Annotated in this window: 111 protein-coding genes and 1 tRNA gene (1 of these 112 only partly in view); 52 read left to right on the top strand and 60 right to left on the bottom strand. The window is 63.3% G+C overall.

Translation table 11 applies throughout. From position 1 onward, the window contains the following. Both aprA and J0M27_RS01560 read left to right on the top strand, forming a co-directional pair. Window positions 1-1,038, top strand: the 3' portion of a protein-coding gene (aprA, locus tag J0M27_RS01565) for an adenylyl-sulfate reductase subunit alpha (protein WP_294986764.1). It extends 990 nt beyond the left edge of the window; only the last 1,038 of its 2,028 coding nucleotides appear in the window; its start codon lies off the left edge, out of view; it ends in the stop codon at window positions 1,036-1,038. A gap of 92 nt (window positions 1,039-1,130) precedes the next feature. Beyond that, window positions 1,131-2,027, top strand: a complete 897-nt coding sequence (locus J0M27_RS01560) for a YkgJ family cysteine cluster protein (RefSeq protein ID WP_294986762.1) — start codon at window positions 1,131-1,133, stop codon at window positions 2,025-2,027. Window positions 2,028-2,058: 31 nt separating this feature from the next. Here the strand turns inward: J0M27_RS01560 and J0M27_RS01555 are convergent, their stop codons facing one another. Both J0M27_RS01555 and J0M27_RS01550 read right to left on the bottom strand, forming a co-directional pair. Beyond that, window positions 2,059-2,484 (bottom strand): type II toxin-antitoxin system VapC family toxin, encoded by a 426-nt coding sequence (locus tag J0M27_RS01555; RefSeq protein WP_294986760.1) that lies wholly within the window; start codon window positions 2,482-2,484, stop codon window positions 2,059-2,061. A gap of 2 nt (window positions 2,485-2,486) precedes the next feature. Next, a complete protein-coding gene (locus tag J0M27_RS01550; RefSeq protein WP_294986758.1) occupies window positions 2,487-2,732 on the bottom strand; it encodes a plasmid stabilization protein in 246 nt (81 codons plus the stop codon). A 154-nt stretch (window positions 2,733-2,886) separates the two neighbouring features. Between J0M27_RS01550 and iaaH the strand changes: the two genes are divergently transcribed. Next, complete coding sequence (gene iaaH, locus J0M27_RS01545) at window positions 2,887-4,545, top strand: indoleacetamide hydrolase (RefSeq protein WP_294986756.1); 1,659 nt, start codon at window positions 2,887-2,889, stop codon at window positions 4,543-4,545. 2 nt (window positions 4,546-4,547) lie between these two features. Here the strand turns inward: iaaH and J0M27_RS01540 are convergent, their stop codons facing one another. The 8 genes from J0M27_RS01540 to J0M27_RS01505 all read right to left on the bottom strand — a co-directional run bounded on the left by J0M27_RS01540 (window position 4,548) and on the right by J0M27_RS01505 (window position 11,913). Further along, window positions 4,548-5,297, bottom strand: a complete 750-nt coding sequence (locus J0M27_RS01540; protein WP_294986754.1) for a helix-turn-helix transcriptional regulator — start codon at window positions 5,295-5,297, stop codon at window positions 4,548-4,550. A gap of 128 nt (window positions 5,298-5,425) precedes the next feature. Then, window positions 5,426-6,325: a CoB--CoM heterodisulfide reductase iron-sulfur subunit B family protein gene (locus tag J0M27_RS01535; RefSeq protein WP_294986752.1), complete on the bottom strand. Its 900-nt coding sequence runs from the start codon at window positions 6,323-6,325 to the stop codon at window positions 5,426-5,428. 17 nt (window positions 6,326-6,342) lie between these two features. After that, window positions 6,343-6,966, bottom strand: a complete 624-nt coding sequence (locus J0M27_RS01530; protein WP_294986751.1) for a 4Fe-4S dicluster domain-containing protein — start codon at window positions 6,964-6,966, stop codon at window positions 6,343-6,345. Between the two features lie 22 nt (window positions 6,967-6,988). Continuing rightward, window positions 6,989-9,250, bottom strand: coding sequence for a hydrogenase iron-sulfur subunit (locus J0M27_RS01525; RefSeq protein WP_294986750.1), 2,262 nt, complete (start codon window positions 9,248-9,250; stop codon window positions 6,989-6,991). 115 nt (window positions 9,251-9,365) lie between these two features. Continuing rightward, window positions 9,366-10,652 carry an FAD-dependent oxidoreductase gene (locus tag J0M27_RS01520; RefSeq protein WP_294986748.1) on the bottom strand — a complete coding sequence of 429 codons (1,287 nt, stop codon included), beginning with the start codon at window positions 10,650-10,652 and terminating at the stop codon, window positions 9,366-9,368. A 138-nt stretch (window positions 10,653-10,790) separates the two neighbouring features. Further along, window positions 10,791-11,318, bottom strand: coding sequence for a metallophosphoesterase family protein (locus J0M27_RS01515; RefSeq protein WP_294986746.1), 528 nt, complete (start codon window positions 11,316-11,318; stop codon window positions 10,791-10,793). Then, a complete protein-coding gene (locus J0M27_RS01510) occupies window positions 11,315-11,503 on the bottom strand; it encodes a hypothetical protein (protein WP_294986745.1) in 189 nt (62 codons plus the stop codon). Before J0M27_RS01510 ends, J0M27_RS01515 begins: the two co-directional genes overlap by 4 nt. Continuing rightward, a complete protein-coding gene (locus J0M27_RS01505; RefSeq protein WP_294986744.1) occupies window positions 11,500-11,913 on the bottom strand; it encodes a hypothetical protein in 414 nt (137 codons plus the stop codon). Before J0M27_RS01505 ends, J0M27_RS01510 begins: the two co-directional genes overlap by 4 nt. Window positions 11,914-12,106: 193 nt before the next feature. Between J0M27_RS01505 and J0M27_RS01500 the strand changes: the two genes are divergently transcribed. From J0M27_RS01500 to J0M27_RS01465, 8 genes are all read left to right on the top strand, one after another. Beyond that, a complete protein-coding gene (locus J0M27_RS01500) occupies window positions 12,107-14,980 on the top strand; it encodes a molybdopterin oxidoreductase family protein (RefSeq protein ID WP_294986742.1) in 2,874 nt (957 codons plus the stop codon). Between the two features lie 28 nt (window positions 14,981-15,008). Further along, window positions 15,009-15,740, top strand: a complete 732-nt coding sequence (locus J0M27_RS01495) for a 4Fe-4S dicluster domain-containing protein (RefSeq protein WP_294986740.1) — start codon at window positions 15,009-15,011, stop codon at window positions 15,738-15,740. 249 nt (window positions 15,741-15,989) lie between these two features. Beyond that, entirely contained in the window at window positions 15,990-16,967 is a 978-nt protein-coding gene (locus J0M27_RS01490) for a DmsC/YnfH family molybdoenzyme membrane anchor subunit (protein ID WP_294986738.1), read from the top strand. 94 nt (window positions 16,968-17,061) lie between these two features. Continuing rightward, complete coding sequence (locus tag J0M27_RS01485) at window positions 17,062-17,289, top strand: sulfurtransferase TusA family protein (protein ID WP_294986737.1); 228 nt, start codon at window positions 17,062-17,064, stop codon at window positions 17,287-17,289. A 363-nt stretch (window positions 17,290-17,652) separates the two neighbouring features. Beyond that, window positions 17,653-18,147, top strand: a complete 495-nt coding sequence (locus J0M27_RS01480; protein WP_294986971.1) for a DsrE/DsrF/DrsH-like family protein — start codon at window positions 17,653-17,655, stop codon at window positions 18,145-18,147. A gap of 115 nt (window positions 18,148-18,262) precedes the next feature. Continuing rightward, window positions 18,263-19,597: an outer membrane protein transport protein gene (locus J0M27_RS01475; RefSeq protein WP_294986735.1), complete on the top strand. Its 1,335-nt coding sequence runs from the start codon at window positions 18,263-18,265 to the stop codon at window positions 19,595-19,597. Window positions 19,598-19,772: 175 nt separating this feature from the next. Continuing rightward, window positions 19,773-20,684, top strand: coding sequence for a hypothetical protein (locus J0M27_RS01470; RefSeq protein ID WP_294986733.1), 912 nt, complete (start codon window positions 19,773-19,775; stop codon window positions 20,682-20,684). Window positions 20,685-20,867: 183 nt separating this feature from the next. Then, window positions 20,868-21,998 carry an FAD-dependent oxidoreductase gene (locus tag J0M27_RS01465; protein ID WP_294986732.1) on the top strand — a complete coding sequence of 377 codons (1,131 nt, stop codon included), beginning with the start codon at window positions 20,868-20,870 and terminating at the stop codon, window positions 21,996-21,998. Between the two features lie 9 nt (window positions 21,999-22,007). Here the strand turns inward: J0M27_RS01465 and J0M27_RS01460 are convergent, their stop codons facing one another. Next, a complete protein-coding gene (locus J0M27_RS01460; protein ID WP_294986730.1) occupies window positions 22,008-24,860 on the bottom strand; it encodes a valine--tRNA ligase in 2,853 nt (950 codons plus the stop codon). Window positions 24,861-25,009: 149 nt separating this feature from the next. On the opposite strand from J0M27_RS01460, the gene pcnB reads away from it, so the two are divergent. The 9 genes from pcnB to J0M27_RS01415 all read left to right on the top strand — a co-directional run bounded on the left by pcnB (window position 25,010) and on the right by J0M27_RS01415 (window position 32,747). After that, window positions 25,010-26,365, top strand: a complete 1,356-nt coding sequence (pcnB, locus tag J0M27_RS01455; protein ID WP_294986728.1) for a polynucleotide adenylyltransferase PcnB — start codon at window positions 25,010-25,012, stop codon at window positions 26,363-26,365. A 1-nt stretch (window position 26,366) separates the two neighbouring features. Continuing rightward, the gene (folK, locus tag J0M27_RS01450) at window positions 26,367-26,861 is read left to right on the top strand and encodes a 2-amino-4-hydroxy-6-hydroxymethyldihydropteridine diphosphokinase (protein WP_294986726.1); all 495 of its coding nucleotides are present in this window, start codon (window positions 26,367-26,369) and stop codon (window positions 26,859-26,861) included. Between the two features lie 19 nt (window positions 26,862-26,880). Continuing rightward, entirely contained in the window at window positions 26,881-27,225 is a 345-nt protein-coding gene (locus J0M27_RS01445) for a DMT family protein (protein ID WP_294986969.1), read from the top strand. A 112-nt stretch (window positions 27,226-27,337) separates the two neighbouring features. After that, the gene (gene panB / locus J0M27_RS01440) at window positions 27,338-28,153 is read left to right on the top strand and encodes a 3-methyl-2-oxobutanoate hydroxymethyltransferase (protein ID WP_294986724.1); all 816 of its coding nucleotides are present in this window, start codon (window positions 27,338-27,340) and stop codon (window positions 28,151-28,153) included. Between the two features lie 230 nt (window positions 28,154-28,383). Next, a complete protein-coding gene (gene panC, locus J0M27_RS01435) occupies window positions 28,384-29,211 on the top strand; it encodes a pantoate--beta-alanine ligase (RefSeq protein ID WP_294986722.1) in 828 nt (275 codons plus the stop codon). A gap of 110 nt (window positions 29,212-29,321) precedes the next feature. After that, window positions 29,322-29,705, top strand: coding sequence for an aspartate 1-decarboxylase (gene panD / locus J0M27_RS01430; RefSeq protein WP_294986720.1), 384 nt, complete (start codon window positions 29,322-29,324; stop codon window positions 29,703-29,705). A 166-nt stretch (window positions 29,706-29,871) separates the two neighbouring features. Next, window positions 29,872-30,243, top strand: coding sequence for a response regulator (locus J0M27_RS01425; RefSeq protein WP_294986718.1), 372 nt, complete (start codon window positions 29,872-29,874; stop codon window positions 30,241-30,243). A gap of 23 nt (window positions 30,244-30,266) precedes the next feature. Then, the gene (locus J0M27_RS01420; protein ID WP_294986716.1) at window positions 30,267-31,736 is read left to right on the top strand and encodes a DUF294 nucleotidyltransferase-like domain-containing protein; all 1,470 of its coding nucleotides are present in this window, start codon (window positions 30,267-30,269) and stop codon (window positions 31,734-31,736) included. 786 nt (window positions 31,737-32,522) lie between these two features. Next, the gene (locus J0M27_RS01415; RefSeq protein WP_294986714.1) at window positions 32,523-32,747 is read left to right on the top strand and encodes a hypothetical protein; all 225 of its coding nucleotides are present in this window, start codon (window positions 32,523-32,525) and stop codon (window positions 32,745-32,747) included. On the opposite strand, the gene J0M27_RS01410 is transcribed toward J0M27_RS01415, so the two are convergent. The 20 genes from J0M27_RS01410 to J0M27_RS01315 all read right to left on the bottom strand — a co-directional run bounded on the left by J0M27_RS01410 (window position 32,726) and on the right by J0M27_RS01315 (window position 54,613). Further along, window positions 32,726-34,291, bottom strand: coding sequence for an FGGY-family carbohydrate kinase (locus tag J0M27_RS01410; RefSeq protein WP_294986712.1), 1,566 nt, complete (start codon window positions 34,289-34,291; stop codon window positions 32,726-32,728). The genes J0M27_RS01415 and J0M27_RS01410 overlap by 22 nt on opposite strands. A 283-nt stretch (window positions 34,292-34,574) precedes the next feature. Further along, a complete protein-coding gene (locus J0M27_RS01405) occupies window positions 34,575-35,414 on the bottom strand; it encodes a fumarylacetoacetate hydrolase family protein (protein ID WP_294986710.1) in 840 nt (279 codons plus the stop codon). Window positions 35,415-35,671: 257 nt separating this feature from the next. Further along, window positions 35,672-36,679, bottom strand: a complete 1,008-nt coding sequence (locus J0M27_RS01400; protein ID WP_294986708.1) for an MlaD family protein — start codon at window positions 36,677-36,679, stop codon at window positions 35,672-35,674. Further along, window positions 36,676-37,455 (bottom strand): ATP-binding cassette domain-containing protein, encoded by a 780-nt coding sequence (locus tag J0M27_RS01395; protein ID WP_294986707.1) that lies wholly within the window; start codon window positions 37,453-37,455, stop codon window positions 36,676-36,678. Before J0M27_RS01395 ends, J0M27_RS01400 begins: the two co-directional genes overlap by 4 nt. Window positions 37,456-37,574: 119 nt before the next feature. After that, a complete protein-coding gene (locus tag J0M27_RS01390; RefSeq protein WP_294986705.1) occupies window positions 37,575-38,693 on the bottom strand; it encodes an ABC transporter permease in 1,119 nt (372 codons plus the stop codon). Between the two features lie 37 nt (window positions 38,694-38,730). Continuing rightward, entirely contained in the window at window positions 38,731-40,242 is a 1,512-nt protein-coding gene (locus J0M27_RS01385; protein ID WP_294986968.1) for a DEAD/DEAH box helicase, read from the bottom strand. A 197-nt stretch (window positions 40,243-40,439) separates the two neighbouring features. Next, window positions 40,440-41,147, bottom strand: coding sequence for a hypothetical protein (locus J0M27_RS01380; RefSeq protein WP_294986703.1), 708 nt, complete (start codon window positions 41,145-41,147; stop codon window positions 40,440-40,442). Beyond that, a complete protein-coding gene (locus J0M27_RS01375) occupies window positions 41,144-41,992 on the bottom strand; it encodes an alpha/beta hydrolase (protein WP_294986701.1) in 849 nt (282 codons plus the stop codon). Before J0M27_RS01375 ends, J0M27_RS01380 begins: the two co-directional genes overlap by 4 nt. 64 nt (window positions 41,993-42,056) lie before the next feature. Continuing rightward, on the bottom strand, window positions 42,057-42,560 hold the full coding sequence (locus J0M27_RS01370) for a MarR family transcriptional regulator (RefSeq protein WP_294986699.1): 504 nt from the start codon (window positions 42,558-42,560) through the stop codon (window positions 42,057-42,059). A gap of 113 nt (window positions 42,561-42,673) precedes the next feature. Beyond that, window positions 42,674-43,135 carry a histidine phosphatase family protein gene (locus J0M27_RS01365; RefSeq protein WP_294986697.1) on the bottom strand — a complete coding sequence of 154 codons (462 nt, stop codon included), beginning with the start codon at window positions 43,133-43,135 and terminating at the stop codon, window positions 42,674-42,676. A 43-nt stretch (window positions 43,136-43,178) separates the two neighbouring features. Continuing rightward, window positions 43,179-44,693, bottom strand: coding sequence for a CYTH and CHAD domain-containing protein (locus J0M27_RS01360; protein ID WP_294986695.1), 1,515 nt, complete (start codon window positions 44,691-44,693; stop codon window positions 43,179-43,181). 65 nt (window positions 44,694-44,758) lie between these two features. Next, window positions 44,759-45,994, bottom strand: coding sequence for an ABC transporter permease (locus J0M27_RS01355; RefSeq protein ID WP_294986694.1), 1,236 nt, complete (start codon window positions 45,992-45,994; stop codon window positions 44,759-44,761). Continuing rightward, window positions 45,991-46,704, bottom strand: a complete 714-nt coding sequence (locus J0M27_RS01350) for an ABC transporter ATP-binding protein (protein ID WP_294986692.1) — start codon at window positions 46,702-46,704, stop codon at window positions 45,991-45,993. The genes J0M27_RS01355 and J0M27_RS01350 overlap by 4 nt, the downstream gene beginning before the upstream one ends. 10 nt (window positions 46,705-46,714) lie before the next feature. Beyond that, complete coding sequence (locus J0M27_RS01345; protein ID WP_294986690.1) at window positions 46,715-48,250, bottom strand: HlyD family efflux transporter periplasmic adaptor subunit; 1,536 nt, start codon at window positions 48,248-48,250, stop codon at window positions 46,715-46,717. A 46-nt stretch (window positions 48,251-48,296) separates the two neighbouring features. Then, window positions 48,297-50,015: a thiosulfohydrolase SoxB gene (gene soxB, locus J0M27_RS01340; RefSeq protein WP_294986688.1), complete on the bottom strand. Its 1,719-nt coding sequence runs from the start codon at window positions 50,013-50,015 to the stop codon at window positions 48,297-48,299. Between the two features lie 121 nt (window positions 50,016-50,136). Beyond that, window positions 50,137-50,763, bottom strand: coding sequence for a sulfur oxidation c-type cytochrome SoxX (gene soxX, locus J0M27_RS01335; protein ID WP_294986686.1), 627 nt, complete (start codon window positions 50,761-50,763; stop codon window positions 50,137-50,139). A 10-nt stretch (window positions 50,764-50,773) separates the two neighbouring features. Next, a complete protein-coding gene (soxA, locus tag J0M27_RS01330; RefSeq protein WP_294986684.1) occupies window positions 50,774-51,589 on the bottom strand; it encodes a sulfur oxidation c-type cytochrome SoxA in 816 nt (271 codons plus the stop codon). A gap of 66 nt (window positions 51,590-51,655) precedes the next feature. Further along, the gene (gene soxZ / locus J0M27_RS01325; protein WP_294986682.1) at window positions 51,656-51,967 is read right to left on the bottom strand and encodes a thiosulfate oxidation carrier complex protein SoxZ; all 312 of its coding nucleotides are present in this window, start codon (window positions 51,965-51,967) and stop codon (window positions 51,656-51,658) included. 28 nt (window positions 51,968-51,995) lie between these two features. Next, window positions 51,996-52,472: a thiosulfate oxidation carrier protein SoxY gene (gene soxY / locus J0M27_RS01320; protein WP_365961930.1), complete on the bottom strand. Its 477-nt coding sequence runs from the start codon at window positions 52,470-52,472 to the stop codon at window positions 51,996-51,998. Window positions 52,473-52,717: 245 nt separating this feature from the next. After that, entirely contained in the window at window positions 52,718-54,613 is a 1,896-nt protein-coding gene (locus J0M27_RS01315; RefSeq protein WP_294986680.1) for a potassium transporter Kup, read from the bottom strand. 220 nt (window positions 54,614-54,833) lie between these two features. Here J0M27_RS01315 and J0M27_RS01310 point away from each other — a divergent pair. From J0M27_RS01310 to J0M27_RS01275, 8 genes are all read left to right on the top strand, one after another. Next, window positions 54,834-54,918, top strand: a tRNA-Leu gene (locus J0M27_RS01310). Window positions 54,919-55,068: 150 nt separating this feature from the next. Beyond that, window positions 55,069-55,743 carry a Crp/Fnr family transcriptional regulator gene (locus tag J0M27_RS01305; protein WP_294986679.1) on the top strand — a complete coding sequence of 225 codons (675 nt, stop codon included), beginning with the start codon at window positions 55,069-55,071 and terminating at the stop codon, window positions 55,741-55,743. Between the two features lie 124 nt (window positions 55,744-55,867). Next, window positions 55,868-56,896, top strand: a complete 1,029-nt coding sequence (gene queA, locus J0M27_RS01300; protein ID WP_294986677.1) for a tRNA preQ1(34) S-adenosylmethionine ribosyltransferase-isomerase QueA — start codon at window positions 55,868-55,870, stop codon at window positions 56,894-56,896. After that, entirely contained in the window at window positions 56,893-58,005 is a 1,113-nt protein-coding gene (gene tgt / locus J0M27_RS01295; RefSeq protein WP_294986676.1) for a tRNA guanosine(34) transglycosylase Tgt, read from the top strand. The genes queA and tgt overlap by 4 nt, the downstream gene beginning before the upstream one ends. A gap of 36 nt (window positions 58,006-58,041) precedes the next feature. Next, on the top strand, window positions 58,042-58,383 hold the full coding sequence (gene yajC / locus J0M27_RS01290) for a preprotein translocase subunit YajC (protein ID WP_294986674.1): 342 nt from the start codon (window positions 58,042-58,044) through the stop codon (window positions 58,381-58,383). 77 nt (window positions 58,384-58,460) lie between these two features. Then, window positions 58,461-60,329 carry a protein translocase subunit SecD gene (gene secD / locus J0M27_RS01285; RefSeq protein WP_294986672.1) on the top strand — a complete coding sequence of 623 codons (1,869 nt, stop codon included), beginning with the start codon at window positions 58,461-58,463 and terminating at the stop codon, window positions 60,327-60,329. An 81-nt stretch (window positions 60,330-60,410) separates the two neighbouring features. Further along, window positions 60,411-61,361, top strand: coding sequence for a protein translocase subunit SecF (secF, locus tag J0M27_RS01280; protein WP_294986670.1), 951 nt, complete (start codon window positions 60,411-60,413; stop codon window positions 61,359-61,361). Continuing rightward, window positions 61,361-62,071 (top strand): cytochrome b/b6 domain-containing protein, encoded by a 711-nt coding sequence (locus J0M27_RS01275; protein WP_294986668.1) that lies wholly within the window; start codon window positions 61,361-61,363, stop codon window positions 62,069-62,071. Before secF ends, J0M27_RS01275 begins: the two co-directional genes overlap by 1 nt. Window positions 62,072-62,144: 73 nt before the next feature. On the opposite strand, the gene J0M27_RS01270 is transcribed toward J0M27_RS01275, so the two are convergent. From J0M27_RS01270 to purB, 3 genes are read right to left on the bottom strand one after another with little or no spacing between them, the layout of a single operon-like run. Then, window positions 62,145-62,732: a cytochrome c gene (locus J0M27_RS01270; RefSeq protein WP_294986666.1), complete on the bottom strand. Its 588-nt coding sequence runs from the start codon at window positions 62,730-62,732 to the stop codon at window positions 62,145-62,147. Between the two features lie 3 nt (window positions 62,733-62,735). Continuing rightward, entirely contained in the window at window positions 62,736-63,065 is a 330-nt protein-coding gene (locus tag J0M27_RS01265; RefSeq protein WP_294986664.1) for a DUF2322 family protein, read from the bottom strand. A 1-nt stretch (window position 63,066) separates the two neighbouring features. Further along, a complete protein-coding gene (gene purB, locus J0M27_RS01260) occupies window positions 63,067-64,434 on the bottom strand; it encodes an adenylosuccinate lyase (RefSeq protein ID WP_294986662.1) in 1,368 nt (455 codons plus the stop codon). 145 nt (window positions 64,435-64,579) lie between these two features. Here purB and J0M27_RS01255 point away from each other — a divergent pair, with 145 nt between their 5' ends. Beyond that, window positions 64,580-65,188: a glutathione S-transferase gene (locus J0M27_RS01255; RefSeq protein ID WP_294986660.1), complete on the top strand. Its 609-nt coding sequence runs from the start codon at window positions 64,580-64,582 to the stop codon at window positions 65,186-65,188. On the opposite strand, the gene J0M27_RS01250 is transcribed toward J0M27_RS01255, so the two are convergent. Genes J0M27_RS01250 through J0M27_RS01240 form a run of 3 tightly spaced genes read right to left on the bottom strand, consistent with a single transcriptional unit; the run spans window position 65,185 to window position 67,524 of the window. Beyond that, window positions 65,185-65,574: a hypothetical protein gene (locus J0M27_RS01250; protein WP_294986659.1), complete on the bottom strand. Its 390-nt coding sequence runs from the start codon at window positions 65,572-65,574 to the stop codon at window positions 65,185-65,187. The two genes, J0M27_RS01255 and J0M27_RS01250, sit on opposite strands and share 4 nt — an antisense overlap. Next, on the bottom strand, window positions 65,567-66,004 hold the full coding sequence (locus J0M27_RS01245; protein WP_294986657.1) for a DNA polymerase III subunit chi: 438 nt from the start codon (window positions 66,002-66,004) through the stop codon (window positions 65,567-65,569). The genes J0M27_RS01250 and J0M27_RS01245 overlap by 8 nt, the downstream gene beginning before the upstream one ends. Beyond that, window positions 66,001-67,524 carry a leucyl aminopeptidase gene (locus J0M27_RS01240; protein ID WP_294986655.1) on the bottom strand — a complete coding sequence of 508 codons (1,524 nt, stop codon included), beginning with the start codon at window positions 67,522-67,524 and terminating at the stop codon, window positions 66,001-66,003. The genes J0M27_RS01245 and J0M27_RS01240 overlap by 4 nt, the downstream gene beginning before the upstream one ends. 121 nt (window positions 67,525-67,645) lie before the next feature. Between J0M27_RS01240 and lptF the strand changes: the two genes are divergently transcribed. Together lptF and lptG are read left to right on the top strand one after the other, a co-directional pair. Then, a complete protein-coding gene (lptF, locus tag J0M27_RS01235; RefSeq protein WP_294986653.1) occupies window positions 67,646-68,728 on the top strand; it encodes an LPS export ABC transporter permease LptF in 1,083 nt (360 codons plus the stop codon). Further along, on the top strand, window positions 68,719-69,804 hold the full coding sequence (lptG, locus tag J0M27_RS01230; RefSeq protein ID WP_294986651.1) for an LPS export ABC transporter permease LptG: 1,086 nt from the start codon (window positions 68,719-68,721) through the stop codon (window positions 69,802-69,804). Before lptF ends, lptG begins: the two co-directional genes overlap by 10 nt. Before the next feature lie 6 nt (window positions 69,805-69,810). On the opposite strand, the gene J0M27_RS01225 is transcribed toward lptG, so the two are convergent. The 4 genes from J0M27_RS01225 to J0M27_RS01210 form a co-directional block, all read right to left on the bottom strand. Next, the gene (locus tag J0M27_RS01225) at window positions 69,811-70,242 is read right to left on the bottom strand and encodes an RDD family protein (RefSeq protein WP_294986649.1); all 432 of its coding nucleotides are present in this window, start codon (window positions 70,240-70,242) and stop codon (window positions 69,811-69,813) included. Between the two features lie 14 nt (window positions 70,243-70,256). After that, window positions 70,257-70,673, bottom strand: coding sequence for a DUF3106 domain-containing protein (locus tag J0M27_RS01220; protein WP_294986647.1), 417 nt, complete (start codon window positions 70,671-70,673; stop codon window positions 70,257-70,259). 71 nt (window positions 70,674-70,744) lie between these two features. Next, window positions 70,745-71,131: a DUF3619 family protein gene (locus J0M27_RS01215; RefSeq protein WP_294986646.1), complete on the bottom strand. Its 387-nt coding sequence runs from the start codon at window positions 71,129-71,131 to the stop codon at window positions 70,745-70,747. Further along, complete coding sequence (locus tag J0M27_RS01210; RefSeq protein WP_294986965.1) at window positions 71,128-71,691, bottom strand: RNA polymerase sigma factor; 564 nt, start codon at window positions 71,689-71,691, stop codon at window positions 71,128-71,130. The genes J0M27_RS01215 and J0M27_RS01210 overlap by 4 nt, the downstream gene beginning before the upstream one ends. 164 nt (window positions 71,692-71,855) lie before the next feature. On the opposite strand from J0M27_RS01210, the gene J0M27_RS01205 reads away from it, so the two are divergent. The 5 genes from J0M27_RS01205 (at window position 71,856) to J0M27_RS01185 (ending at window position 77,780) form a co-directional block, all read left to right on the top strand. Further along, complete coding sequence (locus J0M27_RS01205) at window positions 71,856-73,565, top strand: acetolactate synthase 3 catalytic subunit (RefSeq protein WP_294986644.1); 1,710 nt, start codon at window positions 71,856-71,858, stop codon at window positions 73,563-73,565. A 2-nt stretch (window positions 73,566-73,567) separates the two neighbouring features. Then, window positions 73,568-74,059, top strand: a complete 492-nt coding sequence (ilvN, locus tag J0M27_RS01200; RefSeq protein ID WP_294986642.1) for an acetolactate synthase small subunit — start codon at window positions 73,568-73,570, stop codon at window positions 74,057-74,059. Between the two features lie 22 nt (window positions 74,060-74,081). Next, window positions 74,082-75,098, top strand: coding sequence for a ketol-acid reductoisomerase (ilvC, locus tag J0M27_RS01195; protein WP_294986640.1), 1,017 nt, complete (start codon window positions 74,082-74,084; stop codon window positions 75,096-75,098). A 190-nt stretch (window positions 75,099-75,288) separates the two neighbouring features. Continuing rightward, window positions 75,289-76,026, top strand: a complete 738-nt coding sequence (gene pssA / locus J0M27_RS01190) for a CDP-diacylglycerol--serine O-phosphatidyltransferase (RefSeq protein WP_294986638.1) — start codon at window positions 75,289-75,291, stop codon at window positions 76,024-76,026. A 215-nt stretch (window positions 76,027-76,241) separates the two neighbouring features. Next, complete coding sequence (locus J0M27_RS01185) at window positions 76,242-77,780, top strand: 2-isopropylmalate synthase (RefSeq protein ID WP_294986636.1); 1,539 nt, start codon at window positions 76,242-76,244, stop codon at window positions 77,778-77,780. On the opposite strand, the gene J0M27_RS01180 is transcribed toward J0M27_RS01185, so the two are convergent. Both J0M27_RS01180 and wrbA read right to left on the bottom strand, forming a co-directional pair. After that, window positions 77,764-78,123, bottom strand: a complete 360-nt coding sequence (locus tag J0M27_RS01180) for a DUF2069 domain-containing protein (RefSeq protein ID WP_294986634.1) — start codon at window positions 78,121-78,123, stop codon at window positions 77,764-77,766. The genes J0M27_RS01185 and J0M27_RS01180 overlap by 17 nt on opposite strands. After that, window positions 78,120-78,713 carry an NAD(P)H:quinone oxidoreductase gene (gene wrbA / locus J0M27_RS01175; protein ID WP_294986962.1) on the bottom strand — a complete coding sequence of 198 codons (594 nt, stop codon included), beginning with the start codon at window positions 78,711-78,713 and terminating at the stop codon, window positions 78,120-78,122. Before wrbA ends, J0M27_RS01180 begins: the two co-directional genes overlap by 4 nt. Before the next feature lie 46 nt (window positions 78,714-78,759). Between wrbA and J0M27_RS01170 the strand changes: the two genes are divergently transcribed. Then, window positions 78,760-79,581 carry a YihY family inner membrane protein gene (locus J0M27_RS01170; protein WP_294986632.1) on the top strand — a complete coding sequence of 274 codons (822 nt, stop codon included), beginning with the start codon at window positions 78,760-78,762 and terminating at the stop codon, window positions 79,579-79,581. Here the strand turns inward: J0M27_RS01170 and J0M27_RS01165 are convergent. After that, window positions 79,578-81,116, bottom strand: a complete 1,539-nt coding sequence (locus J0M27_RS01165) for a hypothetical protein (RefSeq protein ID WP_294986630.1) — start codon at window positions 81,114-81,116, stop codon at window positions 79,578-79,580. The genes J0M27_RS01170 and J0M27_RS01165 overlap by 4 nt on opposite strands. A 185-nt stretch (window positions 81,117-81,301) precedes the next feature. On the opposite strand from J0M27_RS01165, the gene rpsP reads away from it, so the two are divergent. The 4 genes from rpsP to rplS all read left to right on the top strand — a co-directional run bounded on the left by rpsP (window position 81,302) and on the right by rplS (window position 83,268). Continuing rightward, a complete protein-coding gene (gene rpsP, locus J0M27_RS01160; RefSeq protein ID WP_294986960.1) occupies window positions 81,302-81,556 on the top strand; it encodes a 30S ribosomal protein S16 in 255 nt (84 codons plus the stop codon). Between the two features lie 5 nt (window positions 81,557-81,561). After that, window positions 81,562-82,068, top strand: a complete 507-nt coding sequence (rimM, locus tag J0M27_RS01155; protein ID WP_294986628.1) for a ribosome maturation factor RimM — start codon at window positions 81,562-81,564, stop codon at window positions 82,066-82,068. Continuing rightward, window positions 82,062-82,820: a tRNA (guanosine(37)-N1)-methyltransferase TrmD gene (gene trmD / locus J0M27_RS01150; RefSeq protein WP_365961984.1), complete on the top strand. Its 759-nt coding sequence runs from the start codon at window positions 82,062-82,064 to the stop codon at window positions 82,818-82,820. Before rimM ends, trmD begins: the two co-directional genes overlap by 7 nt. Window positions 82,821-82,905: 85 nt before the next feature. Then, entirely contained in the window at window positions 82,906-83,268 is a 363-nt protein-coding gene (rplS, locus tag J0M27_RS01145; protein WP_294986626.1) for a 50S ribosomal protein L19, read from the top strand. A gap of 72 nt (window positions 83,269-83,340) precedes the next feature. Here the strand turns inward: rplS and folE2 are convergent, their stop codons facing one another. From folE2 to J0M27_RS01125, 4 genes are all read right to left on the bottom strand, one after another. Next, window positions 83,341-84,147, bottom strand: a complete 807-nt coding sequence (gene folE2 / locus J0M27_RS01140) for a GTP cyclohydrolase FolE2 (protein ID WP_294986624.1) — start codon at window positions 84,145-84,147, stop codon at window positions 83,341-83,343. Window positions 84,148-84,220: 73 nt separating this feature from the next. After that, on the bottom strand, window positions 84,221-86,083 hold the full coding sequence (gene dxs / locus J0M27_RS01135; protein WP_294986622.1) for a 1-deoxy-D-xylulose-5-phosphate synthase: 1,863 nt from the start codon (window positions 86,081-86,083) through the stop codon (window positions 84,221-84,223). Beyond that, the gene (locus tag J0M27_RS01130; protein WP_294986621.1) at window positions 86,083-86,967 is read right to left on the bottom strand and encodes a farnesyl diphosphate synthase; all 885 of its coding nucleotides are present in this window, start codon (window positions 86,965-86,967) and stop codon (window positions 86,083-86,085) included. The genes dxs and J0M27_RS01130 overlap by 1 nt, the downstream gene beginning before the upstream one ends. Before the next feature lie 7 nt (window positions 86,968-86,974). Next, complete coding sequence (locus J0M27_RS01125; RefSeq protein ID WP_294986619.1) at window positions 86,975-87,277, bottom strand: exodeoxyribonuclease VII small subunit; 303 nt, start codon at window positions 87,275-87,277, stop codon at window positions 86,975-86,977. A gap of 240 nt (window positions 87,278-87,517) precedes the next feature. Here J0M27_RS01125 and J0M27_RS01120 point away from each other — a divergent pair, with 240 nt between their 5' ends. Both J0M27_RS01120 and J0M27_RS01115 read left to right on the top strand, forming a co-directional pair. Beyond that, complete coding sequence (locus J0M27_RS01120; protein ID WP_294986617.1) at window positions 87,518-88,618, top strand: aromatic ring-hydroxylating dioxygenase subunit alpha; 1,101 nt, start codon at window positions 87,518-87,520, stop codon at window positions 88,616-88,618. A 69-nt stretch (window positions 88,619-88,687) separates the two neighbouring features. Beyond that, window positions 88,688-89,551, top strand: coding sequence for a DMT family transporter (locus J0M27_RS01115; RefSeq protein ID WP_294986615.1), 864 nt, complete (start codon window positions 88,688-88,690; stop codon window positions 89,549-89,551). 80 nt (window positions 89,552-89,631) lie between these two features. Here the strand turns inward: J0M27_RS01115 and J0M27_RS01110 are convergent, their stop codons facing one another. From J0M27_RS01110 to J0M27_RS01100, 3 genes are all read right to left on the bottom strand, one after another. Then, window positions 89,632-89,772, bottom strand: coding sequence for a hypothetical protein (locus tag J0M27_RS01110; RefSeq protein ID WP_294986613.1), 141 nt, complete (start codon window positions 89,770-89,772; stop codon window positions 89,632-89,634). Between the two features lie 85 nt (window positions 89,773-89,857). After that, window positions 89,858-91,591, bottom strand: a complete 1,734-nt coding sequence (locus tag J0M27_RS01105) for a thiamine pyrophosphate-binding protein (RefSeq protein WP_294986611.1) — start codon at window positions 91,589-91,591, stop codon at window positions 89,858-89,860. Between the two features lie 19 nt (window positions 91,592-91,610). Beyond that, window positions 91,611-93,206 (bottom strand): FAD-binding dehydrogenase, encoded by a 1,596-nt coding sequence (locus tag J0M27_RS01100; RefSeq protein ID WP_294986610.1) that lies wholly within the window; start codon window positions 93,204-93,206, stop codon window positions 91,611-91,613. A gap of 169 nt (window positions 93,207-93,375) precedes the next feature. Between J0M27_RS01100 and J0M27_RS01095 the strand changes: the two genes are divergently transcribed. Both J0M27_RS01095 and gfa read left to right on the top strand, forming a co-directional pair. After that, a complete protein-coding gene (locus J0M27_RS01095; protein WP_294986609.1) occupies window positions 93,376-94,065 on the top strand; it encodes a hypothetical protein in 690 nt (229 codons plus the stop codon). Window positions 94,066-94,398: 333 nt separating this feature from the next. Next, window positions 94,399-94,965 (top strand): S-(hydroxymethyl)glutathione synthase, encoded by a 567-nt coding sequence (gfa, locus tag J0M27_RS01090; protein WP_294986607.1) that lies wholly within the window; start codon window positions 94,399-94,401, stop codon window positions 94,963-94,965. Window positions 94,966-95,035: 70 nt separating this feature from the next. Here gfa and fghA read toward each other — a convergent pair whose 3' ends face one another. The 6 genes from fghA to J0M27_RS01060 all read right to left on the bottom strand — a co-directional run bounded on the left by fghA (window position 95,036) and on the right by J0M27_RS01060 (window position 102,458). Further along, window positions 95,036-95,935: an S-formylglutathione hydrolase gene (gene fghA, locus J0M27_RS01085; protein ID WP_294986605.1), complete on the bottom strand. Its 900-nt coding sequence runs from the start codon at window positions 95,933-95,935 to the stop codon at window positions 95,036-95,038. 23 nt (window positions 95,936-95,958) lie between these two features. Next, window positions 95,959-97,068, bottom strand: a complete 1,110-nt coding sequence (locus J0M27_RS01080; RefSeq protein WP_294986604.1) for an S-(hydroxymethyl)glutathione dehydrogenase/class III alcohol dehydrogenase — start codon at window positions 97,066-97,068, stop codon at window positions 95,959-95,961. A 26-nt stretch (window positions 97,069-97,094) separates the two neighbouring features. Beyond that, window positions 97,095-97,721, bottom strand: coding sequence for an SCO family protein (locus tag J0M27_RS01075; protein WP_294986602.1), 627 nt, complete (start codon window positions 97,719-97,721; stop codon window positions 97,095-97,097). A 145-nt stretch (window positions 97,722-97,866) separates the two neighbouring features. Further along, window positions 97,867-100,245, bottom strand: coding sequence for a cation-translocating P-type ATPase (locus J0M27_RS01070; RefSeq protein WP_294986600.1), 2,379 nt, complete (start codon window positions 100,243-100,245; stop codon window positions 97,867-97,869). Between the two features lie 91 nt (window positions 100,246-100,336). Continuing rightward, window positions 100,337-101,869 (bottom strand): cbb3-type cytochrome c oxidase subunit I, encoded by a 1,533-nt coding sequence (locus tag J0M27_RS01065; protein WP_294986599.1) that lies wholly within the window; start codon window positions 101,867-101,869, stop codon window positions 100,337-100,339. A gap of 16 nt (window positions 101,870-101,885) precedes the next feature. Next, on the bottom strand, window positions 101,886-102,458 hold the full coding sequence (locus J0M27_RS01060; protein WP_294986597.1) for a hypothetical protein: 573 nt from the start codon (window positions 102,456-102,458) through the stop codon (window positions 101,886-101,888). Between the two features lie 226 nt (window positions 102,459-102,684). Here J0M27_RS01060 and cyoE point away from each other — a divergent pair, with 226 nt between their 5' ends. Further along, window positions 102,685-103,581, top strand: coding sequence for a heme o synthase (cyoE, locus tag J0M27_RS01055; RefSeq protein WP_294986596.1), 897 nt, complete (start codon window positions 102,685-102,687; stop codon window positions 103,579-103,581). Between the two features lie 74 nt (window positions 103,582-103,655). Continuing rightward, window positions 103,656-106,061, top strand: coding sequence for a PAS domain S-box protein (locus J0M27_RS01050; RefSeq protein WP_294986594.1), 2,406 nt, complete (start codon window positions 103,656-103,658; stop codon window positions 106,059-106,061). A 110-nt stretch (window positions 106,062-106,171) separates the two neighbouring features. Here the strand turns inward: J0M27_RS01050 and J0M27_RS01045 are convergent, their stop codons facing one another. Together J0M27_RS01045 and J0M27_RS01040 are read right to left on the bottom strand one after the other, a co-directional pair. After that, window positions 106,172-106,777, bottom strand: a complete 606-nt coding sequence (locus J0M27_RS01045; protein WP_294986592.1) for a response regulator transcription factor — start codon at window positions 106,775-106,777, stop codon at window positions 106,172-106,174. Continuing rightward, window positions 106,749-108,062: an ATP-binding protein gene (locus J0M27_RS01040; RefSeq protein ID WP_294986590.1), complete on the bottom strand. Its 1,314-nt coding sequence runs from the start codon at window positions 108,060-108,062 to the stop codon at window positions 106,749-106,751. The genes J0M27_RS01045 and J0M27_RS01040 overlap by 29 nt, the downstream gene beginning before the upstream one ends. 230 nt (window positions 108,063-108,292) lie before the next feature. On the opposite strand from J0M27_RS01040, the gene J0M27_RS01035 reads away from it, so the two are divergent. From J0M27_RS01035 to J0M27_RS01015, 5 genes are all read left to right on the top strand, one after another. Continuing rightward, window positions 108,293-109,636: a selenium-binding protein SBP56-related protein gene (locus J0M27_RS01035; protein WP_294986588.1), complete on the top strand. Its 1,344-nt coding sequence runs from the start codon at window positions 108,293-108,295 to the stop codon at window positions 109,634-109,636. A gap of 108 nt (window positions 109,637-109,744) precedes the next feature. After that, the gene (locus tag J0M27_RS01030; RefSeq protein WP_294986586.1) at window positions 109,745-110,335 is read left to right on the top strand and encodes an SCO family protein; all 591 of its coding nucleotides are present in this window, start codon (window positions 109,745-109,747) and stop codon (window positions 110,333-110,335) included. Window positions 110,336-110,337: 2 nt separating this feature from the next. Continuing rightward, window positions 110,338-111,507, top strand: coding sequence for a cytochrome c peroxidase (locus J0M27_RS01025; protein ID WP_294986584.1), 1,170 nt, complete (start codon window positions 110,338-110,340; stop codon window positions 111,505-111,507). A 32-nt stretch (window positions 111,508-111,539) separates the two neighbouring features. Further along, window positions 111,540-112,148, top strand: coding sequence for a DUF938 domain-containing protein (locus J0M27_RS01020; protein WP_294986582.1), 609 nt, complete (start codon window positions 111,540-111,542; stop codon window positions 112,146-112,148). A gap of 131 nt (window positions 112,149-112,279) precedes the next feature. Continuing rightward, window positions 112,280-113,335, top strand: coding sequence for a LysR family transcriptional regulator (locus J0M27_RS01015; RefSeq protein WP_294986580.1), 1,056 nt, complete (start codon window positions 112,280-112,282; stop codon window positions 113,333-113,335). 199 nt (window positions 113,336-113,534) lie between these two features. Here the strand turns inward: J0M27_RS01015 and J0M27_RS01010 are convergent. Further along, the coding region (locus tag J0M27_RS01010; protein WP_294986578.1) for a S8 family serine peptidase at window positions 113,535-113,796 on the bottom strand (262 nt) is incomplete at its 5' end.

Here is a 113,796-nt window from a genome sequence, read left to right as displayed (position 1 = left end):
AACCACCTGATGCTGAAGGAAATGAAGGAAGGTCGCGGCCCGATCTACATGGACACCGTCACCGCCCTGGCCAAGCTGGCCGAGACCCTGACGCCGAAGGAAGTCAAGCACCTCGAAGCCGAAGCCTGGGAAGACTTCCTCGACATGTGTATCGGCCAGTGCGGCATCTGGGTCGGCGAGAACATCGACCCGCGCGAGAAGAACTCCGAGCTGATGCCGACCGAGCCCTACCTGCTGGGTTCGCACTCCGGCTGCTGCGGCATCTGGGTCTCCGGCCCGACCGACGTCGGCGCGCCGACCACGGAAGAGTATGACGGCGTTCCCGCGCACCTGCCGAAGGGCTGGAACTGGGGCTACCGTTCGATGACCACGGTCAAGGGCCTGTTCACCGCCGGCGACGGCGTGGGCGCCTCGGGCCACAAGTTCTCTTCCGGTTCGCACACCGAAGGCCGCCTGGCCGCCAAGGCCATGGTCAAGTACGCGCTGGACAACGCCGACTGGAAGGTCGAGCTCGATACCTCCCCCGAGGAACTCGTGGCCCAGATCTACCAGCCGGTGCGCACCTTCCTCGAGTTCAAGGACTACAGCACCGCGATCGACGTCAACCCCAACTACATCACGCCCAAGATGCTGCAGATGCGCTTGCAGAAGATCATGGACGAGTACGTTGCCGGTGTCGCCACCTACTACAACACCAACGACAAGATGCTCGCCGTTGCGGAAGAGAAACTGGAGATGCTGAAGGAAGACTCGCAGAAGCTGCGTGCAAAGGACCTGCACGAACTGCTGCGCGCCTGGGAAAACTACCACCGCATCCTGACGGCCGAAGCCCACATGAAGCACATCCAGTTCCGCGAAGAGAGCCGTTACCCCGGTTTCTACTATCGCACCGACAAGAACTTCGTCGACGAGAAGAACTGGCACTGCTTCGTGAATTCGATCTACGACAAGAACACCAAGAAGTGGACCTGCTTCAAGCGCAAGCACGTCGATCTGGTGGACAAGTCGAAGCTGTTCAAGGCCGCCGCGCCGCACTAAGCGCGGCCAGGCTGTAACATACAGGCCGGAAGCCGCAAGGCTCCCGGCCTGTTTCTTTTCTGATCCCTGATTCCTGACCTCTGATCCCTGACATGTCCCAGCCCGATATTCCGTTTCCCAATAGCCCGGTCGTGCCGACCATGGTGTCCGAGACGCACACCATAGAGTTTTCCTGCCACAAGGGCATAGGCTGTTGGAACGCCTGCTGCTCCAACATCGACATCTCGCTCACGCCCTACGACGTGCTCCGCATGAAGACGCGCCTGGGCATCACGTCCACCGAGTTCCTCAAGGACTACACGGTGCCCTACGAGATGGAAAAGGACGGCATCGCCGGAATCAAGTTCCGTCCGGTCGAAGGGGGCAGCGCCTGCCGCTTCATGAAGCCCGAAGGTTGCGACATCTATACCGACCGGCCGACGGCCTGCCGCTACTATCCGGTGGCGCTGCTGTCGATGCGCAAGCAGGACGAATACGTCGATCGCGAATCCTACGCCATCGTCAAGGAAGACCACTGCAAGGGCCACGAGGTCAATCGCCGTATCACCATCGCCGACTATCGCAAGGAGCAGGGCCTCGTCGAGTACGACGATCTGGCGCGCGGCTGGCGCCAGCTGGTGCTGAAGAAGAAGTCCTCGGGCCCCACCATCGGCAAGCCGTCGTTGCGCAGCCGCCAGATCTTTTTCATGGCCTGTTACGACATCGACCGCTTCCGCGAATTCGTCTTCGCCGACTCCTTCGCCAAGCTGTTCGAATTGAAGCCGGAGGAGCGCGAGTCGTTCGCCACCGATGATGCCGCGCTGCTGCAATTTGCCTTCCGCTTCCTGCGCCAGGTCATGTTCGGCGAAGAGAGCATCGCGCTGAATGCCGAAGCGGCGCAGGAGCGCCTGGCCAAGGTGCAGGAGAAGCGCCTGATCGAGGAGCGTGAGGCGGCCAAGAAGCGCGCTATGGAATCGGAAGCCGAAGGGGCAGACGAAGGCTTCGACTGAAGAAAGTCGGCGCAGGCGCCACGGCGAGAAATCACGCCCAGGGGTTGAGTACGGTCAGCCCGTGGATTCCCTTGAAGTCCTTATCGTTCCGGGTTGCCAGCGACAGGCCATGAACGACTGCCACTGAAGCGATCTGGGCATCCTCGGTCGAAATCGCCCGCCCTTGATGAGTTCGGGCAGCCACGCAGACGGCGTATTCCGTTGCGCAGGCATCGTCGAATGGCAGGCAGCGTCCGGCGAAGTCCTCGGCAAACATCTGCTCTGCGGCCGCCGCGAGCCTGTCGCGGCGCTTGCCGGCGGGAAGCAGCGCAATCCCGAGCAGTATTTCGGCGCGGGTGATGGCACAAACGAAGAACGATGCACCCTGCTGTCGAGCAAACCAGTCCAGCATTTGCGGGGCGGGTTGTGCCCGCATCAGTTCGGAAAGGACGTTGGTATCGAGCCGGATGCCCGCCATGCTCAGTCCTTGGGTGTCGCGGGCAAGCGTGCGGCGCGGCGCTGCGTGATGGGCAGCTCCTGTACGTCCAGGGCGGCGAAACGCCGGTGAATCGTCTGGGCGAAACCGGGGCCTGACGAGGGGACCAGAACCGCCCGACGCAGAATTTCGCGTGCTTCCTGCTCCATCGACCAGCCGTGTTGCGCCGCCTGCAGGCGCAAGCGCGCCTTGAGTTCGTCGTCGAAATTGCGGATGGTCAGGCTGGCCATGGCGTTCTCTTGGGTGGTTGCAATGCATGCATTGTAATCATCGCCGCGAGTACCCGCGACGGGGATCCGCGAGTTATGCGTTCGCACGCGTACCGCAACCGTCGGCGCCCGCGACACGGCGACGTCTTCCGGCGTTTCGGCCCAGATCAGTCGGATGTCCTCGGCCGCATGCCGTCCCCGAAAATGGGGACAGACAGATGTCCGTGAGCGGCCCAGAATCCTGTGGGTATCCGGAGCCAATACCGGATTCGCATTTCAACCACAGGAGGACGTAAACATGTACCGATTCTGCAAGTCGCCGCTGGCGGCAAACATTCTGGCGGCCACGGCGTGCATTGCCCTTTCTGCGTCTGCTGGCGCGCAAGGGGTTCCTGACATGAACACGCTGACCGCGGGCCAGGCCGCTACCGATCTGTGCGCGGGCAAATACACCAGCGAGGCCCTGGTCTCGGCTGCGCTCGAGCGGGCAAAAGCGCACGCACACCTGAACGCCTTCATCACCCTCGACGAGGCAGGCGCGCTGAAGGCGGCACGGGCGGCGGACAAGGCGCGCAAGGGCGGCGCGGCCTGCAAGCCGCTCGGCGGGGTGCCGGTGGTGGTCAAGGACAACATCGAGGTGGCCGGGCTGCCCAGCACCGCGGGCACGCCCGCGCTTAAGGATTTCGTGCCGAAGGCCGACGCGCCGGTCACCGCGAAGTTGCGCCGGGCCGGGGCGATCATCATCGGCAAGACCAACATGCACGAGCTTGCGTTCGGTGTATCGGGTTACAACACAGCATTCAAGACCGGTGCCGAGTTCGGCGTGCGCAATGCCTGGGACCGTTCCCGGATTGCCGGCGGATCCTCGTCCGGTAGCGGCGCCGCGATCGGTGCGCGCATCGTCGCCGCCGGACTCGGCACCGACACCGGCGGCTCGGTGCGGATTCCGTGCGCCCTCAACGGCTGCGCGTCGTTGCGGCCCACCGGTGGCCGCTATCCGCAGGGCGGCATCGCGCCGATATCGCATACACGCGACACGCCGGGGCCGATGGCCTCGTCAATGGCCGACGTCGAACTGCTGGATCGCGTGATCGCCGGCGGCAAGGCGTCCAAGGCCATTCCGGCCGCGGACTTGAAGAAAATTCGCGTCGGCGTGGTGGCGGCGAATCAGGCCAATCTGGATGCCGATACCAAGGCGGCGATGGAGATGGCGGTCGCGAAAATGAAGGCCGCCGGCGTCACGGTAGTCGATGTCGAGATGCCGAAGCTGGGCGAACTCAACGGGGCGGTGGGTTTTCCGTTGGCGCTCTACGAGGCGCATGACGACATGGTCGCCTACCTGAAGAAGAGCGGTTCCGGTGTCACGATCGCCGATCTGGCGAAGGGCATTTCCAGTCCGGACGTGAAGGGCACTTATGACGGACTGGTGATTCCGCGCAAGCTGCCCGGCCCGAACAACACGCTGGTCGACGCCAGGCCCGCCTACGATGCGGCGATGAAACAGAGCCGGCCGGCACTGCAAAGCCTGTACCGGAAAACCTTTGCCGACCACAAGCTCGATGCGATCGTGTTTCCCACCGTGCCGAAGGTGGCGATCGCATCCAACCCGGAATCAAGCAGCCTGGCGAACTTTGGCCTGTATATCCAGAACACCGATCCGGGCAGCAACGCGGGGATTCCGGGGCTTCAGATTCCCGTGACCTTGGGCGCCAGCAGCCGACTTCCGGTCGGGCTTGAGCTCGATGGTCCGGCCGGCAGCGACCGGCGGCTGATTGCCATCGGGCTGGCGCTGGAGCAGGTTTTCGGGCGCCTGCCGGCGCCGCCGAAAAACTGAGGTCAATCGATCCGCTGCAAGCGGCCGATCGCCGCCGCGAGTTCTCCGCGGCGGCGCACGCCGAGTTTGACGAACGTCCGTTTCAGATAGGTGCGCACGGTGGACAATTCGACCGATAGATAGCGCGCAATCTCCTTGTCAGTCAGCCCCCGACTGATCATGCGCGCGACCTCAAGTTCCCGCGGCGACAGGGCATCCGACGGCATGCCCACCGGATTGCATGCGGCTCGGGTGCGCAGCCTCACGCGCTGCAACGCGCCGGTAAACGCTGGCTGGATCAGCCGCAGGAGTTCGAGTGCGTGTCCGTCGAAGTTTTCGCGGGTCCGCCCGCGCCAGATGCGCAGATCGCCGATGTTGAGTCCATCCGCGTAGCTGTAGGCATTGACGCCCCAATGCAGGCCGTCGCGGGCGAGGAAATCGTTGAAGAACTCGGTGCGCATCAATTCCCGCTGCGGCATGATCTGGGTGACCAGTGTCGGCACCCGGCGCGCCTGCAGCCGGTATGTGATCGGGTCGCGGAACTGGTAGTACGCCTCGTAGGTGCCGAGCGTGTCGTGGCTCATGTTGATCGACACGCGGTTGCCGAATCGCCTCGTCGAATCATCCCAAACGTAGGATGCGAAGTAGTCGGCGCGCAACATGTCGAGCAGGCTGCAACCCACACGCTCACGCACTTCGCGTTCCGCCATGTCTTCGGCGAGCAGGCTGAAGAGGCGGGAAAGCGAGCGGCTTTCAGCGGCGGTAAGGTACATGCTGGGGAAGTCTAAGCGCGCGGGTGACGTCTTGCAACAATGACGGGACCCCGCTTCAAAGCATACGTCGACGAAGACACTCTGGCAGGGAACCGCCGTAGCGTCAGCGCCGACTCTTTGAGCCTTTCTTACTTCCCTGCGATCTTTTCCAGCTTTTCGGCTTTGATCAACTGGCCATCCAGCGCCGCGTCCTTGGCCGAGCCGCCGTAGGCGACGGTCATCAGCTGCGAGTAATAGACGACGGGCATGTTGAACTTGGTGCCCTGCTTCTTGTTGATCTCGGACTGGTAGACCTCGACGTTGGCCTGGCACAGCGGGCAGGGTGTGACGATCATTTCGGCGCCGTGGTCATAGGCCGATTCGACGATGTCGCGGATCTGCTTCTGGCTCTTTTCCGGCTCGGAAAACGCCAAGGCGCCGCCGCAGCAGGTGACCTTCTGTTCGTACTTGGTCAGTGCTTCGCCACCCAGGGTCTCGACCATCTTGTCGAGGTACATCGGGTTTTCGAAGGATTCGCCGTCGATGCCGAAGGGACGGTTGGTCTGGCAGCCGACGTAGCCGGCGATCTTGAGGCCTTCCAGCGACTTCTTCATCGGTGCCTTGAGGCCGTCGTAGCCGAAGTCCTCGATCAGCACCTCGACCATGTGCCGCACGTTGGCGCCGCCGTTGTAATGCAGTCCGGCGGCGGCCAGGGCTTCATTGGTTTCCTTCAGCAACTGCGCCGAGCCGTCGAGCCGCTCCTTCGACTCGCGGGCACTTAGCCAGCAGGCGGCGCAGGTGGCGACGATGTCCTGGCCCGGCAGGTGGGTTTCGGCCTGGGCGAAGTTGCGCGCGTTGATGGCGATGCGCGGCAGTTCGCCGCCCTCGCAATAGCCGACCGAAGCGCCGCAGCAGTTCCAGTCCGGGATTTCGGTCAGCTTGATGTCGAGGGACTTGCATATCGAATTGGTCGACACCAGGTAGTTCGAGGCCGAGGCCTTGAGCTGGGATGAACAGCCGGGGTAGAACGCGTATTCTTTCTTTGCCATGTGTCTTCTCCGTGGGCTCAGGCCGTGAAGCCCTTCTTGCGATCCTCGATTTCCTTCGCCTTGGCGATGATGGCGTGGAAGCCTTTCAAGTCCTTGACGCCATGGCCGCCGAAGATTTCCATCGGATTGAGGCGTTTGGCCATGAACAGCCCGAGGCCGACGCTCTGCATGCCCAGCGCTTCCTTGATGCCGGAGACCAGACCGCCGCGGAAGTAGTGGCGCAGGGTCAGCATCAGTTCATTGACACGCCCCTTCTTGATGGCGTTGTTCCAGAACAGTGTCGCGAAATCGCGCGTCGGCTGGCCCTTGGGCGCGAGGCCGAGGCGGTGCGCGTAATTGGCCAGGCCGTGCATGATGTGGGTGATCGGCAGCTGGCGCGGGCAGCGCACCATGCAGTTGTAGCAGGAGGTGCACATGAACATCGAGTCCGAGCCCAGCACCTCGTCGCGCTTGCCGGCGCGGATCATCATGAAGATCTTCTGCGGCGAGTGCTGCCAGGCCGGACCGAGCGGGCAGGAGCCGGCGCAGACGCCGCACTGCATGCACATCTTGACCATGTGGCCTTCTTCGACGTTGGCTTCGACTTCCTTGAGGAAGTTGTTGCGGTAGCGTTCGATCGCGTTCGTGTTTGCGGTAGTCATGGATCGCGTCTCCAGTTTCGGCTCAGCCGAAGCCCTTCATGGGCGAGGGGCCGAGCTTGTCGAGTTCGGCGACGTAGTCGTTGATCAGCTTGACCACGCGGGCGTTATCGGTGATCGCCACTTCCTGGGTGGCCACGCGCTCGGGCTCAAGGCCCATCTGCTTCAGCGTGTCGCCGATCTTGCTCATGCGGTAGTGGGCGAGTTCGGATCCCTTGACGAAGTGGCACTGGTATTCGTCGCCCTTCTTGCAGCCCATCATCATCACGCCGTCGTAGCCGGAGTTCAGCGCGTCGGTGATCCAGATGGTGTTCACCGAGCCGAGGCAGCGCACCGGGATGACGCGCACCCAGGCCGAGTAGTTCATGCGCGCCATGCCCGCCATGTCGAGCGCCGGGTAGGCGTCGTTCTCGCAGGCCAGCACCAGGATGCGCGGCTTCTCCTCGTCCTCCTCGGGGATCTCGACCGCCTTGACCTGGCTGCCGACGGTGTCGACCGAGTAGTTCTCGAAGGAGATCACGCGCACCGGGCAGGCGCCCATGCAGGTGCCGCAGCGGCGGCAGCGTTCCTCGTTGAACTTGGGGAAGCGCTTCTCGTCCTCGTCGATGGCGCCGAAGGGGCATTCGACCGTGCAGCGCTTGCACTGGGTGCAGCCTTCGAGGCGCGCGGTGGGGAAGGACAGGTCACCCGAGCGCGGATGCGCGGCGCGGCCTATGGCGGCATTCTCGACCGCCTGGATGGCCTTCATCGCGGCGCCGGTGGCGTCGTCGGTGGCCTGCAGCATGTCCATCGGTCGGCGCACCGGGCCGGCGGCATAGATGCCGGTGCGGCGCGTCTCGTAGGGGAAGCAGATGAAATGCGAGTCGGCGAAGCCGTGCTTGAACTGCGGCACGTCCGGACCCTGGCGGTAGTTCAGCTTGAGCACCGAACTGTCATGCATCACGATGCGTTGGGCCTTGGCCGCTTCGTCGCCGCCCTCGGCGGCGGTGACTACCGGGTTCCAGGCTTCGAGATCGACGCCGGCGTTCGGCACCTGGCCGGTGGCCAGCACCACCAGATCGGCGGCGATGGTGTTCTCTTCGTCGAGGATCAGGTCCTTGAAGGTCACGGCGCAACTGTCGCCGCCGGTGACCTTGCTCGCCTTGCCCTTGGTAAAGATCACGCCGCGCTCCTGTGCGCCGCGGTAGAAATCTTCGCCCATGCCCGGCACGCGCAAGTCCTGGTACATGACCACGGTGTCGATGTCGGGGTTCTGGTCCTTGAAATAGGTCGCCTGCTTGATGCTGGTGCCGCAGCAGTGACCGGAGCAATAGGACAGGTGCTGGCCGGTCGTGTCGCGCTGGCCGGCGCACTGGACGAAGACCACCGACTTGATGTCCTTGCCGTCGGCGCGCTTGATCGCGCCGCCGTTGGCAGCCTGCGCCAGGGCTTCGAGTCCGCCCTGGTCCACCACGTTGGGCTGGCCGCCGCCGAGTTCCGGCAGCTTGGCCATGTCGTAGGTGGTGAAGCCGGTGGCCTGGACGATGGCACCAGCGGTTTCTTCGGTGACAGCGCCTGACTCTTGCGCGACCTTGATCGTGAAGCGGCCCGGTGCGCCGGAGGTCTCGGCAATCGTCGAATTCAGATGGACCTTGATCAGCGGGTTTCCGGCAATCTTCGCCGCCGTCTCGCCAACGCCGACTTCCTGCGCGGCCGAGTAGGGCATCTTGAACGGCTGGCGCTTCCACAGTTTGGCGGCCATGCCGCCCAGAGCGCCGGTCTTTTCGACGATCACGGCCTCGTAGCCGGCTTCGGCGATTTCCAGCGCCGCAGTCATGCCGCTCATGCCGCCACCGACGACGAGGATGCGCTTCGAGGAGCTTTCCTTGGCATTGCCGGCCGGCTGCTTCATCTTCTTGATTTCGGCGCAGCCCATGCGCACGTAGTCGGCCGCCATTTCCTGGCGCACCTCGTCGTGCTCCTTGCCGGCGGCGACGACCCACAGCACGCCTTCGCGCAGGTTGGCGCGGGACATGGCGACACCGTCGAACTGGAAGGCCTCGGTCTTGGCGCGGCGCGAACAGGCCGCGATGCAGACGTGGGTCACCTGTTCGTTGGCGATGTCGTCGCGGATAGTCTGCACGCCTTCGGCATTGCACAGGAAGGGATGGCTCTTGACCAGCGCCATCTTGCCTTCCTTCTTGGCGATGTTCTCGAGCTGCCCGACCTTCATGGCATCGCCGATGCCGCAGCCGGAGCAGATATAGGCGGCGTACTTGGGTGTCACGGGTGTGGTGGGTGCGTTCATGCTGCCTCCGCCGGGCCGCCCCAAGGAGGCAGCGAGTCAATGAAATGGAGCGGGCGCAGCCCGCGAACCGTGGTTACCCCCTTCCGCGGGAAGGGGGGCAGGGGGAAGGCTGTCATCACGCAGCCTCCGTCGAAGCGGTTTTACGAATGACCTGGATTGCGTGCAGGCTGGCGGCCGTGGCGCTCTGCACCGCGCGATTGACGTCGAGCGGGCTGGAAGCCGCGCCGGCGCCGAACATGCCGCCGTCCTTGCTGCCCTCTATGAAGTTCGAGGAATCGAGGATCACGTCGTCGGGCAACTTGACGCCGGTGATCTCCGGTTCCATGCCGACCGCCAGCACGACGAGGTCGTGCTCGACGGCATAACGGTGGTAGCCCTCGGTATCGACGCCGTGCAGCACCGGATTACCGTTCTCGGCGTTCTCGACGATCTTCGCCACCTTGCTCTTGACGAAGCTGACGGTCGCATCCTTCTGCACCATCTGGTAGAAATCCTCGAAGCGATCGATGGCGCGGATGTCGATGTAATACACGGTGGACTTGCCGGCGTCGCCAAAGGCTTCGCGCACGTACTGCGTCTGCTTGAGCGAGGCCATGCAGCAGATGCGAGAGCAGTGGCGCAGGTGGTTCTCGTCGCGCGAGCCGGCGCACTGGATGAAGGCGACGTTCTTCGCCTCCTTGCCGTCGCCCGGACGCAGGATCTTGCCGCCCGTCGGGCCCTGCGGGTCGGCCAGGCGCTCGAATTCGAGGCTGGTGATCACGTTCCTGTAGCGGCCGTAGCCATAGGGCTGGATCTTCGCCGCGTCATAGGGACGCCAGCCGGTGGCGTAGATCACGGCGCCGACCTGCAGCGTCACCGACTCTTCCTTCATGTCGAGATCGACGGCGCCGACCGGGCAGGCCGCCTTGGCCTTTTCGCCCTCGGGCGTGCCGACGATGGATGGATCGATCACGAAGCGCTGCGGATGGGCCATGTTGTGCGGCAGGTAGGCCGCCTTCATCTTGTCCAGGCCGTAGTTCCAGGGATTGGACACCTCGGTGGTGACGGCCTCGCCGCACTTGCCGCAGGCGGTGCAGTTTTCATTGACGAAGCGCGGCGAAACTTTCAGCGTCACGCTGTAGTTGCCGCGGCTGCCGGCGACAGCAGTCACTTCGGTCATGGTCATCAGCCGGATGTTGCGGTTCTGCTTGATGCGCCGCAGGTTGATTTCCAGCCCGCAGGTGGGATGGCACATCTTCGGAAAGTAGCGGTAGAGCCGAGCCGTGCGGCCGCCGAGGACAGGTGTCTTTTCGACCAGGATCACCTGCTTGCCGCACTCCGCGGCTTCGAGCGCCGCTGTCATGCCGCTGATGCCGCCGCCTACGACCAGGATTGCCTGGTTGGTTGCAATTGAAGCCGTCACATCGAGCTCCCAAGTTGTTTTTGTGCGCCGGGAATTCTAGCGTTTGCGGTCAGCGGGCCCCGTGCAAGTTTCCAATGTTCCAATAGAAAAGCTGAATGCACCGCAGCAATCGTGCTGGCCCGACCCGATAGATTGCCCTCAGGTGGCGCTTGCGCGAGGCAGTTCGCGAATCTCGAAGCTCAGTGTATCGAGGTCGCCGAGCACCCAGGTCGCGGTGGGGGCGCCAAGTCCCGCGACGGTGCCCGGATTGACCAGCCAGGTCGCGCTGCCCTTGATGTTGGGCTGTTGGCGAATCTCGGTTTCGTGGCTGTGGCCGCAACAGACCAGATCGTAGTCGCCAGTGCAGGCCATGCCGTGGCCGATGTGCGGATAGTGGGTGATGAAGACACGTCTGCCGCCCAGCTTGAGCATGGCATCCTGTCCGTGGTAATGCAGTTGCTCGTCCGAATTGTGCGCAATGCGGGCGATGGATACCGGGTCGCCGAGATTGTTGCCATGAATGGCATGAATCGGAATTCCGAGTTTGAGCGAGGCGCGCAAGGTATTGCCGCCAATGATGTCGCCGCAGTGGATCACCGCTTCAGCGCCCTCGGCGATCGCGACGGTGATGGCCGCCGCCATCATCGGGCCGCGGTCGTGGCTGTCGGAAAGGATGCAGATCCTCACGGAGCTTGCCCGATGGCGAAGCCGAAGAGTTCGTCGAGGCGCATCTCGCGGATCAACTGGTCGGCGGCGGCCTGGCCGTGCTCGCGGATCACGTCGGCGAGAATCAGGCGCGCGCCATTGCGGTTGTAGCCGCCGCCGAAGCTGACCTGGGTGGCAAGCAATTGGCGGGCTCTTTCCAGTGTCATATCACGATCGGCGGCAGGTAGTTCCCGTCGTCCTCGCCGCCGGCCGGGCTTTCCTTGGTCAGTCCTTCGGGCAGGGCGGCGGCACGCGTGCCGTGGTGGTCTGCCTGGAGCTTGAGCAGGGTGGTAACACAGTCGCCGAGATTGTCGTAGACGTCGCGCCCGGTGCCGAAGATTTCGCTCGGGGAATAGAAGAACTGGCAGCGGAAGCGCTGGTCGCCCATCTTGGCGACGACGAATTCGGCGCCAAGCTCGCTCCAGTAAAGCGCCGGGCAAGGTGTGGGCATCTTGTCTTCCGGTTTGAGCAGCAGTTCAACCTCGACGGCCTGCAGCGGTACGATGCGGTTGTAGCGCTCGAGCAGGATCTGGTTGACCAGTTGATATTCGTTGTCGGTGAAATCGGGAAGGCTCATTGTGTTCGGCTCTCCTGTGCGCTGCGCGGAGCGCAATATCGGCTTGGGGCCGCTTACTCTACAGCGCGGTTTGTTGCGCAGGCAATCATTGTTGCTTATCGAAAAATAGAAATAACTCCCTTGTGGCGCAGCGGTCCTTGTCGTCACAATATAGTAAATCTCTAATGTTCCGGCGTAGCATGTCGGACCCCCGATGCCTACAGCCCAAATTTCCTCGTCGCCGGTTCAGGAAGTCAAGACCACCACGTGCTACATGTGCGCCTGCCGCTGCGGCATACGCGTGCATCTGCGTGACGGCATGGTGCGCTACATCGACGGCAATCCCGACCACCCGCTGAACAAGGGCGTGATCTGCGCCAAGGGCTCGTCGGGCATCATGAAGCAGTATTCGCCGGCGCGGCTGCTGAAGCCGCTAAAACGCAGAGTCGGCGCAGAGAGAGGCACCGGCGAGTTCGAGGAGATCGAGTGGGAGGAGGCGCTCAGTACGCTGGCCGAGCGCCTGGGGAAGATCCGCGCCACCGACCCGAAGAAGTTTGCACTATTCACCGGGCGCGACCAGATGCAGGCCCTGACCGGCATGTTCGCGCGCCAGTTCGGTACCCCCAACTACGCCGCTCACGGCGGCTTCTGCTCGGTCAACATGGCCGCCGGCATGATCTACACCATCGGCGGCTCGTTCTGGGAATTCGGCGGGCCGGACCTCGATCGCGCCAAGCTGTTCGTGATGATCGGCACCGCCGAGGATCATCATTCGAATCCGCTCAAGATCGCGCTGTCGAAGTTCAAGCGCGACGGCGGCCGCTTCATTTCGATCAACCCGGTGCGTACCGGCTATTCGGCGATCGCCGACGAATGGGTGCCGATCCGTCCCGGCACCGACGGCGCGCTGCTGCTCGCGATCATCCACGAGATCATCGCCACCGGCCTGTACGACCGCGAGTTCCTGGTCCAGTACAGCAACGCCGGGCAACTGATCAACGTCGACGAGGCCAACGACGAGTTCGGCTTCTTCGTCCGTACCGAGGTGCCGACCGAAGAGGCCTGCTACGAGCCGCAGGACAAGCTGTGGTGGGACCGCACGACCAACCGTGCGGTGGTGACGCACAAGCCCGGCGCCGACCCCTACCTGCTCGGCGAGTTCAAGCTGCCCGATGGCACGCCGGTGAAGCCCGCCTTCCAGTTGCTGCACGAGCGCGTCAAGGACTACACGCCCGATTGGGCGAGCCAGATCACCGGCATCCCGGCCGAGGTGATTCGTCGCCTGGCCCACGAGATGGGCGTCACGGCACGCGACCAGAAGATCGAACTGCCGATCGCCTGGACCGACTCCTGGGGCAATGAACACGACACCGTGACCGGCAATCCGGTGGCCTTCCACGCCATGCGCGGCCTCGCTGCGCACAGCAACGGTTTCCAGACCATACGCGCGATGGCGATCCTGATGTCGCTGCTGGGCACCATCGACCGTCCGGGCGGCTTCCGCCACAAGGCGCCCTTTCCGCGGCCGATCCCGCCCTGCGCGCGCACGCCCAACGACCCCCGCGCGGTGCAGCCCAACCGTCCGCTCGACGGCATGGCGCTGGGCTGGCCTTCGGACCCCGACGACCTGTTCGTCAACCCGGACGGCAGCCCGGTGCGCATCGACAAGGCCTTCTCCTGGGAGTATCCGCTGTCGGTGCATGGCCTGATGCACAACGCCATCACCAACGCCTGGCGTGGCGACCCCTATTGTATCGATACCTTGCTGATCTTCATGGCCAACATGGCCTGGAACTCGACCATGAACGCGGTCGAGGTAAGGAAGATGCTGAACGACAAGACCGAGGACGGCGAGTACAAGATTCCCTTCCTTGTCGTCTGCGATGCCTTCCATTCGGAGATGACGGCCTTCGCCGATCTGATCCTGCCGGATACCACCTATCTCGAACGCCACGACGTGATGTCCATGCTCGACCGGCCGATCTCCGAGTTCGACGGCCCGGTGGATTCGGTGCGCGTTCCGGTGGTCCCTGTCTCGGGTGACTGCAAGCCCTTCCAGGAAGTGCTGATTGAACTCGGTACGCGCCTCAAGCTGCCGGCCTTCGTGACGAAAGAGGGCGAACGCAAGTTCCGCGATTACCCCGACTTCATCGTCAACTGGGAAAGCGAGCCGGGTTCGGGCATCGGTTTCCTCGCCGGCTGGCGCGGCAAGGGCGGCGAGAAATCGCTGCGCGGCGAGCCGAATCCGAACCAGTGGGAGATGTACAAGAAGAACAATTGTGTCTTCCACTACGAGCTGCCCAAGTCCTACCAGTACATGCGCAACTGGAACAAGGGCTACCTCGAGTGGTCGCAGCGCAACCGCATCACGCGCTATGGCGAGCCGATCCTGATCCACCTGTATTCCGAGGTGCTGCAGCGCTTCCGTGCCGCAGCCCAGGGCAAGGGCTTCTCGCGCAAGCCGCCGGAGCACCTAAGGAAGCGCGTCGAGACCTACTTTGATCCGCTGCCCTTCTACTACGATCCGCTCGAGGCGCAGGTCACCGACAAGCACCAGTATCCGCTGGCCGCGGTGACGCAGCGGCCAATGGCGATGTACCACTCCTGGGATTCGCAGAACGCCTGGCTGCGCCAGATCCACACCCACAACTACCTTTACGTCAATGCCCGGACCGCGCGCAAGCAGGGCATCGAAGACGGCGACTGGATCTGGGTCGAATCGCAATGGGGCAAGGTCAAGTGCATGGCGCGCCATTCCGAGGCGGTGGAACCGGGAACGGTGTGGACCTGGAATGCCATCGGCAAGGCGGCCGGGGCATGGAACCTGACGTCGGACGCCAACGAGTCGCAGAAGGGCTTCCTGCTCAACCACCTGATTTCGGAAGAACTGCCAGACGGCGCGGGGCGCGTTTCCAATTCCGATCCGATCACCGGGCAAGCCGCGTGGTACGACGTGCGGGTGAAAATTCATAAAGTCGGCGCTGGCGAGACGGCGGTGACATCGCCCCAGTTCGAGCCCATGAAGCCCTATCCGGGCATGAAGACGCGCAGCAGCATCCTGGCTTACCTCGGGATCAAGGTGAAATGACTCCGCTTGCCAGCCAGGAGTGCTCGCGATGACCCAGCTTGCGTTGGTAATCGACCTCAACGTCTGCGTCGGCTGTCAGGCCTGCGTGACCTCCTGCAAGGAGTGGAACACGTCCGGTAGCGCGGGGCCGATGGGCGACCAGAATCCCTATGGCGCCGACCCGACAGGCACCTTCTTCAATCGCGTGCAGACCTTCGAGGTGGGCGAGTTCCCCAATACCGAGACCGTGCATTTCCCAAAGTCCTGCCTGCATTGCGAAGACCCGCCCTGTGTGCCGGTGTGCCCGACCGGAGCGTCGTACAAGCGCAAGGAAGACGGCATCGTCCTCGTCGATTACGACAAGTGCATCGGCTGCAAATACTGCTCCTGGGCCTGTCCCTACGGCGCGCGCGAGCTCGACGAGCAGCAGCAGGTGATGAAGAAGTGCACCCTGTGCGTCGACCGCATCTACGACATGACCATGGCGCCGGAAGACCGCAAGCCATCCTGCGTCAAGGCCTGCCCGACCTCTGCGCGCCTGTTCGGCGACGTCCATGACCCCGAGTCCGCGGTGTCCGTGGCGATTCGCGAGGCGGGCGGCTATGCGCTGATGCCGGAGTGGGGCACGCACCCGGCGAACCATTACCTGCCGCGGCGCAAGACGCGCATCAAGATCCACGAGGACGAACTCGAACGCGCCGACAATCCGCTCAAGGTCGATCGCCAGTTGCCCAGGCCGGCCATGGACGAACCGACGCTCGACGACGTCACCACCTGGTAGGCGGGCTCCTAACGCTTATGACACCGAGCATCACCCACAGAAGATGAAACACGCGAAAAGCAGATTGAAGGCCCGCCCCTCCCATCCGCTGCGCGGCCAACGGCTGGCTTTGCACAGCCAGCCGGCTGCGGCGGCGCACCGCATGCGGTGCGAAACACCGCCTCGCCCCCTCTCGGGGAGGCTTCTAATTTGCTCGCTTCGCTCGGCTGTCACCTGCCACGCCGAACCCGCTGTTTCACGTTAGCCAACATGCATCCCGCGTTCTCCGTCATCTTTCTGACCACCCTTATTGGCGCCGCCCAGGGTCTGTTCCTGGCACTGTTCACGGCCCAGTCCTACGCGGCCTTCAAGCTGCTGCCGCAACCGGATGCCCATGCCTTCTACGGCCAGGGCAGCCTGCTGGCACTGGTGCTCCTGGTGGCTGGCCTGGGCGCATCGTTCTTCCATCTGGGGCACCCGGAGCGTGCCTGGCGTGCAGCGACGAAATGGCGCACCTCGTGGCTGTCGCGCGAAGTGATCGTCCTGCCCGCCTTCATGGGCGTGGTGTGCCTCTACGGCCTCGCCCACTGGCTGGGCTGGCATCCGGTACTGATGACCCTGCCCGGCGGGCTGCCGGTGGATCCGAGCGCGATACTGGGTGTCGCGGGCACACTGCTGGCCTTTGCCTTGTTCGTCTGCACGGCGATGATTTACGCCAGTCTGAAGTTCCTTGCCGAATGGCATTCGCCGCTGACGGTGGTCAACTACATCCTGCTCGGGGGGGCTTCGGGCTTTTCCCTGGCGGCAGCGTTCGCCGCCTTCACGGCGCCGGAACTGGTCGGCTTCCTCGCCGGATGGGCGGCCATCATCACCCTGCTCGGATTCCTGGGCCGCGCGGCGTCGCTCTACCGCAATTCCCGGCTTAAGCCCAAGTCGACGCTGCAGACTGCCATCGGCATCAAGCATCCGACGATCACGCAAAAAACCCAGGGTTTCATGGGTGGCAGTTTCAATACGCGGGAATTTTTCCACGGCAGTTCCGTGGGTGCGCTGCGCGCAATCAAGTGGTTCTTCCTGATCGCGGTATTTCCCCTGCCATTGGTGCTTCTAGCTTCCGGCATGCAAGGCGCGGCCGCATCGCTGGTGGCGGCTTTTTTGGTGCAATATGCGGGAATGCTGGCGGAACGCTGGTTCTTCTTCGCCCAAGCCAATCATCCGCAGAACCTGTATTACCGGGCCATCGCCTGAGCCCTTTTCCCGCCTATGGACTTTGGGTATATTATTGAAAGCTTAAGTACGAATCCAGTTTCACAACAGCCAAACCAAGATAGAGGACAAGCACATGAACTTCGACAAGGAACTCGACGCCCGCGGCCTTAACTGCCCGCTTCCCATCCTTCGCGCCAAGAAGTCGCTGGCCGAGCTTCAGTCCGGTCAGGTGTTGCGCATCATTGCCACCGATCCGGGTTCGGTCAAGGATTTCGCCGCCTTCGCCAAGCAGACCGGCAACGAGCTGCTGGCCAGCGCGGAAAAGGACAAGGAATTCGAATTCTTCATGAAGCGCAAGTAAGCGGCATCGTCTTTTCCGGCGGCCTGCCTGCGGGCGGGCCGTGTTTTGCACATCCTTGCGCCGTATTGCCAGCGCCGACTTTCGACGCTCGTCCCTCGGGTATTCCGGTCAGGAGCCCGTCTCCCAAAGCAGGATAGCCATGCGATTATTGTTGGCTATCCGGCGATAGAAAAATTTTTCTGGATGCTGCGCCGCACTTTATCAGACTATTCGGAATTGATCATATAGGCAGGGAGCCAAGACATGGGTGCCATCCCCGAAATCACTAGCATCGACGAGTTGGTCAATCGCCGCCTGGAAGAGCTTCTGCCGCAGAAGATCGAGCAGGCCTTGCGCGAGCGTGAAGAGTCGAAGACACCCTCGATGGCGATCATCGCGACCCGTGGCACGCTGGATTGGGCCTATCCGCCTTTCATACTTGGCTCGACCGCCGCTGCGCTGGGCTGGGACGTGTCGATCTTCTTTACCTTCTACGGCCTCAACCTGCTGAAGAAGGATGTCTCCGACCTGAAGGTCAGTCCGCTCGGCAACCCCGGCATGCCAATGAAGATGCCGTTCGGCCCGGAATGGTTCAAGGGCATCAACTGGAACATTCCCAACATCATCCAGGCCGGCGTTCCCGGCTTCGAAACCGTCGCCACCCTGCTGATGCAGCAGACCATCAAGAACAACGGCGTCGCCACGATCGAAGAACTGCGCGGCCTGGCGCAGGAGGCCGACGTCAAGTTCATCGCCTGCCAGATGACGGTGGACCTGTTCGGTTTCCACCACGATGACTTCGTTCCCGGCCTGGACTTCGCCGGCGCGGCGACCTTCCTTCCGGTGGCGCAAAAGGCCGACGTCAGCCTTTTCATGTAGCAGGAAAGCAACACAAGTCCAGCCGTCCCCACGGTTCGTCTGGACTTCATTAGTTGCTTCGGTTTACACCTATAACTTGTTGAAATTTATCCAACACCATCGGGGAGAAATCTGAATGAAACTGAAAAAAATTGCAGCACTGCTGGCCGTTGCCGCCGCGTCCGGGTCGGCCTTCGCGACGGATGGCTATTTTGCGCATGGCTACGGCATGAAAGCCAAGGGTATGGGCGGCGCCGCAACCGCGATGGCATCCGACGCCATGGGCGGCGCCAACAACCCGGCCAGCATGGTCTGGGCCGGTGACAGGCTGGATGTCGGTGTCGACTTCTTCTCGCCGAAGCGGAGCATTTCGCGCAGCGGTGGCACAGTAGGTGGCGGCACACTGAATGGGACAGCGGATAGCGGCAGCAACCTCCACTACGTTCCGGAATTTGGCTACAACAAAATGTTGGGCTGGGACATGTCGTTGGGTGTAACGGTGTACGGCAACGGCGGCATGAATACCGACTATCCCGGTGACCAGAACCCCGGCGCAGCGGGTGCCTGTGCCGGCTTCGGCGCCACTTGGGCACGGGCCAACCTGCTCTGCGGCAACGGTCGCCTCGGCATCGACATGATGCAGTTGATCGTGGCTCCGACATTTGCGATGAAGGTCAACAAGCAGCATTCGCTGGGTGTTTCCCTGCTCCTGGCTCACCAGCAGTTCAAGGCCAGCGGCATCCAGTCCTTTGCCGGCTTCTCCGCCACTCCGGCGAATCTGAGCAACCTCGGTCGCGACAAGTCGAACGGCGTCGGCCTGCGATTCGGCTGGATGGGCCAGCTTACCGATCAGGTCACGATGGGCGCGGCCTATTCGTCGAAGATGAAAATGGGCAAGCTTGATCTTTACAAAGGCCTGTTCGCGGAAGAGGGAGGCTTCGACGTTCCGGAAAACTGGAGCATCGGCATTGCCTTCAAGCCCAACGACCAGTGGAAGCTGGCGGCCGATTTCCAGCGCATCAATTACGGCGATGTGAAGTCCGTCGGCAATTCGAGTGTCATGCCGCTGGATCCGGCTGGCCTGGGCGCCGGCATTCCCGGATCGCTCGGCTGCTCGACCTGCCGCGGTTTCGGCTGGTCCAACATCGATGTCATCAAGCTCGGTGCCGAGTACCAGTTCAACAAGGACCTGACCGTGCGCTTTGGTTACAACCACGCCGAGAATCCCATTTCGTCGCGTGATGTGACCTTCAACATGCTGGCTCCCGGCGTCGTGCAGAATCACTACACCCTGGGCTTCACCTACAGCGTGAGCAAGGATTCCGAAGTGACCATGTCGTACATGCATGCGGCCAAGAACTCGGTCAGCGGTCCGAGCCTGTTCAACTTCTTCACCGGAAACGCCGCTGGAACCGACAAGATCGAGATGTCGCAGGATTCTCTCGGCATCGCCTACGGTCTGAAGTTCTGATCGGTTGATTCCGTTCGGAGTGCAACAAGTCTGACCGGCACGGGCTGAAAGCGGAGACGCTTTCGGCCCGTGCTTCATCCAACTGGCGGTTCGCGCCGGAGGTCGCTCCCGACCGTCCGGGTCGACCCGCGTCGTCCCGAAAGTTTCGTTTGCATAACATTCCCAGGAGGGAGATATGTCCAGAATTCTGAATAGCGTTGCTGTATTGATCATGACCTTGTCCGCCGCGGCGGCATTTGCGCAGGAAGTCGTGCTGAAGCCGTTCGTCCTTGCCTCGAAAGGAGCGGGCGACGTCGCGCAGAAGGTCGAGGCGACCAAGGCAGCGCTGAGCAAGGCCGGTTTTACCGTGGCCGGCAGCTATTCGCCGTACGCGAACACGACGGTCATCGGCGTGACCAACGACGAATTGCGCGGCACGGCCGCCAAGTCGGAGCACGGCGGCTTCGGTGCCGCGATGCGCGTGGCGGTGGTCAAGGTCAAGGACGAGGTGCAGGTTTCCTATACCAACCCTCCCTATTGGGCCAATGCTTATCGCATGAGCGGAGAGTTGAAGGATACGGCCGGCAAGCTTCAGGCGGCGTTGGGCAAGGTCGAAGAGTTCGGCGCGAAGGGATTGACGGCGGAGGCTTTGCGCAAGTACCACTATGCCTTCGGCATGGAGTACTTCAATGAGCCGAACGAGTTCGTCAAGTACGGCAGCCACGAAGAGGCGGTCAAGGCCGTCGAAGCCGGGCTCGCGGCCGGCAAGCATGGCGTGACCAAAGTCTATCGGGTCGATGTCGCCGGCAAGAATGAGGTTCTTTTCGGCGTGGCGATGAAGAGCGTGGGCGACAGCAAGATGATGGACGATGCATACCTGATGAGCGAGATCGACTTCAAGGACGTGAAGTCGGCGGCTCACCTTCCCTATGACATCCTGGTGTCGGACAAGACCGTCTTTGCCCAGTATGCGCGCTTTCGCATCGCGATCAGCTTTCCCGACCTGTCGATGATGGGTGCCAACAGTTTCATGAACATCATGAAGTCGCCCGAAGCGATCCGCGAAGCATTGTCACTCACCGTCGGCGGCAAGAAGGACGCGCGCTGAGGCGCTGATGGCTTCAGGCTCTCCGCCGCCGTCCCGCCGGCGCCGACTTTCCGGGGCCGGTCGCCGGACAAGGCAGTTCCGATGGCGCTTGGAGGATCAATGATCGCGGCGGGCGCTGGCGTGGGCGGTAAAATGCGGGCAGGCGCAATGTGGCGTCTGCCGCGCGGCGCAAGGGAGAAGGCAATGGGCAAGAACATCAGCATCATCGGCGCCGGTTTCGGCGCCCTGACCGCGGCGCGCAGCCTGCGCAAGCTCGACGCTAGCGCGCGCATCACCATGATCGCGCCGCGGCCGGAATTCATCTACCTGCCCAGCCTGATCTGGCTGCCTTCCGGCAAGCGCAAGGCGCAGGATCTGGTGGTGCCGCTCGACAAGTTCCTGCGCGAAAACGACATACAGTTCGTCGCGGCGGAGGCCAACGGCCTGGCCGACGGCGGGCACAGCGTGCTGACCGGCACCGGTGCGGTCGGCAACGACGGCCTCATCATCGCCTGCGGCGGACGCTTCATCAAGAAACTGCCGGGCATCGATCTGGCCATCCTGCCCTGTGAGGGCATCGCCCCGGTGGAACGCCTGCGCACCCGGGTCGCCGAGCTGGAGTCGGGCACCATCGCGCTGGGCTTCGCCGGCAATCCGAACGAGCCGACCGCGATGCGCGGCGGACCTATCTTCGAATTCCTGTTCGGGCTGGATACCCAGTTGCGCCGCGAGGGACGGCGCGAAGAGATCAAGCTGGTCTTCTTCAATCCGATGCCCAAGCCGGGCAACCGCCTCGGCGAAAAGGCCGTGGAGCGCCTGATGGGCGAAATGAAGCGCCGCGAGATCGCCACCCACCTCGGGCACAAGATGGTCGGATTCGAGCCTGGCAAGGTCAAGACCGAGGGCGGCGAGTTCGCCGCCGACATCATCGTCTTCATGCCCGGCATGACCGGCAATGCCTGGTTCGACAATACCGACTTGCCGCGATCGAGCGGCGGCCTGATCCAGGCCGACGCGCACTGCCGCGTCGGCGGTCGCGAGAACGTCTATGTGGTGGGCGACGCGGGCAGTTTCCCCGGCCCCGACTGGATGCCTAAGCAGGCGCACATGGCCGACCTGCAGGCCGCCACGGCGGCGGCGAACCTGCTCGCCGAACTCGACGGGCGCGCGCCGGACCAGACCTTCGCGGTCGAACTCATGTGCATCGTCGACAGCCTCGATGCCGGCATGCTGGTGCGCCGCACCGAAACCTCGGCCTGGGCCCTGCCGCGCATGAGGCTGATGCACGGCGCCAAGGACCTGTTCGAGTCCCTGTACCTGCGGCGCTACCGCTAGCCGCCTGCCTCAGCCCAGGCGCTGCCTCTGCGCCACGAGTTTAGCCAGAGTAGCCCGGAAGCCGGCGAGGCGTTCCCGCTCCTGCGCCACCACGGCGGCCGGAGCGCGGGCGACGAAACTTTCGGTGGCCAGTTTCTTTTCGGCCTTGCCGATTTCGCCTTCGATGCGCAGGATTTCCTTGCCCATCCGCTCCCGCTCCGCCGCCACGTCGACCTCGATCTTCAGCATCAGGCGGAACTCGCCGACGATCTGCACCGGTGCGTCGGAATCCGGCAGCGATTCCGCTGCCGTCACGGCGGACAGCCTGGCCAGTGCGGCGAGGTAGGGCGCATACGCGTTCAGGATCGCCGTACCCCCCAAGGGGGCTTCCTTCGGGGCGTCGCAGGCGCCGATCAACGGCACCTTCTGCGCTGGGGAAATGTTCATCTCGCCGCGCAGGCTGCGGCAGGCGTTGATCATGTCCTTGAGTCGCGCCACCCAGGCTTCGGCCGCGGTATCGCAGCGCGACAGGTCGGCCTTCGGGTAGGGCTGCCGCATCAGCGAACGCGACTCGTCGGCAGCGTCGGCGCGACCGGCCAGCGGGGCTACCGTCTGCCAGAGTTCCTCGGTGATGAAGGGGATCAGCGGATGCGCCAGGCGCAGCAAGGTCTCCAGCACGCGCACCAGCGTGCGGCGCGTGGCGCGCTGGCGGGCTTCGCCACCGGTCTGGATCTGCACCTTGGCCAGTTCCAGGTACCAGTCGCAATACTCGTCCCAGACGAATTCGTAGATGGCGCGCGCCAGCAGGTCGAAGCGGTAGTCGGCGAAGTGCTGCGCGACTTCCTGCTCGACCTTCTGCAGGCGGCTGACGATCCAGCGGTCGGCCGGTGAAAAGTCGAGGTAGCTGCCGGTGCAGGCGTCGGAGCCATGTTCGGCGAGGCCGCAGTCCTGACCCTCGCAATTCATCAGAACGAAGCGCGAGGCATTCCACAGCTTGTTGCAGAAATTGCGATAGCCCTCGCAGCGCTGCATGTCGAACTTGATGTCGCGCCCCGGCGAGGCCAGCGAAAGGAAGGTGAAGCGCAGCGCGTCGGTGCCGAAGCCGGGAATGCCATCCGGATACTCGCGGCGTGTCCGCTTTTCGATCTTGGCCGCATCCTTCGGATTCATCAGGCCCGTGGTGCGCTTCTTGACCAGTTCGTCGAGCGTGATGCCGTCGATCAGGTCGATCGGATCGAGCACGTTGCCCTTGGATTTGCTCATCTTCTGGCCTTCCGCGTCGCGGATCAGGCCGTGCACGTAGACATCCTTGAACGGGATCTTGCCGGTGATGTGCTTCGTCATCATCACCATGCGCGCCACCCAGAAGAAGATGATGTCGAAACCGGTGACCAGCACCGTCGAGGGCAGGTAGAGGTCCAGCGCGGTATTCGACTTGGCGGGCCACTCGGGCGTCCAGTCCAGTGTCGAGAAGGGCCATAGCGCCGACGAATACCAGGTGTCGAGCACGTCCGGATCGCGTTCGAGGCCACCCGTGTAACCATCGCGCCTGGCCTGGGCGTAGGCCTCGGCTTCGTCGTGGGCGACGTAGAAGCGCCCGTCGTCCGAATACCAGGCCGGGATCTGGTGGCCCCACCAGAGCTGGCGCGAGATGCACCAGTCCTGGATGTTGTTGAGCCACTGGTTGTAGGTGTTGACCCAGTTCTCCGGCACGAAGCGGATTTCGCCTGAGGCCACGCATTCCAGCGCCTTGCCGGCGATGCTGCTGCCATCGGCGCCAGGCTTGCTCATGGCGACGAACCACTGGTCGGTGAGCATCGGCTCGATCACCGCGCCGGTACGGTCGCCGCGCGGCACCATCAGCTTGTGCGGTTTCACGCTGGCCAGCAGGCCGGCCGCTTCAAGGTCGGCGACGATCGCACGGCGCGCTTCGTAGCGGTCCATGCCGCGATACTTTTCAGGGCCGTGTTGGTTGATGCGTGCGTCCAGGGTCAGCACGCTGATCGGCGCGAGGCCGTGGCGATGGCCGACCTGCCAGTCGTTGAAGTCGTGCGCCGGCGTGATCTTGACGCAGCCGGTGCCGAATTCCGGGTCCACGTAGCTGTCGGCGATGACCGGGATCGTGCGGTCACACAGCGGCAACTGAACCTGCTTGCCGATCAGGTGTTTGTAGCGGTCGTCGTCGGGATTGATGGCCACCGCGACGTCGCCGAGCATGGTTTCCGGGCGGGTCGTCGCCACCGTCAGCGAACCCTTGCCGCAGGCGAACGGGTAGTGGATCTCCCACATCGAGCCGTCTTCCTCCTCGCTGACCACTTCGAGGTCGGACACGGCGGTGAGCAGCTTCGGGTCCCAGTTCACCAGGCGCTTGCCGCGGTAAATCAGGCCTTCGTTGTAAAGGCGAACGAAGGTTTCGGTGACGATCTTCGACAGGCCCGCGTCCATCGTGAATCGTTCGCGCGACCAGTCGGGTGAGGTTCCCAGTCGGCGCATCTGGCGCGTGATGGTGTCGCCGGAGTATTTCTTCCATTCCCAGACTTTTTCGAGGAATTTCTCGCGTCCGAGGTCGTGGCGCGACTGGCCCTGGGCGTCAAGCTGGCGTTCGACGACGATCTGCGTCGCGATGCCGGCGTGGTCGGTGCCCGGCTGCCACAGCGTGTTGTCGCCGCGCATGCGGTGGTAGCGGGTAAGGGAATCCATGATCGCCTGGTTGAAGCCGTGGCCCATGTGCAGCGTGCCGGTGACGTTCGGCGGCGGCAGCAGGATGCAGAAATTGTCGCTCCTGGCGGTGTCGAGTCCGGCGGCGAAATAGCCGCGCGACTCCCAGATCGGGTACCAGCGCCGCTCGATGTCGGCGGGTTCGAAGCTCTTGGCGAGTTCCATAGCAGTGCGGGGAAGTGCGAAAGCGGCAATTTTAGCGGAAGGCCGTCCCCGGACCGGCCGAAATGGGCGCTAAATCTGCGGCCAGCGGGGGTTTGGGCTATCATTGCCGCCTTCCAAAGCTGGCTCTCCCTGGCCCGTTCCCAGTCTCCATGATCCGCAAGCTGTTGCGCCGCGTGTTCCGCCGCGGCGACCCTTCCGTTCTTTCCGCACCGGCCATGATTCCCATGGCCCGCCACGGTATTCGTCGCGAGCACGTCTCGCTCGGCGCGCGGCGCACCTGCGAGACGCTGCAGCAGGCGGGACACAAGGCCTACATCGTCGGTGGCGCGGTGCGCGACCTGATCGCCGGCATCGATCCCAAGGACTACGACATCGCCACCGATGCCACGCCGGAACAGGTCCGTGCGCTGTTCCGCCGTGCCCGCATCATCGGCCGCCGCTTCCAGATCGTGCATGTCATGCAGGGCGGCGAGACGCTGGAGGTCTCCACCTTCCGCGCCGCGCACGATGCCGATACGGTAAAGGACGAGCATGGCCGCGTGCTGCGCGACAACGTCTTCGGCTCGATCGCGGAGGATGCCGCGCGGCGCGACTTTACCGTCAACGCGCTTTACTACGATCCTTCGACCGAGACGGTGATCGACTACCACCACGGCGTGGCCGACCTGCAGCAGAAGACGCTGCGCATGATCGGCGAGCCCCGCTTGCGCTACCGCGAGGATCCGGTGCGCATGCTGCGTGCCGTGCGCCTTTCGGCAAAGCTCGGATTGACGCTCGATCCGGCGCTGCGGGCGCCGATCCGCGAGATGGCCGAACTGATGGAAAACGTGCCGGCGGCGCGCCTGTTCGACGAGATGCTGAAGCTGCTGTTTTCCGGCCATTCGGTCGAAGCCGTCCATCGCCTGCGCGACGACGGCCTGCACCACGGCCTGCTGCCGCTGCTCGACGTGATCCTGGAGCAGCCGCTGGGCGAAAAATTCGTCATGCTGGCGCTGGCCGGCACCGACGCCCGGGTCAAGGCCGGCAAGTCGCTGTCGCCGGGCTATCTCTTCGCCACGCTGCTCTGGCATGAAGTGCTGGCCGCCTGGGAAGCGCGCAAGGCGCGCGGCGAAGTGCCGATTCCAGCCTTGTACGACGCGATGGACGAGGTGCTCAACGTGCAGGGCGAGAAGCTTGCCATCACGCGCCGCATCGCTGGCGACATCAAGGACATCTGGGCGCTGCAACCGCGCTTCGAAAAGCGCGCCGGCAAGACGCCGTATCGCCTGATCGAACTGCCGCGCTTTCGCGCCGGCTACGATTTCCTCGTGCTGCGGGCACAAAGCGGCGAAATCGAGATGGAAATCGCCGAGTGGTGGCATGACTTCCAGAACGCCGACCACGATGGGCGCGAGGCCCTCTTGATCCCGGACAGCGGACCCAAGAAGCGCCGTCGCCGCGTACGCGGCAAGAAGGCGGCGAGCGAGGGCGACGTCTCGTCCGCGGCCGCCGCCAGCGAAGGCTGAGGTGGGCCGGACCTGCTTCATCGCGCTGGGCGCCAATCTCGGGGACGCGGTGGCGACGGTCAATGCCGCCATCATTGTCCTGCGCCAGTTGCCCGGTGCGCGTTTTGTCGCCGCGTCGTCGCTGTATCGCACCGCGCCGGTCGGCCTCAGGCACCAGCCCGACTTCATCAACGCCGTGGTGGCGGTTGACGCCGTGTCGCCGGCGCCGACTCTTCTGGACGACTTGTTCGACATCGAGGCGCGCTTCGGCCGCAGCCGCAGCGTGAAGGACGCGCCGCGCACGCTGGATCTCGACCTGTTGCTGTTCGGCGACGAGGCATCGGACGATCCGCGACTGACGCTGCCGCATCCACGGCTCCATGAGCGTGCTTTCGTGCTCGCGCCGCTGGCCGAGATTGCGCCCGAGCTCGTCATTCCGGGGCGCGGTACGGTGCACGAACTGCTTGCGCGCTGCGCCGACCAGCGGATCGAGAAGCTGGTGCCGCAGACGGTCTGACATGGCGTCGGCCTTGCAGATCCCCGTCGTCTGGCAGACTGCACTGCTGCTGGCGGCCTCTAATGTCTTCATGACCTTCGCCTGGTACGCGCATCTGAAGAACCTCAACGATCGCCCCTGGTGGATCGCCGCGCTGGCGTCGTGGGGCATCGCCCTGTTTGAATACCTGCTGCAGGTGCCGGCCAACCGCATCGGCCACGCCGAACTGTCGCTGGCGCAATTGAAGATCATGCAGGAGGCGATCACGCTGACGGTGTTCGTGCCTTTCGTCGTGTTCTACATGCAGCAACCGCTGAAGCTCGATTACCTGTGGGCCGGTTTGTGTATCCTTGGCGCCGTTTACTTTATTTTCCGAAGTCCATGACGACCTATCCCTCATTCCTTGTCCCATGGACAGGGATTACGACCGTTCAGCCGCTGCGCGGCTTCCATGTTTCTCACTTGGCGCCTCCTTGGGGTGGCCCGGCGGAGGCACCATGACCTACCTCGCCAGCAACAAGCCGATCACGCTGCCCGAGCTCGCGCGCATGAAACGCGAGGGCGAGAAGATCGCCATGCTGACCTGCTACGACGCGAGTTTCGCCGCGCTGGAGGACCGCTGCGGCGTCGACGTGATGCTGGTCGGCGACTCGCTGGGAAACGTGATCCAGGGCAAGACCTCGACGCTGCCGGTTACCATGGAGCACATGGTCTACCACACGGCCTGCGTCGCCGCCCTGCCGAGCCGCCCGATGCTGGTGGCCGACCTGCCCTTCGGCGCCTACCACGAGTCGAAGGAGCAGGCGATCCGCAATGCCGGCAAGCTGCTCGCCGTCGGCGCCGAGATGGTCAAGCTCGAAGGCGGCGAAGTGATGGCCGAGACCGTGCATTTCATGGTCGAACGCGGCGTGCCGGTGTGCGCCCATATCGGCCTCACGCCGCAGTCGGTCCATGCCCTTGGTGGCTACCGCGTGCAGGGGCGCGGCGACGAGGCCGCGGCGCGCATGAAGCGCGAAGCGCTGGCACTGGAACAAGCCGGGGCGGCGCTGATGGTGCTGGAAATGGTGCCGGCCGAGCTTGCCGGCGAAATTACCGCCCTGCTCAAGGTGTGCGCCACCATCGGCATCGGCGCCGGCAAGGAATGCGACGGCCAAGTGCTGGTGCTCCACGACATGCTCGGCGTCTACCCCGGCAAGAAGGGGCGATTCGTCAGGGACTTCATGGCCGGGGCCACCAGCGTCGATGCTGCCGTGACCAACTATGTTCGGGCGGTAAAGGACGGCAGCTTTCCAGCACCCGAACACACCTACTGACGTACATGCTGCAGTAGCGAGTACCGCAGATGATGAAACACACCAAGAGCGCATTGAAGGCCCTCCCCTCCCATCCGTCCACGGCGGGCTTTGCACAGCCCACCGGCTGCGGCGGCGCAAGGCGGCGCTTTGCGAAACCCCGCCTCCGCCCCCTCGCGGGGAGGCTTCTGGTTCGCTCGCTTCGCTCGCCGATCACCAGTCGCGCCGAACGAGCGATTTCACGCTAAACCATGTACATCCACGAAACCATCGCCGGCTTGCGCGCGGCGCGCCGCCGCTCCGGGCGCGTCGCGCTGGTGCCGACCATGGGCAACCTGCACGCCGGCCACATCGCACTGATGACCCAGGCCCGAGACCACGCCGATCAGGTGATCGCGACGATTTTCGTCAATCGCCTGCAATTTCGCCCCGGCGAGGACTTCGAAAAATATCCGCGCACCTTCGCCGAAGATTGCGCCAAGCTGGAGGCGGCAGGCGTGGACCTTCTCTTCGCGCCGGACGAGGCGCAGATGTATCCGCAGCCCCAGACCTACCATGTCGAACCGCCGGCAGAACAGGCAGGCGTGCTCGATGGCGAGTTTCGACCCGGACATTTCCGCGGCGTCGCCACGGTGGTGATGAAGCTGTTTCAGATCGCCCAGCCCGACGTGGCCCTGTTCGGCAAGAAGGATTACCAGCAACTCATGGTGATTCGCAACATGGTTCGCGAGTTCAACGTCCCGATCGAGATCATCGGTGGCGAGACGGTGCGTGCTGATGACGGGCTGGCGTTGTCCTCGCGCAATGGCTACCTTTCCGCCACCGAGCGTGCCGAGGCTCCGAGGCTGTATCGGCTGCTGGCGGAACTGGCCGCCGAGGTCCGCAATGGCGCCAGGAACTACCCGGAACTGGAGGCCAGGGCCATGAATGCATTAAGTGTGAATGGGTGGGCGCCGGATTATGTTGCGTTGCGTAAAAGGCTTGATCTACAATGCCCGTCCGCTCACGATTCCGGATTGGTGGTGCTGGCGGCGGCGCGCTTGGGTAGCACGCGCCTCATCGACAATCTGGAAGTTTAGGCCAGCGCGATGCGCGCATGCCGGTGGTGCGCCAGAAGCGAAACGGATGGAATTTGCGTCGGTTTTCGCGAGGTTCCGAACTGCCGCCTTTGCATGAGAAGGGTCTGACGATGCAGCGCACGATGCTCAAATCGAAACTCCACCGCGTGACGGTGACGCACGCCGAACTGCACTACGAAGGTTCCTGCGCGATCGATGAAAACCTGCTCGATGCCGCCGACATCAAGGAATACCAGCAGATCGACATCTACAACGTGAACAACGGCGAGCGCTTCACCACCTACGCCATCCGCGCCGATCGCGGGACCGGCACCGTCTCGGTCAATGGCGCCGCCGCGCGCAAGGCCGCCACCGGTGACCTGCTGATCATCGTCACCTATGCCCTGATGAACGAGATCGAATTGCAGAACTTCGAACCCGATCTCGTGTACGTCGATGCCAGGAACCGCATCACCCACCACAGCAAGCGGATTCCGGCGCAAGCCGTAGCATGACCGGTTCGCTGCCATCCTGATCGAAGCCCGCCATCCGGTGGGCTTTTTCCGTTTCCGGCAGGCCCTTGTCGGGATGAAGTCCGGTGTGTCGGTCCGCATGTGCGGCGTTCCGGTGCGGTATAGTCGTTGCGGCAGGACTATGACGAGCGTCGATACCGGAGGGGGCATGGCCAAGAGGATACTGATCGCGGACGATGAGCCGAACATCGTCATTTCGCTCGAGTTCCTGCTCAGGCGCGAGGGCTATGAGGTGGTTGTCGCGACCAACGGTGTCGCGGCATTGGAGTCCGTTCGCGAGCAGCGACCCGACCTGGCGATTCTCGACGTGATGATGCCGCAACGGAACGGCTTTGAAGTCTGCCAGGATCTGCGCGGCGACCCGGAAATGCAGGGGCTGCGCATCATCATGCTGACCGCCAAGGGGCGCGATACCGAGGTTGCCAAGGGGCTGGCGCTGGGCGCCGACCACTATATGACGAAGCCGTTCTCGACCCGCGAATTGGTGGCACGGGTCAAGGCCCTGCTGGCCGACGGTTGATTCCCGCGACGCGAAGCATTTCCATGCAAGCCACCGTGACCGATAGCGACGGCGCCGAGGCCGTACCCGTTCACCTCAACATCAGCCTGCGCAAACTCGCGCTGGTCCCGCCAATCATGGTGGCGCCGGAGATGTCGGTGCGCGATGTACTGCGCAGAATCGATTCAGACGATGCGGAGGCCGCTGTCGTCGTCGATCTTGCCAGCGGCGTGCCGCTGGGCATCGTCACCTTGCGCGATGCGTTGCGCGCGATCGTCGCCGACGAATGCGACCTGGCGGGTCCGGTGGCCGGGCTGATGACCGGCGGGCTGGTCAGCCTGTCGGCGGACGCGACGGTACACCAGGCGACGCTGCTGATGTTTCGCCGCGGCATGCGCCATCTGGTATTGACAGACAACGACGGGCGCCTTTTCAATGTCGTCTCGCAGGCCGATCTGTACGGCATGCAGTCGGCCGACTCCGCAAGCCTGATCAATGCCATCCTGTCGACTCGCAACATCGCCGAGCTCGCCACCCAGTCCGCCGCGGTGCGCCGCTTCGCCACGCGCCGGCTCGCCGCTGGCGACGGCCCGGAACTGCTGTGCGAGTGGATTTCGGCGCTCAACGACCTGATCGCCATGCAGGTGATCGACCTGGTCGAGGGCGAGTTCGAGCTGCCTTACGTGCCGTGGTGCTGGATGGTGTTCGGGTCTGAAGGACGGCTGGAGCAGACGCTGGTCACGGACCAGGACAATGGCATCGTCTTCGCGGCGGACTCGGCGGCGCAGGCCGCGGAACTCCGGCTCCGCTTCCTGCCCTTTGCCAAGGCCGTGAACGTCGCGCTCGACGCTTGCGGCTTTCCGCTGTGCAGCGGGGACATCATGGCCGGAAACCCTGCCTGGTGCCTTTCCCTCGATGAATGGAAACAGTGCTTCGACGACTGGATCGCGGTACCGGAGCCTAAGGCGCTGCTCAATGCCACGATCTTCTTCGATTTTCGTCCGCTCTATGGCAACGAGGAACTGGTCGCCGATTTGCAGGAGTGGCTGCTGCGTCGCACCGGTGGCAACACGGCGTTCCTGCGGGCGATGGCTTCCGTTGCCCTCGAACAGGAGCCGCCACTGGGCTGGTGGCGGGATTTCCGCCTCGACGGCGGCAAGGAGCATCCGCATACGCTCGACCTCAAGGCGCATGGCATTCGGCTGTTCGTCGATGCGGCGCGCGTGCTCGCCCTGGATCATCGCGTGCTGTCCACGAATACCGTCGAACGACTGCGCGGTCTGCGCAACACCATGGGCAGTCGGCTTCCTGCCGGGGAAGTCGAGGCAATGGCGGCGGCCTTTTACCAGATGCAGCGCCTGCGCTTGCGGAACCAGGTGGGAGGCGAGTTCCCCGACGCGGCCAACCGCATCAATCCGGATCGCCTGCACAAGCTCGACCGGCAGATACTCAAGGAGGCACTGCGCCAGGCGCGGACCCTGCAGCAGCGCTTGCAGCTGGATTACCTGACCTAGGGTCGGGTTGCCCCGCGCCAGTCTGGCGCCACCCCTGCAACCGCGGATTCGGTGGATGTAGTGTGTGAGAATCGCATCTGAATCTTCCCGGGGAAGCCCGCCTGGTCCGCCCGTTGGCATCGCGCCTCTTGTTTCTGTTCGCGGCCCTGGGGGCAGGCGTCGGCCAGGCGCTTGCCGAGTCCGGCCAGTCCCAGTGCCGATTTTTGTCCAGCATTCCTACAGCCAGGAGTATCCGTTGGCGCGGGGGCAGCACATTGGATTCATGGCGTCGCCCGACGCGTACACGGGGTGGGCCTATGACGTGCGCGGCGAGTATCTCGAGACCAAGCGCGTCGATTATGGCGCCGACTACGCGCGCCTGACCGCCCCACCTGCGCGTCAAGTACGCCGGCTGCAGGCCCGCCGACATCTAAGCTTCCGACGACAACGCCCTGTCCTTCGCGCTTGCAGCAGCCGGAGATCGTCGTCATCGGCGATGCCGGCGAAACCCACCGGGCGATAGAACACGAGGTGCGTGCAGAGTCGATCCTGCATCCGGGGATGCCGGCTACTTTCTTATCCTGCAATCGGCTCGATGACCTGGTCGGCGAGCTGGACAAAGCGCGCGCGTTTCGTCTTTCTCACCAAGCTGGGGGCGTTTGCCGACGCCCCGGGACGCACCCTGAGCCTGCCGGAAGCACTCGACGCGATTGCCAAGAGCGGCGATTTCATCGTCCTCGGCATGGAAAGTGCCTATCTCCGGCCTGGAGTGCTGGACGCCCGGTTCACCAGTGGGCCGCGGCCGAATTGCTGCGTCATCACATGGAAGGCGTCGCGCTCGGCGCGTTGCCCCTTATAGAGGAAAGCTCGAACGAATACGTATTCGACGATCTGGAACCGGAGCGCTCGCGTCTGACGCTGCCACCTGAGCTCGACCGACGGGCGCTGCACCTCAACGTCAAGCCCGGCTTCTACGCCGCCAATCGCAGCATTGTGCTCGGCGCCCATGCTCAGGACTCGCGTCCGGGATAACCGGTGATGTCCCGGATCTCGCGGTAGAGCGGTTGCAGTTGCCGGTACATGCGGCAATACACTTTCCGGTAGAGCTGGTCATAGGTGCGCACGTTCTGCGTTTCCGGTGCGAACACCCGGCCCACGCGCGTCATCTCGCGCACCGCGGTGGCGAAATCGGGATGCAGGCCGAGGCCGACAGCGGCGACGATTGCGGCGCCAAGGCCGCTGGTCTCGAACAGGTGTGGCCGTTCCGTGGGCAGGTTGAAGACGTTGGCGGTGATCTGCAGCGCCGCATCGCTTTGCGAGCCGCCACCGGAGACGCGGACGCGCGTGATGCGCGTGCCGCCGCGGCGCTCGATGCGTTCCTTGCCATCGCGCAGGGCGTAGGCCAGGCCTTCGAGGATGGCGCGATAGAGGTGGGCGCGCGTATGCACTTCGCCGAAGCCGATCACCGCACCCTTGGCCTCCGGACCGGGAACCTTGATGCCGGGGTTCCAGAAGGGTTGCAGCATCAGGCCCAGGGAACCGGGCGGCACGGCGTTGACCAGGTCGTCGAACAGGCTCTCCGGCGTCACTTCGCGCTGGCGTGCCTCCAGTGTCTCGGGCAGGCCGAACTGTTCCTTGAACCAGTTGACCATCCAGAAGCCGCGCGTGATCTGGATCTCAGTGTTGTAGTGGCCGGGGATCGCGGCCTGATAGGGGGGAATGAAGGGCGTGGCCTCAAGGTAGCGCGGCGTGGTGGTGTTGATCGTGGCGGCGGTGCCGTAGGAGAGGCAGGCGATGTCGGGCGTCAGGCAACCAGCGCCGATCACCTCGCAGGCCTTGTCGGCGGCGCCGGCGATCACCGGCAGACCCTCGGGAATTCCGGTGTCGCGAGCCGCGGCGGCGCTTACCGTGCCCAGCCGCGCGCCCGCCGGGAGCAGTTCCGGAAGCATTCCGCGCCGGATCGGGAGGCACTGCCATTTCCAGTTCCAGGAGTGCGCCCAGCGCCCGCGCCGATAGTCGAATGGGATGTAGCCGACCTGGCTCGCGGCGGAGTCGACGAAATGTCCGGTGAAGCGCCAGTTCAGGTAGCCCGAGAGCAGCAGGTATTTCCCGGTGTGCGCCCACAATGCCGGCTGATGCTGGGCGATCCAGTTGGCCTCGGCCTCGCGCGCGAAGTAGCGCACGGTGTCGCGCATGCGCACCGCGCGCAGCGCCAGTTCCCACCACCATGCCAGCTTCGGGTTGGCGTCGGCGCGACGCTGGTCGAGCCAGACGATGGCCGGTCGCAGCGCTTCGCCGCGGGCGTCGAGGTTGATCACCGTGGCACGCTGCGTGGTGACGACCAGGCCGCGCAGCGCCGACTTCGGCACGCTGGTGTTGGCCCACAGATGCTGGCAGGCCAGGCTCAGTGCGCGCCAGAATTCCCCGGGATCGTTCTCCACCCAGCCCGGCTGCGGCGCCTGGTAACTGTCGATCCCGACCTGAGCCTTGTCGACCAGGTGGCCTTGCAGGTCGAAGATCAGCGCGCGCACGCTTTGGGTGCCACAGTCGATGGCGAGGAGGTAGTCGTTGCTCATCGCGGCATGGAGTGTGGGAAGGCCCGCCTGATCGCCGTGGCGCCAGCGCCGACTCTTGGATTAAGGTGAAACAGCGGGATAGGTCGCTGCTGAAATCGAGCGCAGCGAGCTGGCTAGTAACCCCCCGCGAGGGGCGAGGCGGGAATTCGCGACGCATGCGTCGCGCGGCCACAGCCGGCTGGCTGTGCAAAGCCAGCCGTGGGCCGCACAGCGGAAGGGGGACGGGCGAGTAATGGTTTTCGCGTGTTTCATCTTCTGCGGGTGGCGCTCGGGGTCGCTGGCGTCAGGCGGCGGCGACCACGGTCTGCCGCTGCTCGCCCAGGCCATCCACCGCGAGTCTGAGCCGGTCGCCGACGGCGAGGAAGCGGCCGCGGCCCATGCCGACGCCTTGCGGCGTGCCGGTGCAGATCACGTCGCCGGGCAGCAGGGTCATGAAGCGCGAGACGTAGCTGACGATCTCGGCGCAGGAAAACACCATGTCGGCGGTGGAGGAATCCTGCATGCGTTCGCCATTGAGGTCGAGCCACAGGCGCAGCGCCTGCGGGTCGGGTACTTCGTCCTTCGACACCAGCCAGGGGCCGATCGGACCGAAGCTGTCGCAGCCCTTGCCCTTGTCCCACTGGCCGCCGCGCTCGAGCTGGAAGCTGCGTTCGGAGACGTCGTTGAAGGTGCAATAGCCGGCGACATGGTCCAGCGCGCGGGTCTCGGCGACCCGACGTGCCTCGCGTCCGATCACGATGCCGAGTTCGACCTCCCAGTCCAGTTTGGTGCTGCCGACCGGTTTGATGATCGGGTCGTTGGGGCCGCCGATGCAGGTGGTGGCCTTCATGAACATCACCGGCTCGGTCGGGACCGGCATGCCGGCTTCGTTGGCATGGGCACGGTAGTTGAGGCCGATGCCGACGATCTTGGAAATGCCGGTGAAGGGCACGCCCAGGCGCGGCGCACCGCTTACCACGGGGAGCGTCGCCGGATTCAGCGTGCAGAGGCGCTTCTGTCCGGCGGGGGAGATTTCGTTCCAGCCGATGCCGGCGATATGGGCAGAAAGGTCGCGCAGGCCGCCGTCGGCGGCGATCAGCCCGGGCTTTTCGCGCCCCTTGGCGCCGTAGCGGATCAGTTTCATGGCGTCTCCTTTGTCAACTACATCGCCAAGCGCGACTCGCCGAGTTCGAGCGTAGCGACCCAAATAGTAGCCTCCCTGCAGGGGGCGGAGGCGGGGTTTCGCAAAGCGCCGCTTTGCGCTGCCGCTGCCGGTGGGCTGTGCAAAGCCCACCGTGGACGGATGGGAGGGGCGGACCAATAGGCCAGCTTAAAAATCCTACGTCGGCGGGGAATCTCACGATGTGGAATGGTTCATCGAAGTCACGAGCGTCAGGGGCGCTACTTCTGCCTCTTGCCGCGCCAGATCGCGTCCGGTTGCTGCTCCAGGGTTTCCGCCAGCAGGCGCAGGGCGTCGGCAGCGCGGGCGATCTCCTTCAGGGCGGCATTGACGTTCTGTACCGTGGGCGCGTCCTGTTCTGTCAGGCTGCGCATGGCGCTGGCGGCTCGCGCCAGGTCCTCGCTGGCCTGCGTCATGCCGGCAACCACGCGCGAGTCGGGGCGCGCCAGGTCGGCGATGCGGTCGGCCGCGGTGTCGAGTTTGGCCATGGCGGCCTGTGCCGCCAGCAGCGCCTTGTTCATCTCGGCCAGGTTGTCGCGCACATCCTTGAGCATCGGGCCGCCCTGCGCATCGAAACGCCTGGCGAGCGATTCGAGGTGGCGCAGCGTCGCATCGAGGTGGCGCGGCAGGTCCTGCGTGGCCTGCGCCGACATCAGCTTGTTCACTGCACTGCTGATCGCCGCGACGTCGGCGAGGAACTGGTCCATCGGAAAGCTTTCGAGCTTGGTGGTCAATTCCTGCACGGTGGTGCGGATGGTCGGGATTTCGCTCTGTTCAGAATCGATGGCGGCGAACACTGCCGGCTTGTCCGGATGGAAATCCAGATCGACGTAGAGCTGGCCGGTGAGCAGGCTTTGCAGGCGCAACCTCGCGCGCAGGCCGCGCTCGACCAGTTGGTGGACCGTGGCGCGGTCGCGCAGGTCGATGTCGGTGCCACCGTGGGAGTGCACGACCCGGGGCTCCACTTCGATCGTTACCGGCACCAGGAAGCGGCGACTCTGTTGGTCGAGACCGAGCTGTATCTGGCGCACGGTGCCGACTTTGACGCCGAGGAAAACCACCGGTGCGCCGACCTGCAGGCCTTGCGCGGCGCCCTCGAAATACAACACGTGCTGGCGGCGTTCGCCGAACCAGCTGCCGCCAGCCAGCAGCAGCGTGGCGACGATGGCCAGCGCCAGGGCGCCGAGGACGAAGGCGCCGATCAGGGTGGGGTTGGCTTTCCTGCTCATGGCGTCTCCGCCGGAACGTTGAGGCGTGGCGGCGGTGCCTCGCCGCCACGCGTGAGGAAGTGGCGCACCTTGGGGTGACCGTTCTTCAAGGCGTCCTGCGGATGGCCGGTGGCGATCATGCTGCGGCTTTCGGAATCGAGATAGATCGAATTGTTACCGATGCTGAGGATGCTGGCCAGTTCGTGCGTGACGACGACGATGGTGGTACCCAGGCTGTCGCGTAGTTCGACGATCAGCTCGTCCAGGCGCCGCGCCGTCAGCGGATCGAGGCCGGAGGAGGGTTCGTCGATGACCAGGATGTCGGGGTCGAGCGCAATCGCCCGCGCCAGCCCGGCGCGTTTCCTCATGCCGCCGCTCAGCTCGGCCGGGTAAAGGTCTTCGCAGCCGGCCAGTCCGACCAGCGCCAATTTGAAAGCGACCAGTTCGTCCACCCGGGCCGGAGGCAGGCCGGAGTATTCGGCGATCGGCAGCGCGACGTTTTCCGCCAGCGTCAGCGAACTCCATAGCGCGCCTCCCTGGAACAAGATGCCAAGGCGGCGCTTGAGCCTTTGTTGTTCTTCCGCCGCCGCATTCCAGAAATCCTCGCCGCTGTAAAGCACCGATCCCGCCGCCGGCCGTTGCAGTCCGACCAGGGCACGCATCAGCGTCGTCTTGCCGCAGCCGTTGCCGCCCATGACGATGAAGATGTCGCCCTTGTTGACGACGAAGTCGAGGCCGCTTTGCACGATGAAATCGCCATAGGCCATGGAGAGATCGCGTACTTCGATGTGCGGCACGGGGTCCTCCGGGCTACCCTCCCCCCCGGCCCCCTCCCCGGGGAAGGGGGTGAGCGGGGTGCGCCGCTGAGCGGCTCCGGGTTGTGGCTGGTGCCCCTTCGGGCGGCCGTGCGGGGCACTCATATGCCGAGCTGGTAATAGACGATTGTCATGATCGAGGCGGCGATCGTGATCAGCAGGATCGCGGTGACCACGGCGGAGGTCGCCGCGTGGCCGACCGCCTCGGCGCTGCGCCCGCATTGCATGCCGCGCAGGCAGCCGGCGAAGGCAATCATCGCGCCATACACCGTGCCCTTCGACAGGCCGACGGCGAACTGCTTGAATTCCAGTGCGCGCAGGGTCTCCGTGTAGTACTCGAAGACGCCGATGTCGAAGATCGTGACCGACACCAGCAGTCCCGCCAGCATTCCGATGAATCCCGAGTAGAGAGTCAGCAGCGGCACCATCAGCATCAGTGCCAGCATGCGCGGCAGCACCAGGAAATCGATGGTGGAGATGCCCAGCGCCTTGTAGGCGTCGATCTCTTCGTTGACCTGCATGGTGCCGAGCTGGGCGGCGAAGGCGGCGCCGGTGCGGCCGGCGATGATGATGCCGGTCATCAGGGCGCCGACCTCGCGCACCATGCCGATGGCCACCAGGTCGGCGATGAAGATCTGCGCCCCGACCAGTTTCAGCTGGTCGGCGCCCAGGTAGGCGAGGATCAGCCCGACCAGGAAGCTGATCACCGAAACGATGGGCAGCGCGCGCGGCCCGACCTCTTCGATTTCCAGCCACAGGTCGCGGGCACGGAAGCGGGCACGGCCGGAGACCAGTCGCAGCAGCGACAGGGTGACTTCGCCGAGGAAGCCCAGCATTTGCGGCACGCCGCGAACGAACTCCAGGGTGGCGATTCCCGCCTGGGCGAAGAGCCCCGGCGTGCCGGTACTGCGCCCGGACACCTTCTGCTCGGGTATCGCCCGTGCCATCGCCAGCAGGCGCTGCGCACCCGGCGGCAATCCGCCGCCATCGACGGCAATGCCGCGTTCCGCACAGGCCTTGTAAATTCCGGCGACGAAGCTGAGCAGTCCCGAATCCCACTCGGTGAGTTCGCCGGCATCGAAGCTTACCTGGCGCACGGAAGCGTCGAGCTTGTCTCGCAGGACTTCCGCTTCCGGCAGCCCCTGGTCAATGCGCCAACGCCCGCCAAGGCCGACGAACAGGATGCCGCGGCTATCGGCCTCACCCGGGCGCAGGGCCAACCGCCACGCAGCCGCACCCCCCATGGTCGTCCCGGCGCTATTTCCTGCCAAAGCCGCCGAGCAGGGCCGCCACGGGGCGCTGCGGGCGGGTGGGAATCGGCTTTTCCGCGGCCACTGCACCGGCGGCGGATTTGCTGACGTAGGGCTTGGTCGGATCGAAGTCGAGCTTGGGCAGGCGCGGGTCGAGCCGCGGCACGTGGGCGGCGGGGCTGGGCAGCTCGCGTCCGGCCGGCTTGACGCCGTCCAGCGTCAGCGCGCGGTCGCGCTCGCGGGCCTTCTCGCGGGCGCGCTCGAGGTGTTCGCGTTTGTGGCCGCGATTGCTCGGCGCACGCTCGGGCGGCGAGGAGGCCAGCTCGGCGAAGCCGCTGATCTCGACGCGCTCGATCTGGCGCTTGATCAGCTTTTCGATGTCGGCCAGCCGCTGCTTTTCCTCCGGAGAGAACAGCGAGGTGGCGTCGCCATGCTTGCCGGCGCGGCCGGTGCGGCCGATGCGGTGCACGTAGTCCTCGGCGGTGTGCGGCAGTTCGTAGTTGATGACGTGGGGCAGGTCGTCGATGTCAAGGCCGCGCGCGGCGACGTCGGTGGCGACCAGCACGCGGATCCTGCCGGACTTGAAACCTTCCAGCGCTTCGGTCCGTTGCTGCTGGCTCTTGTCGCCGTGGATGGCGTCGGCGGCGATGCCCTGGCGTTCGAGATAGACCGCCAGCCGGCTGGCACCGAACTTGGTGCCGACGAAGACCAGCACCTGTTTGGCCTTCTCTTCGTCATGGGTCAGGAGGTGCACCAGCAGGCTGCGCTTCAAGTCGGAGGCGACCGGGTAGACGCGATGGGTGATGGTCTCGGAAACGGCATTGCGGCGCGCAACCTCGATCAGTTGCGGCGCCTTCAGCATGCTGTCGGCAAGGTTCTTGATCTCGTTGGAGAAGGTGGCCGAGAACAGCAGGCTCTGGCGTTCCTTGGGCAGCATGGCGAGGATGCGCTTGATGTCGGGGATGAAGCCCATGTCCAGCATGCGGTCGGCCTCGTCGAGCACGAGCACCTCGACCGAAGCGAAGGAGACGCTTTTCTGTTCGACGTGGTCGAGCAGGCGGCCCGGGGTGGCGACGACGATCTCGCGCCCTTCGCGCAATTGCGCGATCTGCGGTTTGATATCCACGCCGCCGTAGATGCAGACCGAGCGCAGCGGTACATGCTTGCTGTAGGTGACGACGCTTTCATGCACCTGCATCGCCAGTTCGCGCGTCGGCGCCAGAATCAGGGCGCGCACCGGATGGCGCGCCGGCGAAGGAGAAGAAGTAGCGTACCTTGCCAGGCGCTGGAGCAGCGGCAGGGTGAATCCGGCGGTCTTGCCGGTGCCGGTCTGGGCGCCGCCCATGACGTCCTTGCCGGACATGATGATGGGGATGGCCTGGGCCTGGATCGGCGTCGGGTGCGTGTAGCCCGCGTCCTTCACGGCGCGCAGCAATTCCGGCAGCAGGCCGAGATCGTCGAAGCTGACTCGGGGAGGTTCGGAGGTCGGCGCCGGCGATACGGCGGTGTCGACGGGAATGGCGGGCGTGATGCTGCTGTCGTTGTCGTTCAATGGAACTCCTGAATCGGCCTGCCCCTCTCGGGGAACCGGTTCAGGCGGCGAAGCGCTTGAGGGAAATGCGGCGAATTGCCGGATCGGGCGCCAACCGGCAGGGCGCGCCACGCGTATTGTATTACAGGCCACCCCGCCGCGCGGCCGGGCTTGGGCGCGGCGGCCTACTTGAACAGGCCCTTGATCGATTCGCCGGCCTTGTCCAGCGTTTGCCCGGTCGACTTCAGCAGACGGTCGAAATTTACCGATACGGCCAACTTCGATTTCAGTGCGGCCGTGATTTCCTGCCCCAGTTCGCCCGGCGTGATGCCGCCGCGCGCCTTGCCGATATTGCGCAGCGTGATATCCGGCAACGGGATGGTTAGGGTTTTGCCGCCCATGAAGGCCGCACTGGCGCGCGCCCTGGCGTTGCTGATGGTCAGTTCCTCGACGATCAGTTTCGGGCCGGATCGCTGTTTGTCCTTGTCGGCGGGTCCGAGGTAGGCCGCAATGTTCTTCTGGATCGCGTCGAAATTCGTCGCGGCCTCGCCTTTCTCGTAGATCACGTCCGGTCCGTCGATGGCGATCATGCGGACGACAATGACATCCCTGGTGACGGAGGCGATCTCGATGTCGACATCGATGCGGTCCACCTTCAGCGCGTGCGAGGTCTTGAATCCCGCCGGATTCCCGATCGACAGCCGATGGATGCTGCCTTTGCCGTTGGAGGGCGAGATGCGCACCTCGCCGACGTCGACCTTGGCCTTGGTCATGGCGCTGCCATAGTCGCCAATGGCATCCCTTACCAGGCCGTCGATGTTGCCGGACAGCCAGTAAGCGATCGATCCGACCACCGCGGCCAGGACCAGCAGGACGACGATCAGCTTTTTCATGATCTGCCCAGCAGCAGGCGCATGGTGGCGCCAAAAAGTGGATGGCTCGCCGCGCCCAGCGCTTCGACGCTCGCTAGGTGATGGCGGCCGGGCAGGGGCAGGTCGTCGCGGAAGCAGTGTGGCCAGGCACTGCGGATCAGGCGGTTCTGGCGGCGGAATTCGGCGCTTTCGTCGGCGCCCACGGCGGTGATCAGGGGCATCGCCAGCCCGGGCCGATAGTTGACAGGACTGACGAACTTCGCGCTGCGCGTGTCGAGTCGCAGGTCGTCTTGCAGGAAGGCCGCATGGACCAGCGGCCGCAGGTCGTAAATCCCGGAAATGCAGACGGCGCCATGCAGCAGGTCGGCCGGCAGGTCGGGCGACCAGCGCGGCCAGTCGGCGGCCAGCATCATCGCCGCGAGGTGGGCCCCCGCCGAGTGGCCGGCGACCACGATGCGCCCGCGATCGATGCCGAGTTGCGATGCGTCGCGGTAAAGCGCGGCCAGTGCGCGCAGCATCTGCCGCACCATCTCGGCGATCGGCGTCGCCGGCGCCAGCCCGTAGTTCGGCATTGCGACGGCGACGCCGGCATCGACGAAGGTCGGCGCGAGAAAGGAAAAGTCCTGCTTGTCCAGCGAACGCCAATAACCGCCGTGGATGAACACCAGCAACGCAGCGTTGCGCCCGGCGGTCGGGTAGAAGTCGAGGGTTTCCGCGGGCGCGGGGCCGAACCGGCGGTCAGCGTCGACTTGCAGGCGGGCGCGGGCGGCGCCGGATTCCTCGCGCCATCGCTCAAAGATTTGCGGATGATCCGCAATGGCGGCGCGGGCGTTGTACTCGCTTTCGAGTTGCTCTGGCGTCAACATGCCGCGGCCTTGGCAAGGTCCTGAAAGCGGTCAGCTATCCGGCATGTTGAAAACCGCGACGCGATTACTTCTTCTTCGCGGCCGCGGTGGAAGCACTCGTCTTGACGGCGGCAAGCAGCTCATAGAGCTGGTTGCGCTGCTTTTCATCCATTCCGGCATACAGCTCGACGATCCAGCTTTCATGGGCCTCGGCCATCTTGCGGAAGCTGCGGCGGCCCTCGGGCGTCAGTTTGACGATGTAGGCGCGGCGGTCCTTGGGACTGTCTTCGCGCACCACGAGGCCTTCGGCGACCAATTGGTCGGTGATGCCGGTCACGTTGCCGCCGGTCACCATCATGCGTTTCGACAGTTCTCCCATCTTGAGGCCCTGCGGCGAGCGTTCAAGCTGCGCCATCAGGTCGAAGCGCGGCAGGGTGATGCCGAACTCGGCGCGCAGGCGCGCGCGGATGTGGTTTTCGATCAGGTTGGTGCAGGCCAGCGTGCGCAGCCAGAGCCGAAGGTCCGGGGCGTGCTCGGACGTGGCGCGGGTTTCGGTATCGGCACCTGCGGAAGCGGATTTTTTCGACATGTGATGTGGGGCGGCCGCAGGCGCAGCGCAAATGATATATCCATGCCTAAAATATCAAAAGATGCCCGTTTCCGCAACCGCCATCATCGCAGGCCGGGTGCGCGGGGGACGATTCAGGCGAAATCCGGATTGCGCACGGCCCGCAGCACGGTCTCCACGCGCCCACCCCGGTCCCGCCCGGCAAACCACCAGACGCCTCCCTTCTTGACCGCCCAGTCGTCTTCCTGGCCGGACAGCAGCAGGGCGGCAACGCGACCCAGGGTAGGCTGATGGCCGACCACCAGCACGGCGCCGTCCCGGGCGGGCCAGCCGGCCGCTGCCAGCACCGCCGTCGCCGTCGCGCCAGCGCCGACTTTTGGTTCGATTTCGTAGGTCAGTCCCAGCGCGTGCGCGGTTTGCCGCGTGCGTTCGGTGGGGCTGGCGAGGATAGTCAGCTTGCGCGGCAAATGGGGTTGCAACCAGCGCGCGAGCTGCCTTGCCTGCTTTTCGCCGCGTTGCGTCAGGCGCCGTTGGTGATCGGCGAGGATGCTGCCGCCATCCTCCGCCTCGGCGTGACGCCAGAGTATCAAGTCCATCGCATGTCCTTAAGAGGGAATGGTCGGCCCCGGTGCGCAAATATCATGGCGTGGCCGCCGGGGCAAGTTTGGGCAGCCGCAGGCGGGTCAGTCCGCGCCGCTGGCGCACCAGACCCGCCTGCAGTGCGGCATGGCGCGGGCCGTGCCAGCCGCCGATCAGCGTCACGGCTTCGCGCAGACGGGGATCGTCACCGGCGCACTCCATGAGGAGCGTGCCGGCATTGGCCAGGTCGTTGAGCTGCCCCAGCGTGTCCTGCGCGCCGGCCAGTCGCCGCAACGCGCGGTCGAAGGCGTTCGCCCGTGCCAGGGGGGCGAAAAATTCCAGTGCATAGCGCAGGCGCTTGACCGCGATGCGCAGCGCGTGCAGCGATGCGGGTTGCTCCGGGTCGGCGGCGGTCGCCAGTCGTCGCAACTTGCGGTTCAGGCGCCGGAGTCGTCGCTGAGCAAAATCGCGCAGGGACATATTCCCTTCCCCGCCGGAGTCCCCGGGCTGAAGCGCCTCGAGTACGGATAGCAGCGTCACGCCATAGCCGGGTGAGGCGAGCAGGGCCAGGGCCTGCTCGCGGGCGGCATAGCGGCGATTCGTGATATCGCTGGCCAGTGCCGGCAGGCGCGGCTCGTCGGGCAGGGCCGTCAATACCGGATCGGCGATTTCGACCAGCAGCACGTCGAGGTCGCGCGCGCGGCCAAGGTGCGCCATCAGGGCCGCCAGCGGCAGGCGCAGGGATGCGGCCAGCGATTCCGTCAGCATCGGCGCGAACAGGCGCAGCGCGGCGCGCAGGCGGCGCGTGGCGACCCGCATCTGGTGGATGTATTCCGGATCGTCGCTGTTCAGGGCACCGTGGTGGTTCTGTTGCAGGTGTTCGAGGCAGGACAGCGCGATGCGGCGACAGGCCGCGAGCGGGGCCATGGTGGCTGACAGCGGCACGGCGGCGGCGCGGAACGGGGTCGGTGCCGCGCCGCTGTAGAGCCGATAGCCGCGCTCGGCCTTGGAGAGTACCGCGGGGGTCACCGCCACGCGTTGCGCGAACTGGCCGGCGATCTCGAAGATGGCGGCGACGGTTGCGCCATCCAGCTCCAGTTCCAGCTCGGAAATCGCCTCGCGACGCCCGTTGGCGACGATCCAGCCTCGGTCGAGGGTGAGCAACACGGCGCCGGGCTCGGCGCCGAACCGCCAAGTGACGCGGCGAAAGCGCGTCTCGCAGATGGGCACGATGCGCGCCAGCAGCTTCGGCCGCCGCAGCCAATCGCGCACCGCGGGCTGGTCGATGGCCGAGAAATCGAAATGGCCCGCGTAGGGCGTTTCCCATTCCGGACGGCTGGACAGGCCCGCCGCCGAAGCACCCGCCAGCTTGACCGTCTGCAACCAGTCGCGCCCGATGCGGCGCAGGCGCAGGGCCATGCCGCGACGGCGCAGGGCCAGGTCCGGCGTGTCGTAATAGATGTTGTCGAGCGTCGCGACGCGGTGTTCCAGCGCCTGCTTCAGCAGGGGCTGGCGCAGGAAGCGCGCCTGCTGGTCGTCGGCTAGCGCCAGCTTGAGTTCGACTTCTTCAGCCATGGGGGTTCAAGGTTAGCGGTGACGACAACGGCATTGTAAATCCAGCGCCGTGACGCCGGCGCCGACTATTCGTAGCGCAGCGCCTCGATGGGCAGAAGATGCGCGGCCTTGCGCGCCGGATAGAAGCCGAAGAATATGCCGATCGCGCCGGCGAAGCCAGCGGCGAGCACGATCGAGTCGCCGGAGAGTTCGGTGCGCCAGCCGGCGAATTCGGCGATCGCCGTCGCGCCGCCAATGCCGAGCATGATGCCGATGGCGCCGCCGATCAGGGACAGCGTGACCGCTTCGACCAGGAACTGGGTCAGGATGTCGCGGCCACGGGCGCCGACGGCCATGCGCAGGCCGATTTCGCGCGTGCGTTCGGTGACCGAGACCAGCATGATGTTCATGATGCCGATGCCGCCCACCAGCAGCGAAACCGAGGCAACGGCCGCCAGCAGCAGCGACATGACTTTCGAAGAAGCCTCCTGGGCCTGCAGGATCTCGGACAGGTTGCGCACGAAGAAGTCATCGTCCTGGCCGCTCTGCAGGCGATGGCGCTGGCGCAACAGTTCGCGCATGCGGGCGTCGGCAGCCGCCATGTCGGCGCCGTCCTTGATCTTGACCATGATCGATCCGACGTTGCGGCTCTTGGCCTGCTGGGTCGAGCCGAGCACGCGCTTTCTGGCCGTGCTGATCGGCATCAGGATGATGTCATCCTGATCCTGGCCCATCATGTTCTGTCCCTTGCGGTCGAGCACGCCGACGATGGTCAGCGGCACCTTGCGCACGCGGATCACCTGGTCGATCGGGCTGGTGTCGCCGAAGAGGTTCTTGGCAACGGTCTGGCCGATCAGGACGACCTTGCCGGCGCCGCTCACTTCCGCGACCTCAAAGCCGCGCCCCTCGATCACCGCCCATTCGCGCACTTCCAGGTATTCGGCCGTGGTGCCGTAGAAAGTGGTCGACCAATTGGCATTGCCGGCCACGGCCTGCCCGGAGCCGCGCAGGGTCGGCGCGGCGGCGTGGATTTCATCGATTTCGCGGTTCAGCGCGTAGGCGTCGTCCTCGGTGATGGTCGGCAGTGAGCCGGTGCCGCCACGTGCGCCACCCGAGGTGGTCGAGCCGGACAGCACCATGATGATGTTCGAGCCGAGGCTCCTGATCTGGTCTTCGACGCGGGCCTGGGCGCCGTTGCCGACTGCGATCATTATGATGACGGCGGCGACGCCGATGATGATGCCGAGCATGGTGAGCGCCGAGCGCAGCTTGTTGATGCGCAGGGCGAGCAGGGCGATGCGCAGGGTGGCGGTGAAGTTCATGGCGCGGCCGCCGCGACCTTGGCCGCGTTGGCCCGGTCCTCGATCACCTTGCCGTCGCGGAAGGAAATGATGCGTCCGGCGAAATCCGCAATGTCGTGCTCATGGGTGACCAGCACGATGGTGATTCCGTCGTGGTTCAGCTCCTGCAGCAGGGCCATGATCTCCTCGCTGGTGCGCGAATCGAGCGCGCCGGTCGGCTCGTCGGCGAGTACCAGTTGCGGATCGTTCACCAGTGCGCGGGCGATCGCGACGCGCTGTTGCTGGCCGCCGGAAAGCTGGGCGGGATGATGGTCCATGCGATCGGCGAGGCCGATCTGGGTGAGGCGGCGCGTTGCTCGTTGGTCGCGTTCGGCGGGCGGCAGTTTGCCGTAAAGCAGCGGCAGCGCGACGTTGTCCAGTGCGGTGGTGCGCGCGAGCAGGTTGAAGTGCTGGAAGACGAAGCCCAGCTTTCGATTTCGGACCGCGGCGAGTTCGTCGCCGGAAAGCGCCGAAACTTCCTGGCCGTCGAGCGAGTAGCGGCCGGCGCTGGGATGGTCGAGGCAGCCGAGCAGGTTCATGAAGGTCGATTTGCCGGAGCCCGACGGCCCCATCACGGCGACGAACTCGCCGGCCGCGATGTCGAGCGTGACACCGCGTAGCGCAGGCACCACGTTGCTGCCCATGACGTAATCCTTGGCCAGATCGACGACCCGGATCAGTGGCTCGCTCACCGCGATGACTCTAAAACAGTCGCGGAGCAGGCATGCCGGCAGCCTTCGGCGCCGCGGCAGCTTGCTGGCCGGTGATGACTTCCTGCGCTTCCTTGAGGTCGCCGGAAACTATCTCGGTCATGCTGCCGTCGGTGAGGCCGAGGCGCAGTTCGACCGCCTGCGGTTTGCCATCCCCGCCCACGATCCACAGGCGACCGGAGCCGCCGCCTGCTCCGGACCGGGCGGCGGCGGCCTGCGTGCCGAGCTCGTCATAGCGCAGTTTTTGTTCCGGGGTCAGCATGGCCGCCACCTTTTCACGGATCTCGGCGCGGTTGCGTTCCTGGGCCTTGGATTTCTCTGCCTCGGGCAGGTCGCGCGCGGCCATGAACTTGTCGCGCATGCCGGCGAAGATCGCATCGAGCTTGCCCTGCTGCTCGGCATCGAGTCTGAGTTCCGCGACCAGGCGCTCCCTGATCTGTGCGGTCCCGCCGCCGCCGGAAGTCGGCGCTGGTACTACGGCAGCCGGCGTCGCTGTCGAGGGCTTCTTTTCATCGGTGGAGCCTGCGGGGCGGTAACGCAACGCCGCATTGGGAACCTTGAGCACCTTGTCCTTCCGTGCCGTGATGATGCGCACGTTGGCCGTCATGCCCGGCAGCAGCGTGAGGTCGGGATTCGCCGCGGAGATGACCACGGTATAGGTGACGACGTTGGAGACCACGGTGGCCGCCTTGCGCACCTGGCGCACTTCGCCTTCGAAATGGCGACCGGCGAAGGCGTCCACGGTGAACGTGGCCTTCTGCCCGAGGCGGACGCGGCCGACGTCGGCTTCGTCGATCGAGGTTTCCACCTGCATGTCGGTCAGGCTCTTGGCGATGACGAACAGTTCCGGCGCCTGCAGGCTTGCCGCCACTGTCTGACCGGGCTCGATGCTGCGTTTCACGACGACGCCGTCGACCGGGGCCGTGATCGAGGTGCGCGTCAGGTCCACGTGCGCCGCCGCCAGTTGGGCTTCGCGCTGCCGCACGATGGCTTCGCCATTCCTTACCTGCGCCTCGGCCGATGCGAGCGAGGCGCGCGCGGCATCAAGCGTGTTCTGCGCCGTATCGCGTTCGGCCGGTGAGATGAAGTTCTTCTCCACCAGGGTCTTCTTGCGTTCGTAATCGCGCTGGGCGTTCGACAGGTTGGCGCGGGCACGTGCCACTTCGGCTTGTTGCACGCCCTGCGCGGCACGCGCGGCATCGACGTCGGCTTCGGCCTGGCGCACCCGATGCTGATAGGTTTCCGGATCGAGGCGTGCGATCAGCTGGCCGGACTTGACCGGCGAGTTGAAGTCCACCAAGATTTCCTTGATTTGCCCGGAAACCTGCGACCCGACCTGGACCGAGACGACGGGGTTCAAGGTGCCGGTGGCGGAGACCACCGCTGCAAGTGGTCCGGTTTCAACCTTGGCCAGCTTGTATTTTGCGGTATCGGCGCCGTTGCTGCCGGACCGCCACGCCCACAAGCCACCTGCGGCGACGGCGGCAAGAATCAGCGCGTAGAGCCCGAGGCGCGAGGATGTTTTCATGCCGGCGATTCTAGACGATTCGCGCCGCCCGGCTTGTAACCGGGTGTTACCCGATGCCCGCGTTGCCTTTCATTGCCACCAGTTTCGGCTGGTTCAGCTTGCGCGGGGCAATGGTCTTCTTGTCGCGCAGGTAGCGCGCCACCACGTCCCATACCGGCTCTCCCCTGGCGCCTTCCGCGACCGGCGCCCAGCCGGCAACCTTGTAGGTCTTGTCGGCATCCAACGGCTTACCGCCGAGGCGCATGTCCTGGATGCGCTTGCCGATCTTTTCGTTCGGGTCGCAGGTGTATTCGAGGCCGCCGACGCGCACCATGTCGCCGCCCTGCTGGTAATACGGATCGGGATTGAACAGGTTGTCGCCGACGTCTTCGAGGATGGTCTTGATCTGCTCGCCCTTCATCTCGGTCAGCGTCGCCTGCGGGTAGCTGATCGCGGTCTGGTCCATCAGGTGCTCGAAGGTGATGGCCTGGCCGGGCAGGATGGTGGTGCCCCAGCGGAAGCCGGGCGAGAAACCGATGTCGGCGCCCTGGACTTCCATGATGGCATCGAGGATCAACTGGTCCCAGGAGCCGTTGAAGTTGCCGCGACGATAGAGCAGGCCTTCGGAGACGGCAAGCTTCTCCTCCAGCTTCGCCTTGTGCGGCGCGCGGACCTTGTCGATCAGTGCATTCATCTCCGCATCCGCCGGCAGCAGCCCGGAGAAAATCGGCAGCAGCTTGTAGCGGAAGTCGCTGATCCTGCCGCCCTTGACGTCGAAGTCGAGCACGCCGAGGAATTTGCCGTTGGAACCGGCATTGGTCACCAGGGTCTTACCCCTGGCGTTGGACACGACGACCGGCCGCGGCACGCCGTCGTGCGTGTGGCCGCCGAGGATGGCGTCGATGCCGGTGACGCGCGATGCCATCTTGAGGTCGACGTCCATGCCGTTGTGCGAGAGCAGGACAACGACCTGGGCGCCCTTGGCGCGTGCCTCGTCGACCGTCTTCTGCATGTTGTCGTCCTGGATGCCGAAGGTCCATTCCGGGATCATCCAGCGCGGGTTGGCGATCGGCGTATAGGGGAAGGCCTGGCCGACCACCGCCACCTTGACGCCGTTCATTTCGCGCATCGCATAGGGCTCGAACACCTTGTCGCCGAAGTCCGCGGTTTTCACGTTCTGGGCGAGGAATTCGGTGCGGCCTTTCAGGTCTTTCTCGACGATTTCGAGCACGCGCTTGTCGCCGAGAGTGAATTCCCAGTGTGCCGACATCATGTCCACGCCCAGCAGCTTGCAGGCATCGACCATGTCCTGGCCCTTGCTCCACAGGGCCGTGGCCGAGCCTTGCCAGGTGTCGCCGCCGTCGAGCAGCAGGGCGTTGGGGCGCCCGGCGCGCAGTCGCTTGACCAGGGTCGCCAGATGCGCGAAGCCGCCGACCTTGCCATAGGTCTTGGCCGCCTTCTCGAAGTTCAGGTAGGTGAAGGCGTGGGCTTCGATGCCGCCCGGTTTGATGCCAAAGGCCTTGAGCAGATGCTCGCCAACCAGATGCGGTGCCCGGCCCGCCGCGCCGCCGATGCCGAGGTTCACGCTCGGCTCGCGGAAGTACAGCGGCAGCAACTGGGCGTGGCAGTCGGTGAAGTGCATCAGGTGCACATTGCCGAAGCGCGGCAAGTCGTAGAACGCGTCGCCCTTGCCGCCAGCCCAGGCCAGGCGCGAGTCGAGGGCGAAGCCGGCGGCCGAGGCGGCGGCGAGAATCTGCAGGAATTCGCGGCGGTTCATCGAAGACATGGGAGGCTCCAGGGAGAATGCAGGTGCGTTTCCGGCAAGCGCCTGCGCTATCGGCATCGAGCGCGGCGGCCGAAGCCAAAACGGGCCTGGCGGATCGGCCAGGCCCCTTGCTTGGCGGGACTTACTTGTTGACCGGCGACGCCGGGTCGAGCAGCAGCGCGACCAGATGCTTGATCTGCTGTTCGTTCAAGGCGCCGGCATGGCCGAAGCGCGGCATTTCCGAGCAGACATTGAAGGCCTTGGCGTTGTAGATTTTGGAGTACACGTATTCCTGCATCCCGGCCGAGTCGCCGCGTGTCTTGCCGTAGCCGAGCAGGCTGGGCCCGACGGTGCCGTACGAGCTTTCGTTGGGCCCGATCTGGTGGCAGTTGTAGCAGTTACCGCCGGCCGGATCCGTGGCCTTGTCCGACCAGGTGAAGCCGCGCCCGCTCTGCGCAATCTTCTCGCCTTGCTTCCAGTCGCCCATGTACTTGCCGTCGGCGGGCCGCTTGATGGTCGCGTACTGGGCCTCCGAAAGCTTCTTGGCAATGCCCTCGGGCGGGTTGTTGCCGTGGGCATTGCAGGCTTGCTGCAATTCGTCGGCGGTGAGTCGTTCGTATTTCGCCTGGCCCTTGGTCTGGAAATCACGCTTGATGGTTTCCATGGCCAGTTGGCGGTATTCGGCTTCGCTGCGGCTGGGACCACCGGCGCAGCCGGCGAGGAGGGCGACGGTGGCGGTGACGCCGGAAATCATGGCTAGTGTCTTCATCGATGTCTCCTTAGCGCTTGATGCCGGGGCCTTTGTACATCTGGCCGTTGGCATTGCCGGTCATGTAGGCGATCAGGTTGGTGACCGCCTGCGAGGCATATTTCGGTTCTGGGAAGCGCTGCTGGCGGAAGCAATCGTTCATGCGCCATTGCGAGGTCAGCATCACACCGCCGGTCATGCGGTAGCCGGGCCAGCCCAGCACGCCGCGCAAGGCACCTTCGGGCGAGGACAGGTTGGGCAGGTTCTGCATGCGGATGCGTTTGCCGTCCGCGCCGTGGCAGGTATTGCAGGAGAAGTCGTAGGGGCCAGCGCGGTAGGCCGCCATCGCCTTGCCGGTCTCGAAGGCATCACGCACCTTGGCGTCGTGCATGGGCATGTCGAACTCCATGTTGCGCGAACCGCTGGCGACGTAGGTCACGAGATTGGTGATGTCCGGTGCGTTATTGTCGTTCGCGCCCTGAAAAGGCTTCTTGGCGATGTCCTCGAACTTGAAGCCCTGCTTTTCGGTCATGCACCAGACGATGCGGCGCTCGATGTCCATCACCGCGTCGGCGTCGGCGAAGTAACGCGGCGCCTTGACGTAGGCGCCTTCGATCTTGCCCACGCCCTGCCCGAGGTCGCAGCTATCCGCCAGGGAAACCTTCTTCGGCCCGCGTTTGGCCTTCCACAATTCCTCGCCCTTGACTTCGAACAACTCGGCGGGATTGCTTTCCTCCATCTCGGCGCGGAACTTCTCGAACTCCGCGTTGGCATCCTTGGTCTGGGCGGATGCCGAACCGGTCCACGCGACGGCGACGGCCGCCAAAAGCACGATACGCTTTTTCATCTTCTCTCCTCCAGGGTATTTGCCGCCGGTCTTGATGCCGGCTAGGGCGAATTGTTTGCCGCAGCGTCAGGCGACGGTGGCTTCGTCGGTGCGCTTGTCCCCTTTGTTGTCGACCCAATTCACCACGACCTTGTCGCCGGCCTTGGCGCCCTTAATCTTGAAGCCGAACACTGGATTGCGCGCTACGGCGGTGCCAATCTGGCCATCGACGACGCGCTTTCCGCCGACATCGATGGTGATGGTCTGGATGAAATGGGCCGGCACGGTGTTGCCGGCGGCATCCTTGCGTTGGCCGGTTTCCATTGCGTGGCTCATGAGAATGCGGACTTCCGCAGCGTCGCCCTTCATCGAGGCGCGAATTTTCATCGGATCTGCCATGGTTTTTCCTTTGTGTGTCCGTATGGGATCAGCCGCCGCAGCCGCCGACCGTGACTTTGCATTCCTTCTGCGCCACGAAGTACTTGTCGCCGGCCTTGGCCACCGCCCTGACCAGCGAGGTCTGGCCCATCTTGATGCGCGCGGAAACCTCGGGGAGCGCACCGTTGGTGAAGGCGTACAGACAGGTCAGCGCGGTCGGGTTCTTGTCGACCAGAATGGCGATCGATGTCGTGTTGGGAATGTTGGAGACCACATCCACCGGTACCACGGCACCATTTTCGGCGATGTCCGGCACTTTGAGGACCAGGTCCTTGCTATCGGCCGGAGAACCGGCACCCAAACCCTTGAGTGCGGCTGGGGTGTCCTTGGCCTCGAAGGCGGCCTTGTTCCAGTCGGCGGCGTAGACTGCGGTCGGCTTGAGTACGCCGGCCAGTACCAGTGCGGACAAAGCTCCCAGACTGCCAGCGCCGCGAAGCACTGTTCTCCGTGCGGGGTTCATTTCCATCGCTTTCATCTCCTCCGTAGCATTAGGTAAATTGTCGGCTGCACCGGCGCCAAACCTATCATCGAATCAACGAAAAATAAAGTGCCGCCCGGCGCAGCATGTCGATCCCTCAAATTTGTAAGTCTCACACAGGAGGCTAGCGAAGCGAATGAAAATTCGCTATTCGCGCAATAGCCAAAGCAATGGAATAGATCGCCCTGGGAAATCGTCTCTTGTCGGTTGCGGCGCAGCAACAGACCAGTGGTTCAAAGCTCGACCTGGGTCCCGAGTTCAACTACGCGATTGGTCGGCAGTTTGAAAAAATCGGTCGCCGTGTCTGCGTTGCGGAACATCCACATGAAGAGCACCTGGCGCCACAGGGTCATGGCCGGCACGCGGTTTGGGACAATGGTTTCCCGGCCAAGGAAGAACGAGGTCTCCATCATCTCGATCGGCGCCATGCCATGCATGGCGCAGAGTTCGAGTGCCAGCGGAATGTTCGGATCATCCTTGAAGCCGTAGCGCAGCATGACACGGTAAAAGCCGTCGCTGAGCGGTTCGACCAGCATGCGTTCCATGTCGTCGACATGGGGAATGTCCTGCATGCTGACATTGAGGAGCACCACGCGTTCGTGCAGTACCTTGTTGTGCAGCATGTTGTGCAGCATGGCGCGCGGGACCCCGTCGGGGCGCGTGGTCATGAAGATGCCGGTTCCCGCGACGCGGTGCGGTCCGCCATACTTGAGGCTGGAAAGGAAGGCGTCGAGCGGCATTGATTCTTCCTGGAGCCTCTCGTAGAGCAGGGTGCGGCCGCGCTTCCAGGTCGCAAATAGGGTGAAGATGCCTAGCCCCAGGATCAGGGGGAACCATCCGCCATCCAGAACCTTCACCAGGTTGGCGGAGAAGAACGCGAAATCGACCGCGATGAACAGGGCGAGAAACAGCCCGGCCTGTATCCAGTTCCATTTCCACAGTGCGCGCACCACGATGAAGGCGAGCAGGGTGTCGATCATCATGGTCAGCGTCACGGCAATGCCATAGGCCGAGGCCAGGTTCGAGGACGACTTGAAGCCGAGTACCAGGATGATCACGGCCAGCAGCAACAGCCAATTGATGTTGGGGACGTAGATCTGGCCTTTTTCGCGTTCGGAGGTGAACTTCACCTGGATGCGTGGGCAATAGCCCAGTTGCATCGCCTGGCTGGTCAACGAGAACGCGCCTGAGATCACGGCCTGCGAGGCGATTACCGTGGCGGCCGTGGCGAGCACGACCATCGGGTAGAGCAGTCCGTCGGGAACCAGCATGAAGAAGGGGTTCTTGATCGCGGCCGGGTTGTCGAGGATCAGCGCCCCCTGTCCGAGGTAGTTCAGGTACAGGCAGGGAAAGACGTAGCCGAGCCAGGCCCATTTGATGGAGCGCCGGCCGAAATGCCCCATGTCGGCATACAAGGCTTCGCCGCCGGTGATCGCCAGCACGACCGCGCCCAGGGCCAGCCAGGCGTGGGTGCGGTTCTCGAGGAAGAAGTGTGCCGCGTACCAGGGATTGATTGCCGCCAGCACATCGGGATGCTTGAGGATGTTCCACACGCCGAGCGCACCCAGGGTACCGAACCAGAACAGCATCACGGGTCCGAACAACGCGGCTACGCTGGCGGTCCCGCGCGGCTGGAACAGGAACAGGCCGCACAGCACCAGCACCGTGATCGGCACCACGTAGGGCTTGAACATCGGGGTGGCGACTTCCAGCCCCTCGACCGCCGACAGCACCGACATCGCCGGCGTGATCACGGCATCGCCATAGAACAGGCCGGCGCCGAAGATGCCCAGGCCCGACATCAGCCACAGCATGCGTGGTCCGGCGCCCTGCGTGCGGAGGGCGAGCGAGGTCAGTGCCATGATGCCGCCTTCGCCGCGGTTGTCGGCGCGGGTGATGAACATCACGTACTTGAGCGATACCGTGATGGTCAGCGCCCAGAAAATCAGCGAGAGTATGCCCAGCAGGTTGTCGGGATTCACGGCGACCGCGTGGGGGCCGTTGAAGACTTCCTTCATCGTGTACAACGGGCTGGTGCCGATGTCGCCGTAGACCACACCCATCGCCGCCACGGAGGTGGCGACGAGGCGCGGGGATGCCCTGCCGACTGAATTGCTGCTTTGCACCATTGGGGGATTATAGGCGCATCGTTTTAGCTGCGCGATGTCGCAGGCGCTGCGCTTCTGAGTGTGATGGCGAATGGCGCGGCCGCGCCGCGGCAAGAGTCGGCGCCCCAAAGGGACTTCCTGCGGTCGCTGGCGGCACGGCAGGGGGACATTGTGGGACCGGCGGGATTGTCGGATAATGCGCGCCTCCCGCCGCCCGGGGTATCAGGCGGCGACATCCCGGGCCGGGGTGACGGAATCGGTAGACGTAGCGGTCTCAAACACCGCCGCCGCAAGGCATGGGGATTCGACTTCCCCCCCCGGCACCAGCAGCCTGCGAGTAAATCCAGCCCGTCAGGGCAGCCGAAGCCGCCGGCACGGTGGAAAATCGGCGCCAATCCGGATTACACTTTGCCTTCCACGCAGTCTGCGGTCTTTGCGGAGGTTATCGATTGATGTCGCCAAATCCGGGCGTTTCCTTGACGGTCCTTAGGGCGTTGCCGATTTTCGAGATGCTCGACGACGAATGCCTTTGGCCGCTTACCCGTGTTGCCACGCTGCGCCACATTCCACGTCATACCGTTGTGTTGAAAGCCGGAGACCGAACGGACAATATCTACTTCGTGCTTTCCGGCGCGCTGAAGGTCCAGGTAAGCGACGAAGAGGGGCGCGAGGTTATCCTCTCGATGCTCGGCCCCGGCGAACTATTCGGCGAGATGGGCGTGCTCGACGACCATCCCCGATCGGCTACCGTGCTGGCGGTCGAGTCGAGCGACGTGGTGGTCATGGGCAAGGAGGATTTCAAGCACTGCTTGGTCGAGAACCCCGACGTTTCGCTGTTCATCATGCGCAGCCTGACCAAACGCCTGCGCCTGGCCGATCGCAACATCGAAAGCCTTGCCCTGCTCGACGTTTATGGACGCGTGGCGCGCCTGCTGCTCGAATCGGCAGAGACGATCGGCGGACGCAAGGTCGTGACACACAAGATCACCAAGCAGGACATCGCCAAGATGATCGGTGCGTCCCGTGAGATGGTGAGCCGCGTGATGCGCGACCTGACGGCACAGGGCTTGATCCAGGAACACGAGGGCCAGTTGATCCTGGTCGATCTTGCGGCATTCCGCCGACACGGCGATCTCGATGCCCTGAGCTGAAAGGCGGCGGTACCGAATCGATTTCCCCGATGCTCGCGTTGCGTGCCCGCCCTGGCCATTCGTTGCGGCGGCGGTTGGCGACGGGTCCGTCATGTCCGCGGCTGTTTCCCATTGTACCCCGACGATGCCCCTGACCCTGGCCGATTTCGACTACCTGCTGCCGCCGGAACTGGTGGCCCAGGCGCCCCTGCCGCAGCGGTCGGCAAGCCGCTTGCTGGTCGTCGCCGGTGACGACTGCGTCGATCGCGAGTTTGCCGACCTGCCGCAATGGCTGCGTCCCGGCGACCTGCTGGTTATGAACGATACGCGGGTGCTGCACGCGCGCCTGCTCGGCCGCAAGGAAAGTGGGGGGCAGGTCGAGGTACTGGTGGAACGCCTGCTCGATGGCAACGTCGCGCTGGCGCAGGTGCGCGCCAGCAAGTCGCCGCGCCCCGGTGGCCGCCTTTGGCTGGAGGAGGCGATCGAGGTCGAGGTACTGGGACGCGAGGGCGAGTTCTACCGCCTGCGTTTTTCCGGCGACGCCGCGCAACTGATCGAGCGCTACGGGCGCCTGCCGCTGCCGCCCTACATCGAACGCGCCGCCGCGGCGCCCGACGAAACGCGCTACCAGACGGTGTATGCGCGCGAAAGTGGCTCCGTCGCGGCGCCGACCGCAGGACTGCATTTCGACGACGAACTGCTGGCAAGGCTGCGCGGTATGGGCGTCGGCACCGCCTGGGTCACATTGCACGTCGGTGCCGGCACTTTTCAGCCGGTGCGGACCAGGGACCTGTCGGCGCATCGAATGCATTCCGAACGCTATTTGCTGCCGCAGGCGACGGCCGACGCGATCGCCGCAACGCGACGCAACGGCGGCCGCATCGTGGCGGTTGGCACGACGTCGGTACGCGTTCTGGAATCGGCGGCGCTGGAAGGCAACCTTAAAGTCGGCGCCGGCGAGACGGCGTTGTTCGTCACGCCCGGCTTCGAATTCCGCGTGACCGACCTGCTGGTCACCAATTTTCATCTGCCGAAGTCCACGCTGTTGATGCTGGTGTCGGCCTTCGGCGGCCTCGAGCAGGTACGCGTGGCCTACCGCCACGCGATCGCCGCCCGCTATCGCTTTTTCAGCTATGGGGATGCCATGTTGCTGCATCGCTGGATCGGATCGTGAAGTTCGATCTGCTCGCCACTGATGGCACCGCGCGGCGCGGAACGCTGACGCTGGCGCACGGCGCGGCACAGACGCCAACGTTCATGCCGGTGGGAACCTATGGCACGGTAAAGGCCATGTCGCCCGAGGAACTGATCGGCATCGGGGCTTCCATCGTGCTCGGTAATACCTTCCACCTCTGGTTGCGGCCGGGGCTGGATGTGGTCGCCGCGCACGGCGGCCTGCACCGATTCATGGGCTGGAACGGGCCGATCCTGACCGATTCGGGCGGCTTCCAGGTGTTTTCCCTGGGCGAACTGCGCAAGATCAGCGAGGAAGGCGTGAAGTTCGCGTCGCCGATCAACGGCGACCGGCTGTTCCTGACGCCGGAGGAGTCCATGCGTATCCAGCACGTGCTGAATTCCGACGTGGTGATGATCTTCGACGAATGCACGCCGTATCCCGCGGACCTGGCGACAGCGGCCGCCTCGATGCGCCTTTCCCTGCGCTGGGCGCAGCGCTCTCGGGACGAGCACGATCGCCTGCAAAACCCCAATGCGCTGTTCGGCATCGTGCAGGGCGGCATGCATGAGGATCTGCGCGACGAATCGCTGGCGGCGCTGGTCGATATCGGCTTCGACGGTTTCGCCATCGGCGGCCTTTCGGTCGGCGAACCGAAGGAGGAAATGGCGCGCATCCTGGCCCATGCCGCGCCGCGTCTGCCCTCCGGCAAACCGCGCTACCTGATGGGGGTGGGCACGCCGGAAGACCTGGTGTATGCCGTGGGACACGGCATCGACATGTTCGATTGCGTGATGCCGACGCGCAACGCGCGCAATGGCTGGCTGTTTACCCGCCATGGCGACGTCAAGATCAAGAACGCCAGCCACAAGAACGATACCCGGCCGCTGGACGAGACCTGCGGCTGCTATACCTGCCGCAATTTCACGCGCGCCTACCTGCACCACCTGCATCGCATCGGCGAGATACTGGGCGCGCGTCTGAACACCATCCACAATTTGTACTACTACCAGACGCTGATGGCGGAAATGCGGGCGGCCATCGAACAGGGCGACTTCGCCGGTTTCCGCCTGCGCTTCACTCGGGGGCGGGCGGGCGAGCAGGTATAATTCGCCGGTTCTGTCCGACAATCCTGGAGATACACAGTGCTGATTTCAAATGCTTACGCGCAGGCGGCCGGCGCCGCTCAAGACCCGACCGGCGGTTTGATGGGCATGCTGCCCATTCTGCTGATGTTCGTCGTGCTCTGGTTCGTCATGATCCGGCCGCAGATGAAGAAGGCCAAGGAGCAGCAGAAGATGGTCAGCGAACTGGCCAAGGGCGACGAGGTCGTTACCCAGGGCGGCATCACGGGCCGCATTTCCAAGGTCGGCGAAAACTACCTGAGCCTGGAAGTTGCTGAAGGCAAGGATGGTCCGGTGGTGATCACCGTGCAGAAAAACGCCGTGGGCGCGCTGCTGCCCAAGGGTACGCTCAAGAACCTGTAACGGGCGCGGAGCGATGACGCGGCCTCCAGGTCGCGCCGCGCTCCTTCAGCATCCCTTCCTTTCTTCCTACCGAAAAAATGAACCGCTATCCTCTTTGGAAGAATGCCACGGTCCTGATCGCCCTGGTACTCGGACTGTTGTACACCCTGCCCAACTTCTTCGGTGAGGCGCCTGCGGTGCAGGTGGCCAGCGTCAAGGCGACGCACAAGGTCGATGCCCGGCTTATGTCGCAGGTAGAGGTGGCGCTCAAGGCCGCTGCCGTGTCCCCGCAGGGGGTGGTTCTCGACCTCACTAGCATTCGCGTGCGTTTGGCCGATACGGATACCCAGCTAAAGGCCAAGGATGCCATCGAGAAGGCGCTGAATCCGGTGGCGACTGACGCCAGCTACAGCGTCGCACTCAATCTGGTGTCGGACTCGCCCAACTGGCTGAGCGGGATTCACGCGCTGCCTATGTACCTCGGCCTCGACCTGCGCGGCGGCGTGCATTTCCTGCTGCAAGTGGATATGAAGGGCGCCCTGACCAAGCGGCTTGATTCGATCGGCGCCGACTTGCGCGGCCTGATGCGCGACAAGAACATTCGCCACGGCGGCATCGTGCGCGAGGGACAGGCGGTGGCGATCCGTTTCCGCGACGCGGAAACGCGCGACAAGGCACGTGCCGTGCTGACCGACAATCAGCCCGACCTGCAACTGGTCGACGCCCAGGAGGGTGCAGATTTGCGCTTGGTGGCGACCCTCAAGCCGCCGGCCGAGAAGCGCATCCAGGAATTCGCGGTGAAGCAGAACATCACCACCCTGCACAACCGCATCAACGAACTCGGCGTTGCCGAACCGGTGATCCAGCAGCAGGGCATCGACCGGATCGTGGTGCAATTGCCCGGCGTGCAGGACACCGCCAAAGCCAAGGACATTCTGGGCCGCACGGCGACGCTGGAAGTGCGCATGGTCGATGACGAAGCCAGCGCCAACATGGACATCATGGAACAGGCGGCACGAGGCCAGCCGCCTCCGGGGACCGAGTACTACATCGAGCGTGGCGGGCGCGGCCTGCTGGTGAAGAAGCAGGTGGTGCTGACCGGCGAACGCCTGACCGACGCCCAGGCCGGTTTCGACAGCCAGACGCAGGAGCCCGCCGTGCATCTGTCGCTCGACTCCTCCGGCGCACGCATTTTCAAGGACGTGACGCGCGAGAACGTCGGCAAGCGCATGGCCATCCTGCTGATCGAAAAGGGCAAGGGCGAAGTGGTCACCGCTCCGGTGATCCGCACCGAGATCGGCGGCGGCCGGGTGCAGATCTCGGGTCGCATGAGCACCGTCGAAGCCAATGACGTGGCCCTGCTGCTACGCGCCGGATCACTCGCGGCACCGATGGAAATTATCGAGGAGCGCACGGTCGGGCCCAGCCTGGGTGCCGACAACATCGCCAAGGGCTTCAGCTCGACGATGTGGGGCTTCATCGCCATCTCCGTGTTCATGGCCTCGTATTACCTTCTATTCGGGATCGTTTCGGTGCTGGCGCTGTCGGCCAACCTGCTGTTCCTGGTGGCGCTGCTGTCCCTGCTGCAGGCGACCCTGACGCTGCCTGGCATCGCCGCCATCGCCCTGACGCTGGGCATGGCGATCGACGCCAACGTGCTTATCAACGAGCGGGTACGCGAGGAATTGCGCAGCGGCAATTCGCCGCAGGCGTCGATCACCGCCGGTTACGAGCGCGCCTGGGCAACCATCCTCGATTCGAACATCACCACGCTGATTGCCGGCGTTGCCCTGCTGATCTTCGGTTCCGGTCCGGTGCGCGGATTTGCCGTGGTGCATTGCCTGGGCATCCTGACCTCGATCTTCAGTTCGGTGGTGGTATCGCGCGCGCTGATCAACCTGATCTACGGCCACCGCCGCAAGCTGGTCGCCGTGAGCATCGGCCAGGTCTGGAAACCGGGAGTCTGAGAATATGGCCCCCACGCTCATTTTTTTCGCTGCTCCCACTGGGGGCTCTGCCTCCCTCGGGGCGGCCCATCGGGAGGCATGATGGAATTTTTCCGCATACGCAAAGACATTCCCTTCATGCGCCATGCCCTGGTGTTCAACATCATTTCGTTGATCACATTCATCGCCGCGGTATTCTTCCTGGCGACCAGAGGGCTGCATTTTTCCGTCGAGTTTACCGGCGGCACGCTGATGGAAGTCGGCTATGCCCAGGCGCCCGACCTGCGTCAGATTCGCCAGCAACTGGAGAGCGACGGGTTTGCCGATCCGCAGGTTCAGAACTTCGGCTCGTCACGAGATGTGCTGATCCGCGTGCCGCTGGCCAAGGGCGCCGAAAGCTCCAAGGTCGGCGAGCAGGTCATGGCCTCGTTGATGAAAGTCGGCGCTGGCGTTACGGCGGCGGCGATGACGCCACAACTCAAACGGGTCGAGTTCGTTGGGCCGCAAGTCGGCAAGGAACTCGCCGAGGACGGCGCGCTGGCCTTGCTGCTGGTGATTGTCGGCATCGTCTTGTACCTGGCGTTCCGCTTCGAATGGCGCTTCGCCGTTTCCGCCATCATCGCCAACTTGCACGACGTTGTGATCATCCTCGGCTTCTTCGCCTTCTTCCAGTGGGAATTCTCCCTGCCGGTACTGGCCGCGGTATTGGCGGTGCTGGGCTATTCGGTGAACGAATCTGTGGTGGTCTTCGACCGCGTGCGCGAAACCTTCAAGAAGAAACGTGGCTTGACGACGCCGGAGGTGTTGGACCATGCGATCACCAGCACCATTTCCCGCACCATCATCACGCATGGCTCGACGCAGATGATGGTCACCTCGATGCTGATCTTCGGCGGGCCGGCGCTGCATTATTTCGCGCTGGCCCTGACCATCGGCATCTGTTTCGGCATCTACTCGTCGGTGCTGGTCGCCAGTCCGCTGGTGATGTGGATGGGCGTGTCGCGCGCGCAGTTCGTCCAGGCCAAGGTCGAGAAGCAGGAAGCCGTCGTCTGATGCAGCGTATCCTGGTCTGGGATCTGCCAACCAGGCTGTTTCACCTGCTGTTGGCTGCATGCGTGACCGGGTCTTTCATCAGCGCCAAGATCGGCGGCAATGCGATGGTCTGGCATGGCCGCTTTGGCCTGGCGGTGGTGGGCTTGCTGGCATTCCGGCTGGTCTGGGGTTTTGTCGGTTCCACCTATGCCCCCTTCTTTCAGTTCGTGCGCGGACCCTCTGCCATCGTTGCCTGCCTGCGTGGCCAGTGGCACGGCGAGGGACACAACCCACTGGGCGCACTTTCCGTCCTGGCGATGCTCGGCACCTTGCTGCTGCAGGTATCGACCGGCCTGTTCGCCAACGACGACATCGCCTTCGAAGGTCCGTTGTATGCCCTTGTGGGCAAGGAACTCTCGGACCGCGTGGTGGGCATCCATCGCCTGGTCGAACCGCTGATCATCCTGCTGGTGGTGGCGCACCTCGCCGCGATCGTCTTCTACGTCCGGTTCAAGAAGGAAACCCTGATCATGCCGATGATCACCGGCCAGAAAGTTATGCGAAGCGGTATCCAGGCGGGCGGCGCTGGCGACACTGCAATCGGCGGTGGCGTCGCGGCCTTCTGCATTGCACTGGCGATCGGCCTGGCGGCGTTGTATGGCGCCAGCGGCGCCTGGCTGCCGCTACCGCCCCCGGTGATACCGGCGAGCGGCAGTGCCCCGGATTTCTAGTACTGAACGACGGGTGCTGAACGAAAAAAGGCCACTCCCCGAGCGGCCTTGTTCAGCCAGGAATCGGACGTAGTCATTCTTCCTTGCGGAACTTGTCGTGGCAGGCCTTGCAGGCTTCGCCGAGTTTGCCGAACTGCACCTTGATCGCGGCAAGATCGCCGGTGGCGGCGACTTTTGCCATTTCATTGCCTTCCTTGCCAAGACCCTGTGCCACCTTGCCCGGCGTTTCCCTGTCGGCAAAAAACTCAGGCTTGACGCGAGTTTCCTTCCAGCCCTTGCCGGTATTCGTGTTGGGTTGGTACAGGGCGCCCATTTTCGAGTTGACAATGGCCAGAATCACATTGGCGGCCTCGATTACCTGATCCTTGCTGTAGGTGCCTTCGACATTGGCCTTGATGCGACCCATGCTCCATGCCATGGTGTGATAGGCCGACTGGCGCCAGCGAATCTGGTCTTCCGCCTTGCCGATAACCTGACCCATGGCGGTGCTGGTGAGGCCAATGGCGAGTGCCGCAACTACGAATTTGTTAATTTCATCCAGTACTCCTTTTCTGTCCAAGGAACGGCCAGCAGGATCCGGCATGGGATACACGGTCGACCGCCGCCGACTATTCCATACATCTGCCGATCCGCGGCGCAGCCCCGCGGCCAGCAGGGGCAAGGCCTACTCGATCGTCGTGGCGAACAGGTGCTTGACGCGCAGCAAACCACCTTCGCCCGCTGTCAATGCCAGCAGGCGGTCGATGTTGGGATGCTTGCCGGGGTTCTGGCGGGCGTCCTCGGTGTGCTCGGCGTAAAGGTCGAGCCCCTTGCGGGCGGCCTCGGCGGTGATCGCGCCGTAGATTTGACCCAGGTGGTTGTAGATAGCCAAAGAGCCGGCCTGTCCCGGCTTGTTTTCGATGGTAGCGACCACCGTGGAATTGCCGTCAAGCAGTTGGATCGCCGCCAGATGGGAAATGCGCGGCAGTTGCTTCAGGTTGTCAGCGAAGGCCATCTCAGATCCGCTTCGCCAATTCGGCCGCCTTGCCGATGTAAGACGCCGGCGTCATGTCGAGCAGGCGCTGGCGATCGGCTTCCGGCAGGGGCAGTTTCGCGATGAATTCGCGCAGGGCGGCCTGCTCGATTCCCTTGCCCCGCGTCAGTTCCTTGAGCTGCTCGTAGGGGTTCGGCACACCGAAGCGGCGCATCACGGTCTGCACCGGTTCGGCCAGCACTTCCCAAGCTTCGGCCAGGTCCTCGGTAAGCCGTTGCGGATTGGCTTCGAGCTTGTTCAGGCCGCGCAGGGTGGAGTCGAAGGCGAGCAGGGTGTAGCCGAAGGCGACGCCCATGTTGCGCAGCACGGTGGAATCGGTCAGGTCGCGCTGCAGGCGGGAGATCGGCAGCTTTTCCGCAAGGTGGTGCAGTATCGCGTTGGCCAGTCCGAGATTGCCCTCGGAGTTTTCGAAGTCGATCGGATTGACCTTGTGCGGCATGGTCGAGGAACCGATTTCGCCGGCCTTCAGCTTCTGCTTGAAATAGCCCAGGGAGATGTATTGCCAGATATCGCGGTCGGCATCGATCAGGATGGTGTTGGCGCGCGCCATACTATCGAACAGTTCGGCCATCGCATCGTGCGGTTCGATCTGGATGGTATAGGGGTTGAACTCCAGCCCAAGGGATTCGATGAAGCCGCGGCTGAAGCTCTCCCAATCGACATCCGGGTAGGCCGACAGATGGGCGTTGTAGTTGCCTACGGCGCCATTGAACTTGGCGGTAAGCGAGACGGCGGAAATTTGCTTGCGGGCCCGCATCAGGCGCGCCGCAATGTTGGCCATCTCCTTGCCCAGCGTGGTCGGCGTGGCTGGCTGGCCGTGGGTTCGGGCCAGCATGGGAAGTTCGGCCAACTGATGGGCCTGGTCGCACAGGCGCGCGATCAGGCGATCGAGTTCGGGCAACAGGCTGCCGCCGATCGCATCCTTGAGCATCAGCGCGTGGGATACATTGTTGATGTCTTCCGAGGTGCAGCCGAAATGGATGAACTCGCTGACACGCATGATTTCCGGGTTGCCGGCCAGCGTGTCCTTCAGCCAGTACTCCATCGCCTTCACATCGTGATTGGTGCGCGCTTCGATGGCCTTGACGGCATCCGCATCGGCGACCGAGAATCCCGCGACGATCTGGTCAAGTTGCTTGATCGTGGCGGCGGAAAAGGCAGGACATTCAACGAACTGGCTGCCTGCGGCAAGCGCCTTCAGCCATTCGATCTCGACCCGGACGCGATTCCGTATGAGCCCGAATTCCGAGAAATGGATGCGCAGGCTTTCGACTTTGGATGCGTAGCGACCGTCCAGCGGTGAGAGTGCGGTAAGTGCGGTAAGTGTCATTTCGATGGCGTTGGAGGATGCGCTGAGGGCACTGAAAGCAAAGTAATTTTAGCATGGGGGTTTGGCCGCGCCGGCTTCGTAATCCTTGCGGCATCGGGCCCCCGTGTTATAGTTTCCTCGCCCCAAAACTTTGCGATTTGACCCAATGAAACTGATCGGTTCGCTTACCAGTCCCTACGTCCGCAAGATCCGTGTCGTGCTGGCGGAGAAGAAAATCGACTACGACCTTGTTCTCGATAACCCCTGGGCGGGTGACAACCGGGTCGGCACGCTCAATCCACTTGGGAAGGTGCCGGTTCTCGTCCTGGACGACGACAGTACCCTATATGATTCTCGCGTCATTGCCGAGTACCTGGATACGGTGGCACCCAACAATCGCCTGATTCCCGCTTCGGGCCGTGAGCGGATTAGCGTCAAGCGATGGGAGGCGCTTGCGGATGGTGTGCTGGATGCAGCCGTTTCGGCGTTTCTGGAGGAAAAACGCCCCGATGGCGAGCGCAGCCCCTCGTGGACCGAACGTCAACGAGGCAAGGTTAGCCTGGCGTTGAAGGTCATGGCCGACGATTTGGGAGACCAGTCATGGTGCCACGGCAATGGACTGTCTCTGGCGGATGTCGCTGTCGGTTGCGCGCTCGGCTACGTGTCGTTCCGGCTAGGTGACATACCTTGGGCGCGTCAGCATCCCAAGCTCTCCGCATATTACGAGAAGCTGATGCAGCGCCAGGCGTTCGCAGACACCATCCCGCCGGCTTAGTCCGCCGGCGTCGTGTCGGGCTTGTCGGCCGAGCCATCAAGGCGGGCCATGAGTCTCGGCAGCAGATTCATTTCTGCCTGATGAGTCAGTTCGCCCATCAACTGGTCCGCGAGTCCGTCGGTTACCTTCAACACGGCGTGTGGCAATTCCTGTTCAAGCCAGAGCGACAACTCTTCGCGCAGCGCGTCTAGGTGCTGCTGCATGTGCGGAGGCGCCGTGGCCAGAGCGACGTCGAGCTCGGTGACGATTTCCGTTAGTACTGGCAAGTCGTCTTCCGGCGGTGTCACCGGATCTCGCGCCGCAGGCAAGCCGGCGACATAGGTGCGGGAACGTCGGATCAGCGCATCGGCCTTGAGCAGGATCTCGCTGGTGTCGTCGTCAGCCATTTGACTCGAAGCCCTTCGATATGTCGTCGTTGCTCAGGGGATAGCCGCGTTCGCGATAGAAGCGGAAGCGCTCCCGACCGGGCAGGCGGTCTCGATCATCTACGCTGACAATTTCGACAAGTTGCTGGAAGCGACTGAATCCGGGCGGAATTTCATCCGAAAGATTCAACAGGCAATCGTCATGCGCGGGGTTCTCCAGCGCGGACGCAAGGACAATCGGCGTCTCGCCTGCCAGGCGATCATCAGCCATGCAGTGGGCGACGAAGCCTGTCGCCGGGACCGTCCATAGCAGGCGATCCAGTCGTTGGCAATCCGCCCCGGATGGTACATACACCACCACCGACCGACTTTCATGTGCGGTCTGGACCAACCAGTCCGCGGCGGCCTGCAGGCGGTCGTTAGCGCCATGAAAGAAAGCGACGTTCGTCATTTCCTTCCGCGCTTGCGACCTGTCGCCTCCACGGTGCCGGCACGGTCGATAAGGAATTGGCTAAGCAGGGGAACCGGTCGCCCGGTGGCACCCTTATCCTTGCCGGAGCGCCAGGCGGTGCCGGCGATGTCGAGGTGCGCCCATTGATATTTCTCCGTGAATCGCGCGAGGAAGCACGCCGCCGTAATTGTCCCGGCCGGTCGTCCGCCGATATTCGCCATGTCGGCGAAATTGCTCTTCAACTGTTCCTGGTAGTCGTCCCAAAGTGGCATCTGCCAAGCCCTGTCGTAGGCCTCCTGGCCCGCATCCAGCAATTCCTTCGCCAAGGCTTCGTTGTTGGCCAGCAATCCCGTCGCGACGTGGCCCAGTGCAATCACGCAGGCTCCGGTCAGCGTCGCGATATCCACCACGCATTGCGGTTCGAAGCGCTCGACATAAGTCAGCGCGTCGCAAAGTATCAGTCGTCCCTCGGCATCGGTGTTGAGTATCTCCACTGTCTGACCCGACATCGAGGTGATTACATCGCCCGGTTTCGTCGCCGCACCACCCGGCATGTTCTCCGTCGAAGGAATCACGCCGACGACGTTTAGCGGAAGTTCCAACATTGCTATCGACTTGAGGGTTCCCAGCACGCTGGCGGCGCCGCACATGTCGTATTTCATTTCATCCATATCGGCGCCGGGCTTGAGCGAAATGCCGCCGGAATCGAACGTGATGCCCTTGCCGACAAGAACCACCGGCTTCGCGCCGCTCGGGCCTCCGGAGTGGCGCAGGACGATGAATTTCGGTGGCTCGTGCGATCCCCGTGCCACCGAAAGCAGGGTGTTCATGCCCAGCTTCTCCATGTCGGCGCGGTCAAGAATGTCGACGCCCAATCCATGCAGTTTTGCGAGTTGCCGAGCCTGGTCGGCGAGATAGCCAGGCGTACAGATATTGCCTGGAAGATTGCCGAGGTCTTTCGCAAGTTCAACGCCGGCACCCATCGCCAGACCTTGTGCGAGCGCCAGTTCGGCGGCGGCGAGTTCGTTGCGGCGTGCGACGAAGAAAGTCAATTTGCGCAATGGACGGCGTACCGCCTCCTTTTTCGACTTGAGTCGGTCGAATCGATACAGGGCCTCCTGCGCCACCAGCGCGGCTTGCCGGATCTTCCAGGACACGTCACGTTTCCTGACGGCTAGTTCCGTCAGGAACACGGTGCCATCGAAGCCGCCGGTTTCATTGAGCTGACGGACTGCAGTCGCTACCGCGGTACGATATTCCTTTTCACGGAATTCCTTTTCCTTGCCCAGTCCAATCAAGAGGACCCGGTCCGCTTCGATGCCGGAAACACCATGGAGCAAGAGGCTGGTTCCAGCTTTGCCTTCCATGTCGCCGCGACGGAGGATATCGCTTAGAAATTGCAGGGAGGCCTTGTCGATTGTTTCGGCCGCCGCAGAAAGCTTTCGCGTCTCGAAAACGCCGACCACGACACAGGCGCTGCGCTGCTTTTCCGGGCTTCCGCTTTTTATGCTAAATTCCAAAACATACTCCTTTCCGGCGGCTGGAAATCCACGAAAGCATCATGTTTCGGGCGATTTCGTTGCTGTTGGTCATTATTCCTCAAGTTTTCTCCAAATGTCAAAGCGGACGTTCCGCTAAACGATGATTTTTCAGCGTGCCGCGATCCGCGAGTTTACCCACACGGCTGCGGGAGTCTTCGTCGCACTATTCGCGATCCTGATGACGACCCAGTTGATCCGCCTGCTGGGTGATGCTGCGGGCGGCAAACTGGCGTCAGAAGCTGTAATTGCATTGCTTGGCTTTCGGGCAATCAGCTATTTGCCGGTGCTTCTGTCCCTGACGGTCTTCATTGCCGTGCTCATGACCTTGTCGCGCTGGTATCGCGATTCGGAAATGGTTGTTTGGCTGGCATCGGGCATCCCCCTGACGTCCTGGGTCGTTCCCGTTCTGAAGTTCTCGGGACCGCCAGTGGTGGTGATCGCTCTACTTTCCCTGCTGCTTGCGCCTTGGGCAAACTGGAAAAGCGAAACCTATCGCCAGACCATGAATCAGCGGGACGACGTGGCGCGGGTGTCGCCCGGGGCATTCAATGAATCCAGTTCGGCCGATCGCGTATTTTTCGTGGAAAGCGTGGCCGGCGAAGATGGAAGAGTAAAGAACGTGTTCATCAGTTCGATCCAGCATGGCCGACTAGGTGTCATGGCAACTGCACAAGGCCATACTGAGACGATGGGCAACGGCGACAGATTTCTGGTTCTTGATCGTGGCCGTCGTTATGAAGGCACAGCGGGAACGGCGGAGTATCGGGTAATGGAATTCGATCGATACTTTGTTCGGATCGAGACCAAGGAGGCCCGGGGTTTCGAGGATTCTCCCCGTACCAAACCGCTATGGGAATTGTTGCGTGACCAGCAACCGGCCAATCTGGCCGAGTTGCTCTGGCGCATCGGGTTGCCGCTTGCGGCGTTAAACCTGGCCGTGCTTGCAATACCTCTGGCGTTCGTCAATCCACGCGCGGGACGCGCCAACAACCTCATTTTTGCGCTACTTGCCTACATGATCTACAGCAACCTGCTAAGCGTAAGCCAGGCCTGGGTTGCGCAAGGCAAACTGCGTTTCGAGATCGGTGTATGGGCGGTCCATATCGGGATGTTTGCTCTGCTTGTCATTCTTTTTTATCGTCGCCAGAATCCGCTTGCGTGGGGGAGGCTGCGTTGGCGCTGAAACTGAAAGTTTATGAACGGCACCTGGCGCGCGAGATCTATGCGACGACCGGCCTCGTGCTGCTTGCCTTTCTGATGCTGTTCGCGTTTTTTGATCTGATCCACCAGCTTGAAAGCATAGGCAAAGGCGGCTACCAGATTCAGCATGCTTTGGGTTACGTGGTCCTTACCTTGCCAGGAAGGCTATACGAACTGTTTCCGATTGGAGTGCTGATTGGCACCTTGTATGCGCTGACGGTACTGGCGCGCCACTCCGAGATTACGGTGCTGCGTGCGGCCGGACTTTCGACCCGCGATTTCCTGGTTGCTCTAGCCAAGATCGGCATTGTGTTTTCGGCGCTGACCCTGCTGGTCGGTGAACTGGTCGCCCCGCCCTCGGAACGTGCGGCACAGCAGCTGAGGCTGAAAGCAATGGGCGCGCTGGTGGCGCAGGAGTTTCGGTCGGGATTGTGGGTTCGAGACGAACGCTCATTCGTCAATGTGCGGGAGGTACGACCCGATACAACGTTGCAGCACGTTCGTGTCTTCGAATTCGACGATCGGTTCCAACTGCGCTCAATCAGTCATGCCGACGGCGGCCGCTACGTCAAGGATGGCACCTGGCTGCTTGATGACGTCGTGCGGACAGTGTTTGCCGGCGATGCTGCCCATGTCGAAAAGTACCGCGAACTGACATGGAAGTCGGCACTCAATCCTGACCTACTGGCAGTGCTTATGGTTGTACCAGAGAGGATGTCCCTGGTGAATCTCTACCTGTACATCCGGCATTTGAGCGGAAATCAGCAAAAAACCGATCGCTACGACATCGCGATATGGAAGAAGCTGATCTATCCCCTGGCAACGATAGTGATGATGGTTCTGGCTCTGCCGTTCGCCTACATGCAGGATCGTATGGGCGCAGTCAGCATTAGAGTATTTGCCGGCATCATGCTCGGCATCGGCTTTCATATGCTCAATGGGCTATTTTCGAGCCTTGGCGTAATCAACAGTTGGCCGCCGTTCTTTTCCGCTATTACTCCAAGCGTAATATTTCTGGTGACCGCGGCTGGACTGCTTTGGTGGGTTGAGCGGCGCTGAGCCGCACTAGCGCCGCTTGAATATCAGCCGTGTGCCGGCTAGTCGGTCGTGAAGAAATTGCCGATCCCGGTCAACCAGCGCCCACAGGATTCCCACGCCGAAGTAAATCAGGCTCGGCCAACTCAGTGCGTAGCGCAAGGCCAGACGGGGAAGGCTTGGTTGGGCTCCGCTCGGAGTAGAAATCCCGATCCTCCAGGTTTGCATGGCTAGGGTTTGTCCACCGTGATGCCAGTACCAGAGGAAATAGCATCCGACCACGACAAACACGTTTCCTAGGAGGGCCCAGCCCGGCAGCAGCAGGTTGAATCCAATTCCCAATACGAGTTGCGGCAACATGAACCCGACGGAAAGCACTCCGAGCAGGAGCAGGCTCTCGTAAGCCATGCTGGCGATGCGTCGAGTGAGTCCGGGGGAGGCGTATTCAGAGTCTGACACCATGGAACAGGAGATCTCTATGGCGTCGTCGATGGAGCGCCAATGGCCTGTCTGCCAGCTTCGGGCGCAATGACGGGGGCGGTTGCCGTCTTGGACGGGGCAGGGCGCGGAGTCGGTCTGCTCACCGCCTCTGTTTTCAGGCGGGCTTTCTCGCCTTCAGGAAGCTCCTTGTATTCCTGCCATTTCAGCTTCACCGCCTCCTTCTTTTCGGGAGGCGCCTTCTGCAAAGACTTGAACTGGTCGCGAGCGAGCTTGCGCTCATCGGGCGTGAGCTTTGCCCATGTCGTCATCCGGCGCTGCATTCGGGTTTGTTCGTCGGGGCTGAGCGTTTGGTAGCGCTGTGCAATCCCCAGCCATTTTTTTCGCCGGAATCCCTCCATCTTGTCCCACTCGCCAGCAAGCGGTGCGAGCGTACGCTTCTGCTCCGCGTTCAACTCACTCCATGATGGCTGTGACAGCGGAGGTACGATGGCTGCGTTGCCGATCGGGGCAACCAGCCAGAGCGCTACTGCGAGGGCGAGTCCGCGGCGTGTTCGAGCCATGCGTGGAAGCCTCGGTCAAGATAGGCGGACGGTGGAAGTTCGTCAGCAAGAAGGGCGCTGTCGATTTCCTCGTATTCCCTCGCTTGTTCGAAAGCATTCCAGTAATACGTTCCTGTAGCGCCGATTACCAAAGCCATGACGGCGAGCAAATTCCTGGCGTAGGAGAAGACCACCAGTTCAAGGCTGTGCCCAATGCCTGCCATACGCAGACCGCGAACAGGCGCTCGCTGCATGTTCAATGCCTTCTGGCGCGCTTCCTGAAGGCGAACTGCAACCTTCCTATCCAAGGAGTCCACACCCTTGTTAAGGACTTGTCTGGTCTTGTAACCGAATTCTGCATCCTGATTCATAGCTCAATACCCTTTGCCTTGAGCGCGGCGGCCAAAGTATGAGTTGCACGCGAACAATGCGTTTTCACGCTACCTTCGGTGCATCCCATGGCCGCAGCGGTTTCGGCAATATCCATTTCTTCCCAATAACGCATCAGAAAGGCTTCACGTTGACGTGTCGGTAGTCTTGCTATCTCTTTTTCAATAGTTCCAAGGAGTTGCGTCCGCTCGAACTCTCTCTCGGGACCCCGAAGCCCATCTGACTCCTTGTCAGTGGCAAAAGTTTCGAGTGGATCCGCTTCATCTTCCTCACCGGAGGACAGCGAAGATAGCAGCGTTGTCCATAAGGACCTTACCTTTGTGCGCCTGTAGCAATCGCGGATGGCGTTCTGCAAAATTCTCTGAAACAGCATGGGCCATTCGACAGCAGGCCGATCACCGTACTTTTCTGCAAGGCGCATCATCGCGTCCTGAACGATGTCCAGCGCCGTTTCCTCGTTGCGAATCGCAAACATTGCCTGTTTGAAGGCACGTCGTTCCACTCCGGCGAGGAAGTCCGATAGCTCAGTTCGGGAACCCAGAAGCTTCTCCTGAAGCTTGCATTCAGTTTATAGACGCCAATGTCGCACTATAGCTGCTAAGAATGTCATTCCCTGAACGGAAATTGGCGACATAAATCTTGACCATTCGCGAACGAGTCAGTATGGTTATATGTTTCACTTAAAAAGTGTAACAGGTGTAATCGATGCAACTAACTGGCGCGGAAATTGTTATCAGGTGCTTGCAAGAGGAAAAAGTCGAATACGTATTCGGCTATCCCGGCGGCTCAGTTCTTTTCATTTATGACGAATTGTTCAAGCAGGACAAGTTCAAGCACGTCCTTGTCAGGCATGAGCAGGCTGCCGTGCATGCGGCCGATGCCTACTCGCGTTCGTCCAACAAGATAGGTGTCTGTCTGGTGACGTCGGGACCAGGCGTGACCAATGCCGTAACAGGCATTGCCACAGCGCACATGGACTCAGTGCCGATGGTGATCATCAGCGGGCAGGTCCCGACGGCCTACATCGGTCAGGATGCATTTCAGGAATGCGACACGGTGGGTATCACGCGGCCCTGCGTAAAGCACAATTTCCTGGTCAAGGATGTACGGGATTTGGCGGTTACGCTGAAGAAGGCCTTTTACATTGCCAAGACAGGGCGTCCTGGACCCGTGCTGGTGGATATTCCAAAGGATGTCACGAATCAGAAGTGCGAATTCGAATATCCGAAGATGATCTCCATGCGCTCGTACAATCCGGTAGTAAAAGGACACGGTGGGCAGATCAAGAAGGCGGTCCAGATGCTGCTGGACGCAAAGCGCCCGATGATTTATGCGGGCGGCGGGGTGATTCTTTCCGATGCCGCCGATCGTTTGGTGAAATTTGCCCGTTCCCTCGGGTATCCGGTAACCAATACCCTGATGGGACTCGGTGGATACCCGGCCACTGACAAGCAGTCGCTCGGAATGCTTGGAATGCATGGGACCTATGAAGCGAACATGGCCATGCAGAACTGCGATGTTCTGATAGCGGTCGGTGCTCGCTTCGACGATCGGGTGATCGGCAATCCCGCCCATTTTGGCGAGGTCGCGCGAAAGATCATCCATATCGACATCGATCCGTCCTCGATCTCGAAACGCGTCAGGGTGGACGTTCCAATAGTTGGCAATCTTCCCGATGTGCTGGACGAATTGCAAAAATTGCTTGAGGCATCAGCGGGTGTTCCCGACGCCAAGGCATTGGCGACATGGTGGAAGCAGATCGACGAGTGGCGCAGCAAGAAGTCCTTGAAGTACAAACAGGGCAAGGAAATCATAATGCCCCAGTATGTCGTCGAGAAGCTCTATGAGGTTACTGGCGGCGACGCATTCGTTACGTCAGATGTTGGCCAGCATCAAATGTGGGCTGCGCAATACTACAAATTCGACAAGCCGAGACGCTGGATCAACTCGGGCGGTCTGGGAACCATGGGCGTCGGTCTGCCGTATGCGATGGGCGTCCGTTTTGCGAACCCCAAGGCCACGGTGGCGTGTGTCACCGGTGAGGCCTCGATCCAGATGAACATCCAGGAATTGTCGACGGCCAAGCAATTCCGACTACCGATCAAGATCATCAACCTGAACAATCGCTACCTCGGCATGGTGCGTCAATGGCAGCAAATGTTTCATGGCAATCGCTATGCGGAATCCTATGTCGATGCGCTGCCGGATTTCGTCAAGTTGGCCGAGTCATACGGACATGTGGGAATGAAGATCGAGCGACCTGCCGACGTGGAGCCGGCACTACGCGAAGCCTTTACCAGACACAAGAACGATCTGGTCTTCATGGATTTCCTCACCGATCAGACGGCAAACGTGTATCCGATGGTTGCGGCCGGCAAGGGCCTGTCGGAAATGATCCTGGCTGAGGAATTGTAAGCATGCGACACATCATTTCAATTCTTATCGAAAACGAGGCAGGCGCGCTTTCGCGAGTCTCGGGGCTCTTCTCTGCACGGGCCTTTAACATCGAGTCGCTGACAGTGGCGCCAACGGAGGATGCATCCCTTTCGCGGATGACCATTGTCAGCACCGGGTCCGACGACGTCATCGAGCAGATCACCAAGCAACTCAATAAATTGATTGACGTCGTCAAGGTCGTCGATCTGTCTGAAGCTGCCCATATCGAGCGCGAACTCATGCTCGTCAAGGTTCGGGCAGCCGGCAAGGATCGCGAAGAAATGAAACGCATCGCGGATATTTTTCGCGGCCGTATCATCGACGTGACGGATTCCACTTACGTCATTGAACTGACCGGCAACGGATCCAAACTGGACGCCTTTCTCGAGGCCATCGACAGATCGTTGATACTCGAAACCGTGCGCACCGGTGTTTCCGGCATCGGCCGTGGCGATCGAATTCTCAAAGTCTGACCTCTGAATACAAGGATATCGAATGAAAGTTTATTACGACAAGGATGCGGATCTGTCTCTGATCAAGGGCAAGAAGGTCACTATCGTTGGCTATGGGTCGCAGGGGCACGCCCATGCACAGAACCTCAAGGACTCGGGTGTAAAGGTGACCGTCGGTCTTCGCAAGGGCGGTGCCTCCTGGGACAAGGCGAAGAAGGCCGGATTGAAGGTAGAGGAGGTCGCCAAGGCGGTGAAGGACGCGGACGTCGTCATGATGCTATTGCCCGACGAAACGATTCCTGCCGTTTACCACGCGGATGTGGAACGCAACATGAAAAAGGGCGCGGCGCTGGCATTTGCCCACGGGTTCAATGTTCATTACAACCAGGTGGTTCCCCGCACGGATGTGGACGTGATCATGATCGCCCCGAAAGGTCCCGGTCATACGGTTCGGTCGGAATACCTGCGTGGGGGTGGTGTTCCGTCTCTAATCGCGATTCATCAGGACAAGTCGGGCAAGGCAAAGGACATTGCGTTGTCCTATGCGGCCGCGAACGGGGGGACGAAGGGTGGCGTGATCGAGACCAATTTTCGGGAAGAGACCGAGACGGACCTGTTCGGCGAACAGGCAGTGCTCTGTGGCGGTCTGGTCGAGTTGATCAAGGCCGGCTACGAAACCTTGACCGATGCGGGTTATGCCCCTGAAATGGCGTATTTCGAATGCCTGCACGAGGTCAAGCTGATTGTTGACCTGATTTTCGAAGGCGGCATCGCCAACATGAATTACTCGATCTCCAACAACGCCGAGTATGGCGAGTATGTAACCGGCCCCAAGGTGATCGGCGCCGAAGCGCGCGCCGCGATGAAGGAAGCCCTGAAAGCGATTCAAGAGGGTGAGTACGCGAAGAAGTTCATTCTGGAAGGCCGCACCAACTACCCGGAAATGACCGCTCGCCGCCGCCTAACGGCCGCTCATCCGATTGAGCAGGTTGGCGAGCAGTTGCGCGCGATGATGCCGTGGATCAAGAAGAACAAGCTCGTGGATCAGACCAAGAACTGACACTTTCGCATGGCGGAGAAAGGCGCGGCTTTGCCGCGCCTTTTTTTGAAACTCCCTATTGACTCGGATTTCAAACCGATTTCCTGGGCCGATCAGTGTACGGCGTCAAGGTCGTCTGAAACGTTAGAATACAATTCGTGCTTTCAACTTTCTCCTGATCATGCCGGCACTTCCGCCTCGCAAGACGTTGATGAATCCCGAATTGCGTCGACGTGGAATCTTCCTACTACCGAATCTGCTAACGACGGCCGGTCTTTTCGCTGGTTTTTACGCCATCGTCCAGGCGATGACCGGGCGATTCGAGAATGCGGCTGTCGCGATCTTCATTGCCATGGTGTTTGACGGCCTCGATGGTCGCGTTGCGCGCATGACCCGGACGCAAAGTGCGTTTGGCGCCGAATACGATTCCCTTTCTGACATGGTGTCATTTGGGGCCGCACCCGCTTTGATCGTTTTTGAGTGGGCGATGAAGGGAATGGGAAAGTGGGGCTGGATTGCCGCTTTCGTGTACTGCGCTGGAGCGGCGTTGCGACTTGCCCGGTTCAACACCAATATCGGAATTGTGGACAAACGCTACTTTCAGGGATTGCCGAGCCCGGCAGCTGCTGCACTGGTTGCAGGTTTCGTCTGGATTATCAATGACCTGAATATTCCCGGCGAAGAGGTGCGATGGTATGCGTTCGCCTTGACGCTGTTCTCCGGAATAACCATGGTAAGTACTCTGCCGTACTGGAGCGGCAAGGACATCAATCTGCGTCGTAGCGTACCCTTCATGGTCTTGCCGGCGATCGTGCTGGGATATGTGCTGGTTTCGTCTTATCCGCCGGGCGTACTCTTTGCCCTGTTTCTAGCCTATGCGATTTCCGGTTATTTGATGGCGGCATGGACCTGGCGCTCCAAGAGAAAATCTGTTGCGCGCCCGGAGTAATATCTTTATAGTGGAATCATGTTTGCTGAACTTTTGTTTGCTGCTTTGTTTCTCGGCTTCTCAGGCGTGCTGATCGCGCGCCAGCCGTTGCGGGCGAAATTGCTCCCGCTGCTGCGCCGCGCGCGCTAAAACAACACCCACACAATCCGGTTGTCGACAGTGCCTGCCCCTTGCGGGGCGGGATAATCCCATTTCTGTTTTGCCTGGAGAGAATCATGGCCAAAGATCAATTGATCATTTTCGATACGACGTTGCGTGATGGTGAGCAGAGTCCCGGCGCATCGATGACCAAGGAGGAAAAGCTGCGGATCGCCCGCCAACTGGAGAGGATGCGCGTGGATGTCATCGAGGCAGGTTTCCCGGCGGCCTCCAACGGGGATTTTGAAGCTGTAAAGGCGGTAGCCGAGGCCATCAAGGAGTCGACCGTCGCGGGCCTCTGTCGCGCGTTCGACAAGGACATCGCCAGGGCACTGGATGCGGTAAAGCCTGCAAGGTCGGGGCGCATTCATACTTTCATTGCCACCAGCCCGATTCACATGGAGAAGAAGCTGCGCATGGCCCCTGACGATGTCCTGATTGCGGCGCAGAAGGCCGTTCGTTTTGCGCGGAACGGCATCGATGACGTCGAGTTTTCGTGTGAAGACGCCGGACGCTCGGATCTGGAATTCCTCTGCAGGATCATCGAGGCGGTGATCAAGGAAGGGGCTACCACGATCAACATCCCGGACACGGTGGGCTATAACGTTCCGGGGCAGTATGCGGAGAGAATTCGGCAACTGCGCGAGCGGATTCCGGGTTCGGACAAGGTGATCTGGTCAGTGCATTGCCACAATGACCTTGGGCTTGCAGTTGCGAACAGCCTCGCCGCGGTCATGGCTGGCGCGCGTCAGGTCGAATGCACCATCAATGGCCTGGGCGAGCGTGCCGGCAATGCCGCGCTAGAAGAAATCGTCATGGCGGTTCATACGCGGCAAGACGTTTTTCCCTGCGAGACGCGCATAGACACGACGCAGATTGTCGCTGCATCCAAGATGGTGTCCAGCATCACCGGGTTTCCTGTACAGCCGAACAAGGCGATTGTCGGTGCGAATGCGTTTGCGCATGAGTCGGGAATCCATCAGGACGGAGTACTCAAGCATCGCGAGACCTACGAAATCATGCGCGCCGAGGATGTGGGCTGGAACGCCAACAAGCTTGTTCTCGGCAAGCATTCGGGACGCACGGCCTTCAAGGCCCGCCTCAAAGAGCTTGGGATCGAGGTTGAAAGCGAGCAGGTTCTGAACGTAGCCTTCGCGCATTTCAAGGAACTCGCCGACAAGAAACACGAGATATTCGACGAGGACTTGCACGCGTTGATGAGCGATGAAATGGTCGTCACGGATGATGAACATTACAAGCTCGTCTCGTCGATGTTCCACTCGGAAACCGGGGAAGCTCCACTGGCCCGACTTACCTTGTCCGCGGGCGGGGCCGAGCAGCAAGCCGAATCAAGTGGCAGCGGCCCTGTGGACGCGACCTTCAAGGCCATTGAAACGGTAACGGCAAGCGGTGCCGAACTGCTGCTCTATTCGGTTAACGCGATTACGACGGGGACGGATGCCCAGGGTGAGGTTACCGTTCGCCTTGCCAGAGACGGACGGATTGTTAATGGTCAGGGGGCAGACACTGATATCGTGGTTGCTTCCGCCAAGGCGTACTTAAACGCACTCAACAAACTGCGTTACGGCCAGGAAAAGCTCAATCCGCAGCTTTGACCGTCCGGGAAGGAGCTGTCGCGCGCGCGTGGCCGAGGCATCCGGCGAAAAGACCGGTCGCCAGGATGATCTCGGCCGTTGCCAGCATTTGGCTTGCGCCCTGGTCCGAGGCCATCCGCACCAAGCCTTCCGCAAGATATACCAAAGAGAGCATTGATGTCCATTGATGTGTGTAGCGCCGACCGTGCAGGATTCCGAACAGCGGAAACAGCAGAGGCAATGCTTTCAAGGCCAGCATTGAGCCACCCGGCCGCAATGGTGCGATCCAGAGTTCCCAGGACAGACAAAGGAAAAGCAGGCCGACAAGGCTGACGGCCGCCAATCGGTTGAACCAAGAAATCATGCCGCGAGTTTCTTCGCGGTTTCGGCGAGGCGGCGCCCGAGCGCGATCGCCAGCGACTTCTCATGCGCAGACGGGACCGTGTTCCCGGTAATGCCACTGACATGGCTTGCGCCATAGGGTGTGCCGCCCTCGCGGGTTTCCGAGAGGGCAGTCTCCGTATAGGGAATGCCGACAATCATCATCCCGTGGTGAAGCAGCGGCAGCATCATCGAGAGGAGCGTGGATTCCTGGCCGCCGTGCATGGTCGTGGTCGAAGTGAAGACCGCTGCGGGTTTGCCGGCCAGCGCCCCTTTCAGCCAAAGGCCGCTGGTCGAGTCGAGGAAATATTTCAACGGCGCCGCCATGTTGCCAAAGCGGGTTGGGCTGCCCAGTGCCAGACCGATGCATTGTTCGAGGTCGATGGTCTCGACATAGGGTGCGCCGGCATCGGGAACATTCGAGTCGGTCGCTTCGCACACCGTGGAAACCTTCGGGACCGTGCGCAATCGCGCGCAGACTCCCTGAACTTGCTCGATGCCACGCGCTATGTGGCGAGCCAGTTCCCGGGTCGCGCCATGATGGCTGTAGTAAAGGACGAGTATTTCATGTATTCCGCCTCCCGTCTGCATTTTGCCGCCTCCAGTAGAATTCAATTTTATGTGGCTACTCGCGCCCTTCCGGCTGATCTTCCGCACTGCTCAACGCTTTCATCGAGAACACTGCGTGCAGACGGCTGCGGCACTCTCGTTCGCCACCCTGATCGGCCTGGTGCCGATGATTGCCGGTGCGTTCGCGCTTGTTTCATATTTTCCGGTCGGAGTCGGGCTTGGCACGGCCCTGGAAAAGTTCCTGCTATCCAACCTGCTGCCTGACAAGGCCGGCGTCATCATCGCCAAGTACATCGGACAGTTTGCGTCACGGGCTGGTCGTTTGACGTTATTTGGCGTGATGGTACTTGCGGTTACGGCGCTGATGCAGATGTTGACCATCGAACGGGCGTTCAACCAAATTTGGAAGGTTCGTTCCGGGCGCCCATTATTGAGGCGACTGGCCATACACGTGCTCGCGTTGCTGTTGGGTCCGCTGGCCTTCGGTGCAAGCATTGCAGCGATTTCATTTGTCGTTGGGGTGTCGTTCGGTGTTTTGCACGAACCGCAGTGGGTGAATACCTTCGTGATTCGAGGCCTGCTGCCATTCGTGTTCATGAGCACGTTGTTCGGGCTGCTTTACTGGGGAGTGCCGAACCGGCCTGTCAAGGTCTGGCACGCGGCTTTCGGCGGATCCGCCGCGGCATTGGGATTCGTTGGATTGCAGAAGCTGTTCACCGTCTATATCGCCACGGGATTTGCCGTAAATGCCGTCGTCTATGGGGCGTTCTCGGCGATTCCGATGTTCCTGATCTGGCTCTACGCATCGTGGAGCGTGATACTGGTCGGCGCCCTGATTGTTGCGGAACTGCCTCAGTCGTCCCGCCCCTAACTTGCGGAGCGGTTGCGCACGAACTCGAAGACCTCAATGCTCGACGTTTCGATCAGGGTTCGTTGTGGAATGAATTCGGCAACCTGCAATTGGGACTCGTGTTCCTGCAGCAGGGTGAAGGGCCAAGCGTTGTAGTTGCCGCGGCCTGCCAGTATCGATTCGCTGCGATTGATGCTCGGCATCGCCGGAAGCAGCAACGCGGGCACCGGTGGCTCAGGATTTCGAGTGCCGATAGCCTGGATGCGAACCGGCTTTGCCGAAGGTGAAATAACTTCGAGCCCCAGTTCGACATGGCTGCTGCTTCGGCTGCGAGCCCAGCGGACCAGGCAAATTTGCCAAGCCGCCCCGGCCCCGGTGCGCAATCCCACCGCGCAGCCAGGAACGATGCCTACGACCGCGCCGACGATATGTACGATTGCATAGCCGGATGGACCTTCATTGAGCAGCGTCCAGTCGCTGTAGGTCAACTCGCAGACCGAGGCAGTTGGGCCTGGCTCGGATTCGCCCTTGAGGGCGGTCCAGATCGAACTCAACTGCGTGCATACTTCCACCGGCAATGACTGCGACCGGCGATTGAAACTGCGTCGGCGCGGGGCCGCCCAGAATTGCCTGGCGCGCTCCAGTGCATTGCGGTAGTCGGCTCCGGCAGCTTGCAGCGGCAGTCCTAGCGTCCGCGGCGGGATGCCGTCGTTTAGTTGGTCCAGATGCCGCGCTGCTTCGGCCGCAAGTTCCCCGAAGCGGATATAGAGGCATTGCCCACCGCTTGGTTTAATGCGTTCCAGCGGAACGGGAGGTTGATCCAGACTCTGGTCGAGCCAGTACCAGTCGCCAGGTGTTTCAGGCGCCATAGGGTCGATTCGCGTAAGCCCGGCATGCAATTCGAGGTACTCGGCGAGGAACACGATCTCGCGTGGCGTGAGCCCTTCCGGTTGAGCTGCGGTGAGCGCCAGCATGACTTTGACTTTGTTATCGATTGCCGGGATTTCTGCGGGAAGGGTCGAGTCAGGATCCACCGATTCATGGGCGGAATGATAGAGAGCTTGGCAATTGCGCCAGAAATTCATCGGTGTCGGTATCGCGACGACCTGCACCGCCATGAATTGGCGCGCGAGGTTGTTTATTCCCTGCAGGCATATCTGTGGCCGACTGCGACTAACCCGAGCGAGATCCCGAGGGTCGGCCTCGCCTGCGATGCGTAACCAGGTTTCGCCGAGTTCCGCCCGCAAACCGATCAGGCTGTGCGCTACCGTGCCCAGTGATACAGGAAGCGGCAGCTTGACATCGAGCAGCAAGGGAATCAGCGCTTGGTCGATGCGTTCGGCCCTTTGCTGCAGCAGCTCGTCAATTTTCAGACGATGCAGCACGGGAATCTGCAACGACCCAATTGCAGCGAGGTGCTTGCGTAGCGGGACCAGGTCAAGCAGCGGATCATCGTCCGCCGGCTCGGCGAGCCAATCCAGCGCCTGCTGCAGCAGAGGATGAGGGGGAGGCAATGTCTGGTTGCGGCGCATGTTGGGCAGGACAGCCGTGTACAAGCTACGATTCTAGTGGAAACCGGATGTATTTTCCGGGGGGCGGGGTTGATCGCAGCGTGGCCAGGGTGGCCGCTTCTCGTAGTTGGTCGAGGCCGAGGAGGCAGGCCAAAAATCGGGACAACTTCTTGTTTTATGTCTATCTTTGCCTTAGAATCGCCGGCTTTCCCGCTTTTCAAGAGAACACCATGGTAGTTATTCGTCTCGCCCGCAGCGGCGCCAAAAAGCGCCCGTTCTTCAATATGGTGGTTGCCGATTCGCGCAATCGCCGTGACGGTCGCTTCATCGAGCGCATCGGTTACTACAATCCCGTTGCTGCCGCGAATGAGCAGGGTCTGGTGATCAATACCGAGCGCCTCGCCTATTGGCAAGGGCACGGCGCGCAACTGTCGCCGACCGCCGCCCGTCTGGTCAAGCAGGCGGCGGCGACCAAGGCTGCCTGAATCGCATGATTGTGCTGGGGCGCATTGTCGCCCCGTTCGGAGTTCAAGGCTGGCTGAGGGTGCATCCCTTCGGCGATGACCCCGAGGCATGGCGAAAAATGCGGCAATGGTGGCTCTCGGCGGATGCCGACGCGCCCGCGGAATGCTGGACGCCTCGCGTCGTTGAGGCGGTAAAGCTGCACGGCGACGGTGTCGTCGCCAAGTTGTCCGGTATCGATGATCGCGATGCATCGGAAGCTTTGGGCAGTTGCTATTTCGGCGCGTCGCGCGAAGATTTGCCAGCGCCGGCGCAGGATGAGTACTACTGGGCCGACCTGATTGGCCTCGATGTGGTGAATTTGCGGGATCAGCCGTTGGGTCGCGTCAGGTCCCTGATTGAGACGGGCGCGAACGAGGTGCTGGTAGTGACCGACGGAGAGCGGGAGCGGTTGCTGCCCTTTGTCGAGCAGGTGATCAAGAAGGTCGATATCGCCGGAAAAATGGTGCGTGTCGACTGGGACAGTGACTGGTGAGCTTGCGCTTCGAGGTCATTACGCTGTTTCCGGAGATGTTTGCGGCCTTGACCGCGTCCGGGATCTCGAGGCGCGCGCTGGAACGCGGCTTGTGGCAGGTAGGGTTTCGCAACCCACGCGAGTGGACGCAAGATGTGCATAAAACAGTGGATGACCGGCCGTATGGCGGTGGCCCCGGGATGGTGATGATGGCCTCGCCGCTGGAGCAGGCAATAGTGGCGGCCAAGGCAGACGCAAAAGTCGGCGCTGGCGCTACGGCGAAAGTGATCTACCTTTCGCCGCAAGGGCGGCGGATTGACCAGCGTCGTGTTGCGGAACTGGTAGCTGAGGGCGGGGCGATCCTGCTTTGCGGTCGCTACGAAGGAGTTGACGAGCGTGTAATCGAGCGCTGCGTGGATGAGGAACTGTCGCTGGGAGACTTCGTATTGTCCGGCGGCGAACTGGCGGCAATGGCCCTGATGGACGCCTGCATCAGGCTGCTGCCGGGAGCACTGAACGACGTAAGCTCGGCGGCGGAAGATTCTTTTGCCGCGGGGCTGCTGGACTGTCCGCACTACACACGGCCAGAGGTATATGAAGGAAAAGCGGTGCCGGCGGTATTGCTGTCCGGCAACCATGAGGCAATACGGCGCTGGCGCCTGAAACAGGCGCTGGGTCGAACGTGGCAACGGCGCCCGGATCTGATCGAGACGAGGGGGCTGAGCAGTGAAGAGGCCGTTCTGCTGGGGGAGTTTCAGCGGGAGGTCAATTAGAAACGGCGCGTATCAGGACAGTGTGTCCTGCTCTGCGGGCAAGGCTGACGGGAAACATCCGTAGCCACAAAATATGGAGTAAAGCATGAACCTGATTCAGCAACTCGAAAAGGAAGAAATCGAACGTCTGGGCAAGACCGTGCCCGAGTTCGCTCCCGGCGATACCGTGGTCGTCAATGTGAACGTGGTCGAAGGTGATCGCAAGCGCGTCCAGGCATTCGAAGGCGTGGTGATCTCCAAGCGCAATCGCGGCCTCAACTCGAACTTCATCGTGCGCAAGATTTCCTCCGGCGAGGGCGTCGAGCGTACTTTCCAGACCTACTCGCCGCTGATCGCCAGCATCGAACTCAAGCGCCGTGGCGATGTCCGCCGCGCCAAGCTGTACTACTTGCGCGACCGCTCCGGCAAGTCGGCGCGGATCAAAGAGAAGCTTACGCGCAAGGCCTGATCGCCTGCGAGGCAAAGACAACGGGCCGCCCGGTTTTCACCGGGCGGCCCGTTTCATCTGGAACGGCTGAACTCAGTAGCGCTTCTTGTTGCACTCGATCAGTGCGTAGGCCGAGTGATTGTGGATCGACTCGAAGTTTTCGCTTTCGACCACGTAGGCGTCGATGCGCGGGTCGGCATTGAGCGCACCGGCGACGTCGCGCACCAGGTCTTCGACGAACTTGGGATTGTCGTAGGCGCGCTCGGTGACCAGCTTTTCATCGGGCCGTTTGAGCAGACCGTAGAGTTCGCAGGAGGCTTGGGTTTCGGCCATGCGCACGAGGTCCTCGATCCATACCAACTGGTTCGTCGTCGCCGTGATGGTGACGTGGGAACGCTGGTTGTGGGCGCCACGGTCCGATATTTTCTTCGAGCATGGGCAAAGGCTGGTTACCGGCACCACGACCTTGATGGTCTGGCGGTAGCGGTTCCCGGCGATGATTTCGCCGATGAAGGTGACCTCGTAATCCATCAGGCTCTTGACGCCGGAAACGGGCGCCGCCTTGTTGATGAAATACGGAAAACTCATTTCGAGGTGCCCGGTCTCGGCCTCCAGTCGGGTGACCATTTCGCGCAGCATGGTCTCGAAGCTCTCTACCGAGATCTCTTCTTCGTGCGAGTTGAGAATCTCGACGAAGCGCGACATGTGGGTGCCCTTGAAATTGTGGGGCAGGCCGACATACATGTTGAAGGTGGCGATCGTGTGGCGTACGCCGCCGCTCTTGTCCAGCACCTTGAAAGGATGGCGTATGTCCTTGATGCCCACCTTGTTGATCGGCAACTGGCGCGAGTCCTCGCTGTTCTGGACGTCTGGTATCGGGGCCTGCTTGGCTTGAGCCATGGGATTCCTGCTGTTCATAGTGCCTGTGAGCGGTGATCGATAACCGAACTATAACATTGCCTGACTGAATTACTCAACTATTGTACGCTTTGTTCAGGCTGGCCATGACGCTACGCTCAATTCCAGCGGCGTCAAGGCCAAGTTCCGCAAGCAGCAGGGCCGAATCGCCGTGATCGATGAATCGGTCCGGCAAGCCCAGACGCAGGAAAGGCACGGTGATACCGGCTTCCTCCAGCGCGCGGGCAATTTCGGCGCCGCCGCCGCCGATCAGGGCGTTCTCCTCGATGCTGACCAGGAGTTCGTGTTCCGCGGCCAGTTGGCGCACCAGTTCGGTGTCGAGCGGTTTGACGAAGCGCATGTTGGCGACGCTGGCATCGAGCGCCTCGGCCGCCTTCAAGGCCGGCGCCAGCATGGCACCAAAGGCCAGCAGCGCCACTTTCCTGCCGCGCCGGCGCAACTCCCCCTTGCCGGTCGGCAAGATGTCGAGGGAGGCTTCCACGGGGGTTCCCGGCCCGCTGCCACGCGGATAGCGCACGGCGCTGGGGCCGTTCAGCGTATAGGCCGTGGAGAGCATCTTTCGGCATTCGTTTTCGTCGCTGGGCGCCATCACCACCATGTTCGGTATGCACGTCAGGTAGGAAAGGTCGAAAGCGCCATTGTGCGTGGCGCCGTCGGCGCCGACCAGGCCGCCGCGGTCGATGGCGAAAACCACCGGCAGGTTCTGCAGGGCGATGTCGTGGATCAGTTGATCGTAGGCGCGCTGCAGGAAGGTCGAATAGATAGCCACCACCGGACGCATGCCCTCGCAGGCGAGGCCGCCGGCAAAGGTGACCGCATGCTGCTCCGCTATGCCGACGTCGAAGTAGCGCTGCGGAAACTCCTGGGCGAAGCGCACCATGCCCGAACCCTCGCGCATTGCCGGTGTGATGCCTACCAGGCGGTTGTCGGCCGTTGCCTGGTCGCACAGCCAGTCGCCGAATACCTGGGTGTAGGTCGGGCGACCCGACGCCTTGGCCTGTTCGATGCCGTTGGCGGCGTCGAACTTGCCGACGCCGTGATACAGGATCGGATCGGCCTCGGCCAGCTTGTAACCCTGGCCCTTGCGTGTGATGACGTGAAGGAACTGCGGCCCCTTCAGCTTGCGCAGGTTCTGCAGCGTGGGGATCAGCGCATCGAGGTCGTGGCCGTCGATGGGGCCGATGTAGTTGAAGCCGAATTCCTCGAACAAGGTGCCCGGCGAGATCATTCCCTTGACGTGTTCCTCGACGCGGTTGGCGAATTCGAGAACGTTCGGCAGCGACGCGAGCACCTTCTCTCCGGCGCGCCGCGCCGCGTTGAAGGTGCCGCCCGACAGCAGCCGCGCCAGGTACTTGTTGAGCGCGCCCACCGGCGGCGAGATCGACATATCGTTGTCATTGAGGATTACCAGCAGGTTGGCATCGATCACGCCGGCATTGTTGAGGGCTTCGAAGGCTTCTCCGGCCGACATCGCGCCGTCGCCGATGATTGCCACCACGCGCCTTTCCTCGCCCTTGTTGCGGGCGGCGACCGCCATGCCGAGCGCGGCCGAAATCGAGGTCGACGAATGGCCGACGCCGAAAGTGTCGTACTCGCTCTCGCATCGGCGCGGGAAGCCGGAGACGCCGTCCTTCATGCGCAGGCGCTGCATGCCGCCGCGCCGGCCCGTCAGCGCCTTGTGCGGATAGGTCTGGTGGCCGACGTCCCAGACCAGGCGGTCGGCCGGCGTATCGAATACGTAATGCAAGGCGACGGTCAGTTCCACCGTGCCCAGGTTGGACGACAGGTGTCCGCCGGTCTTGGAAACCGATTCGAGCAGGAATGCGCGCAACTCATCGGCGAGTTGCGGTAACTGCTCGCGCTGCAGCGTGCGCAGGTCGGCGGGAGAAAGGATTGCGTCAAGCAGGGGATGGGTCATCAGAAGGTCCGCTCGACGATGAAGTCGGCAAGTTCGTGCAGGCGCGTGGCGGAATTGCCGAATGGCGCAAGCGCGTCGTGGGCATCCTGACGCAGCTTGGCGGCCATGGCTTTCGCCTCTTTCACGCCGAGGAAATTGACATAGGTTGGCTTGTTCTGCGCCGCGTCCTTGCCGGCGGTCTTGCCCAGGGTGGCGGTGCTCGCCTCGGCATCGAGGATGTCATCGACCACCTGGAACAGCAGGCCGATGCGATTGGCAAATCGACCGAGTCGCTCCATCGCGTCGGGCGCTGCTTCGCCGCAATGGGCGCCGAGCAGCACGGCGGCGCGAATCAGCGCGCCAGTCTTGTGGATGTGCATGTATTCGAGTTCGCCGATGTCGAGTTCGCGGCCCACCGCGGCAAGGTCGATGGCCTGGCCGCCGGCCATGCCGCGCGATCCCGAGGCAACCGCCAGCAGATGCATCATCTCGATCTGCCGTGCCGCGGAGATGCCGGGGAGCCGCTCGGCGAGGACCTGGAAGGCCAAGGTCTGCAAGGCGTCGCCGACCAGCAGTGCGGTCGCCTCGTCGAACTCGACGTGGCAGGTCGGTTTGCCGCGGCGCAGGACGTCGTCGTCCATGCAAGGCATGTCGTCGTGCACCAGCGAATAGGCATGGATCAGTTCGACGGCGATGGCCGGTGCATCCAGCACCTTTTCGTCGGCCCCAAAGATGGCCCCGGCCGCATGGCAGAGCAGAGGGCGCACGCGCTTGCCACCACCGAGGACCGAATAGCGCATCGCCTGGTGCAGACGCGCGGGGGACAGGTCCGCGGCCGGCAGGGCGGCATCGAGGGCCGATTCGGTGCGCCGCTGGATGGCGGACATCCAGGTCGGGAATTCCATGGGCGCCTCAGCTTTCCTGTTTGCCGTCGGGCCTTGGGTCCCCCGCGGGGGCTTCCTGCAGTGCGTCGAAATCGCGCAGGCCGTCTGCATCCAGGATGCGTATCTGCTGCTCCGCTGCTGTAAGCGTCGCCTGGCAATGGCGCAACAGGGCCGAGCCGCGCTTGTAGGCGTCGAGCGCATCCTGCAGGGACATCTGACCGGCTTCCATCGCCGCGACTATCGCTTCGAGTTCGCTGAGCGCGTGTTCAAACGACAGGGAGTTCTCGCCAGCGGAATCGGTATCAATGACAGCGTTCGAGGGTGTGGCCATGAGTAAAGCCTTGGCCGAAAGCAGTGCCCGGCGGCAAGGGAAAACCGTAAAAATAGCCTAAGGTGCGCCCTCTGGTCAAATTGGCTACAATCACCCCGCCGGATTTTCCGGCCGATTGTCTGTCCTGGCGGACCTTCAGTTTCGGCAAAGCGCCCGCTGGCGCGGGTATCTACCTGCTGCGAAACCCGGGTTTCCGTCCGTTTCCGGTTTCCGGGTAATCCCTCTTGGAGGTTGGGAATCATGTCCGAAGCAGGCTCGCGAGCGCTCCTTTCACCAGGCGCGTCGCAGTTTCCGGTTGAGTGGTATTTCGATGAAAAGCGCTTCGAGATGGAGAAGAAGCTGATCTTCGATGCCGGACCGGGCTATGTCGGCCATGAACTGATGGTTCCCGCGCTGCATGACTATCGTTCGCAGGAGTGGCACGATCATGCGCGAATGTTGGTGCGCCAGCCCGATGGCCACTACGAGATGTCCAATGTCTGCCGCCATCGGCAGGCCATCATGCTGCAGGGTGCGGGCAATGCGAAGAACATCGTCTGCCCGATCCATCGCTGGACCTACGACACGGGCGGCGAGCTGATCGGGGCGCCGCACTTTCCGGCCAATCCGTGCCTCAACCTCGCAAAGCAGAAGCTGGAGAACTGGCAGGGCCTGCTGTTCAGGGGGCCACGCTCTGCAAACGCCGACCTGGCCGGCATGAAGGTCGCCGGCGAGCTCAGGTTCGATGGCTACAGGCTGGACCACGTCGAACTGCACCAGTGCAACTACAACTGGAAGACCTTCATCGAGGTGTATCTCGAGGACTACCACGTCGAGCCCTATCACCCGGGGCTCGGCGGCTTCGTCACCTGCGAGGACCTGGCCTGGCAGTTCGGCGACTGGTATTCGGTGCAGCGGGTCGGCATCACCTCGCTGGCCAAGCCCGGTTCGGCGACCTACAAACAGTGGCACAAGGCGGTACTCGATTACTACAACGGCGAATTGCCCAGGCACGGCGCGATCTGGCTCACCTACTACCCGAACATCATGGTCGAGTGGTATCCGCACGTGCTGGTGGTATCAACCCTGATTCCCCAGGACGTTGACCGGACCCTGAACGTGGTCGAGTTCTATTACCCCGAGGACATCGCGCTGTTCGAGCCGGAATTCATCAAGGCCGAGCAGGCTGCCTACATGGAAACGGCGATCGAGGACGACGACATCGGCGAGCGCATGGATCGCGGTCGCCGCGCGCTGATGAAGCAGGGGCGCAGCGAAGTCGGCCCTTACCAGTCGCCCATGGAAGACGGCATGCAGCACTTCCACGAGTTCTATCGGCGCGTGATGGCCGAAAAAGCCTGATTTAACGCCCGACCGACGAGGCGCCGGCCGCTGACCGGCGTCTTTTTCTCGGCACCCGAGTCGTCTCCAATGCAATCACTCTGGATGGTCGCGGCAAGCCTGCTGTTCGCCTGCATGGGCGTCTGCGTCAAGCTTGGCGCGGCGCAATTTTCGGCCGCGGAACTGGTGTTCTGGCGCGGCTTCATCGCCACGCTGCTGATCGGCGGCTACATCATGGTCCGGCGCTTGCCGCTGGCGACGCCGCACGCGCGGACGCATGTGGTGCGCGGCCTGTCGGGCTTCGTCTCGCTGGTGATGTACTTCTACGCCATCAGCATGATCCCGCTGGCGGCGGCGGTGACCCTCAACTACACCTCCCCGCTATTCCTCGCGCTGCTGCTGGCGCTGTGGGTCAAGGAACCGGTGCGGCGCGGCTTCTACGGGGTACTCGCGATCGGTTTCGTCGGCGTGGTTTTCCTTCTGCAGCCTACGCTGGGCCACGACCAGTGGCTGGGGGCCGTGTTCGGCCTCGGCTCCGGGATCATTTCCAGCGTCGCCTACCTCAACGTGCGCCGCCTGGGGGAACTGGGCGAGCCCGAATGGCGCACCGTGTTCTATTTTTCCGCCATGGCGACCCTGGGCGGCCTGCCCTGGCTGCTGACGGCCAGCCCCTTCCATGCCATCGACCTGCGCGGCTGGCTGCTGCTTCTCGGTGTCGGCGGCTTCGGCCTGCTGGCGCAACTGTGCATGACGGCGGCCTACAAGCGCGGCAAGACGCTGGCCTCGGCCAGCCTCGCCTACAGTACGGTGGTGTTCTCCAGCGCATTCGGCATGCTGCTGTGGGGCGAGACCCTGCCCGGGCTCGGCTGGGCGGGCGTGGTGATGATCGTCGCCAGCGGCCTGTTCGCCACGGTGTTGTCGCGGCGAACCGATACGGAGGCGGTGACGGACTGAGGGGACTCGGAGGCCGTCAAGAAAAGAAAAAGGCCGTCGCATCGTGAATGCAGCGGCCTTTTTTTGTGGCTGGTCGCGGATCAGTCGATCGCCAGCGACGTCGTCGGCTTCTTGGGGGTGGACTGCTTGCCGTCGTCCTTGGCCTTGTCGCCGGGACAGGCCCAGGCCGACGTTGCCGCCAGCGTGACCACGAGCGCGAGAATGCGTGCGACGAATTTCATGGATCACCTCCTTCGGTTGGCTGCGGAAGTTGAAATCTAAACCTCTTGCGGGACATTTTCAAGCCTGCATCAACAGCGCGCACTCTCAGCCGGTGATCTTGCGCTTCACCGCGCGCGTCACCATGCGCAGGCGCTGGGCCAGGGGCAGGCGCTGGAAGTTGGTCTTCACCGCGCCCTGGGTGAAGGCGGTGCGCTTCGAATAATCCATGATCAGGTCGACGATCACCGGCCTGCCGGCGGCCGCGGCTTGGCGCGCGCGCGCAATCGCCGCAGCAACCTCGGCATTCGAGGGGACGGCGATGTACTCGGCGCCGGTGGCGATGGCGACGCCGCTGAAGTCGATAGCGCCCAGCGCGGTGCAGGGCTTGCGGTTGAAGGGGATCTCCTGCGCCTGGGCGATCTGCGACAGTTCGCCGTCGTGGAATACGTAGTACACGATGCCCAGCCCGAGTCGCGTGGCGGAAACGATTTCCATGCAGGTCATGGTGAAGGCGCCGTCGCCGACGATGGCGAAGACCTCGCGGTCCGGATTGGCAAGCCTGGCGCCGATCGATGCGGGAACGGCGTAGCCCATGGCATTGAAATCGGTCGGCACGATCAGCGCCTTCGACTGGTGCACGGGGAATAACTCGGCGGTCAAGTAGGTGTGGTTGCCGTCGTCCACCACGGCGATGGCGTCGGCCGGCGCGGCGGCGCGCAGGGCATTGAAGAATACCGCCGGATTGACCTTGCCGCCGCTGTCGTGGCGCAGCCATTCGTCCCGGTAGGCCTGCTTGTCGCGCGCGATGCGGGTCTGCAACGCCGCGTCGGCCGTGGCGCCGGCGCCGACTCTTCGCAGCTCGTCCAGCAGTGCCGTCAGCACGGCCACGGCATCGCCTTCGAGCGCTACCGCCGCCGGATAGTTGGCGCTGAATACCTGCGGGTTGATGTCGACATGGATCAGGTTCGGCGGCACCGTGACGCCGAAGCTGCCGGTGGCGATTTCGGCGAAGCGCGTGCCCACTGCCAGCAGGCAATCGCAACCGGCGAAGGCGTTGCGCGCCGCCGGCACCGCCGCCGCGCCGAAGCCATAGCCGGTGTGCAGCGGATGCGTGGCGGGGAATACCGACAGGCCCTGCAGCGTGGTTGCCACCGGTGCCTGGAGGAGATCGGCGATGGCGCGGGTCAGATCGAAGGCGTCGCGCGCGCCCCAGCCGAGGAACATGCCCGGCTTTTTTGCCGCGCGCAGCATCTGCGCCGCGCGTTGAAAGTCGGCGCTGGCGGCACGGCAGGGGCGCTCGATCACGGGCAAAGGGGGCAGCGGCAACACCTCGCCGGGGAACATCTGCAGGTTCACCGGAATCTCGACGAAGACCGGGCCCGGCTCGCCGCTGTGGGCGGTCTCCCATGCCGTGAACAGCGTCGGCACGATCTCGGAGTGGCTGGAGACGAGGAAGGTCGCCTTGGTCAGGGCCTTGACGAAGGCGTGCTGATCCATTTCGTGCAACTGGTATTTCTTGTCGAGGTCGTTGCGGATGCCGCCGCAGATCACCAGCATCGGGATGCCGTCGAGGAAGGCTTCGCCGATGCCGCTGGCGGCGTGGGTGGCGCCGGCGGCGGGAACGATCACCAGCGTGCCGGTGAGTTCCGAAGTGCGGCTCACGCCGTCGGCCATGAAGGAGGCGCCGCCCTCGTGGGTCACGAGTATCGGTGTGATCTGTTCGGAGCTGTCGAGCTCGTCGTAGAGCTCGGTGTTGTGCACGCCGGGAATGCCGAAGGTGTAGCGGATGCCGAGGGCTTCGAGCGCCCGCACCGCGATCCAGGCGCCGGTTCGTTTCATGGCTATCTCTCCTTTTGGTTCAGGCGGTCGCGGCGGCCTGTCCGGCCAGCCTGCCGCCGAGGATGCAGCCGCCGAGGAAGCTGCCTTCCAGCGCGCGCAGGCCGTGCATCCCGCCGCCGCCGAAGCCGGCTGCCTCGCCGGCTGCGTAGAGGCCGGGGATCGGCGCGCCGGCGGCGTCGAGTACGCGGCATTGCAGATCGGTTTGAATCCCGCCCAGGCTCTTGCGGCTGATGATGAACTCGCGCACCGCAAGTAACGGCCCTGCCTTCGGGTCGAGGATCTTCTGGAACTTGCAGGTGCGCAGGCGATCGCCCTTCCAGTGGCGGACGTAGGCGATGCGGCGCAACTGTTCATCGTTGTGGAAGGTCTGGCCGCGGTCGATCTGGGCGTCGTAGCCTTCCGTCGCGGCGCGGATTTCGTCGAGGCTCACCGCATCGTCGCCCTGCAACGCGTTCATCTTCGCCACCAGTTCCGCCAGGTCGCGGCCGACCACGAAGTCCTTGCAGTTGCTTGTCATCTCCTCGTAAAGCCACTTGTTGCCGAACAGCAGGTCGCGCAGGAAGGCGAGCTTTTTCTTGTCTCGGATCGAGGGGTTGTGTTCGGCGCCGGAAACGGCGAGCTCCTTGATGGCGATGGCCCTGTTCATCAACTGCCAGGAATACTGACGTTCAGTGGCGCAGACCTGTGCCACCAGGTCGCGCGTGTCGAAGCCGGTCACCAGCGGCATCGGTCCGATGCGCCGGCCGCGCCAGTCGAGCCAAAGCGCCGACCGTGGCGGCACGATGGAAAGCCCGTGTCCGGGCTTGCGCGGCTGCGGGTGATGCACCCCGGCGGCGTAGTTCCACATCGCGTCGAGATGGGTGAGTTTGCCGCCCGCCGCGCTGACGGCGTCATGCAGGCGGCCGTCGGCATAACGGTGCGAGCCGTTGAGGATCACCGGCGGCGGCGTCTTCCAGTCGCGGTGCCAGTGCTGGCGCACGCGTTCGATGTTGCCGTTGAAGCCGCCGGCAGCAACGATCACGCAGCCGGCGGTCAGTTCGAAAAGTTTGCCGTCTTCCTCGCCGACGCCGCGGCAACCGGTCACGGTGCCGTTGCCGGTCAGCAACGCCTCGACGCGCTGGCCGAAACGGATTTCCAGGTTGGCGCGACGCGGATGGCCCTCCAGCGTGGCGATCAGGCGCAGCGCCAGTTCGCGGCCGGTGCCCCAGACGATGTGGAAGCGCGGCACTGAATTGCCGGGCGTGAACAGACCGCGTTCGACCCAGTGCGGCGCCGGCACGAAGCCGACGCCGCGCGCGCGCAGCCAGAGGCCGACGTCGTCGTGGCAACGCTGGGTGTAGGCCTCGGCCCAGGCGTTGGGCCAGTGGTCGGCCGCATCGAGTTCGCCAAAGGCGCGCCAGTCGGCCAGCGCCAGTTGCGGCGTGTCGCGGATGCCGGCACGTCGCTGCTCGGGCGTGCCGACCAGGAAGATGCCGCCGAAACTTTCCTTGGCCAGGCCGCCAAAGTTCTCGGCCTTGTCGCGGTCCAGCAGCAGGACGCGGCGCCCTGCGTCGAGCAGTTCCAGTGCGGCGCAGATGCCGGCGATGCCGCCGCCGATGATGATGACTTCGCTCACGTCGCCTTCCTCGAAGCTGGGTGGCGCAACGACCGGCCATCGGTGGGTCCGATGCCGGGCTCCTCATGTGGTTTCTTCTGGAGTTTAGCCCGAATCCGCCATGGTCCGGGCATGGCAAAGCGATGTCGAACCGGCTAAGCTGCGTGCCGTGATGCGGTCCAGACTTTTCGTGGCAATGCCCCTCCTGCTGCTGTTGGCCCCGGCCAGCCTGCGGGCGCAGGCCGTTGCGCCGCCGCCGACCATCACGGCGGAAAGCGCCGTTGCGGAAAGGGCGCGCGCCAAGGCGATCCGCGATGCCGCCGAACGCCGCTACCTTGCCGACAAGGCCGACTGCAACACGCGCATGATCGCCATCGGCTGCCTGACGGCGGCGCAGGAGCGCCGCGCCGCGGCAGGGCGCGAAGCGGAGGCGATTCGCAAGGAAAGCCATCGCGTCGAGCGCGAGGCGCGGCAGGCCAAGGTGGCGGAACGAGAAGCTCAGCGCGCCGCCGCTGCGACTGCGCAAGCGGCCGACAACCAGGCCAGGGTCCAGCGCCATCGCGCGGAAGAGGCCGAACGTGCCGCCGAACGCCAGCGCCGCCAGGGCGAGGCGCAGTCCAGGCTGGAAGGCCGGCGCGCCAAGGCGGCCGACGAACGGGAAGCCCGGCAGCGCAAGATCGAGGCGCGTCGCCAGGACGAGGCCCGGCGCGCCGCCGCTGCGCCGGAAAATGCGCGCAAGGCCGCCGAGCGCAAACGCAAGCATGCCGATAAAGTGCAGAAGATCGAACAGCGCGAACGTGACTACGAGGCGCAGCGCAAGTACCGCGAGGTGGAGAAGGCGGCTGCGGAAGCGCGGCGCGCGGCAGAGCCGACGCGCTGATCGGCTCCGGATATGGTGGCGGTACGCCTGCGTCGCTCCAGATCGGTCAATCCGCATTTGACCAACACGCCATAAGCCCGCCGGCCGCGATCCGTCATGGAAGCGATGGTGCTCTTCCGCGACTCTTGAAATATCCGTGTCGGCTGGCGTTCCGCATCGCCAGTCCGCTGTCATGGCGGCGATCGAATCCGCGCGAGCTCCCCGGTCAGGGACAACCTGCATGACACTAGGTAATCGTCCGGATTGTCCCAGGGCGTCCCTCCAAATATCTTCTCTGGCGTGACAGCTATTCGAATCGCCGTCACTTTCAAACAGCCAAGGAGGAAGCAATTCATGGGCAATCCCGTAGCAATCCATCCATCGATCGACGCTGGAATACTGCCAGCGCTGCCGGCGTTTTCAGGAGGCGTCCTGCATTGCAAATGCCCTTCGGACCGCGTCGAGGTAACGATCAGCGCACAGACCGCGCACAACCATGCCTGCGGCTGCAGCAAATGCTGGAAGCCGGAAGGCGCCCTGTTCTCGCAGGTTGCCGTGGTTTCGCGCGACAAGCTAAAGGTGACCGCGCACGAAGAGAAGCTGAAAGTCGTCGATCCCGGCGCGGCGATCCAGCGTCACGCCTGCACGGGATGCGGAGTCCATATGTATGGGCGCATCGAGAACAAGGCGCACCCTTTCTACGGCCTCGATTTCGTTCATACCGAACTCTCGGGCGTGCGTGGCTGGTCACCCCCGGAGTTCGCCGCGTTTGTCTCCTCCATCATCGAGACCGGCACCGATCCGGCGCAGATGCCGGCGATCCGGGCGCGATTAAAGGAGTTGGGTCTGGAGCCCTATGACTGCCTGTCGCCGCCCTTGATGGACGCCATATCGACCCACGTCGCCAAGAGCAGGAAGTAGCGGTCATTGCTGCCCGCCGTGAGGCGGCAGTGCCGGGCCCGGTGCCTCTCCCTCGGCGCCGGGCCTTTTTTTATCTCCGCACTGCGGTTTCCCGGGACGGATTCAGGCGTCGCGCGTCGCCCAGGTGGCGCGCATGGAAGCGCAGGTGCTCCTCGATGAAGCTGGCGATGAAGAAATAGCTGTGGTCGTAAGCCTCGCGCAGGCGAAGTTCCAGCGGCACGCCTGCGCGCTGGCAGGCCGCGCGCAACAACTCCGGCTTGAGCTGGGTATCGAGAAACTGGTCGGCCGTGCCCTGGTCGACCAGCAAAGGCGGGCCCTTCCAGCGGCGCGAGGCGATCAGTTCCGTGGCGTCGTATTCGCGCCAGGCTTCGCGGTTGGCGCCGAGGTAGCCGGTGAACGCCTTTTCGCCCCAAGGGCAGCGCATAGGCGAGGCGATCGGCGCGAAGGCTGAGACGGATTTATAGGACTGCGGGTTGCGCAGCGCGATGGTCAAGGCGCCGTGGCCGCCCATCGAATGGCCGCTGATGCCCGAGCGCGTCGGATCGATCGGGAAGTGGCTGGCGACCAGCCAGCGCAGTTCCTCGGTGACATAGGAATACATGCGGTAATGCGCGGCCCAAGGAGCTTGCGTGGCGTCGACGTAAAAGCCCGCGCCGCGGCCGAAGTCCCAACTGTCGGTTTCGCCCGGCAGATCGAGCCCGCGCGGGCTGGTGTCGGGGGCGACGATGGCCAGCCCCAACTCGGCGGCGACGCGTTGGGCGCCGGCCTTGACGATGAAGTTCTCTTCCGTGCAGCTCAGGCCGGAAAGCCAGTAGAGCACCGGCACCGGTGTTTCCGCGCTGGCCTGCGGCGGCAGGAAGACGCCAAAGCGCATCGGCGTGCCGGTTTCCGGCGAGTCGTGGCTATACACGGCCTGCACGCCGCCGAAGCAGCGATTGCGGGAGATCGTGGTGAGGGGCATGCCGCTCATGGGGCGCGACGGTACGGCGCCGCTCAAAACGTGACCACCGAGCGGATCGATTTGCCCTCGTGCATCAGGTCGAAGGCTTCGTTGATGCGCTCCAGCGGCATCACATGGGTGATCAGGTCGTCGATGTTGATCTTGCCGTCCATGTACCAGTCGACGATGCGCGGCACATCGGTTCGCCCGCGCGCGCCGCCGAAGGCGGAACCTTTCCAGACCCGGCCGGTGACCAGTTGGAAGGGTCGTGTCGATATCTCCTGGCCGGCGCCGGCGACGCCGATGATGGTGGAAACACCCCAGCCCTTGTGGCAGCACTCCAGCGCCTGGCGCATCAGCTTGACATTGCCGACGCACTCGAAGCTGTAGTCGGCGCCGCCCTTGGTCAGATTCACCAGATAGGCCACCAGGTCGCCGTCGACCTCCTTCGGGTTGACGAAATGGGTCATGCCGAACTTCTCGGCCAGGGCCTTGCGCCCCGGATTGAGGTCGACGCCGACGATCATCTCGGCGCCCGCCAGGCGCGCGCCCTGCACCACGTTGAGGCCGATGCCGCCGAGGCCGAAGACGACCACGCGCGAACCCGGCGTCACCTTGGCCGTATAGATCACCGCGCCGATGCCGGTGGTGACGCCGCAGCCGATGTAGCAGACCTTCTCGAAAGGCGCATCCTCGCGGATCTTCGCCACCGAGATCTCCGGCATCACCGAGTAGTTGGCGAAGGTCGAGGTGCCCATGTAGTGATACAGCGTCTCGCCGCCGAGGCTGAAACGGCTGCTGCCGTCGGGCATCAGGCCGCGTCCCTGCGTCGAGCGGATGGCCTGGCAGAGGTTGGTCTTCTGCGACAGGCAGTATTCGCACTGGCGGCATTCCGGCGTGTACAGCGGGATCACATGGTCGCCCGGCTTGACGCTGGTGACGCCGGCGCCGACTTCGACCACGATGCCCGCGCCCTCATGGCCGAGGATGGCCGGGAATATGCCCTCCGGATCGTCACCCGAGAGCGTGAAGGCGTCGGTATGACAGACACCGGTAGCCTTGATTTCGACCAGCACCTCGCCGGCGCGCGGGCCGTCGAGATCCACGGTTTCAATCGACAGGGGTGCTCCGGCTTTGTGGGCAACGGCGGCTTTGACTTTCATGTTCTCTCCTGGGTTTCGGGGTTGTGTCAATCAGGGTTGGAAGTGCGTTTGCTTGCAGACGGTGCAGGCTGGGGGGCGATTACGGCCTCGACTCGCCGTTGCACCTCCGCCAGTGGCGTGCCGAAGGGAATGACACCGACCAGTCGGCCGTGCGGATCGACCAGGTAGATGCTGACCGAGTGGTCGACCGTATAAGTGCTTGCGTCGCGTCCCCGCCCGACGTAGCGGAAGTGGGCGCCATAGGCTCGCGCGACCCGGCGCAACTGCCTTTCGTTGCCGGTCAGCGCGACGATCTCCGGACTGAAGCTGCGGGCGTATTCGATCAACTGCCGCGGCGTGTCGCGCGCCGGATCGACCGAGATGAATACCGTTCGCAGTTTCTCCCGGCGCTCGCCCAGGCGCGCCAGCAGGTCGCGGTAAAGCAGCAGGTCAGCGGGACAGGCATCGGGGCAGCCGGTGTAGCCGAAATAGATGAGCACCACCTTGCCGCGCTGATCGGCAAGGCGAAAAAGTTTGCCGTGGGCGTCGGGTAATTCGAAATCGCCGCCAAGCGGCGCTGCCCGGGCGGGCACCGCCTGCCGTTCGGCTCCAGCGGCCGGGCCGCAGATCCACAACAGGCTGAACAGGGCTGTGAGGAAAGGGCTGGGCGTCATTGTGTTGGATGGTCAGGCTTCGGGTCCATACGTGATGCTGCGCGCGGACGATGTTTGCGGGGTGCGGGGCAGAATTTACCGAGTCGCGAGAGGGGCGGGAATCGGGATCATTCCCGCCGCTGCTAAGGGTAATCCCTGAGGCGCGTCATTCATGGCTTCGTGCCGTTCGGTTCGGGCCCGCCTCCCGCGGTGACTCTCCGCTCGCCGTGTCGCCAGCGCCGACTTTCATGGCGGGCAGCAGCGCGCGCGTCGAGTTCGCCACCACCAGCAGGCTGCTGGCCGACATGGCCACCGCCGCCACCAGCGGGCTGAGATAGCCGGTCATGGCCAGCGGGATGGCGATCGCGTTGTAGCTCAGCGCCCAGGCCAGGTTCTGGCGGATGCGCCGTTGCGCGACACCGACCAGATCGAAGGCATCCAGCACGCGATCCAGGCGGTCGCCGGGGATCACCATGTCGGCGGCTTCGGCGGCCAATTGCGTCGGCGCGCCGAAGGCAATGCCGAAGTCGGCCGCCGCCAGCGCCGGGGCGTCGTTGCTGCCGTCGCCGATCATCGCCACGCGTCCTTCGGTCTTGAGGCGGCGAATCACAGCCGCCTTGGCCTCGGGCGGTACGCCGGCATGGACTTCATCGACATGCTCGGCATAGTCGTCGGAATGCTCGGCGCCCGTCAGCAACACCACGCGGCAGTGGCGACGCAAGGTGGCGACGACCTCAATCCATTCGGGCCGCGGGCGGTCGCGCGTGACGACGGCGCCTTCGGCACACCCGTTTCGGCCGACCCATGAGACCACGCTGTCACCGTCGCGCAGGTCCGCGATCCGCGCCGCGAGCTCCGCCGGAATCTCCCAGCCCAGCGTCGCGAACAGCGCGCGGCTGCCCACCGCGACGCGGTCCCTGCCGACCCGGCCCACGGCGCCCCGGCCGGGATGGAGTTCGACCTCGCTGGCGGTTCGCGTCGCATCGATGTCGGCAATCGCCTTGGCCACCGGGTGCGTCGAGTGGCGTTCGACCGCCGCCGCACGCGCGATGGCCTCCGGCGACCCGACGACATTCGTCACCGCCATCCGGCCCGACGACAGCGTGCCCGTCTTGTCCAGCACGACGATGTCGATGCGCGGCGATTTCTCGAACAGGTCGCCGCTGCTGACAAGGATGCCGCGACGCAACGCGGTTCCCACCGCCGTTGCCGCCGTCAGCGGAATCGCCAGGCCGAAGGTGCAGGGGCAGGAGACGATCAGGGTCGCCAGGCTGGCCAGCAGTGCTTTCTCCGGCGAGGCGCCGAAGGCCAGCAATCCGAGTCCGACCAGCATCGCCAGCACCATCACTGCCGGCACGAAGCCGCGCGCCAGCCGGTCGACGCGTCCCTGCATGCCGCCGCCGGCGCTCTGCATGTTCCACAGCAGGCGCGACAGATTGGCGATGCGGCTCTCGACCCGCTGGCCGACTTCGATTTCCAGGTTGCCTTCGAGCAGGATGCCGCCGCCCAGGGCGCGCTCGCCGACGCCGCGCGATGCGGTGAAGGCTTCCCCGGTCATCAGCGATTCGTCGATCGCGCCCTGACCGGCGACGATCTCGCCATCCACCGGAATCGCCTCGCCCGGGCGCACGAAGACCCGGTCGCCGGGAAACAGTTCGGCGAGTCCGCACACCAGGTAGCGGCCCTCGCGCAGCACGCAGGCGCGATCGGACCAGGCGCGCAGGATGCCGGAGAGCTCCTGGCTGGCCTTGAGTCGCGCCTCGCGTTCGAGGTAGCGGCCGATGGTGACCACGGCGACCAGGGTGCCGGCGACTTCGAAATACAGGTCGAGCGGATCGCGGAACAATTGCACCGTGCTGTAGGCATACGCCGCGAGGATGGAGAGCGCCAGCAGCAGGTCCATATTGGGCAGGCCGACGCGCAAGGCGGTCCATGCGCCGCGCAGGATCGGCCAGCCGACATAGAAGACCAGCGGCGTGGCGAGGCAGAACAGCGCCAGCGGTGTTGCCTGGAAAGCCAGCCAGCCGATCGCCGCGTAGTCTTCCGGCTGGACAAAGCCGCCATGCACCGGGTAGATGAAAAGCAGGGTCAGCATCATCACCGGCGAGGCCAGGCAGCCGGCGGTGAGGAGGCGCAGCAGCTCGGGGCGTTCGTCGTGCTCGGGCGCGGCCTCGTCGTGCAGGCGTGCGCGGTAGCCGGCGCGAGCGATGGCCGACGGAAGTTGCGCTTCCTCGATCAGGCTTGGGTCGTAGGTGATCTTGACCGTGCCGCTGGCATAGCTCGATGTCGCGGCGAGGATGCCCGGCGTGCGCGGCGCGAGCTTCCCGATCAGGGTTTCGCAGGAGGCGCAGTGCATGCCATCGACCCACAGGAAGGCCTCGCGGGCCTCGGAAGGCGGCGGCGTGGCAGCGACCGCGGCTTCCGCCACCAGCACGGTCTCGCCGAAGCAGCGATAAACCTCACGGCAGCCATGACAGCAGAACTCGTGACCGGCATCGCGCAAGGGCGACTTCGGATTGGGCAGGCCGCAGAGCTTGCAGGGCATGGCGCTCCTTGTGCTGTTTACGCGCATGACGGCGGGGCATGCGCCACCGCCGTCATCGATTGTCGCGGACGCGCCGCGCGACCGTTTCGGGTCAGGTGGCGCCCACCCGCTGCCCCATCGCCTCGTTGAGATCGCGCGATTGCAGCAGATTGTAGGCATAGACCACGAAGGAGGCGCCGAGGATCAGGCCGAAGATCATGATCATGTGGCCATAGACCATCCAGCCTTCCTGGTTCCAGTCGGCGAAGCGTCGCGGCATGCCGGCCGCGCCTCCCGCCAGCATGGCTATCGCCGCGCCGAAGCCGCCGACGGTGAACAGGCGCACGAACCAGGTACCCAGCGCCGGATCGAGCTTGCGTCCGGTGATCACCGGGTAGTGGTGATAAAGCACGCCCATCCACATCAGCGACATCGCCAGGATCACCGTCATGGTGTGCCCGCTCTGCCACATCGTGCCGTGCAATACGTAGGCCCAGGCGACATTGGAGGTGACGATGGCGCTGGCGCCGTCGAGGATGTACAGCGCCCAGCCCAGCAGCACCGCGATGATGCCCGGCTCGGCGCGCAGGCCGTGCTGCCAGATGGTCGCCAGCACGGTGAAGATGCTGATCGCGGCGCCGATGCCGGTGCCCCAGCTCATGATGTTGCCCCAGTAGGACAGCGACGCCGGCTGGTTGGGATAGAAGGTGATGAAGTGGTGGAGGAAGGAGGTGACTGAGGTCAGCAGCAAGATCCACAGCGCGGTGTTGGCCAGCTTGTCGCTGAACAGCTTGCGCGTGCCGTCGGCGAGATACAGCGGCAGCGTCGCGTACATCGCACTCGACACCATCAGCGCCATGGCCTCCATCAGGTTGTGGGCGAAGATGTAAAAGCAGTACTGGAACACCACCGGCTCGGCCGCCCAGGCCGCCATCGACATAGGGATCACGCCGTAGAGCGCCAGCAGCAGCGTGGTGCCGACGACGACCAGCGGCAGGCCGGCGATCAGCAGCGTCAGCGCCGAGAGCGTCATGCCCAGCATGCCCGGATCGTTGAGCGAGCGCTCGGAGAGCACCAGGTCCTGGCGCTTCTTGCCGAAGAACAGCATCGAGAGCCCAAGCAGCGGATAGAGCAGGATCATGCACGCCAGCACCAGGTAGATGCCGGTGAAGCCGAGGATCACCGCGTTCATGCTCCAGATGCCCATCTGCGCGCCGACCAGGGGCAGCGGGAACATCACCACCAGGCTGACCTTGAAACCCATCAGCACGGCCACCGTGAGCAGCGCGGCGCCGAGGTTCATGGTGATGAAGCACATCGCCGGCAGCCAGCCGGTGATCGGTTTGCCGACGCAGCCGCCGGAACGGTGCAGGCCGACGCCGACCATGAGCTGGAAGGAGAAGGGGAAGGCCAGGGCCGCCCCATGCAATGTCAATGTCGTGTAGAAATGCCCGGAGTCGAGGTCGAACATCTGCGTTGCCGGCATCACCAGGCCAAGCAGGCCGGCGACCGCCAGCCAGATGAAGGAGGCCATGATCATCAGGGCCGGCCAGGCATTGATTTCCTCCAGCCCGGTGCTCTTGTCGACGCTGAACATCCGGCCGAAAACCGGGGTGCCTGCAATGATTGTGCTTGCGATAGTCATTTCGGATCTCCTCGGTTCAGGTGGCGGCGTTGCTCTTGACGACAGTCAGCTCGTCCTTCATGCCATGGTGGGCGATGCCGCAGTATTCGAGGCAGCGGATCTTGTACGTGCCGGGATCGGAGAAGGTGTGCACCACGGTCGTCGGCTTGGATACGCCGGGCATCATGAGCATGGTGAACAGCATGCGGCCATCCGGGTGATACACGGCGAAACCGTGTTGGGTATCCTTGGCCCTGGCGGAAAATCGCACCGGCTTGCCGGTCTCGACCTGGCGTGATGACATCTCGTAAGTCCAGGAGGTGGCCGTGACCGCGACTTCCTGTACCGGTGGTCCGGCCGTCGCCGCACGCGCCGTGGCGATGATGGGCATGAACTTGAGGCTGGCAAGGTTGATGGTGACGAAGATGACGAAGACCGCCGTGAGCCAGTAGCCCTCGAGGCGGGACATGGCGGCGCGCGGCGTGGTGCCGGGCCCGGAATCGACCACCGACTTGCGGTGGATCACGTACCAGAACATCCCGGCAAAGGGCAGCAGCATCCCCATCGTTACCCAGAATGCGCCCCAACCTGAAAACAGAAAGTCCAGCATCTGACGGCCTCCTCCTGATCCTCTGTTCGGTCGCCGCGCTGCCCGGATCGTGGCGCTCGGCGTCGCGGCGGCCGACCGCGCCCCCACGTTGCCGAAACGATAGGCCTGCGGGAACGGGCGGGCAATTGGGGTGTTTACTTATTGGGTGCAAGGTTAATCCCGATTGTCAGGACCTTGCCCCGGTTCCAGACTTGCATCGAACCTCGACGAGGTACCGGGAGGAGTCATGACAGAAATCGTTCTTGCCAGTCCGCGAATGGGTGCCAAGTTGCGTCGTTACCTGCGCCTGGCCAAGCCGCGTGTCGTTTCGCTGATCGTGTTCTGCGCGGTGATCGGCATGCTGCTGGCGACTCCGAACGGGGTGCCCCTGCCTACGCTGCTCGCCGCAACCCTGGGCATCGCGCTGGTGGCCGGTTCGGCGGCGGCGGTGAATTGCCTGATCGAGCGGCGCATCGACGCCATCATGGCGCGCACTCGCGGCCGTCCGCTGCCGCGCGGCGAGGTGGACGCCGTCGAGACCGCAATTTTTTCAGCGGCGGTCGGCGGCAGCGGGCTGCTGCTGCTGCATGCCTATGTCAATCCATTGACGATGTGGCTGACGCTGGCCACTTTCATCGGCTACGCGCTGATTTACACGGTGGTCCTCAAGCCGCTGACACCGCAGAACATTGTCATCGGTGGCGCTTCCGGGGCGATGCCGCCGGTGCTGGGCTGGGCGGCGGCGACCGGGCAGACGCCGGAACAGGCCTGGCTGCTGTTCCTCATCATCTTCCTGTGGACGCCGCCGCATTTCTGGTCGCTGGCCCTTTACCGGGCCAGGGAGTACGCCGCGGTCAGCATGCCCATGCTGCCGGTGGTCCATGGCCGGGAGTACACCCAGCGCAGCATCTTCGCCTACACGCTGGTGCTGGCCGTCGTCACCTTGCTGCCATTCGCCATGGGCATGAGCGGAGCCGCCTATCTTGCGGCGGCGCTGGCCTTGAATGCGGGATTCATCGCCCGCGCATGGCGCCTCTGGCGCGACTACAGCGACGCCAGGGCGCAGGGCACATTCCGCTATTCCATCGTCTACCTGTCGCTGCTGTTCGCGGCGCTGCTGGTGGACCACTATCTGCCCTATTGAGACGACAGGGTTTTTCGGCGCAGGGGTCGATTGGTGTTAGTCTAAGCCCACTATAACAATATGGATACTTGGGCATGTCGGTCGATTTGGCCTACCGGGCCGTATTCCAGTCCGCTTCCGACGCGATTCTCATCCTGTCGGAAGATGGACGGGCGATCGACTGCAATCCGGCCGCGCTAGCACTGTATCGCTGCTCTCGCGAGGAGATCATCGGCACCACTCCGAACGAGTGGTCTCCGGAGTGTCAGCCCGATGGACGCCGCAGCGACGCCGCCGTCGCCGAGATATTCGCTGGAGTGATGCGTGGCGAGGTGATGCGCTTCGAATGGACCAATCGGCGCCGCGATGGCACGCTGATCGAGGTCGCCGTCACGATCTCCTTGTTCATGTCGGGCGAAGAACCAAGGTTTGTGACCATGGTTCGCGACATCTCGTCGGCGAAGACCGCCGAGCGGGCGCTTGCGGAATCGGAACAACGTTTTCGCGGGCTGTTCGAAAAGGCACCGCTGGCCTACCAATCGCTCGACATGGCTGGAAACATCCTGGAAGTCAACGACGCCTGGCTTGAATTGATGGGGGGGCTGCGACGCGACGACGTCACCGGCCGCCCGATCACGGATTTTCTGACCGAAAAGTCCTTGCCGACCCTGGCCATGAATTTTCCAAAATTCCAGAAGCAGGGTCATATCGAAGGGCCTGTTTTTGAGTTGCGGCGTCCGGACGGGGGAATCCGCACGGTGAGCATCAACGGCCGCATCGGTCGCGATGCAGCCGGAAATTCGGTCCGCACCCATTGCATCCTGACCGACATTTCCGAACGCAGGCGCGCCGAGGATGAATTGCGCGAACTCAACCGGCACCTTGAAGAGCGAATCGAACAACGCACCCGGGATCTGGAGTTGGCCAAGAATGCCGCCGAGGCGGACGAGCACTTCATGCAACGGCTGATCGACGCGATCCCAGGACAAGTGGCCTACGTCAACCGCGATCTGCGCTTCGAATTCGCCAACAAGGCCTATCGGGAATGGTTCGGCAGAAGGGCTGAGGAGATGAAAGGCATCCATCTGCGGGATTTGCTGGGCGAGGAACTGTTTCAGAAGAGCCTGCCCTTTGTGCAAACGGCCTTGCGTGGCGAGGCGATCAGCTTTCTGAGGACGGCGCCCGAGTCCGCCGGCAAAGCCACCTACTTGCGCGCCGAATACGTTCCTGACATCGCGGGCGACCAGGTGCTGGGCATTTTCGGGCTGTTTTCGGACATCACGGAACTGAAGGCCGCGCAGATCCAGCTTGAGCAACTGAACCACCAACTCAATCTGCGGACGCTTCAGGCCGAAGCCGCCAACGTTGCCAAGAGCGCTTTCCTCGCCAACATGAGCCACGAAATCCGCACGCCGATGAACGCCATCCTCGGCATGGCGCATGTTTTGCAAAGGGAGGCCCCGACGTCGAGGCAGGTGGAACACCTGGCAAAGATCGACTCCGCCGCCAGGCACTTGCTGGGCATCATCAACGATATCCTCGACCTGTCCAAGATCGAGGCCGGCAAGTTCACGCTCGAGGAAGCGCCGCTCGACTTCGCCGCCCTTCTGCGCAATCTGAGCTCGATCCTGTATGAGCCGGTTAGGGCCAAGGGCCTTCGGTTGCGGGTCCTGGCGGTGCCCATGAATTTCAGCTTGAAAGGCGACGCGACGGCCCTGCAGCAGGCGATGCTCAATTTCGCCAGCAACGCCGTCAAATTCACCGATAGCGGCGACGTGACGCTGCGGCTCGGTTTTTCGGAAGAGACGCCCGATTCGGCGCTGCTGCGTTTTGCGGTGGAGGATACGGGAATCGGTATCGCGCCCGAGGCGCTTTCCAGGCTGTTTGGTGCCTTTGAGCAAGCCGACAGTTCGACCACGCGCCGGTATGGTGGAACCGGGCTGGGATTGGCCATCAACCGGCGCCTGGCGGAGTCGATGGGTGGCGAGGTCGGCGCGGAGAGTACGCCGGGTGTCGGCAGCACGTTCTGGTTTACCGCGCGCCTGAAGAAGGGCGATGCGGCCGATGTGGCGACACCGGCGCTTCCCCCGGGCGCGGCCGAGGCGGCACTGCGCCAGGATCACGCCGGGAAGCGCGTCCTGGCGGTCGATGACGAACCAATCAACCGGGAGATTGCGCGGCTTCACCTGGAAGCGGCCGGACTGGTCGTGGATACCGCAAGCGATGGCGCCGAGGCCGTCGAATTGGCACGCCGGACGGCCTATGCGGCGATATTGATGGACATGCAGATGCCTAACATGGACGGGCTGGTTGCGACGCGGCGAATTCGCGGGCTGGCCACCTGCGCAAAGGTTCCGATCATCGCCATGACGGCGAATGCCTTCTCGGAGGACAAAACGCGGTGCTTCGAGGCGGGAATGAACGATTTCCTGACCAAGCCGTTTGATCCCGATGCATTTTTTGCGACGCTGCTGCGCGTGCTGGGCCGGAGCAACGCCTAGTTCGCGCACATCACCCGCGTCGGCGGGCCGGGTTCGAGAACCCGCGATATCTGGCTGGCGAAATCCCAAGCGATTCTTCAAGAGTCGGCGCTGGTGGCACGGCGCGCGCGCTAGCCTTGCCTTTGCATCGCCATCTTGACCAGATCGGACAACGATCGTGCGTGCATTTTCTCCATCACCTTGGCACGGTGGACCTCGACGGTTTTCGCGCTGAGGCCCAGCGCATTGGCTACCGCCTTGTTGGAGAGGCCCTCGACGACGAGCTCGAGAACCTCGGTTTCGCGCGGGGTCAGGGTGGCGAACAAGGCGCGCAGTCGTGCCTGCTGCAGGTCGCGGTCCCGCCACTCCGCGTCGCGGGTGATGGCGCGCTGGATGCGGTCGAGCAGGTCCTGGTCGTTGAAGGGCTTCTCGACGAAGTCAAAGGCGCCCGCCTGCACCGCGCGTACCGCCATCTGCACGTCGCCGTGGCCGGTGATGAATATGATCGGGATGTGGATACGCTGGGCCGCAAGGCGCTCCTGCAATTCGAGTCCGCTCATGCCTGGCATGCGCACGTCCAGCACCAGACAGCCCGGCCTCGCGGCGTCGTAACCGTCGATGAAGGCTTGCGCCGAGCCAAAATTCTCGACCCGCAGGCGCACCGACTCGATCAGCCAGCGCAGGCTGCGCGCCACGGCCTGGTCGTCATCAACTATGAATACTGTCGGCTCGTTCACGGCGATGGGATTGTTGTGCGCTAATCTTGAGGGTGAAGCGCAGGATGGCGCCGCCATCGCGGCTCGACTCGGCCCGTATCTTTCCTCCATGGGACTCGATGATCGAGCGGCTGATGGCGAGGCCCATGCCCACCCCCTCGGGTTTGGTGGTAAAGAACTGGTCGAAAACCTGATCGATCAGGTTGCCATCGATGCCGGGACCGGTGTCGGCTACCTCGACTTCCACCGAGTCGGAGTCGAAGAGCCGGGTCTGAATCACGATCTCGCGTCGTGATGGAACGACCTCGGTCATTGCCTCAATCGCGTTGCGTACAAGATTCACGATCACTTGTTCGATCATGATGGCGTCCGCTGCCACCTTGGGCAGCAGGGGGTCGAGATTCAGGCGCACGTGGGTACACTGGTGGCGTGCCTCGTGCTCCGTGAACTTGACCACGGCGCGGACGATCTGGTTGATGTCCAGGGATTTCAGTCGTGGTTCGCGCTTGCGCACGAAGTCGCGCACATGGCGCAGGATGTCGCCGGCACGCTCGGCCTGTTCGCAGACTTCCTCGAGCGGCACAATGAGTTCCTGAGGGCTCATGCCGCCGGCGCGCAGGCGGCGGATGCAGCCACGCGAGAAATTGGCGATCGCGGAAAGCGGCTGGTTGAGCTCGTGGGCGATGCCGGTGGCCATTTCGCCCATGGTGGACAGGCGCGCGACCCGCGCCAGTTCGGTGTGGTGGCGGCGCGCCTGTTCTTCGGCCTGCTTGTGTTCGGTGATATCGCGCGTGATGCCGAGCAGCGCATAGATATTGCCGCGTGCGTCGCGCAGGGGAGCGGCGTGGGTTTCCATCCAGGCCACGCGATTCTTCAGCGTGATCGCGCGAAACTCGTAGACCACCGCTTCGCCGGCGAAGACCCGGCGCATGTTTTCGCGGTAGATATCGAAATATTCCGGTGCCACCACCGAAAAGATCTTGCGGCCGATGATGTCGGCAGGCTGGTTGGCGTCGACCAGGCGCAGCCCGGCGGGATTGATTTCCAGCACCGTGCCGTCTTCCGCCTGCAGCTTCACGCATTCCGGCTCCGACTCGATGATGGTTCGCAGGCGAAACTCGTTCTCCTGGAGACGGTCGAGCACGGTCTCGTGCCGCGATTCCTTTTCGTCGAGGCGGCGCTCGGTTTCGCGCAGCCGACCCAGCAGCACGCCGAGAAAGATCAGGGAGGCCGCCAGGCTCCCGCCGAGGACCACCAGGGCGAGCCACAGCGTGTCACTGGCAGGAAGCATGTCGGCAGCGTTCATTGGAATCCCGAAACCACTCTAACAAGCGCGTTACCCGGGTCAATAGGGAACATTCGCGGGGCGCCTAGGTAATCACCCTAATTGCACGGGTCAATGGATTTGATAAATTGCTTGAAGAATAATTAGTTGAAACCAAAAGCGCGACATTTCGCCGCGCCTCGATTGGCGTCCGAACAGCACCAGCCTGACGCCGGCGCAGAGTACAACCCCGATAGGAGGAAATCAACATCATGAAGTCAAAACAGATTGTCCGTCGTCCCCGGCTCAGCCTGATCGCGCTTGCCACCGCCGCTGTTGTTGCCGGCGGACCGGCGTTGGCCGACGAGACCAGTTGTTCGCCATTTACGCCCCTGATCAAGGGCCAGGAAGACTTGGTGTATGTCTGGACGCTCGGTGTCAAGGGCGTCGGTGATGGCTCCGACAAGCTGGTCACGGTCGATGTCAATCCGAAGTCGAAGAGCTATGGCAAGGTGATCCACAAGTTGTCGGTCGGCGGTCGCGGCGAGATTCACCACGTGGGCCTTTCCGATGATCGCCGCTACCTGTGGGGTGGAGCGCTCGATTCGAACAAGATCTTCATCTTCGACATCGGCACCAATCCGGCCAAGCCAAAACTGGTGAAGACCATCAACGACTTTGTCGAAAAGACCGGGTTCGTCGGTCCACACTCTTTCATCGCCATGCCCGGCCGCATGCTGATCACCCCGCTGTCGAACAAGAAGGACCATGGCGGCGAGACCGGCATCGCGGTGTACAACAACAAGGGCGAGTACGTTTCCCATAACGCGATGCCGAAGGAGGGCGGCGGCGACGGCTACGGTTACGATGCCGCCATCAACCCGCAGAAGAATGTATTTCTCACCTCGTCGTTCACCGGCTGGAACAACTACATGATGGACCTGGGCAAGATGGTCAAGGACGGCGAGGCGATGAAGCGCTTTGGCAATACCTCGGTCATGTGGGACATGAAGACCATGAAGCCGCTTAAGGTGTTCCAGACGCCAGGGGCGCCGCTGGAAGTGCGCTGGTCTTGGAAATCGGGCGACAACTGGGCGGTCACCACAACGGCACTGACCTCGAAGATCTGGGTCTACAAGCAGGATGCCAAGGGCGAATGGCAAGTCAAGGACGTCGCCACCATTGGCGATCCGGCCAAGATTCCGCTGCCGGTCGACATCAGCATCACCGCCGATTCCAGGGGTATGTGGATCAATACCTTCATGGACGGCACCGCCCGCTACTGGGATATGTCGGACCCGATGAAGCCGAAGGAAGTGTTCAACAAGCGCATAGGCTCGCAGGTCAACATGGTCTCCCAGAGCTTCGACGGCAAGCGCGTCTATTTCACCAGCTCCCTGCTCGGCAACTGGGACAAGAAGGACAAGGACGACGAGCAGTACCTGAAGGCCTACAACTGGGACGGCAAGGATCTCAAGCTGGCTTTCGAGATCGATTTCTACAAGGAGAAACTTGGCCGCGCCCACCACATGAAGTTCCAGGCGCGCGACCTGTCCACCCTCAAGCCGCTGGATTCGGCGCAGAGCGCGCTGCCCCTGCTCGCGCAATCGCGCTAACCTCCCTACGGGAGACTCTTGGTGTCAACGAGCCGGGCCCGCCGCTTGTTTCGGGGCGGGCTACTCTTCTTGCTGTGCCTGGCTTTTGCAGCCAGCGCGGCACCGATCATGGATTTCACGCCGCCCTCACCGGGCAGCTACCGGCTGGAACGCATCCAGGCGGCTGGTGACGGCGCAGTGCTGGATTCGGCCGGAAAGCGGCGACGACTCGCGGAGTTCACCCGGGGCCGCGTCACGCTGCTGGCCTTCATGTACGCTTCCTGTGCCGATCCGAACGGCTGCCCCTATGCCCTGAGCGTCATGCACCAGTTGAAGAACGAGCTCGAAAGAATTCCGTCGACACGCGGCCGGGTCGGCTTCGTCAGCCTGTCCTTCGATCCGCTGCGCGACACGCCGGCGATGCTGGCGCTCTACGGCGCGCAACACGCCGATGGCCGGCACGTCCCCTGGGATTTCCTGACGACGCGTTCGCGGCGCGAACTGCTGCCTATCCTCAAGGACTGGGGCCAGGATGTCGGCATTGAAGTGGATCGCGCCACGGGCAAGGCGCTCGGCACCTACAGCCATGTGTTGAAGGTTTTCCTCGTCGATCGGCGCGGTGCGGTGCGCGAGATCTACACCACCGACTACCTGCTGCCGGCGATGGTGCTCAACGACATCAAGACTCTGCTGATCGAGGACGGGTTGGCGCTGCGATGAGCTTGGCCGGACTCGCAATCCTCGTTGCGCTGGTCGCGCTGGCGGCCTGCGGGCGGGATCTGCCGACGGCGGCAGTTGTGCCCTTGGGCCTGCCGGCCCTGCCGGTGCCGCCCGATGCCCCGCTGCAAAAGGCACGCGTCGATCTCGGTCGCACGCTGTTCATGGACCGCCGCCTGTCGCACAACAACACCCTGTCCTGCGCCATGTGCCACGTGCCCGAGCAGGGCTTCACCTCCAACGAACTGGGCACCGCGATCGGCCTCGAAGGCCAGACCATCCGCCGCAATTCGCCGACGATTTTCAACGTTGCCTACGTCGAGCAGCTGTTTCACGACGGCCGCGAGTTCAGCCTGGAGAACCAGGCCTGGGGACCGCTCCTTGCCGGCAACGAAATGGCCAACCCTTCCATCGGCTATGTGGTCGAGAAGATCAGAACCTTGCCCGAATACACCGGCCGTTTCGAGGCGGCCTTCGGTGGCCGTGGCCCCGACATGATGACCATCGGGCTCGCGCTTGCCGCCTATCAACGGACCGTGAACTCGGCCAATTCGCGCTTCGACCGCTGGCGCTACGGCGGCGAGGCAAACGCACTGAATGCCGAGGAGCAGGCCGGCTTCGCGCTGTTCGTGGGCAAGGCCGGTTGCGTCGCCTGCCACCCTGTCGGCGAGAAAGCGGCGCTGTTCTCCGACAACCGTTTCCACAATACCGGCATCGGCTACGCCAACAGCATGGAGTTGCCGCGCCGCCATCGCGTGCAGCTCGCTCCCGGCGAGTTCGTCGTCGTCGAGGACAAGGCGCTGGATTCCTTCGAAAAGCGTCAGCCCGACGTAGGGCGATATGAAGTCACGCTCGATCCGGCCGATTCCTGGGCCTATCGCACCCCCATCCTGCGCAATGTCGCGCTGACCGGCCCCTACATGCATGACGGTTCGCTCGCCACGCTGGAGGATGTCATCGAGTTCTACATTCGCGGCGGCATCGACAATCCGCAGAAGGATCCGCTCCTCAAGCCGGTCGGCCTTGCGCCGGGGGAGAAGCGATCGCTGGCGGCGTTTCTCCGCGCACTTACCGGCGACAACGTCGCACAACTGGCCGCCGAGGCACGCGCCGCGGCACCCGGCGATGCGCTGCCGGCGAAGGACCCGGCCAGCAGCTACAAACGGCCGTATTAGCCGGGCCGACCTCGTCGCAGCGGACCGGTCTCATGGCTGAAAAACCCGATGCTCCCTCGTGCGCCCGCAATCGCGAGCCCATCCTCCGCGTCCTGCAGAGGCATTTCGCCGATCGACGCAAGGTGCTGGAGATCGGCAGCGGGACCGGGCAGCACGCGGTATTCTTCGCCGCCGAGTTGCCCCACCTGATCTGGCAGGCCTCTGATCGGCTGGAGAACCTTGCGGGGATACAGGCCTGGCTGGACGAGGCCGCGCTGGGCAACACGCCCGCCGCGACGAAGTTTGACGTCGGCGGCGCCTGGCCGGCGGGGCGCTTCGACGCCGTGTTCAGCGCCAATACCCTGCACATCATGAGCTGGCCCGAGGTCGGGCGTTTGTTTGCCGGCCTGCCCGGCGTTATGGCCGACGACTTCACGCTCGTCATTTACGGCCCCTTCAACTATGACGGCCGTTACACCAGCGAGAGCAACGCCGCCTTCGACGCATGGCTTAAGCAGGGGGGTGCCCAGCAGGGGTTGCGGGATTTCGACGCGGTGGATGCCTTGGCCGCGCAGGCGGGACTGAAACTGATCGCGGACTGCCCGATGCCGTCCAACAATCGCTGCCTGGTCTGGCACCGCGCCGCCATGTCGGCGGCTTGAGCCCGGGACAGCCCCGGCGAGATCCGCTTTGCCCGCCCCGCCGACGGCCTTCCTGTCGGCCCGCGGCACATGGCAGCAGCGGGCAAAAAGATGCGAAGATTCCCCATTGCCGGATTGCCCCTTCACGTTGAATGATCTCCCGCAAATACCTCTACCTGATCGCCCTGGCGCGCGAAAAGCATTTCGGCCGCGCGGCGGCCGCCTGCCATGTCTCGCCCTCGACCCTGTCGGCGGCGATCCGCGACCTCGAAACCGAGCTCGGTGTCGCCGTGGTCGAGCGCGGCAAGCAGTTCGCCGGCCTCACGCCCGAGGGGCGCAGCGTGGTCGAGTACGCCCAGCGCATGGCCGCCAGCGCCGAGGGACTCAAGCAGGAACTCGCCAGCCTGCGCGACGGCCTCACCGGCCGTCTGCGACTCGGCGTGATCCCGACCGCGCTGACGGTGGTGGCGGCGCTGACCTCGTCCTTCTCGCGGCGCCATGCCCATGTCACGGTCGAGGTGCTGTCGCTGGCGACTGACGAGATCCTCGCCCGCCTGCGTCGCTTCGAGATCGATGCCGGCATTATCTATGTCGAGTCGGCGTCGACGGCGGGCTTCGACGTGGTGCCGATCTGGCACGAACGCCACGTGTTGCTGACCGGAGCGGCGGGACGCTTCGCCGGGCGCGAGACGGTGAGCTGGGCCGAGGCGGCGACCGCGCCGCTGGCCCTCCTGACCCCCGACATGCAGAACCGCAAGACCATCGATGCGGTGTTTGCAAGAGTCGGCGCTGACGTGACGGCGATGCTGGAGACCAATTCCATTGTCAGCATCCTCGCCCACGTCGGTTCGGGCCATTGGTCCTCGATCGTGCCGCGCGCGGTGCTGGAACAGGTGGGAACACCCCGCGGCGTGATCGCCATCGAGCTGGTCGAACCGGCGGTCGACTGGGCCACGGGGCTCGTCACCCTGGCGCGCGAGCCCCAGCCGCCGATGGTGGCCGCGCTGGTGGTCGAAGCCAGGGCGCTGGCCGAGACGTTCGAGCGCCGTCGCAAGACCGAGCTGGAGGGCGTCGCTCGCCGGCGCGAGACGAAGTCCGTCCGAGAGGAGACGCGCGGACTCTTCCGCCAGTCCGCTCGAGAGAAGCTGGTCCGCGAGATGTCGCCGCAACGGAATGTTGTCGGGCGAGAACTCGAGTGCGTCGGCTAACGGGCGCAGGTGCGCCGGAATCGCGTCCATCGCCCCAGTCTCGCGGGTGGCCGCTCCGAAATCAACGCGTCGCCGCGGCCGACAGACCACGTTGCACGGAAACGGGCTAAACACCAAACGAAAACGCCTGCGTCGCAGTGGGTGTGCGACGCAGGCGATCGATGCCAAACCGGGAACTCCCGGTTCGACCCGGATGCTGTTACGGCGAGAGCGCGTTCTTCATGTTCACGCGTCCGCTGCCGAGCTTGCCCGAGTACGACGGGTTCAGCGCCGCGATCGAGTCTGCGGTCGTCTTCACCTTGTCCCACACCTGGAGACGCGTCCACGTCGGGTTCTTGCTCCACACCGTTGCAGCCACGCCCGCGACGACCGGCGTCGCCATCGACGTGCCGCTCAGCGCCGCGACGTAGTCGCTGCTTGCATTGCTGTGATTGTGGTAGGGCGAGGAGGTCGACACGCCC

Source organism: Sulfuritalea sp., from assembly GCF_017302275.1.
GTDB lineage: Bacteria > Pseudomonadota > Gammaproteobacteria > Burkholderiales > Rhodocyclaceae > Sulfuritalea.
The sequence above is the reverse complement of the archived record's forward strand: the minus strand, read 5'-3'. Positions and strand labels throughout refer to the sequence as shown.

Coding starts and splice junctions, on each gene's coding strand:
- J0M27_RS01460 (WP_294986730.1), bottom strand. CDS start 24,860: ATGGAACTCGCCAAGAGCTTCGAACCCGCCGACATCGAGCGGCGCTGG.
- pssA (WP_294986638.1), top strand. CDS start 75,289: ATGAATCCCGAATTGCGTCGACGTGGAATCTTCCTACTACCGAATCTG.
- purB (WP_294986662.1), bottom strand. CDS start 64,434: ATGACACTTACCGCACTTACCGCACTCTCACCGCTGGACGGTCGCTAC.
- J0M27_RS01125 (WP_294986619.1), bottom strand. CDS start 87,277: ATGGCCACACCCTCGAACGCTGTCATTGATACCGATTCCGCTGGCGAG.
- J0M27_RS01375 (WP_294986701.1), bottom strand. CDS start 41,992: ATGTTGACGCCAGAGCAACTCGAAAGCGAGTACAACGCCCGCGCCGCC.
- J0M27_RS01065 (WP_294986599.1), bottom strand. CDS start 101,869: ATGACTATCGCAAGCACAATCATTGCAGGCACCCCGGTTTTCGGCCGG.
- J0M27_RS01420 (WP_294986716.1), top strand. CDS start 30,267: ATGCAAGCCACCGTGACCGATAGCGACGGCGCCGAGGCCGTACCCGTT.
- J0M27_RS01180 (WP_294986634.1), bottom strand. CDS start 78,123: ATGATTTCTTGGTTCAACCGATTGGCGGCCGTCAGCCTTGTCGGCCTG.
- soxB (WP_294986688.1), bottom strand. CDS start 50,015: ATGTCTTCGATGAACCGCCGCGAATTCCTGCAGATTCTCGCCGCCGCC.
- J0M27_RS01275 (WP_294986668.1), top strand. CDS start 61,361: ATGCAGCGTATCCTGGTCTGGGATCTGCCAACCAGGCTGTTTCACCTG.
- J0M27_RS01345 (WP_294986690.1), bottom strand. CDS start 48,250: ATGAAAACATCCTCGCGCCTCGGGCTCTACGCGCTGATTCTTGCCGCC.
- J0M27_RS01540 (WP_294986754.1), bottom strand. CDS start 5,297: ATGTACCTTACCGCCGCTGAAAGCCGCTCGCTTTCCCGCCTCTTCAGC.
- J0M27_RS01120 (WP_294986617.1), top strand. CDS start 87,518: ATGTCCGAAGCAGGCTCGCGAGCGCTCCTTTCACCAGGCGCGTCGCAG.
- J0M27_RS01365 (WP_294986697.1), bottom strand. CDS start 43,135: ATGGACTTGATACTCTGGCGTCACGCCGAGGCGGAGGATGGCGGCAGC.
- dxs (WP_294986622.1), bottom strand. CDS start 86,083: ATGACCCATCCCCTGCTTGACGCAATCCTTTCTCCCGCCGACCTGCGC.
- secD (WP_294986672.1), top strand. CDS start 58,461: ATGAACCGCTATCCTCTTTGGAAGAATGCCACGGTCCTGATCGCCCTG.
- panC (WP_294986722.1), top strand. CDS start 28,384: ATGTACATCCACGAAACCATCGCCGGCTTGCGCGCGGCGCGCCGCCGC.
- J0M27_RS01250 (WP_294986659.1), bottom strand. CDS start 65,574: ATGGCTGACGACGACACCAGCGAGATCCTGCTCAAGGCCGATGCGCTG.
- J0M27_RS01470 (WP_294986733.1), top strand. CDS start 19,773: ATGTCCAGAATTCTGAATAGCGTTGCTGTATTGATCATGACCTTGTCC.
- J0M27_RS01380 (WP_294986703.1), bottom strand. CDS start 41,147: ATGAAAAAGCTGATCGTCGTCCTGCTGGTCCTGGCCGCGGTGGTCGGA.
- J0M27_RS01060 (WP_294986597.1), bottom strand. CDS start 102,458: ATGCTGGACTTTCTGTTTTCAGGTTGGGGCGCATTCTGGGTAACGATG.
- J0M27_RS01315 (WP_294986680.1), bottom strand. CDS start 54,613: ATGGTGCAAAGCAGCAATTCAGTCGGCAGGGCATCCCCGCGCCTCGTC.
- secF (WP_294986670.1), top strand. CDS start 60,411: ATGGAATTTTTCCGCATACGCAAAGACATTCCCTTCATGCGCCATGCC.
- soxX (WP_294986686.1), bottom strand. CDS start 50,763: ATGAAGACACTAGCCATGATTTCCGGCGTCACCGCCACCGTCGCCCTC.
- J0M27_RS01110 (WP_294986613.1), bottom strand. CDS start 89,772: ATGAAATTCGTCGCACGCATTCTCGCGCTCGTGGTCACGCTGGCGGCA.
- J0M27_RS01265 (WP_294986664.1), bottom strand. CDS start 63,065: ATGGCCTTCGCTGACAACCTGAAGCAACTGCCGCGCATTTCCCATCTG.
- J0M27_RS01040 (WP_294986590.1), bottom strand. CDS start 108,062: ATGAACGCTGCCGACATGCTTCCTGCCAGTGACACGCTGTGGCTCGCC.
- J0M27_RS01245 (WP_294986657.1), bottom strand. CDS start 66,004: ATGACGAACGTCGCTTTCTTTCATGGCGCTAACGACCGCCTGCAGGCC.
- J0M27_RS01475 (WP_294986735.1), top strand. CDS start 18,263: ATGAAACTGAAAAAAATTGCAGCACTGCTGGCCGTTGCCGCCGCGTCC.
- J0M27_RS01075 (WP_294986602.1), bottom strand. CDS start 97,721: ATGACGCCCAGCCCTTTCCTCACAGCCCTGTTCAGCCTGTTGTGGATC.
- J0M27_RS01185 (WP_294986636.1), top strand. CDS start 76,242: ATGGCCAAAGATCAATTGATCATTTTCGATACGACGTTGCGTGATGGT.
- J0M27_RS01035 (WP_294986588.1), top strand. CDS start 108,293: ATGAAGTCAAAACAGATTGTCCGTCGTCCCCGGCTCAGCCTGATCGCG.
- J0M27_RS01490 (WP_294986738.1), top strand. CDS start 15,990: ATGCATCCCGCGTTCTCCGTCATCTTTCTGACCACCCTTATTGGCGCC.
- J0M27_RS01170 (WP_294986632.1), top strand. CDS start 78,760: ATGTGGCTACTCGCGCCCTTCCGGCTGATCTTCCGCACTGCTCAACGC.
- J0M27_RS01530 (WP_294986751.1), bottom strand. CDS start 6,966: ATGACTACCGCAAACACGAACGCGATCGAACGCTACCGCAACAACTTC.
- rplS (WP_294986626.1), top strand. CDS start 82,906: ATGAACCTGATTCAGCAACTCGAAAAGGAAGAAATCGAACGTCTGGGC.
- J0M27_RS01255 (WP_294986660.1), top strand. CDS start 64,580: ATGAAACTGATCGGTTCGCTTACCAGTCCCTACGTCCGCAAGATCCGT.
- J0M27_RS01500 (WP_294986742.1), top strand. CDS start 12,107: ATGCCTACAGCCCAAATTTCCTCGTCGCCGGTTCAGGAAGTCAAGACC.
- cyoE (WP_294986596.1), top strand. CDS start 102,685: ATGACAGAAATCGTTCTTGCCAGTCCGCGAATGGGTGCCAAGTTGCGT.
- soxA (WP_294986684.1), bottom strand. CDS start 51,589: ATGAAAAAGCGTATCGTGCTTTTGGCGGCCGTCGCCGTCGCGTGGACC.
- lptF (WP_294986653.1), top strand. CDS start 67,646: ATGATTTTTCAGCGTGCCGCGATCCGCGAGTTTACCCACACGGCTGCG.
- J0M27_RS01555 (WP_294986760.1), bottom strand. CDS start 2,484: ATGGCGGGCATCCGGCTCGATACCAACGTCCTTTCCGAACTGATGCGG.
- fghA (WP_294986605.1), bottom strand. CDS start 95,935: ATGAGCGGCATGCCCCTCACCACGATCTCCCGCAATCGCTGCTTCGGC.
- J0M27_RS01020 (WP_294986582.1), top strand. CDS start 111,540: ATGGCTGAAAAACCCGATGCTCCCTCGTGCGCCCGCAATCGCGAGCCC.
- J0M27_RS01405 (WP_294986710.1), bottom strand. CDS start 35,414: ATGAAACTGATCCGCTACGGCGCCAAGGGGCGCGAAAAGCCCGGGCTG.
- J0M27_RS01400 (WP_294986708.1), bottom strand. CDS start 36,679: ATGAGCAGGAAAGCCAACCCCACCCTGATCGGCGCCTTCGTCCTCGGC.
- J0M27_RS01070 (WP_294986600.1), bottom strand. CDS start 100,245: ATGCCCTGCAAGCTCTGCGGCCTGCCCAATCCGAAGTCGCCCTTGCGC.
- gfa (WP_294986607.1), top strand. CDS start 94,399: ATGGGCAATCCCGTAGCAATCCATCCATCGATCGACGCTGGAATACTG.
- rpsP (WP_294986960.1), top strand. CDS start 81,302: ATGGTAGTTATTCGTCTCGCCCGCAGCGGCGCCAAAAAGCGCCCGTTC.
- J0M27_RS01560 (WP_294986762.1), top strand. CDS start 1,131: ATGTCCCAGCCCGATATTCCGTTTCCCAATAGCCCGGTCGTGCCGACC.
- J0M27_RS01360 (WP_294986695.1), bottom strand. CDS start 44,693: ATGGCTGAAGAAGTCGAACTCAAGCTGGCGCTAGCCGACGACCAGCAG.
- J0M27_RS01550 (WP_294986758.1), bottom strand. CDS start 2,732: ATGGCCAGCCTGACCATCCGCAATTTCGACGACGAACTCAAGGCGCGC.
- J0M27_RS01050 (WP_294986594.1), top strand. CDS start 103,656: ATGTCGGTCGATTTGGCCTACCGGGCCGTATTCCAGTCCGCTTCCGAC.
- panD (WP_294986720.1), top strand. CDS start 29,322: ATGCAGCGCACGATGCTCAAATCGAAACTCCACCGCGTGACGGTGACG.
- J0M27_RS01370 (WP_294986699.1), bottom strand. CDS start 42,560: ATGTCGAAAAAATCCGCTTCCGCAGGTGCCGATACCGAAACCCGCGCC.
- J0M27_RS01355 (WP_294986694.1), bottom strand. CDS start 45,994: ATGAACTTCACCGCCACCCTGCGCATCGCCCTGCTCGCCCTGCGCATC.
- ilvN (WP_294986642.1), top strand. CDS start 73,568: ATGCGACACATCATTTCAATTCTTATCGAAAACGAGGCAGGCGCGCTT.
- J0M27_RS01215 (WP_294986646.1), bottom strand. CDS start 71,131: ATGAATCAGGATGCAGAATTCGGTTACAAGACCAGACAAGTCCTTAAC.
- iaaH (WP_294986756.1), top strand. CDS start 2,887: ATGTCCTCGGCCGCATGCCGTCCCCGAAAATGGGGACAGACAGATGTC.
- J0M27_RS01505 (WP_294986744.1), bottom strand. CDS start 11,913: ATGAGCCTTCCCGATTTCACCGACAACGAATATCAACTGGTCAACCAG.
- J0M27_RS01510 (WP_294986745.1), bottom strand. CDS start 11,503: ATGACACTGGAAAGAGCCCGCCAATTGCTTGCCACCCAGGTCAGCTTC.
- soxY (WP_365961930.1), bottom strand. CDS start 52,472: ATGGAAATGAACCCCGCACGGAGAACAGTGCTTCGCGGCGCTGGCAGT.
- J0M27_RS01130 (WP_294986621.1), bottom strand. CDS start 86,967: ATGGAATTCCCGACCTGGATGTCCGCCATCCAGCGGCGCACCGAATCG.
- J0M27_RS01465 (WP_294986732.1), top strand. CDS start 20,868: ATGGGCAAGAACATCAGCATCATCGGCGCCGGTTTCGGCGCCCTGACC.
- J0M27_RS01205 (WP_294986644.1), top strand. CDS start 71,856: ATGCAACTAACTGGCGCGGAAATTGTTATCAGGTGCTTGCAAGAGGAA.
- J0M27_RS01410 (WP_294986712.1), bottom strand. CDS start 34,291: ATGAGCAACGACTACCTCCTCGCCATCGACTGTGGCACCCAAAGCGTG.
- panB (WP_294986724.1), top strand. CDS start 27,338: ATGACCTACCTCGCCAGCAACAAGCCGATCACGCTGCCCGAGCTCGCG.
- J0M27_RS01485 (WP_294986737.1), top strand. CDS start 17,062: ATGAACTTCGACAAGGAACTCGACGCCCGCGGCCTTAACTGCCCGCTT.
- J0M27_RS01225 (WP_294986649.1), bottom strand. CDS start 70,242: ATGGTGTCAGACTCTGAATACGCCTCCCCCGGACTCACTCGACGCATC.
- soxZ (WP_294986682.1), bottom strand. CDS start 51,967: ATGGCAGATCCGATGAAAATTCGCGCCTCGATGAAGGGCGACGCTGCG.
- J0M27_RS01105 (WP_294986611.1), bottom strand. CDS start 91,591: ATGAAACGAACCGGCGCCTGGATCGCGGTGCGGGCGCTCGAAGCCCTC.
- ilvC (WP_294986640.1), top strand. CDS start 74,082: ATGAAAGTTTATTACGACAAGGATGCGGATCTGTCTCTGATCAAGGGC.
- pcnB (WP_294986728.1), top strand. CDS start 25,010: ATGATCCGCAAGCTGTTGCGCCGCGTGTTCCGCCGCGGCGACCCTTCC.
- J0M27_RS01535 (WP_294986752.1), bottom strand. CDS start 6,325: ATGGCAAAGAAAGAATACGCGTTCTACCCCGGCTGTTCATCCCAGCTC.
- J0M27_RS01480 (WP_294986971.1), top strand. CDS start 17,653: ATGGCGATCATCGCGACCCGTGGCACGCTGGATTGGGCCTATCCGCCT.
- J0M27_RS01495 (WP_294986740.1), top strand. CDS start 15,009: ATGACCCAGCTTGCGTTGGTAATCGACCTCAACGTCTGCGTCGGCTGT.
- J0M27_RS01525 (WP_294986750.1), bottom strand. CDS start 9,250: ATGAACGCACCCACCACACCCGTGACACCCAAGTACGCCGCCTATATC.
- J0M27_RS01115 (WP_294986615.1), top strand. CDS start 88,688: ATGCAATCACTCTGGATGGTCGCGGCAAGCCTGCTGTTCGCCTGCATG.
- folE2 (WP_294986624.1), bottom strand. CDS start 84,147: ATGGCTCAAGCCAAGCAGGCCCCGATACCAGACGTCCAGAACAGCGAG.
- J0M27_RS01030 (WP_294986586.1), top strand. CDS start 109,745: ATGGATTTCACGCCGCCCTCACCGGGCAGCTACCGGCTGGAACGCATC.
- J0M27_RS01425 (WP_294986718.1), top strand. CDS start 29,872: ATGGCCAAGAGGATACTGATCGCGGACGATGAGCCGAACATCGTCATT.
- J0M27_RS01080 (WP_294986604.1), bottom strand. CDS start 97,068: ATGAAAGTCAAAGCCGCCGTTGCCCACAAAGCCGGAGCACCCCTGTCG.
- queA (WP_294986677.1), top strand. CDS start 55,868: ATGCCCCTGACCCTGGCCGATTTCGACTACCTGCTGCCGCCGGAACTG.
- rimM (WP_294986628.1), top strand. CDS start 81,562: ATGATTGTGCTGGGGCGCATTGTCGCCCCGTTCGGAGTTCAAGGCTGG.
- J0M27_RS01015 (WP_294986580.1), top strand. CDS start 112,280: ATGATCTCCCGCAAATACCTCTACCTGATCGCCCTGGCGCGCGAAAAG.